The organism is Serratia sp. JSRIV001 (assembly GCF_019968745.1).
GTDB lineage: Bacteria > Pseudomonadota > Gammaproteobacteria > Enterobacterales > Enterobacteriaceae > Chania > Chania fonticola_B.
This window is the reverse complement of sequence record NZ_CP074147.1, coordinates 2,360,915-2,472,944: the sequence shown is the minus strand read 5'-3', so window position 1 is coordinate 2,472,944 and position 112,030 is coordinate 2,360,915. Positions and strand designations below refer to the sequence as shown.

At 53.1% G+C, this 112,030-nt stretch carries 117 protein-coding genes, 2 tRNA genes and 2 pseudogenes (2 of these 121 cut by a window edge); 41 read left to right on the top strand and 80 right to left on the bottom strand.

The window, feature by feature from the left end; genetic code table 11:
* The 10 genes and pseudogenes from KGP17_RS11275 to KGP17_RS11230 form a co-directional block, all read right to left on the bottom strand.
* Window positions 1–387 carry the 5' portion of a DnaT-like ssDNA-binding protein gene (locus KGP17_RS11275; RefSeq protein ID WP_223499340.1) on the bottom strand. The gene continues 96 nt to the left of window position 1, outside the view, so 387 of the gene's 483 nt are visible here — the first part of the coding sequence; the start codon lies at window positions 385–387; its stop codon lies beyond the left edge, outside the window.
* A 37-nt stretch (window positions 388–424) separates the two neighbouring features.
* Window positions 425–1,393: a major capsid protein gene (locus tag KGP17_RS11270; RefSeq protein WP_223499339.1), complete on the bottom strand. Its 969-nt coding sequence runs from the start codon at window positions 1,391–1,393 to the stop codon at window positions 425–427.
* A gap of 12 nt (window positions 1,394–1,405) precedes the next feature.
* Window positions 1,406–2,182, bottom strand: a complete 777-nt coding sequence (locus KGP17_RS11265; protein ID WP_223499338.1) for a hypothetical protein — start codon at window positions 2,180–2,182, stop codon at window positions 1,406–1,408.
* Between the two features lie 79 nt (window positions 2,183–2,261).
* Window positions 2,262–3,374 (bottom strand): hypothetical protein, encoded by a 1,113-nt coding sequence (locus KGP17_RS11260; RefSeq protein ID WP_223499337.1) that lies wholly within the window; start codon window positions 3,372–3,374, stop codon window positions 2,262–2,264.
* A complete protein-coding gene (locus KGP17_RS11255; protein WP_223499336.1) occupies window positions 3,349–4,776 on the bottom strand; it encodes a DUF4055 domain-containing protein in 1,428 nt (475 codons plus the stop codon). The genes KGP17_RS11260 and KGP17_RS11255 overlap by 26 nt, the downstream gene beginning before the upstream one ends.
* A complete protein-coding gene (locus KGP17_RS11250) occupies window positions 4,773–6,098 on the bottom strand; it encodes a terminase large subunit domain-containing protein (protein WP_223499335.1) in 1,326 nt (441 codons plus the stop codon). The genes KGP17_RS11255 and KGP17_RS11250 overlap by 4 nt, the downstream gene beginning before the upstream one ends.
* Window positions 6,067–7,119 (bottom strand): terminase small subunit, encoded by a 1,053-nt coding sequence (locus tag KGP17_RS11245; RefSeq protein ID WP_223499334.1) that lies wholly within the window; start codon window positions 7,117–7,119, stop codon window positions 6,067–6,069. Before KGP17_RS11245 ends, KGP17_RS11250 begins: the two co-directional genes overlap by 32 nt.
* 9 nt (window positions 7,120–7,128) lie before the next feature.
* The gene (locus KGP17_RS11240) at window positions 7,129–7,383 is read right to left on the bottom strand and encodes a hypothetical protein (RefSeq protein WP_179250216.1); all 255 of its coding nucleotides are present in this window, start codon (window positions 7,381–7,383) and stop codon (window positions 7,129–7,131) included.
* Between the two features lie 2 nt (window positions 7,384–7,385).
* The gene (locus KGP17_RS11235; RefSeq protein WP_223499333.1) at window positions 7,386–8,000 is read right to left on the bottom strand and encodes a protein Mom; all 615 of its coding nucleotides are present in this window, start codon (window positions 7,998–8,000) and stop codon (window positions 7,386–7,388) included.
* A gap of 53 nt (window positions 8,001–8,053) precedes the next feature.
* A pseudogene (locus KGP17_RS11230) lies at window positions 8,054–8,506 on the bottom strand (ParB/Srx family N-terminal domain-containing protein); the annotation flags it as partial.
* Window positions 8,507–9,052: 546 nt separating this feature from the next.
* Here KGP17_RS11230 and KGP17_RS27970 point away from each other — a divergent pair.
* Window positions 9,053–9,343 carry a DUF1883 domain-containing protein gene (locus KGP17_RS27970; RefSeq protein WP_223499331.1) on the top strand — a complete coding sequence of 97 codons (291 nt, stop codon included), beginning with the start codon at window positions 9,053–9,055 and terminating at the stop codon, window positions 9,341–9,343.
* Window positions 9,344–9,497: 154 nt separating this feature from the next.
* On the opposite strand, the gene KGP17_RS11220 is transcribed toward KGP17_RS27970, so the two are convergent.
* From KGP17_RS11220 to KGP17_RS11205, 4 genes are all read right to left on the bottom strand, one after another.
* The gene (locus KGP17_RS11220; RefSeq protein ID WP_223499330.1) at window positions 9,498–9,794 is read right to left on the bottom strand and encodes a hypothetical protein; all 297 of its coding nucleotides are present in this window, start codon (window positions 9,792–9,794) and stop codon (window positions 9,498–9,500) included.
* 267 nt (window positions 9,795–10,061) lie between these two features.
* Entirely contained in the window at window positions 10,062–10,412 is a 351-nt protein-coding gene (locus tag KGP17_RS11215; RefSeq protein WP_223499329.1) for a DUF2570 family protein, read from the bottom strand.
* Window positions 10,409–10,774, bottom strand: coding sequence for a D-Ala-D-Ala carboxypeptidase family metallohydrolase (locus KGP17_RS11210; RefSeq protein WP_223499328.1), 366 nt, complete (start codon window positions 10,772–10,774; stop codon window positions 10,409–10,411). The genes KGP17_RS11215 and KGP17_RS11210 overlap by 4 nt, the downstream gene beginning before the upstream one ends.
* Window positions 10,764–11,117 (bottom strand): phage holin family protein, encoded by a 354-nt coding sequence (locus KGP17_RS11205; protein ID WP_223499327.1) that lies wholly within the window; start codon window positions 11,115–11,117, stop codon window positions 10,764–10,766. Before KGP17_RS11205 ends, KGP17_RS11210 begins: the two co-directional genes overlap by 11 nt.
* Window positions 11,118–11,242: 125 nt before the next feature.
* On the opposite strand from KGP17_RS11205, the gene KGP17_RS11200 reads away from it, so the two are divergent.
* A complete protein-coding gene (locus tag KGP17_RS11200) occupies window positions 11,243–11,683 on the top strand; it encodes a hypothetical protein (protein ID WP_223499326.1) in 441 nt (146 codons plus the stop codon).
* 13 nt (window positions 11,684–11,696) lie between these two features.
* On the opposite strand, the gene KGP17_RS11195 is transcribed toward KGP17_RS11200, so the two are convergent.
* From KGP17_RS11195 to KGP17_RS11160, 8 genes are all read right to left on the bottom strand, one after another.
* Window positions 11,697–11,852, bottom strand: a complete 156-nt coding sequence (locus KGP17_RS11195) for a hypothetical protein (RefSeq protein WP_223499325.1) — start codon at window positions 11,850–11,852, stop codon at window positions 11,697–11,699.
* A 716-nt stretch (window positions 11,853–12,568) separates the two neighbouring features.
* Window positions 12,569–12,643, bottom strand: a tRNA-Gly gene (locus KGP17_RS11190).
* A gap of 2 nt (window positions 12,644–12,645) precedes the next feature.
* Window positions 12,646–12,722: transfer RNA gene (locus KGP17_RS11185), tRNA-Ile, on the bottom strand.
* A 55-nt stretch (window positions 12,723–12,777) separates the two neighbouring features.
* Window positions 12,778–12,981 (bottom strand): hypothetical protein, encoded by a 204-nt coding sequence (locus KGP17_RS11180; protein WP_223499324.1) that lies wholly within the window; start codon window positions 12,979–12,981, stop codon window positions 12,778–12,780.
* A 201-nt stretch (window positions 12,982–13,182) separates the two neighbouring features.
* On the bottom strand, window positions 13,183–14,019 hold the full coding sequence (locus tag KGP17_RS11175) for an antitermination protein (RefSeq protein ID WP_223499323.1): 837 nt from the start codon (window positions 14,017–14,019) through the stop codon (window positions 13,183–13,185).
* Window positions 14,016–14,303, bottom strand: coding sequence for a DUF1364 domain-containing protein (locus tag KGP17_RS11170; protein WP_223499322.1), 288 nt, complete (start codon window positions 14,301–14,303; stop codon window positions 14,016–14,018). Before KGP17_RS11170 ends, KGP17_RS11175 begins: the two co-directional genes overlap by 4 nt.
* Window positions 14,303–14,899, bottom strand: a complete 597-nt coding sequence (locus KGP17_RS11165; protein WP_223499321.1) for a DUF1367 family protein — start codon at window positions 14,897–14,899, stop codon at window positions 14,303–14,305. Before KGP17_RS11165 ends, KGP17_RS11170 begins: the two co-directional genes overlap by 1 nt.
* A gap of 60 nt (window positions 14,900–14,959) precedes the next feature.
* The gene (locus KGP17_RS11160) at window positions 14,960–15,142 is read right to left on the bottom strand and encodes a hypothetical protein (RefSeq protein ID WP_223499320.1); all 183 of its coding nucleotides are present in this window, start codon (window positions 15,140–15,142) and stop codon (window positions 14,960–14,962) included.
* 319 nt (window positions 15,143–15,461) lie between these two features.
* Here KGP17_RS11160 and KGP17_RS11155 point away from each other — a divergent pair, with 319 nt between their 5' ends.
* Window positions 15,462–15,719 (top strand): hypothetical protein, encoded by a 258-nt coding sequence (locus KGP17_RS11155; protein WP_074032435.1) that lies wholly within the window; start codon window positions 15,462–15,464, stop codon window positions 15,717–15,719.
* 93 nt (window positions 15,720–15,812) lie between these two features.
* Here KGP17_RS11155 and KGP17_RS11150 read toward each other — a convergent pair.
* The 16 genes and pseudogenes from KGP17_RS11150 to KGP17_RS11075 all read right to left on the bottom strand — a co-directional run.
* Window positions 15,813–16,085, bottom strand: a pseudogene (locus KGP17_RS11150) (dATP/dGTP pyrophosphohydrolase domain-containing protein); the annotation flags it as partial.
* A gap of 224 nt (window positions 16,086–16,309) precedes the next feature.
* Complete coding sequence (locus KGP17_RS11145; RefSeq protein ID WP_223499319.1) at window positions 16,310–16,612, bottom strand: hypothetical protein; 303 nt, start codon at window positions 16,610–16,612, stop codon at window positions 16,310–16,312.
* A complete protein-coding gene (locus KGP17_RS11140) occupies window positions 16,612–17,121 on the bottom strand; it encodes a hypothetical protein (protein WP_223499318.1) in 510 nt (169 codons plus the stop codon). Before KGP17_RS11140 ends, KGP17_RS11145 begins: the two co-directional genes overlap by 1 nt.
* The gene (locus KGP17_RS11135) at window positions 17,118–17,546 is read right to left on the bottom strand and encodes a hypothetical protein (RefSeq protein ID WP_223499317.1); all 429 of its coding nucleotides are present in this window, start codon (window positions 17,544–17,546) and stop codon (window positions 17,118–17,120) included. The genes KGP17_RS11140 and KGP17_RS11135 overlap by 4 nt, the downstream gene beginning before the upstream one ends.
* Window positions 17,543–19,720 (bottom strand): DNA cytosine methyltransferase, encoded by a 2,178-nt coding sequence (locus KGP17_RS11130; protein ID WP_223499316.1) that lies wholly within the window; start codon window positions 19,718–19,720, stop codon window positions 17,543–17,545. Before KGP17_RS11130 ends, KGP17_RS11135 begins: the two co-directional genes overlap by 4 nt.
* Window positions 19,717–20,061, bottom strand: coding sequence for a hypothetical protein (locus tag KGP17_RS11125; protein WP_371822139.1), 345 nt, complete (start codon window positions 20,059–20,061; stop codon window positions 19,717–19,719). The genes KGP17_RS11130 and KGP17_RS11125 overlap by 4 nt, the downstream gene beginning before the upstream one ends.
* A 9-nt stretch (window positions 20,062–20,070) precedes the next feature.
* Entirely contained in the window at window positions 20,071–20,253 is a 183-nt protein-coding gene (locus KGP17_RS11120; protein ID WP_223499315.1) for a hypothetical protein, read from the bottom strand.
* Entirely contained in the window at window positions 20,253–20,666 is a 414-nt protein-coding gene (locus KGP17_RS11115) for a hypothetical protein (RefSeq protein WP_223499314.1), read from the bottom strand. The genes KGP17_RS11120 and KGP17_RS11115 overlap by 1 nt, the downstream gene beginning before the upstream one ends.
* Window positions 20,663–21,352: a hypothetical protein gene (locus tag KGP17_RS11110; protein WP_223499313.1), complete on the bottom strand. Its 690-nt coding sequence runs from the start codon at window positions 21,350–21,352 to the stop codon at window positions 20,663–20,665. Before KGP17_RS11110 ends, KGP17_RS11115 begins: the two co-directional genes overlap by 4 nt.
* A complete protein-coding gene (locus KGP17_RS11105) occupies window positions 21,345–21,488 on the bottom strand; it encodes a hypothetical protein (protein ID WP_223499312.1) in 144 nt (47 codons plus the stop codon). The genes KGP17_RS11110 and KGP17_RS11105 overlap by 8 nt, the downstream gene beginning before the upstream one ends.
* Window positions 21,481–22,152 carry a DUF1627 domain-containing protein gene (locus KGP17_RS11100; RefSeq protein ID WP_223499311.1) on the bottom strand — a complete coding sequence of 224 codons (672 nt, stop codon included), beginning with the start codon at window positions 22,150–22,152 and terminating at the stop codon, window positions 21,481–21,483. The genes KGP17_RS11105 and KGP17_RS11100 overlap by 8 nt, the downstream gene beginning before the upstream one ends.
* On the bottom strand, window positions 22,149–22,535 hold the full coding sequence (locus KGP17_RS11095) for a hypothetical protein (protein WP_223499310.1): 387 nt from the start codon (window positions 22,533–22,535) through the stop codon (window positions 22,149–22,151). The genes KGP17_RS11100 and KGP17_RS11095 overlap by 4 nt, the downstream gene beginning before the upstream one ends.
* Before the next feature lie 16 nt (window positions 22,536–22,551).
* On the bottom strand, window positions 22,552–23,055 hold the full coding sequence (locus KGP17_RS11090) for a replication protein P (RefSeq protein WP_223499309.1): 504 nt from the start codon (window positions 23,053–23,055) through the stop codon (window positions 22,552–22,554).
* On the bottom strand, window positions 23,033–23,932 hold the full coding sequence (locus KGP17_RS11085) for a DnaT-like ssDNA-binding domain-containing protein (protein ID WP_223499308.1): 900 nt from the start codon (window positions 23,930–23,932) through the stop codon (window positions 23,033–23,035). Before KGP17_RS11085 ends, KGP17_RS11090 begins: the two co-directional genes overlap by 23 nt.
* Window positions 23,933–24,233: 301 nt before the next feature.
* On the bottom strand, window positions 24,234–24,797 hold the full coding sequence (locus KGP17_RS11080) for a toxin YdaT family protein (RefSeq protein ID WP_209527538.1): 564 nt from the start codon (window positions 24,795–24,797) through the stop codon (window positions 24,234–24,236).
* 2 nt (window positions 24,798–24,799) lie between these two features.
* Window positions 24,800–25,042 carry a YdaS family helix-turn-helix protein gene (locus tag KGP17_RS11075; RefSeq protein ID WP_074032479.1) on the bottom strand — a complete coding sequence of 81 codons (243 nt, stop codon included), beginning with the start codon at window positions 25,040–25,042 and terminating at the stop codon, window positions 24,800–24,802.
* Window positions 25,043–25,145: 103 nt separating this feature from the next.
* Here KGP17_RS11075 and KGP17_RS11070 point away from each other — a divergent pair, with 103 nt between their 5' ends.
* The 9 genes from KGP17_RS11070 (at window position 25,146) to KGP17_RS11030 (ending at window position 33,196) form a co-directional block, all read left to right on the top strand.
* Window positions 25,146–25,526, top strand: a complete 381-nt coding sequence (locus KGP17_RS11070) for a helix-turn-helix domain-containing protein (protein WP_074032478.1) — start codon at window positions 25,146–25,148, stop codon at window positions 25,524–25,526.
* A gap of 325 nt (window positions 25,527–25,851) precedes the next feature.
* Complete coding sequence (locus KGP17_RS11065; protein ID WP_081375925.1) at window positions 25,852–26,049, top strand: hypothetical protein; 198 nt, start codon at window positions 25,852–25,854, stop codon at window positions 26,047–26,049.
* Window positions 26,050–26,196: 147 nt separating this feature from the next.
* Window positions 26,197–26,490, top strand: a complete 294-nt coding sequence (locus KGP17_RS11060; RefSeq protein WP_209527544.1) for a hypothetical protein — start codon at window positions 26,197–26,199, stop codon at window positions 26,488–26,490.
* Window positions 26,491–26,630: 140 nt separating this feature from the next.
* Window positions 26,631–26,864, top strand: coding sequence for a hypothetical protein (locus tag KGP17_RS11055; protein WP_223499307.1), 234 nt, complete (start codon window positions 26,631–26,633; stop codon window positions 26,862–26,864).
* A gap of 371 nt (window positions 26,865–27,235) precedes the next feature.
* Window positions 27,236–30,463, top strand: coding sequence for a PD-(D/E)XK nuclease-like domain-containing protein (locus KGP17_RS11050; RefSeq protein ID WP_223499306.1), 3,228 nt, complete (start codon window positions 27,236–27,238; stop codon window positions 30,461–30,463).
* An 11-nt stretch (window positions 30,464–30,474) separates the two neighbouring features.
* The gene (locus KGP17_RS11045; protein ID WP_223499305.1) at window positions 30,475–31,593 is read left to right on the top strand and encodes a recombinase RecT; all 1,119 of its coding nucleotides are present in this window, start codon (window positions 30,475–30,477) and stop codon (window positions 31,591–31,593) included.
* Window positions 31,587–31,772 (top strand): hypothetical protein, encoded by a 186-nt coding sequence (locus KGP17_RS11040; protein WP_223499304.1) that lies wholly within the window; start codon window positions 31,587–31,589, stop codon window positions 31,770–31,772. Before KGP17_RS11045 ends, KGP17_RS11040 begins: the two co-directional genes overlap by 7 nt.
* 70 nt (window positions 31,773–31,842) lie before the next feature.
* Complete coding sequence (locus KGP17_RS11035) at window positions 31,843–32,088, top strand: excisionase (protein WP_223499303.1); 246 nt, start codon at window positions 31,843–31,845, stop codon at window positions 32,086–32,088.
* A complete protein-coding gene (locus tag KGP17_RS11030; protein WP_223499636.1) occupies window positions 32,069–33,196 on the top strand; it encodes a phage integrase Arm DNA-binding domain-containing protein in 1,128 nt (375 codons plus the stop codon). Before KGP17_RS11035 ends, KGP17_RS11030 begins: the two co-directional genes overlap by 20 nt.
* Before the next feature lie 15 nt (window positions 33,197–33,211).
* On the opposite strand, the gene KGP17_RS11025 is transcribed toward KGP17_RS11030, so the two are convergent.
* From KGP17_RS11025 to icd, 3 genes are all read right to left on the bottom strand, one after another.
* A complete protein-coding gene (locus tag KGP17_RS11025) occupies window positions 33,212–34,675 on the bottom strand; it encodes a hypothetical protein (protein WP_223499302.1) in 1,464 nt (487 codons plus the stop codon).
* Between the two features lies 1 nt (window position 34,676).
* Complete coding sequence (locus KGP17_RS11020; RefSeq protein WP_223499301.1) at window positions 34,677–35,747, bottom strand: nucleoid-associated protein; 1,071 nt, start codon at window positions 35,745–35,747, stop codon at window positions 34,677–34,679.
* A 223-nt stretch (window positions 35,748–35,970) separates the two neighbouring features.
* Window positions 35,971–37,224 carry an NADP-dependent isocitrate dehydrogenase gene (gene icd / locus KGP17_RS11015; RefSeq protein WP_021804667.1) on the bottom strand — a complete coding sequence of 418 codons (1,254 nt, stop codon included), beginning with the start codon at window positions 37,222–37,224 and terminating at the stop codon, window positions 35,971–35,973.
* A gap of 140 nt (window positions 37,225–37,364) precedes the next feature.
* On the opposite strand from icd, the gene rluE reads away from it, so the two are divergent.
* The 5 genes from rluE (at window position 37,365) to purB (ending at window position 41,668) form a co-directional block, all read left to right on the top strand.
* A complete protein-coding gene (gene rluE / locus KGP17_RS11010) occupies window positions 37,365–37,991 on the top strand; it encodes a 23S rRNA pseudouridine(2457) synthase RluE (protein ID WP_037374930.1) in 627 nt (208 codons plus the stop codon).
* A gap of 9 nt (window positions 37,992–38,000) precedes the next feature.
* Window positions 38,001–38,447: an NUDIX hydrolase gene (locus KGP17_RS11005; RefSeq protein ID WP_115158390.1), complete on the top strand. Its 447-nt coding sequence runs from the start codon at window positions 38,001–38,003 to the stop codon at window positions 38,445–38,447.
* A 96-nt stretch (window positions 38,448–38,543) separates the two neighbouring features.
* The gene (gene mnmA, locus KGP17_RS11000) at window positions 38,544–39,647 is read left to right on the top strand and encodes a tRNA 2-thiouridine(34) synthase MnmA (protein ID WP_021178255.1); all 1,104 of its coding nucleotides are present in this window, start codon (window positions 38,544–38,546) and stop codon (window positions 39,645–39,647) included.
* Window positions 39,648–39,649: 2 nt separating this feature from the next.
* The gene (hflD, locus tag KGP17_RS10995) at window positions 39,650–40,276 is read left to right on the top strand and encodes a high frequency lysogenization protein HflD (protein WP_021804670.1); all 627 of its coding nucleotides are present in this window, start codon (window positions 39,650–39,652) and stop codon (window positions 40,274–40,276) included.
* Between the two features lie 21 nt (window positions 40,277–40,297).
* The gene (gene purB / locus KGP17_RS10990) at window positions 40,298–41,668 is read left to right on the top strand and encodes an adenylosuccinate lyase (RefSeq protein WP_021804671.1); all 1,371 of its coding nucleotides are present in this window, start codon (window positions 40,298–40,300) and stop codon (window positions 41,666–41,668) included.
* Between the two features lie 105 nt (window positions 41,669–41,773).
* Here purB and KGP17_RS10985 read toward each other — a convergent pair whose 3' ends face one another.
* The 4 genes from KGP17_RS10985 to KGP17_RS10970 all read right to left on the bottom strand — a co-directional run bounded on the left by KGP17_RS10985 (window position 41,774) and on the right by KGP17_RS10970 (window position 48,208).
* Complete coding sequence (locus tag KGP17_RS10985) at window positions 41,774–42,382, bottom strand: maltose acetyltransferase domain-containing protein (protein WP_223499635.1); 609 nt, start codon at window positions 42,380–42,382, stop codon at window positions 41,774–41,776.
* A 23-nt stretch (window positions 42,383–42,405) separates the two neighbouring features.
* Window positions 42,406–43,668 (bottom strand): MFS transporter, encoded by a 1,263-nt coding sequence (locus tag KGP17_RS10980; RefSeq protein ID WP_223499300.1) that lies wholly within the window; start codon window positions 43,666–43,668, stop codon window positions 42,406–42,408.
* Window positions 43,669–43,882: 214 nt separating this feature from the next.
* The gene (locus KGP17_RS10975) at window positions 43,883–46,975 is read right to left on the bottom strand and encodes a beta-galactosidase (RefSeq protein ID WP_223499299.1); all 3,093 of its coding nucleotides are present in this window, start codon (window positions 46,973–46,975) and stop codon (window positions 43,883–43,885) included.
* Between the two features lie 141 nt (window positions 46,976–47,116).
* Window positions 47,117–48,208, bottom strand: a complete 1,092-nt coding sequence (locus KGP17_RS10970; protein WP_223499298.1) for a LacI family DNA-binding transcriptional regulator — start codon at window positions 48,206–48,208, stop codon at window positions 47,117–47,119.
* Between the two features lie 254 nt (window positions 48,209–48,462).
* Here KGP17_RS10970 and ebgR point away from each other — a divergent pair, with 254 nt between their 5' ends.
* From ebgR to KGP17_RS10950, 4 genes are all read left to right on the top strand, one after another.
* Window positions 48,463–49,446, top strand: coding sequence for a transcriptional regulator EbgR (gene ebgR, locus KGP17_RS10965; RefSeq protein ID WP_094981836.1), 984 nt, complete (start codon window positions 48,463–48,465; stop codon window positions 49,444–49,446).
* Between the two features lie 345 nt (window positions 49,447–49,791).
* A complete protein-coding gene (gene ebgA / locus KGP17_RS10960; protein ID WP_223499297.1) occupies window positions 49,792–52,863 on the top strand; it encodes a beta-galactosidase subunit alpha in 3,072 nt (1,023 codons plus the stop codon).
* Between the two features lie 3 nt (window positions 52,864–52,866).
* Window positions 52,867–53,319 carry a beta-galactosidase subunit beta gene (locus KGP17_RS10955; RefSeq protein WP_059200577.1) on the top strand — a complete coding sequence of 151 codons (453 nt, stop codon included), beginning with the start codon at window positions 52,867–52,869 and terminating at the stop codon, window positions 53,317–53,319.
* 90 nt (window positions 53,320–53,409) lie between these two features.
* Window positions 53,410–54,825, top strand: a complete 1,416-nt coding sequence (locus KGP17_RS10950) for an amino acid permease (protein ID WP_021804679.1) — start codon at window positions 53,410–53,412, stop codon at window positions 54,823–54,825.
* A 41-nt stretch (window positions 54,826–54,866) separates the two neighbouring features.
* On the opposite strand, the gene KGP17_RS10945 is transcribed toward KGP17_RS10950, so the two are convergent.
* Window positions 54,867–55,568, bottom strand: a complete 702-nt coding sequence (locus KGP17_RS10945) for a GNAT family N-acetyltransferase (RefSeq protein ID WP_223499296.1) — start codon at window positions 55,566–55,568, stop codon at window positions 54,867–54,869.
* 359 nt (window positions 55,569–55,927) lie between these two features.
* Between KGP17_RS10945 and KGP17_RS10940 the strand changes: the two genes are divergently transcribed.
* From KGP17_RS10940 to KGP17_RS10925, 4 genes are all read left to right on the top strand, one after another.
* Window positions 55,928–56,647, top strand: coding sequence for a gluconate 2-dehydrogenase subunit 3 family protein (locus KGP17_RS10940; RefSeq protein WP_223499295.1), 720 nt, complete (start codon window positions 55,928–55,930; stop codon window positions 56,645–56,647).
* Window positions 56,648–58,426, top strand: coding sequence for a GMC family oxidoreductase (locus KGP17_RS10935; RefSeq protein ID WP_223499294.1), 1,779 nt, complete (start codon window positions 56,648–56,650; stop codon window positions 58,424–58,426).
* 17 nt (window positions 58,427–58,443) lie between these two features.
* On the top strand, window positions 58,444–59,712 hold the full coding sequence (locus KGP17_RS10930) for a cytochrome c (protein WP_223499293.1): 1,269 nt from the start codon (window positions 58,444–58,446) through the stop codon (window positions 59,710–59,712).
* Window positions 59,713–59,841: 129 nt separating this feature from the next.
* Window positions 59,842–60,606 (top strand): GntR family transcriptional regulator, encoded by a 765-nt coding sequence (locus tag KGP17_RS10925; RefSeq protein WP_209527567.1) that lies wholly within the window; start codon window positions 59,842–59,844, stop codon window positions 60,604–60,606.
* On the opposite strand, the gene KGP17_RS10920 is transcribed toward KGP17_RS10925, so the two are convergent.
* From KGP17_RS10920 to KGP17_RS10910, 3 genes are read right to left on the bottom strand one after another with little or no spacing between them, the layout of a single operon-like run.
* Complete coding sequence (locus KGP17_RS10920) at window positions 60,593–61,567, bottom strand: PfkB family carbohydrate kinase (RefSeq protein WP_223499292.1); 975 nt, start codon at window positions 61,565–61,567, stop codon at window positions 60,593–60,595. The two genes, KGP17_RS10925 and KGP17_RS10920, sit on opposite strands and share 14 nt — an antisense overlap.
* On the bottom strand, window positions 61,564–62,583 hold the full coding sequence (locus tag KGP17_RS10915; protein ID WP_094981840.1) for an ADP-ribosylglycohydrolase family protein: 1,020 nt from the start codon (window positions 62,581–62,583) through the stop codon (window positions 61,564–61,566). Before KGP17_RS10915 ends, KGP17_RS10920 begins: the two co-directional genes overlap by 4 nt.
* A 51-nt stretch (window positions 62,584–62,634) precedes the next feature.
* Window positions 62,635–63,885 (bottom strand): nucleoside permease, encoded by a 1,251-nt coding sequence (locus KGP17_RS10910; protein WP_059200572.1) that lies wholly within the window; start codon window positions 63,883–63,885, stop codon window positions 62,635–62,637.
* Between the two features lie 352 nt (window positions 63,886–64,237).
* On the opposite strand from KGP17_RS10910, the gene phoP reads away from it, so the two are divergent.
* The 3 genes from phoP (at window position 64,238) to KGP17_RS10895 (ending at window position 67,574) form a co-directional block, all read left to right on the top strand.
* Complete coding sequence (gene phoP, locus KGP17_RS10905; protein ID WP_021804688.1) at window positions 64,238–64,909, top strand: two-component system response regulator PhoP; 672 nt, start codon at window positions 64,238–64,240, stop codon at window positions 64,907–64,909.
* 5 nt (window positions 64,910–64,914) lie between these two features.
* Window positions 64,915–66,372, top strand: a complete 1,458-nt coding sequence (gene phoQ, locus KGP17_RS10900; protein ID WP_223499291.1) for a two-component system sensor histidine kinase PhoQ — start codon at window positions 64,915–64,917, stop codon at window positions 66,370–66,372.
* An 80-nt stretch (window positions 66,373–66,452) separates the two neighbouring features.
* Complete coding sequence (locus tag KGP17_RS10895; RefSeq protein WP_223499290.1) at window positions 66,453–67,574, top strand: cupin domain-containing protein; 1,122 nt, start codon at window positions 66,453–66,455, stop codon at window positions 67,572–67,574.
* Between the two features lie 55 nt (window positions 67,575–67,629).
* Here KGP17_RS10895 and pepT read toward each other — a convergent pair whose 3' ends face one another.
* The gene (gene pepT, locus KGP17_RS10890) at window positions 67,630–68,862 is read right to left on the bottom strand and encodes a peptidase T (RefSeq protein ID WP_223499289.1); all 1,233 of its coding nucleotides are present in this window, start codon (window positions 68,860–68,862) and stop codon (window positions 67,630–67,632) included.
* 333 nt (window positions 68,863–69,195) lie between these two features.
* On the opposite strand from pepT, the gene potA reads away from it, so the two are divergent.
* The 4 genes from potA to potD all read left to right on the top strand — a co-directional run bounded on the left by potA (window position 69,196) and on the right by potD (window position 73,084).
* The gene (gene potA, locus KGP17_RS10885; RefSeq protein WP_059200571.1) at window positions 69,196–70,302 is read left to right on the top strand and encodes a spermidine/putrescine ABC transporter ATP-binding protein PotA; all 1,107 of its coding nucleotides are present in this window, start codon (window positions 69,196–69,198) and stop codon (window positions 70,300–70,302) included.
* Window positions 70,286–71,146: a spermidine/putrescine ABC transporter permease PotB gene (gene potB / locus KGP17_RS10880; RefSeq protein WP_021804692.1), complete on the top strand. Its 861-nt coding sequence runs from the start codon at window positions 70,286–70,288 to the stop codon at window positions 71,144–71,146. The genes potA and potB overlap by 17 nt, the downstream gene beginning before the upstream one ends.
* Window positions 71,143–71,919, top strand: a complete 777-nt coding sequence (potC, locus tag KGP17_RS10875) for a spermidine/putrescine ABC transporter permease PotC (protein ID WP_021804693.1) — start codon at window positions 71,143–71,145, stop codon at window positions 71,917–71,919. Before potB ends, potC begins: the two co-directional genes overlap by 4 nt.
* Before the next feature lie 118 nt (window positions 71,920–72,037).
* On the top strand, window positions 72,038–73,084 hold the full coding sequence (gene potD, locus KGP17_RS10870; protein ID WP_059200569.1) for a spermidine/putrescine ABC transporter substrate-binding protein PotD: 1,047 nt from the start codon (window positions 72,038–72,040) through the stop codon (window positions 73,082–73,084).
* Window positions 73,085–73,144: 60 nt separating this feature from the next.
* Here the strand turns inward: potD and cobB are convergent, their stop codons facing one another.
* Genes cobB through lolC form a run of 5 tightly spaced genes read right to left on the bottom strand, consistent with a single transcriptional unit; the run spans window position 73,145 to window position 78,110 of the window.
* Complete coding sequence (gene cobB, locus KGP17_RS10865; protein WP_021804695.1) at window positions 73,145–73,984, bottom strand: Sir2 family NAD+-dependent deacetylase; 840 nt, start codon at window positions 73,982–73,984, stop codon at window positions 73,145–73,147.
* A 9-nt stretch (window positions 73,985–73,993) separates the two neighbouring features.
* Window positions 73,994–74,911, bottom strand: a complete 918-nt coding sequence (gene nagK / locus KGP17_RS10860) for an N-acetylglucosamine kinase (RefSeq protein WP_223499288.1) — start codon at window positions 74,909–74,911, stop codon at window positions 73,994–73,996.
* A gap of 52 nt (window positions 74,912–74,963) precedes the next feature.
* Window positions 74,964–76,211 carry a lipoprotein-releasing ABC transporter permease subunit LolE gene (lolE, locus tag KGP17_RS10855; protein WP_223499287.1) on the bottom strand — a complete coding sequence of 416 codons (1,248 nt, stop codon included), beginning with the start codon at window positions 76,209–76,211 and terminating at the stop codon, window positions 74,964–74,966.
* Window positions 76,211–76,915, bottom strand: a complete 705-nt coding sequence (gene lolD, locus KGP17_RS10850) for a lipoprotein-releasing ABC transporter ATP-binding protein LolD (protein ID WP_021178283.1) — start codon at window positions 76,913–76,915, stop codon at window positions 76,211–76,213. The genes lolE and lolD overlap by 1 nt, the downstream gene beginning before the upstream one ends.
* The gene (gene lolC, locus KGP17_RS10845) at window positions 76,908–78,110 is read right to left on the bottom strand and encodes a lipoprotein-releasing ABC transporter permease subunit LolC (RefSeq protein ID WP_094981845.1); all 1,203 of its coding nucleotides are present in this window, start codon (window positions 78,108–78,110) and stop codon (window positions 76,908–76,910) included. The genes lolD and lolC overlap by 8 nt, the downstream gene beginning before the upstream one ends.
* Before the next feature lie 244 nt (window positions 78,111–78,354).
* Here lolC and KGP17_RS10840 point away from each other — a divergent pair, with 244 nt between their 5' ends.
* Window positions 78,355–79,335, top strand: coding sequence for a threo-3-hydroxy-L-aspartate ammonia-lyase (locus KGP17_RS10840; protein ID WP_223499286.1), 981 nt, complete (start codon window positions 78,355–78,357; stop codon window positions 79,333–79,335).
* 337 nt (window positions 79,336–79,672) lie between these two features.
* Entirely contained in the window at window positions 79,673–83,149 is a 3,477-nt protein-coding gene (gene mfd / locus KGP17_RS10835; RefSeq protein ID WP_223499285.1) for a transcription-repair coupling factor, read from the top strand.
* 111 nt (window positions 83,150–83,260) lie between these two features.
* Here the strand turns inward: mfd and KGP17_RS10830 are convergent, their stop codons facing one another.
* The 9 genes from KGP17_RS10830 to KGP17_RS10790 all read right to left on the bottom strand — a co-directional run bounded on the left by KGP17_RS10830 (window position 83,261) and on the right by KGP17_RS10790 (window position 90,048).
* Complete coding sequence (locus KGP17_RS10830; protein ID WP_166734786.1) at window positions 83,261–83,797, bottom strand: glycine zipper 2TM domain-containing protein; 537 nt, start codon at window positions 83,795–83,797, stop codon at window positions 83,261–83,263.
* Window positions 83,798–84,092: 295 nt separating this feature from the next.
* Complete coding sequence (locus KGP17_RS10825; protein WP_037374843.1) at window positions 84,093–85,397, bottom strand: NAD(P)/FAD-dependent oxidoreductase; 1,305 nt, start codon at window positions 85,395–85,397, stop codon at window positions 84,093–84,095.
* Between the two features lie 332 nt (window positions 85,398–85,729).
* Window positions 85,730–86,272, bottom strand: a complete 543-nt coding sequence (gene ycfP, locus KGP17_RS10820) for an alpha/beta hydrolase YcfP (protein ID WP_021804703.1) — start codon at window positions 86,270–86,272, stop codon at window positions 85,730–85,732.
* A 76-nt stretch (window positions 86,273–86,348) separates the two neighbouring features.
* Window positions 86,349–87,368 (bottom strand): beta-N-acetylhexosaminidase, encoded by a 1,020-nt coding sequence (gene nagZ / locus KGP17_RS10815; RefSeq protein WP_223499284.1) that lies wholly within the window; start codon window positions 87,366–87,368, stop codon window positions 86,349–86,351.
* Between the two features lie 37 nt (window positions 87,369–87,405).
* Window positions 87,406–88,269 carry a phosphotransferase gene (locus KGP17_RS10810; RefSeq protein ID WP_218519446.1) on the bottom strand — a complete coding sequence of 288 codons (864 nt, stop codon included), beginning with the start codon at window positions 88,267–88,269 and terminating at the stop codon, window positions 87,406–87,408.
* Window positions 88,250–88,831 carry a penicillin-binding protein activator LpoB gene (gene lpoB / locus KGP17_RS10805; protein WP_037374848.1) on the bottom strand — a complete coding sequence of 194 codons (582 nt, stop codon included), beginning with the start codon at window positions 88,829–88,831 and terminating at the stop codon, window positions 88,250–88,252. The genes KGP17_RS10810 and lpoB overlap by 20 nt, the downstream gene beginning before the upstream one ends.
* 25 nt (window positions 88,832–88,856) lie before the next feature.
* Window positions 88,857–89,246: a YcfL family protein gene (locus KGP17_RS10800; protein WP_218519447.1), complete on the bottom strand. Its 390-nt coding sequence runs from the start codon at window positions 89,244–89,246 to the stop codon at window positions 88,857–88,859.
* Window positions 89,247–89,258: 12 nt separating this feature from the next.
* Window positions 89,259–89,609 carry a purine nucleoside phosphoramidase gene (gene hinT, locus KGP17_RS10795; RefSeq protein WP_021178295.1) on the bottom strand — a complete coding sequence of 117 codons (351 nt, stop codon included), beginning with the start codon at window positions 89,607–89,609 and terminating at the stop codon, window positions 89,259–89,261.
* Between the two features lie 130 nt (window positions 89,610–89,739).
* The gene (locus KGP17_RS10790) at window positions 89,740–90,048 is read right to left on the bottom strand and encodes a helix-turn-helix domain-containing protein (RefSeq protein ID WP_223499634.1); all 309 of its coding nucleotides are present in this window, start codon (window positions 90,046–90,048) and stop codon (window positions 89,740–89,742) included.
* Window positions 90,049–90,215: 167 nt separating this feature from the next.
* On the opposite strand from KGP17_RS10790, the gene KGP17_RS10785 reads away from it, so the two are divergent.
* Entirely contained in the window at window positions 90,216–90,971 is a 756-nt protein-coding gene (locus tag KGP17_RS10785; protein ID WP_223499283.1) for an SDR family oxidoreductase, read from the top strand.
* Between the two features lie 64 nt (window positions 90,972–91,035).
* Here the strand turns inward: KGP17_RS10785 and KGP17_RS10780 are convergent, their stop codons facing one another.
* Complete coding sequence (locus KGP17_RS10780) at window positions 91,036–91,632, bottom strand: GNAT family N-acetyltransferase (RefSeq protein ID WP_223499282.1); 597 nt, start codon at window positions 91,630–91,632, stop codon at window positions 91,036–91,038.
* 315 nt (window positions 91,633–91,947) lie between these two features.
* Here KGP17_RS10780 and KGP17_RS10775 point away from each other — a divergent pair, with 315 nt between their 5' ends.
* The 3 genes from KGP17_RS10775 (at window position 91,948) to KGP17_RS10765 (ending at window position 93,291) form a co-directional block, all read left to right on the top strand.
* Window positions 91,948–92,100 carry a type I toxin-antitoxin system Hok family toxin gene (locus KGP17_RS10775; protein ID WP_021178298.1) on the top strand — a complete coding sequence of 51 codons (153 nt, stop codon included), beginning with the start codon at window positions 91,948–91,950 and terminating at the stop codon, window positions 92,098–92,100.
* A 441-nt stretch (window positions 92,101–92,541) separates the two neighbouring features.
* Entirely contained in the window at window positions 92,542–92,694 is a 153-nt protein-coding gene (locus KGP17_RS10770; RefSeq protein WP_021804709.1) for a type I toxin-antitoxin system Hok family toxin, read from the top strand.
* A 444-nt stretch (window positions 92,695–93,138) separates the two neighbouring features.
* Complete coding sequence (locus KGP17_RS10765) at window positions 93,139–93,291, top strand: type I toxin-antitoxin system Hok family toxin (protein WP_059200560.1); 153 nt, start codon at window positions 93,139–93,141, stop codon at window positions 93,289–93,291.
* Window positions 93,292–93,424: 133 nt separating this feature from the next.
* Here the strand turns inward: KGP17_RS10765 and ptsG are convergent, their stop codons facing one another.
* The 14 genes from ptsG to yceD form a co-directional block, all read right to left on the bottom strand.
* Window positions 93,425–94,858, bottom strand: a complete 1,434-nt coding sequence (ptsG, locus tag KGP17_RS10760) for a PTS glucose transporter subunit IIBC (RefSeq protein WP_021804710.1) — start codon at window positions 94,856–94,858, stop codon at window positions 93,425–93,427.
* A gap of 339 nt (window positions 94,859–95,197) precedes the next feature.
* Window positions 95,198–95,974: a metal-dependent hydrolase gene (locus KGP17_RS10755; RefSeq protein WP_094982272.1), complete on the bottom strand. Its 777-nt coding sequence runs from the start codon at window positions 95,972–95,974 to the stop codon at window positions 95,198–95,200.
* Window positions 95,975–95,988: 14 nt separating this feature from the next.
* Window positions 95,989–96,996 carry a DNA polymerase III subunit delta' gene (holB, locus tag KGP17_RS10750; protein ID WP_059200558.1) on the bottom strand — a complete coding sequence of 336 codons (1,008 nt, stop codon included), beginning with the start codon at window positions 96,994–96,996 and terminating at the stop codon, window positions 95,989–95,991.
* Window positions 96,996–97,634 carry a dTMP kinase gene (tmk, locus tag KGP17_RS10745; RefSeq protein WP_021804713.1) on the bottom strand — a complete coding sequence of 213 codons (639 nt, stop codon included), beginning with the start codon at window positions 97,632–97,634 and terminating at the stop codon, window positions 96,996–96,998. Before tmk ends, holB begins: the two co-directional genes overlap by 1 nt.
* Window positions 97,624–98,649: an endolytic transglycosylase MltG gene (gene mltG / locus KGP17_RS10740; protein ID WP_021804714.1), complete on the bottom strand. Its 1,026-nt coding sequence runs from the start codon at window positions 98,647–98,649 to the stop codon at window positions 97,624–97,626. The genes tmk and mltG overlap by 11 nt, the downstream gene beginning before the upstream one ends.
* A 13-nt stretch (window positions 98,650–98,662) precedes the next feature.
* Entirely contained in the window at window positions 98,663–99,460 is a 798-nt protein-coding gene (gene pabC / locus KGP17_RS10735) for an aminodeoxychorismate lyase (protein WP_209527579.1), read from the bottom strand.
* A 121-nt stretch (window positions 99,461–99,581) separates the two neighbouring features.
* Entirely contained in the window at window positions 99,582–100,823 is a 1,242-nt protein-coding gene (gene fabF, locus KGP17_RS10730) for a beta-ketoacyl-ACP synthase II (RefSeq protein ID WP_024485943.1), read from the bottom strand.
* Between the two features lie 81 nt (window positions 100,824–100,904).
* Window positions 100,905–101,141, bottom strand: a complete 237-nt coding sequence (gene acpP, locus KGP17_RS10725; protein ID WP_004719003.1) for an acyl carrier protein — start codon at window positions 101,139–101,141, stop codon at window positions 100,905–100,907.
* A 154-nt stretch (window positions 101,142–101,295) separates the two neighbouring features.
* On the bottom strand, window positions 101,296–102,030 hold the full coding sequence (gene fabG, locus KGP17_RS10720; protein ID WP_021178306.1) for a 3-oxoacyl-ACP reductase FabG: 735 nt from the start codon (window positions 102,028–102,030) through the stop codon (window positions 101,296–101,298).
* 12 nt (window positions 102,031–102,042) lie between these two features.
* Entirely contained in the window at window positions 102,043–102,972 is a 930-nt protein-coding gene (gene fabD / locus KGP17_RS10715) for an ACP S-malonyltransferase (RefSeq protein WP_021804717.1), read from the bottom strand.
* Window positions 102,973–102,990: 18 nt separating this feature from the next.
* Window positions 102,991–103,944, bottom strand: a complete 954-nt coding sequence (locus KGP17_RS10710) for a beta-ketoacyl-ACP synthase III (RefSeq protein WP_039995146.1) — start codon at window positions 103,942–103,944, stop codon at window positions 102,991–102,993.
* A gap of 6 nt (window positions 103,945–103,950) precedes the next feature.
* Entirely contained in the window at window positions 103,951–104,985 is a 1,035-nt protein-coding gene (gene plsX, locus KGP17_RS10705) for a phosphate acyltransferase PlsX (protein WP_071680507.1), read from the bottom strand.
* A gap of 12 nt (window positions 104,986–104,997) precedes the next feature.
* Complete coding sequence (gene rpmF, locus KGP17_RS10700; protein ID WP_004943042.1) at window positions 104,998–105,165, bottom strand: 50S ribosomal protein L32; 168 nt, start codon at window positions 105,163–105,165, stop codon at window positions 104,998–105,000.
* A gap of 16 nt (window positions 105,166–105,181) precedes the next feature.
* Complete coding sequence (gene yceD, locus KGP17_RS10695; RefSeq protein ID WP_024485941.1) at window positions 105,182–105,703, bottom strand: 23S rRNA accumulation protein YceD; 522 nt, start codon at window positions 105,701–105,703, stop codon at window positions 105,182–105,184.
* A gap of 141 nt (window positions 105,704–105,844) precedes the next feature.
* Here yceD and KGP17_RS10690 point away from each other — a divergent pair, with 141 nt between their 5' ends.
* Window positions 105,845–106,426 carry a nucleoside triphosphate pyrophosphatase gene (locus KGP17_RS10690; RefSeq protein WP_021804720.1) on the top strand — a complete coding sequence of 194 codons (582 nt, stop codon included), beginning with the start codon at window positions 105,845–105,847 and terminating at the stop codon, window positions 106,424–106,426.
* 2 nt (window positions 106,427–106,428) lie between these two features.
* Here the strand turns inward: KGP17_RS10690 and rluC are convergent, their stop codons facing one another.
* Window positions 106,429–107,397 (bottom strand): 23S rRNA pseudouridine(955/2504/2580) synthase RluC, encoded by a 969-nt coding sequence (rluC, locus tag KGP17_RS10685; protein ID WP_021178312.1) that lies wholly within the window; start codon window positions 107,395–107,397, stop codon window positions 106,429–106,431.
* Between the two features lie 553 nt (window positions 107,398–107,950).
* On the opposite strand from rluC, the gene rne reads away from it, so the two are divergent.
* Together rne and pyrC are read left to right on the top strand one after the other, a co-directional pair.
* Window positions 107,951–111,256 (top strand): ribonuclease E, encoded by a 3,306-nt coding sequence (rne, locus tag KGP17_RS10680; protein ID WP_223499281.1) that lies wholly within the window; start codon window positions 107,951–107,953, stop codon window positions 111,254–111,256.
* A gap of 250 nt (window positions 111,257–111,506) precedes the next feature.
* Window positions 111,507–112,030, top strand: partial view of a dihydroorotase gene (pyrC, locus tag KGP17_RS10675; RefSeq protein WP_223499280.1) — the start only. 526 nt of this gene lie beyond the right edge of the window; the window shows 524 of its 1,050 coding nt (coding positions 1–524); the start codon lies at window positions 111,507–111,509; its stop codon lies beyond the right edge, outside the window.

Genomic DNA, 112,030 nt, shown 5'->3' with positions numbered 1-112,030 from the left:
TTCACCATCAGCAATAGCAAAAACAGTGGTGATCGCTCCTTCGACACGCTCAGACTTTATTGAAGCCGATCTGCCGGCAGCCAACAGATCCCCCTCTTGAGCCTCAATTGCCAGCATGCATTGCGCTGTAACGACCTGTGGAGGGATCACGTCATTCGGATAACTAAAGCCATCGAATATCACACCAGAACGCGGCCATGCCAACGGCTGAACGGCTTTAGCCCTTCGCCCCTGCCAATTTATGCCACTCAGAAAATCCATTGCCTTGATCAGCAACGGCTCGGGGCTTTCTGGGGGCGTAATGCCCCGACCAACAACAAATGCTTCAAGATCTGCCACCGATGCGTAGCTGTTGAATTCCGGCGCTTTCGGATTGGTAGACAACATAGTGCCTCCAAAAAATTAGGGGCCTAAGCCCCTTGGATTACTTAGCCTTGGCCGCCGGAGCGGAGTCGGTAAGCTTGATCATCACACCGGCCGTTACCTTGTTGCTGGTAGCGTGTTTTTTCCAGTTTGTCGGTGTCCCAATCTTGGTTAGATCCGGATTTGCGCCGCCCTTTGACTCATCCCAGCTATAGCCGAGCATATCAATATTTACCGTACCTTCAGCGCGGTAACCAATTGCAAGGTTTTCTTTATTGTTCACATCGAAAGAACGGAACCCCGGCGCTTGCGATTCAGTGATCGCAATAGCATTTGGCAGAAGCCCCAGAATAACGTCGATTGGCGCTGTATCCGTAACCAGCACAGGCTTACCCAATGTGCCAGGCAATCCGCCATACACCACCACGCCCGCTTCTTCATAAATTTTGTTGGCGATAGCTTCATCGACAATGTCGAAATAGCTGGCAGAGTGCATAACGAACAGGCTGATACGGCCAAACTTATCGCCATATTTGCGCATTCCTTTGGTGAGCGTCTTTTTGCCATCGGTCGCAATATTGGCACTGACAACCATTTCGTCATTGGCACCAATAGCCGCTGTGAGCGCCTTAATTGCATATTTTACAAAACCTTCCAAGGTGGCATCAGCAACATCAATACCCACGATTTCCGAAAACTCAGAAACGTCGCGGCCACGGCGTTTAAATGCTTCCTCAGTGGTTTCGTAAGGGCCATATTTCCATGGTGCCTTAACACCCACGGACTCTCCGGCACCAATTTTTTTGCTATCTACCGGGTCGTTAGAATTCACGTCACGATGTTCGATGCTGCCCGACAGGTTATAAAAAGCACGCTTCTTGAAGTCACCTTCGATCAGCGCGTTATCCAGAACGATCGCCCCATTTGATGAAGCATTGAATACATCCAAATTATCCTGACGGCGCTCCAGGTATGCAGTTTGAGCCAGATCGTTATAAATGATCAGGTCGGTGTTAACAGTTGCTGCCATGTTCGGTGATCCTTATTCTTTTGGAAGTCTTAAAAATGCCTGCTGGCCATGAGCGCGGATGTAATCCGATTTTTGCTTGGAAGACATCTGAGAGCGCTTCAGTGATCCGCCACCAGGCTTATGCCCACCCGCGCCCGAACCTTCGGCTGCTGGCCAAAGATGAGGGGCTGTGTCTTTGAGGGATTCGGCCCACTCGGCAGGTGATAGCGGCGTTTTACCGTCCTTCCCCATAACCGGGTTGCCGTCCTTGTCGATTGCAACGGCCTCGCCGTCTTCGTTAAGTGTGAAAACTCCCTGGGAGCGTAAAATGATGTCGTCCGCCGCAGTGGCCAGAACACCAGTTTTTAATGCCGCCGAACGGATCACATCACCCAGCACTCGCTTAGTGAATTTGTTCGCTAGCGCCTCGGCTTTTTCAGCGCGATCTACGGCAGCTTTGATTTTCTTATCCGAATCACCACGCATTCGTTCGGTACGCTTCTCCAGCACCTCATCAATTTTCCCTGCGGCGATCAGTTCTGCCTCTTCGCCATCGGAAAAACGCTTGAGAATGCCACGCACAGCGTCGGGATCGATGCCATCAAAACGCTTCAAGTTGTCGCCTTGCTCTTTGAGCTTGCCGAGCAACTCGCTGTTTTTGGTTTTCAGGCCCGAAACAGACTCGTTAATGCGGGAATCAATAATGGCTTGGATTTCCGGGGTGATCTCGACCCCAGCACTGCCGCCGCCACCTTCCCCGCCTTCACCTGCTGCCGCATAATATTTACGTGCAATATTTCGGAATAACATGCTTTCCCCTTGGGATTTATTGCCGGGCTTTGCCCAATAAAAAACCCGCGCTATGGCGGGCTCGTTGAAAATCTAATTTTTACATTCCGGCCTGGCTAAATGCCTGCCCGTCAATCTCTCGCAGTTGCGCGAGTGTGAGCCACTCCCCTTTATCGGTGAAGAATTCAGAAGTCTTCATGCCACCATCTCGCATCAGCCGTGCGCGGGCCTCGCCCAATACCTGCACTTGCCGCTGATAGGATTGTCTCTGGAGCCAATCGCGATAATTCGTGTCTGCCGGCACTTGCCCATCCATACTGGCCCGAGTGCCTTCCAGCATGTCATTGGCATCGATCCCTAGGTCTTGCCATGACTTGACCACCAACGTTTCGGTAGAACGGCAGCAAAAATGAATGCGGCCAGGTCCTGCCCCATAAGGCACCTTATGCCCGATAGGTTTGTTTTCCATCGTGTACCGCAGGCGATCACGAATAATGCAGGCAGGCGTGGTTTTGTTGTCCAACGTGCTTAGCCACTGCTTGCAATCAACTATGTCGGCGTTTGCCTGAGCAAATTCAGTGCGGGCTACTGCTGACATGTGATTGACCGCAGTCTTTATGACGCTTGTTGCGTTGGCTCGGCCTGTTTGCAAAACGCCATCCTGATAATTCCGCGCCTTCGTGCCACGTATGCGCCGGTATATCTGGTCTGTCGTTTCTCCCTGCAAATAGCCCTGGCTAACCGCATTGCTGATACGCTGCATACGGTCGCCTTCAAGCTTTCCGGCCCATTCACTCAACAACCGGCCCTGAAATGGCAGTGCGGTAGCTGCTGCATAGGCTTGCTGGGGTGTGATCGTCATGAGTGGCCAGCGCTGCTTAACCGCCCCAGGCAGCAGCGAATCGAATAGGCTCAACTGGTAGCCAACCTCATGCCCTATAAAATCGCTCAACTCGTCACTGAGTGAATGATAGAGCTGCTGATGAGCCTGCTGGTTGATATCGCGCACGCCGCCAAGCAGCGTTTCCAAGCGGCGAACGGTGAAACTGGTAGGATCCAAATCCTCCAGGGCAACAATCAACCGGGCGGATAAGTCAGCGTCAGCCTGGTTTAATACCGTCACCATTCTTTTTGCTGTGCCGGTCGAGTACCGGCTTACAAAAATTGTGTGCGCCACCGCCTCATCACTAAGCCGCTGATTGACCGTCGCCATTGGCTCCACCCACAAAGTTAGGCCCGGAAGTGCTCAGGACATCCAAAATAGTCGCCGGGTCTGCCGCTGGATCGATGATGTCCATTTTTTGCAGTGAGCGGATCATGTCGAGCGTCGGAACAGCTCCGCTTTGCCACGCTGCCACAATGGCATTAAGGACATTGGCGTCTGCCCCTTTCGGCAGGAACTCCTTGGTTACCGCATAACTGATAGCATCAAACTCGTTGATACCCAGATAACGTGCGCACCACATCACCGCCACGGTATATGCCTCGGAAACGTTACTGCAGCAGATGCCCAGAATGGAGGTGCCGGACGCCTGCTCGCCGCTTGCCTGCGTTGCCGTCTTGATTGCACCATTTTGCTCAATAAGCCGAGCGCCGAGTGCAATCATGTAGGCTTTTTTGTCGTCCATCGCCTCTTTGGCAATCATGTTTGGCTGGCCTTGCGCCATCCCCATCGCCCCATCAGCCGGTAACAGCATAGGGTTTCGGGATCCAAACTTAACGCCGTTTTTTTCCAGCCAGTCGCGCCAGTCTTCGGATAAACCACTAATCCACGGCTGGATCTGGCCACAAAAATGCACGCTATCCTCATAGTCTGCACTGTTGCGGTAATGGCCCAGGTTAATGGAGATCAGCGCCTCTAGCGGGGATTTGTCTATATCCGGGTTGTTATCCTGTGCGCCGAGGAAAATGAATGGTATTTCGTCCCAATGATCAGCTCCGAATGGCTTCGGATAATAAGGTTCACCCGCAACATATTTTTGCGACTTACCATCACCCGAAGGCCGCCATACACGCACCATGAACTTGTCCCCCTCCATCGCCAGTTCACGATATTGGATCACATCCTTGAAGCCGTAACCGTCCTCTTCTTCAACGCATTCACGCAATACCACGAGGATTAACTTGTTGCGTCCATTGATACGCTTTGTTCGCCAGTTGATTATATTTTCGGTCAGGTAACGCAAGATAATGGCTTGCTTCCCTTCCTCTGCGTAATCGACATAAAGCCCGTCACGGGCCACCTCAAGGACTGATTCAAGGCTTTGCTGCGACTGCTGGTAAATGCTGGTCCCGGCTCCGTCAGCATTCGTTTTCAGGTATTCCAATTTGTTACTTTCGGGAAGGGAAAGCGTCGGATCCCGGCGAAATGCCATCCCCTGTAATCCCTGCTTAGTATTTGCAGCGATTGCATAGAAAACCGCACGTGCCAGATAGCTGGCGTTGCGCTGCTCATTGGCTTCGGATATATCCAGCGGGTTTAACTTTGGCAGATGCTCATGGCCTGCGGCTTTAACTGCATCCGGGCCGCTACACACGTCCCGGTTTCGCTTCCACGTAGGTAAAGCCTCGTCGTACTCTGGCCGAGTAAACGTTATGTCATTATTTTTACTCATCCTAAAGTGGATCCCATGTTAGTGCTGAATGCTTCTTTAATTTTCAGGGCGAAGAGATAGAAGATCGGATAGCCACCAGCGTCGTTACCGTGGTCAAACCCACCTTTTTTATCTGGTTCACCGCTATCCGCATAAACCTGACGCTCTAGGCACTGAGTAAACTTAGGGCATTTTTTCGTATTCACTTTCATCCGACGATCGCCATATGTGTTGCACAGCATGGCATTCACGGAGTTAACACGATCTTTAACTGCCGGGTTTGAGTCCTTGGCCTTAACCGTGAATCCAGCGTCTTTTAGCAGCGATATATCGGACTCACTGGCATTACTTGAACCACGATTTTTGCCGGAGGCATCTGGATAAATGAGGATTTTGTGGCCGAGAAAATGTTTCGTTATTTCCTCAATCATTGCCCTCGTATCAAATTTATTCATTAACTCATCAACGGCGTGCGGCAAGCCCTCACGCATTACGTAAACCACTGCCGCCATTTTTCCGACGTTGAAGTCCATCCCTATATGCAACTCATCACCAGGCTGGATGGTGTCGTCAGTGTGGTTCTCCTTCCGGTCAAAGCAGTAATAAACAACGCCTTGGTAATTCTCGAACGATGCCAAATACTCTTGGCGAAATGTCCGGGGATCCATCGTGCGTCTAGCTGTCTCGATTTCTTCTGGCGGTACGTTGCCACCGTCAACCGACGTATAAAGCCAACTGCGATGATCCGGCTCTCTACCATCCTGCCCTGCGCAATACGTGTCGTAACAATGGTTAAACCCTTTCGGCGTTCCAATACGCAATGCATGCCCACCCACGTACTCCACACCATCAACCGTGTATTTGCATGTCGAGAGCATCGGGCGAATAACTTCTTCCCACGCTTCATACGGACAGTCGGCCCATTCGTCTATCAGCACGAAAAAAAGGCCGGAACCACGCAGGTCATCGTAATTATTCAATCCCACGCAGCGGATAATGTGACCGCTGTTGAGAGTGATCGATAATTCCGTTTCGTTTGGCTTTGATGCTCGCCAATGCGGCGGTATAGCCTGCTTTAATCTGCGCCAGAAAACGCGCTTGGCTTGCTTTAATGTCGGTGCGCAATACCAGATTTCATCCTCAACGCTGACGTTCCAACGATCGGCCAATCGGGCTGCTCGGCGCATTTCTGCCTTGCCAAGAAAGGTTTTACCAAATCGACGACCACAAACTGCATCACGAAAACGAGCCTTTGGTTGCCAGCCCCAAACATAAATATTTGCCTGCTTTGGCGTTAACTGTACGGGACCGTCAAAGGATTGGATTGTCCGGCGTAGGTTCATCAGGAGTTAATGCCTGTAGTTGATAATCGCCCTCAAGGCCTTCGCGTTTGCCGGCCTGATTCAGTTCCTTACGCAGTTGATCAATCTCCAACTGCCGTCTTTCAATTTCCAGTTGATGAAGTTTCTCTGTGCGTCGGAATGTCAGGAGTTGCAGCAGTTGCGCACGTGCCGCTTTTTTATCTTCTGTAAGGATCTCAATGCCGAATTTGCTTTCCTTTACCCCAGCAAAATACTGAAGCGCATGGCCTTGAAGATCCCGCACATCAGCAAAGAAAGTTTCCCCAACGCCCTCGCCGTTGCAGCGTGGGCAATCAGGGTTAGGATCCGCGTTCTCAACAAACCCCACACCGCCATATTGAGGTTTAGGTTTGTTTTCTGCCGTTGCCTTAGCATCAGCAGTGTCGTACTCATTAATATCGATCCATTGGTAAAAAAAGTTCTCTCCCCAACAGTGACGACAGTTAACTCGGCGGAAATGAGATAGCTCTCTTGGGTCGGCATTGATGATGGAAACCAGTTGATCAACCAGTTCATCGAGATCAGCCTGATACCGTTTCGAAGCTTTTGCCTCAAGGTCGCGAATTGCTTTGGCAACCTTAATATTTCTGTATACCTGCGATGCACCAAAGTAAGCGTTCTTTCCTTCGCATCGATACCCAGCACGTCTGTATGCTTCGACTCTGCTTTTGGTGATAACGAACCAGTGGGCAAACCATGCCTGTTGCAGCGTTATTCCATAATCATCAGGGTCTATCGATAAATCCGTGTCGCTATTTTCTTGATCCGACCTCATCCGCTTTTCCGACCGTGAAGCCTTTGGTTCGACCGTCCGACCATTTTTGTTTTGGTCGGTTTTTTTGGTCGGAGTTTTGGACGGTTTTTTTTTACGTTCCCATCCGTACTTCTTCGCCATGTCGATTAACGTGGTTTTCGCTATACCGTGCTTTTTTGCCACATCTTGAATTGAGAGCAGACCAGCACAATAATCACGTTTCAGTTCGCCCCCATCCAATTTGCTCATGCGGCTTACTCACTTCGGTTTTAAATGCTCCAACAAGAAAATCATGGCTCGCGTGTCGCCTTTCTTGGCCTTGATGTAAAGTGCGTTCGACAAGTCTGCAATCCCCTTGGCCTTCCCCCTGCGTATTGCCTGCCGGTAAGTGGCGATCGCCTTCATGTCTGTCCGCGTCTTTTCAATGTCGATATCCAATGCGTCGGCTATTTGCTGCTCCGACAATCCACGCCCGGCCAATGCCTCGATTTTGTCGAGCGTCGGCTTATCCATAGCTACACCCTCTTGGGATATGGCTTATGGCGAACGATGAGGATTTTTTTCATTTTCTTGTCGAGGGGCATCAGGTATTTGTGTTTCCCTGACGTCTTAAATTCTTGCGCGTTGTGATCCAGGTGCTGACGAACGGCATCAATACTCTGTTTCACGCCCTTTGCCGCCACGCTGCGCGGATGGACTTTTTTACCTTTGACGATGAATGCACCCAGCGTTCCTGCACCGACCAGACCTTCATAAATCCAGTTGGTCGCCTGGTAGATGCCACCGTGGTGATTTTGGTCTTTGTCCGCGTAGGAGACGATCAGCCGCAGGCCCGGACAAACCGCAGCCAGGAATTTAATCGCCTTTGCCAAAATCTGGCTTACTGGCGATTGGTGTTCCCTCAGGGCTACGCGTGTCAATTCGCATACTTGGTCTTGCTTCAGGCTGTAGGGTTGGCCGATGTGATTGTTGGCGCCGCGGCTAAATATCACCACACCAATAAACTGGCCATCTTCCCATGCGCCGACCTTTACCAACTTTCCGACCGGTACAGCTTTTGCGTAATGCCAATTCAGGCAAGCATGTGCAGCTGCTTTGTGGGTTGCCCAATCCACGATGAGAGCAGTCATAAGACACCCCCGCAGTGTGGACACAGCTTTTCTTCCAGTTGGTCGAGCTTTCCTTGGTCGCTTTCATCACCCGGTGAGAAATCGACGTTCAGCATGTTGTCGATCTCTTCTGCGCTGAATCCGGTCAGGGTAAGGTCGAATCCTTCCGTCAGCAGATCACTCAATTCCATAGTCAGCAGGTCGATATCCCAACCGGCATCAAGAGGTAATTTGTTATCCGCCAGGCGGTAAGCTTTTTTCTCTGCATCCGTCAGGCCAAATAGCGTGATCGTGGGTACCTGGTCAAAACCGATTTTTTCCGCAGCCAGTAATCTACCGTGGCCGGCGATCACCTCCCCATACTCATCGATCAAGATCGGATTAGTCCATCCGTACTTTTTAATGCTCCCGATTATTTTTTCTACCTGCTCCGTCGAGTGAGTTCTCGCGTTTCTCGCATAAGCCATCATCGAATTGAGTGATTTATAAACGATTGCAAGTTTTTGCTGATTTTTTACTGTGGTCATTTCAGAGGATCCAATAAGATGACCCTGCTCTCGAGAGCAAGTGGGTCTTGGTTCGTACTCATCATGACGATCTTGTGGGTATGAATGGCCGCCGGTAGCTCTAACTACCGGTGGCCGCCCACCTTCCTTTAGAATTTTCTGCTGACTTCTGGATTACCCACTCGGGAAATCCGCCAACAACCATCTACGAATACAGATCGTTTGTGCTAATTTTCTTTGTGGCCAACGCAAAAATTCAGAACAAAATAAAAACCACCAGCAGATAACGGTCAGGGTGACCAGGCAGGAGCTACCGGAGATTTTTCGTGCCTTAATCAGTGCCCGAGCAGACGCTTTTTAATACAAATAATCAATTTAAATTCACCATTATTGTTCATTTTTACACAAATATTTTTATTTACATGCAAAGCTAAATCCATATACTCAATCCGAGTTATAAGTTTGCGCTGTTTTCCCACTAGTACTTCATATCCCTATGTAACACTTGCCCCTTATCAGGAGGGGCTTTTTTTACTTCCAAAACGTAAAATATCGAGTTAACTTAAGATGCTATTAAATAATTCATCCCGTCATGATCGTTCATACCTTGCAGCGGGTAGTGTTGTAGTCGTACATTGTTCACACCCTTCAATCATTATGTTGATGTCTGATGACCAATATGGAAAATATCTCATGGGCACGGCAGTTTTCTTTTATGGGGGATATTATTCAGAATTTCCAGCTAACATAGCCGTACCGGACTCGTGTTACTGGAATGTCATTATCAAACCCGTACAAAATTGTAATGAGCACATAGAGCACTCTATTTTATTTACAGATCAGAAAAAAACGCCCTAGAATTTATAAGCAAATATATTATTTAAATTAACCGCGATGTTCAGTTGCTGCATAACATGCTCAACCTACAATTAGCTCATTAACAACCTGAAAATAAAAACCCCGGACTATGCCGAGGCTATTGGTTACATGAAAATAGCTAATGGCAACCTTATTAATCCAATTTATTTCTATGATCTTGGCATTTGATACGCAAATAACCATCAAATGTTGGTGGCATATTTACTTTTACAGACCTCATATCCCCAACTCCATACTCATGCATATATGTACTTCTATTTAATTCAAACTCATCGACCTGGATAATAACCTTAGGCTCAGCTATTCCTTTTTGCTGTTCATCAAACACTTTAACTAAGTATGCATCATCATGTTTTTTAATGACATCATAACGAACAAATCGCCCGTCTTTGTGATCTGATATGTAATGACTGTCAAAGTCGTAAATCATGTCGAATGCCTCTCTTTAGTATCGAATTCTTAATCTCCTCCAAATAGAAGAAAGATACAACTCATTTAAAGAGTCATAAAAAACTATCCACTACTGCCTACACTACTCCGGTGCCACTTAATCAATCCCCTAATCCTTGATGAGCACACATCAAGCTGAGTTTGGCTCACTTGCAACGCTATGACAGCATCACCAAACGTCGAGCCGGTGAACGGTGTCTGTTCGCATTGTTGTAATAGCACTTCTGGCGGGTACACGTAGATCAGCTTAGGGGCTGGTGCGGGTGGCATCCTTACCCCGCAAGATGTCGATAACATCATCAGGCAAAGGCTGATTGCCAAAGTCGCTATGTTCCAGAGCCTCGCGTAACGTTCTGTTTTCAGCATCGGCCTTGGCCCTCTTCTGCCGCTCAGTCTTAAGTTGTTCCTCGTTAGCGCGCCGGTCAGCGTCAGCGGCACCTTTTAGCGCCCTGATCGTTTCATCGCGACCTTCCACCATGGCTACCAGCGCTTTGTTGTCCTTTTCAGCTGCTTCCAAATCGTCTGATAACAAGGATGCATACCAGCCCAGACAGATAGCCAACAGCAACACACCTATCGTTCCGAACTTATCCATCATTGCTTCCAACGTGACGGGCTGGTGCGAACGTCAATATGGGTAAACGTGGCATAGCGCCCCACACCGTAGCGGCCCGGATACTTACCTTCAAAATACGCGGCCACTGCGGCTGGCTGAATGCCTTTTACCTGAATGTCGGCGGCGGTACCCAACAGATGCTGGCTGGACTTTGCCCCGCCAACTTTTGCATTATGTGCCGGGCAACGACGACCACTGACGATGGTGATGGGCACAGCAAAGTGTGTGCGGGCGTCTTCCAGAACCTTGATCAGTTCTGCCGATACCTGGTTCGCACCGCAGCCGCAACGGCATGCAAATTCGTTACTGCTGAAATGCTCTGACAATTTAGAGTTACTGGTCATTTTTCCTGTCCTTTTCATCCAGCGGTGTATTGGTCTTCATGCTGGCAAATATGCGGAGGATAGAGATGCATCTCTCTACCCCCATGCCACCAATGACCACACCGACGATCAGTGCGTTATCCTGACTCATACCAAACAGCTCGAGGGAATTGATAACGCCTAGCGTTATTAACAAACAGATAAGGCCAGCATAAAGCGCGTCAAGCCACGATTTACCATCGCGCAGCGTTAATAGCGTCGCCATGCCGAACGCGGCAAAAGAGCCGTATACCGCAGGGGCGTTAAGTTTTATCCACATAAGAAACGCCTCGATAAAGCCCGGCGGCAGGTTGTGATTGTCCATTACCAGTGCTCCGGCGTAAGAAATAAAAAAAGCCCACCTGAGTGAGCCTTGCGAGCCTGGTTATTTTTTATCTCAGGCAGTGGTGGTATCTTGGTAGTGCTTAAATCAACTAAAAGGGAAACTTAATGAGCTCGATTCACAATTTATGGCATGCCATCAAATCAAGGGTTTGTCATAACCATGGCGTTAGCCTTTTAGATTTTAACAATGGTAACCTTGAGGGCAATCGAGCCAGAAACCGAACTGCGCAACTGTTCGTATTAGAGATGATCCTCTACAAACACCGCCTGCAGTACGCAACGATATTTCAACCTCTAGATGGCAAGGATGCTCTACATCACCTTATTCTCACAAAAACAAAATGGAAACTCGCTGATATAAGATCACTTTCCCTTGAAGACTGCTTGTTTGTGATCCAGGATGAGTTGAGGCTCAGTAGAGTGCCAGAAGAAGCAAAGCATTTACTCAATGCAGCTAACCTTCCAGAAGCAGCCTTTATTTTTGAAGAGCTTCCAGAAGAGGATTGGGCTCCCAAGGAAAACTCAACTTTTCTGGCTTCAATGTAGGTGCGTATTGCCCTCAATCGTTGTCCACTTCCGTGAGTCGCTTGATCAAGGCGGCTCTTTCTGAAATCAAACGATTGTAATGGCTCAGGTGCAATTTTTGCTGACCGAGCCAATCTTCAAGCTGTTCCGGCGTCACGCCAAGATTGTAGAAATACGGTTCGTTCTGCATGTGCATTTCCTCAAGCAGTGATCCGGTCAAAGAAAAGGCCACGCATTAGCGCAGCCCTATGTTTTGTTGATTTTTACCTATTTAACCATGCGTAATATATTGCTTTTATTTATGAAATCATTAATTATACTTACCACTGCCATGATGAAACAGATACTCCATCTGACGTGGTGCCGATTCCCTAGTGTTGGTCATATTGACGCCCACCACCCTAGACGGAGGGTGGTGTTTTTTTGCATTCAAATCGGCAGCAGTGTAATTATAGATGCCCATCCTGAAGTTGGTGGCATGCCAACCAACAATAACAACATGCCTTTCTGAACGCCTAGCCCTGAACAACCCTAGTTGCTTAGGGCATTTTTTTATCTTTAACAATGTGATAGATAGCACTAGGAAAAATCATGCGTGAATGGCTCCCATTACTACTTTTAGTTTCCACTCTGGCGATTTTGTCAGCATTTTTGTTTTTCAATATGGTTTGGTTCAATTAGCAAAAAGCCCCAGCGGTTAGGCCAGGGCTTGAATGGGTGCCAGTCTTTCCCGGCTGTCACTTCACATCGAGGGGCACATTCACAAACCCGACAAAGGGATCGACTGTGCGTGTCAAAACATAAATGCGCCCCTCTGTTGCGCCAGAATAAGCGGTTGAGCACTCACCGCTAAGATGACCCGACATCATTCCTTTTACAAGCCAGCAAGTGCTCATTCGATTGTTCTGGAGCGGTCAGCGGGAGTCGAACCCGCGTCATCAGCTTGGAAGGCTGAGGTAATAGCCATTATACGATGACCGCTTTGGTGGCCCTTGCTGGACTTGAACCAGCGACCAATCAGTTATGAGCCGACTGCTCTAACCAACTGAGCTAAAGGGCCGAGGCCAGGATACTAATGCAGTCAGGATAATCACACAAGACCCATCAAAAAATCTTTACAATCTTCGGTGTTTCTCCGCTTCGAATTTCTCGCTCAACACAATGCTGTCTGGTAGTAAGGCCAAGGCGACGTAGAAATCATGCGGGACCATTTCATCCATCATGAAAGTGTAAATACCGACGTGATAAACCTCAGCGTCTTCCTCCCAAGCCCGAATATGCCCCTCATGCCAGCCATCACAGGGGTTGAGAATTAACACGTTCTCCCCGTCAAGGTCCTCGGTTGGTCTTTCGCTGGCGGGTCTAAATGTGAGTTGTTCGATATTGGCTGTCTCCATAAATGCAAAAACCCACACAGGGCGGGTTTCTCAACGTCAGGCAGAAAAAACCCATCGTTAGAGAGAAATTACCACACTTTCGGGAAATGTAAATAGCCCGCAATAAAATCACTCACTATTTTGTCAACCTGTCGTTGCCCTTAACGCCATATTGGCTCTCTCCTCTTCAATATCCAACTGGGTGATCATCTCGTCATAAAATGGCTTCACCGATTTTTTCCATGTATCTAACGAAATACTTTCAGTGATACAAGCGATCGCCCTATAAGCCTGAGTCGAAGGGATTCTTTCATAGCCGCGCCCTGAGCAGCGTTTGCAGGGTTTCTTCACCGGTACGCCTTGGCGCTCTGACTCATCTTTGTCGATGGCTACACCACGACCGCGGCAGTCATTGCAGCCGGATTTTATCACTGTTCTGCCGTTGCATTTTGGGCACACCTTGCGCGTGGTTTCATAGAAAGTATGCTTCACCCGCATTTCCCGACCTTCCAACTGCGTAATCGACGCTGGCAAATCTCCTCGCGCAAAGCTGTCGACAGTGTCGTGGGCCTTCGCCAGCTTGTTCATGACAAATTTCCGCTCTTCGATAAAGCCACTATCACATGCGTCGCATGGTACCTCGCTGGCAGCGCTCCGGGAGAAATCCAAGAATGCGAATGCCGCCAGGGTAAGGATCACTCGGGCTTTGGTTTCGCCCGGGAGTTTGCGAATTGCTGCAACGCTGTCAGAGCGCGCCATACTGTGCTTGGCAAGCAACACTACCGCCTTAACCTTGTCAGCATCACTAATGCCCACCTTACCCAAGAACGCCGACAAGCCCAATTCCGCCTGAGCCTGACACATTCCCAAAGCCCCCATTACGTCACTGATCGTCAAAGAATCCGAAGCCGTCGCAGGAACCGAGTACCCCAGCATTGGAGATTTCGGTGAGAAATATTTTACTACCGACTCGAGATTCATAATTTTCCTTCCTTTCTCAGAATTGCTTGCGTGCGAAATACGCCCTCGGCGTGGTACAGGCGCAGGGTTTCACGGTCATATTCGGTTTTAATGCGGCCATCGATCGCATCGTGACAGTTGCTACAGGCCCAGGCACCCTGCGCATCATCGGGTTTTATGCCGGTGCCGCAGCTTCCGGCCATGCGGTAATGTGCAAGCACGGTGGTGTAAGGATTAAAATTACAGACGCCAGGAATGCGGATCTGGCAGTCACGTCCTTTGGCCTCCTTTTTAAGATTGGCCATTATTCGAACTCCAGCAACTGCAAAGCCACGTTCTCAGCTTCTTGCCTACTGCGGAAACTCCGTGACAGGATGAAATTCCATAGAACGTTGAAAACGGACTTATACAGGCCTTGGAATGTGTCTTCATCCATTTTGGAAAACGAGATCGATTTAGGTACCCGTTGGCGTAGTCCATTGGGCAGGATCACCTCATCGTAATAGCCAGCTTCAACCGTGGCCCATGCTCGGTAGGGCTCAAAGGACTTGATCACCGCAATTTCTTTGGCGCGCAACTTTCCTACATTAAACAGGTAGTCATCAGCAACTGAGCTGATGATTGCTCCATGCTGGCCGGACATATCAATGAGATATTCGACAAACCCATCAATGAGTTGCCGTTCGGGCAGCGTCAATGTGCCGCCGGTTGGTGTCCAGTAATCAAATCCAAACTGCAGGAGTTTGAAAAAACGCTTGTGAAATTGATAGTTACGGACACGACGGAACTCGGCCTGGATCCATTCTCCAAGCTTTACACGTTGCAAAAAATCGCTGGCCTCGATCGTTGCCGGGGTCAGGATAGTTGGTGCGGATTTTACTAACTGTAGTAACTGCGCCATTGGTTGCTCTCCAGTAGCGCAGCAGGTGATCAGCTGTTCAGGCTGATGGGCTATTATACATTACTTTCGTTTGACGATGTAACCAGCCATCCTCAGTATCATTACCATCATATCCATATCAACGACAACCTGATCAGGTTGAAGTGGCATTACTGCCTTTATCTTCCCCTCTTCCGTATAAATAATTGATCGCCCTAAAAATGGTAGCTCAACTGGAAGTTCATATAAAAAATGACCATTCACGGGTTACATCTCCCTAAATTATGGGAGATTAGAAAAAATGCAACTTCCAATTTTTTTAACATACAAATCACCCAGAAATATTAATGGAGTATTGACTGTGCATTCCTATGCGGCGGCAATACATTAAAATCCCTGGTGAAAAAAATTTTAATCTTAACCGCTTTATTTTGTGTGGATATGTTGCGGCTTTAGATTAATTTGCACCAGTCAACTATTATTATCAATACCACTAAAAGTGGTGGGTCATTGAGTGACCCTGCGGGAAAGTAGCCGCAAATAACATGGATAATGCAGACCATTGATAATTAATGGTTATATTATGCAAGAGATTGAGCTGGAACTTAAGAACACCATCAGGAAATTACTTATAAAACAGAAGTATAGTAGAAAATGGTTGGCCGGAGCTACAGGTATAGATTATGAGCGTGTAAAGCGGTTACTCAATGACCGAAGCAATCAGAGGTTATCTGTGGCTGACGCTGATTTAATGCTAACTGCGCTCGGGAGTGACCTGCGCCGGGCACTAATAAGCCCACTATTGAAAAAACTTCGCGCTGAAATTGATGAGTATGAGTAATGAAAAGGGGGTTGCCCCCCTTTTTTTTATCTTGACTTTCGACTGATGCAGTCCTTGAACATTACTTCTCCCATAGCATCACTAACTCTCGATCTTGATATGAAATCGAGGTTCGCAGTCTTTCGGCTCCGGCCACTTCCGTGCTTTAAGGATTGGCAGCTTTCTCTCCATCGCTTCAATCATCTGCTCATCTGTGATACCGGCACGGCGTTGGGCATCCCACAGCAAGAATTGCATATCAGCCCAATCTAAGAGATCGTCAGGCGCAGCAGCTGCTTCGCATGCCTCTTTCGCAAGGTGCTTTAACGGACCGACAGGCCCAACATTCCCGAACGTGGCATTCGACCATTCAGCGTGTTGCTGACGTATGCCTTTCACCCCATCAACACGGGCTTCTATCGCTTTCCAAAGAGGCTCATATTCCGGCCAATCTGACTCAACAACTACGCATTCCAACGGCGCTTTTCCCTTAATTGATCGGCCGCGCTCTATGCTGTCAGCAATCGTATGCAGGAGCTTGTAGTTAAGAGGGCCAAGGATATTTTTTGCGTCAGCCTCTTTAATGACGATATAGCGGTTTTCTCTTTGCATTATTCCCCCTTGACCTTAGCTCCTGGCGATAACTTGCGTACTTTGATTAAGTGCGGATTCTTCATCTTGCAAAGCTGCGTCGTCGCCTCATCTATTGTGCTGAACGTATGAGCATTTTTGATATCTTTCGTCCAGTATTTAGCTTTGTATTCGCCAAGGTCGCACTCAAAATACAGACGTCCAACGCCAACCCATTTCGGTTTTCCGTTCATCATCACGATACCGCGTTCATCATAAAGAATATCATCACCCTCGAACGTCATTAAAACGAATGGGCCATCTGGTTTTATTGCGCTAATCATTACTCCCCCTTATGGTGACAATAATGTGCGCCGTCTGGTCTACTCGTTAAATCAAGCAGCCGATTGCAACGTGGGCATGGGGAACGCACTTCTACCCTTGCATCGACAAGAACCTTGACCACGTCATCAAGTGATAACCACTCCCCGCAGGGGTCACAAACCACGCCGCAATCGACGGAATAACGATCCGGCAACGTGATAGGTTTCTGTTGTCGCTGTTCTGCTGCATCGGCACGTTTGCTTTCAGATTCGGCCAAGCCGTGGAAATCCCACATGTGCCGCTCGTAGTATGCTGATTGCTCTTGCTCCAGCTTTAGCGCTGCCAACAGCTTCTTAATGAGTACCGCCGTTTCAGCGGCCACGTTGGTAATCACATACTCTTCCGTGACCTCCTGGCCGTTTTCGCTATTACTGACAACAGCGAAATAGTCAGAGTCAATATCGTTATCAGCTAGGCTTTCAAGTCGCCCGATTGCCTCTATTGCGCAATCCGTCAATTTATCACTCATGCTTTTTGCTCCCTGGCTAAAGGAACTGCCAGATCGACAGTCCATGAAATGATTGATGCCTCACTGTCTGTTTTGGGCTCACCGAAAACGTAATATTTGCTCCCCGGCCTGCCCATTACAGGATCGAGAAAAACGGGTTTATCCCCTTCAACCAAGATGGCGATAACCTGATGTAAGCCGCCAACAATATTCAGGGATGCGACAGAGAGAAAATAAACGAATCCATTGCGAAGTGTTCCTTGCTTAGGATGCCCGTAAAAATAAGGTATGCCGTAGTGATCCAATGCATCGTCAAGCCAGTCTGTTTTTGCATGGAATTTTTCATGCCAAAGCTCGACAACTTCATCCACCGGCCGTGACGCGACCATTGCAATGCAAGCTGACATGCATGTGTTGAAGGTTGGTTGCTGTTGATGTTCGATCATGCTGCCTGCTCCTCTATGGCAATACACATTTCCGGTAAGTTGGCCCGAACCAGCGCTTCGGCGAAAGGCGGCGGCACCGCGTTGCCGCACCTGGCCACTTGCGCCTCTTTCGAGTATTTTTTCCCACGATAATCGCGTTCGATGATGTACCAGTCAGGGAACCCCTGCGCTCGATACAATTCTCTCGGCGCCAGCATCCGCATGCAGATATCAACGATGATGTAATCGCCGACGCGTATGTAGTTGGGGCGTTCTGCGGGAAATAAGTGGCTTTCGTCTGGCTCGTCGCTGAATTTCTCCAGTAACCGGGCGCACCACCACGCCCCATAACGCTGTTCATCCGTCAGTGGTTCCTGGCCGCAGTGCGCTTCATTGATCGCCATACGGTCTTTTGTGGTGACCGAATGCACTGGTGCCGCAACGTCGACAGCTGTCGCTGTGCCATAGTATTTGGTCAGGAAAGCTTGGACGTGCCCGTTATGCTGGCCACTGGCGGTTATCGTCGGTACCGGATCTGTAATTTGCCTGCCGTCTTTGCACGTGCCGCGCAGGTGTACCAAATGCGATGTACAAAGCCCGTGGTGGTCAACTTGGGTAATCGTATGCAATGGTTCATCCACACCCAGGCCTGCGCCGGTATAGTTGCCGCCGTAGTGCTTCACTATGTTGGTAGCGACTAAAGCATGGTGCCCACCAGTGGTTACTGTACGCAGTGGTTCGTCAGCTTTTCCGCCCGGATGCCCTGTGGTGTTAACCATTAAATGAACAGATGCCAGCGCGGTATGTGCAGTTGCTGGGATGGTGATCGTCGGTACGTCAACAGCTCTCGGTTTGCCCGAGTATTTCGGTCCGCCAGCACCAACGAGAACAGCACTGACCATGTTCATGCGCGAAACTCTGGTGATCGTCTGGTATGGTTTTCTAACTGGCTTAGGCTGCATTTGCCCTTCGTTGCCACCGGTACCGACAAGAACAGCCGCAGCTATTTGGGTTTTCCCGCCACCACCAGGCATGACCGTTCCCACCGGAGTATCAACCGGTTGGCCGGTACTGTTTCCGAACTGGCGTACTACCACCGGGGCGGCAACCCCAAAGCCGTGGGTTTGCGTTATCGTCTGCAGCGGAAGCCTGCCAGATTGCCCCCGGAAGCAATGGTATTTGGTTTTGTTCGATGTGTGATTGCTTTTCACGACATACGGCTCGATCAAAAGGTGTTCTGCTTTGCTTGTGATCGTGGTCAGCGGTTGCCCTGCTGCGTACTGCCGCCCATCACCACCAAAACCGGTTTGCCCAATTTGAACAATGTAGGGATCTGGATTATTTATAACGAACCGTTGCAAGCCTTTAACGATGCGGCGCAGAGTGTTATCTGCCAGATCCTTCTTTCTGCCAAAAATGCTTTTGGTTGGAAGTGACCAATCGATAATTTCGGCAGCCGTACGCCAGGGTTTGAGTTTTCCGCTCTTAACCTCTTTAGATTTCGGATCCCCGTGGGTGGGTTCGGGCCAAACTATTGGATTACCATCACAGCGGGCCATCATGAAAAAGCGCTTACGGATAGTTGGAGCGCCATAGTCACAAGCTCTCAACTCACGGTACTCAACCGCATAGCCCAGTCCAGCTATCAGACGACGGTGATCGTCGCTGCCCTCAGCTATACCCAAAATTTCGCAGCACTCAGCTAACGCAGGGTGTTCTGCATCAATGCCGGTGGTTAGCATTGCTATAAACCCGAGAAAAGTTTCCCCAACACGATCTGGGCATGGGTAGTCATTGCCGTTCTGGTCTGTCACGAGCGGCCCCCACGTTTTAAATTCCTCCACGTTCTCCATTGCGGTAACCCGCGGGCGAACCTTCAAGATCCATCTGATTTTGATCCAGGCCAGCCCCCTGATTTCTTTTTTAACCGGTGCTCCGCCCTTCGCTTTCGAAAAATGCCTGCAGTCGGGGCTAAACCACGCCAAGCACACAGGCTTGCCAGCTGTGGCAACCACCGGATCGATATCGAACACGGATTCACAGTAATGCAACGTGTCCGGATGATTGGTTTCATGCATAGCGATCGCATGCGGGTCGTGATTAATCGCAATATCAACGCTGCGGCCGGTGGCCAACTCGATACCCGTTGACGCACCACCACCACCGGCAAAGTTATCAACAATAATTTCTCTCATTGGTATTGCCCCAAGGTATCGGCCAGCACTTTGGCAACGGAAGTAACAGTGGGCATAGGGATCCCTTCTAACCACATGCGATTGATATGGTGCCGTAGCCGTTTTTGATGGCACTCCGGCAAGTTTTCCGCGCTGTCGATTTGGGTGATCACCATCTCGACCTCTTTAGGCCAAACTGTATTTTCAACCGGGATCAGCAGCATGGTTTCAAGTTCGATGATCCGATTAATGGCGTTTTTCAGAATTATTTCGTCCATAGCACCGCCACCATTGTGATCAGCAATATCCAAAACGTGCCGCTGGCGATGCATATCATTTTCCAGGGATTTCGTAACATCCATTTTTTGATCTCACTCTTCATGATAGGCCTCGCTGAATACCGCGTGCGATGGCGACCAATCGCAATACGTGTCCGTTTCGACGTGGCCGAAAATCGCTTTGCAACGGCGTATGTGCGCACAGTCCCCACAAGTTTTGCCCACAGGAAGCTTCATTTTGTCCGGGTCGGATGGGTCAAAATTGAGTTCGCTCATCACCTGTACTCCCAAGACACGCCAGCTTTTACCAACTGTCGACAATGCCGAATGATGACAGAGCGGGTTATTTCCCCGCCCAGCCGCCACGGTGAGTAGAATGGAGATTCATCAACTTTCTCTCTTTCATCGCCCACCCAACCCGCCGCATCAAGTGCATTCCCCATCCCTGCCCAATCTGTGGTTTGGTCTATCAGTGAACGATGCAGCAAGTAAAACGCATCGTAGCTATCAGCCTCACCCCAATAATCCACGGTGGTCACTGTCCATTCGTCATTGCTATAGCCCCACTCCAATTCGAAAGCGTCAGCGGGGTATTGGCGAGGCATGAGAGCTATCAGCAGACGCATTGCCTCTGTGCTGAATTTCTTTTCAATGCGGGCTTTGCGATTGTCATAACGGCGCTTGCTCATATCCGGCCCTCCCTCAGCTCGACCAGATACCCGCGAACATATTTTGAAAACGCCTCTCTCCGCTCTATTTGGCCGTAGAAGAATGGCCCTTCCATGATTTTTGCTGTTTCGGCGTCCCAGGCATCGGCGAGCTTCTCAACGCCTATAGCCTCGATGCGGGTCAGTGCGGCATAGGTGGCGGGAAAGCTCAATTCCTCAGCACACGGGATTACCTCGCCGTAGATACGTTCCATTGCCTGCTCCCAGCCGTATTGCATGGCATCGTAGCGATCAGTGATACCGCGGTCTTCTAAGCCACACCCCATACTTTCAGGGTGATACTGGGGCTCGTTATCCAAGTTAGTAACGGAGTCGATGATGGCTTTCGTCGCCGCATTCTCTGCAGTTAGTGCCAGGTTATCGTCCATGAGGCTCTTTACCGTCGCCTCTACAGGATCGGTGTAACCTGATAGTGCATCGCTGGCCCATTGCTGCATACGTTCGCCTTCGGTCGCCGGGTCCATTTTTCTGATGCCTGCCAGCGTTTGAACGTGATTTGCGTTTATTGCAACAACAGCATCAAGTTGCCGCTTGAGCTGCTCGTAATCTTCAAACTTTATGTAGCTACCAGCCGTATTTACGTACATTTCTGGCGAGCCAGTAACGAAGCCGACATCAGGTTCAAAACGTGTTGGTGAATTAGTCATGACCTTGATCCTTTGTCTGGATATCGTCGCCTTCAAAGCAATCAAAAATGATGCATAAGACCCATGCGATAACGATGGCTGTGATAGCCCAAATAGCGCCGCCAGGTTCTTTTATCAGTTCCCAAAACTCAGCCATTGGTTACCTCCAACAAACGATGAACCCGGTTCAGGTGTTTGAGTAATTGCTCATCACGCCGTGCACCGGCTTTCTGTTGCTTAATGCGTTCGCGCAGATGGGTGATCGTTGGAATAACCAGCGTCTCGGTATTTGATTCAACTGCTGGCGTTCGGGGTGCAACTGGCGCTGCGCGGAAAACAGCTTTCAGCGTTGGAACATCCACCGTTTTAACCGCGGGCGCCGGTGCTGCAATTTTTTCAGGTTCAGCCCTTGCAGGCGTCACTTCAGCGCCGGGCATCATGTAACGGAATTTACCGCTGGCTGACTTGCGCACAACCTTCCCGCGACTGGTGGCCATTGCCAGGGAAGATGCAACGCGACGTGCCGTAACACCCGCAACGGCAGCGAGCTCCTCGGCCGTCATTGGTCCCTTTTCTGCGATGATATTGATCAGGTCCTCAGCTTTGATGCTTACTGGCTTAGTTTCGGTTTTCCCCACATGTCCTGAGGCATTTCCGGTCACCAGCTCCCAACAATTGCCATCTTTCTTTACCACCTCGGCCTCTTTGAGTTCCCAGAGCTGATCAATAACTTCCTGTCGTTCCATACCCAACCGCGCAGCGATTTCGATGGACGAGGCTTTACCCATCGCTTTCAGTGCATCAATGATCGTTTCCATCATGCGTTACCCCGCACAGCGGCCAGCGCCTGATCGAACATTTTGTGCAAATGGCAGAACCGCAGTTCAACTGGGTTGAAGTGCCAGAGCCTTTTATCACTGGTGGTGTTTTGAGAATTAGAACGATAATTTACCTCCCCTCGCGTAATAAAACTTTCGCTGGCACTGATCAGTGTGTAACGCGCCTTATTCCCCTGGCTTTTGACAACAATTTCAGCGTGGGGAGATCGAACCATATTCCTCAGTCGAGTGAGGATTGACATGCGAGTGAGGTCACCATCGGGATAAGCATGGTGTGCCAGCTCGTATATTTCGCTGGTACTCAGTTCCTTGCCCAAGATCAGATCGACGAATTGCCTAGTTGTAATTCTGGTTTTTTTGGTCATTGGTTTATGCTCCGGCTTATTTCTTGTCTTTGACGCTTGAACGTATCCTGGCCAACATTTCATCCCCGCGCTGACGGTATCGGCCATCGGGATCGGCCTGTTGGGAATAACCTGGGGGCGGTGGCCCTTTTATTTCAGCCCGGCGAACGGGGGGAATTGAATACCCCTGCTCAACTTTCTTGGCCCATTTTTCCAACTGGCGAACAGCCAAGTTTTTCAGCTCGACCTCAGAAAGTTTTCGGCCTACACCCTGGCGACGCATTTCAATGCAAATGTGGTACAACACGTCGCTTTTCCAATTGAAATCCTCGGAACTGTTGTACCGCCAAGCCCCGTTGCGCCATCGCCAGTATTCATCCACAACGTCAGCAGCACTGAAGCCCAAAATGCTTGGCGTTGTCTCACCGACGATTGCCACGAACTCGGCAAGGTCAGGCGGCCAATGGTGACCTGCGTTGCAACGCTCGATACAGCGCGCTGTTGCTGCACTTAGTTGGCTATTCGAGAGCTTTGAAATCATTTGGACCCAGGCCGTCGAGGGTGTGGTGCCGTTCTTCCGGAGCCACCGTTGGGAATAAATCTTCGCCATTGTCTCCCAAAGGCTCCAAGCCACATCTGGCACGTTCGGCATTCCGGGCGGCCCGGACTTGTTGTAATGGGTCGGTGGTTTGTACATTTGCATTTGAACCTCGTGATTGCTTGATGGTGTTTTGCTGCAAGAACTGAGCGAGAGAACGCTCAAATTTTTGCTCCCATTGCGATTGCTGCAGTTCGCTACGTTCGGCTTGCCAGAACACGACAAAGTCAGCCAAAGCAGCGGCGAAAATATCCGGTGGCACTTCCGGCCATTGGGTTATTGCCGGTCGCCAGTTTTGAAACATGGGGAACGGTCGATCATCAGGTAAAATCTCTCCCTCACACGCATGCGCGTTGTGTGGGGTTTTATCTTTTAGATCTTTATCTTTATCTTTATCTTTATCTGGTGTGACATTGCGTGACGCGTTGTGACGGGCTTCTTTCTCCTTGGCTAGTCGCTGCCGTTCACGCTGAGCATTTTTACGTTCTGCGGCAGACTTGGCGCCGGTTTCAGGGTTGCCAGAGTCTTCACGTTTAACCTGCCGTTTCTTCCAACCAGTGAGATCTTTCCCGTCCAAAACTCTGCCTTGCATAGCTTCTAAAATCTGCCCAATGTCACGCTCGGTCACGTCGAGCGCACTTGCTAAATCTTCGTGCGTGACATCTGCGTGACCTCGCGTGACACTCTGTGATGCGCTGACTAACAGGTGCAAATATGTCGCCTGTACTAGTGCCACAGGCTGCCCCGACAATCTGGCTATAGTTCGCCATTTGGGGTCATTCGGCATGTCGTGCCAGAGCCGCAACCATGAATTAGCCATCTGAACTACCTTTGTTTTTGCTGATGCTGCTGCACTGCTTTCACCGACGCCCCATGCGACGCCCTGGTACATGCGGACGGTCTGGCTTGCCCTTCACCCGCTTTAGCGGCTTTGCGTACGTCTTTGCGACCGCAAGGCTGCTAGCGATGGTCGCATTTGGGTATGCCAGGTAATGATTGGCGCCGTGGACTGCGGCAGAACGCGCGACTTCAACAGAAAATCCATTACTTACCAGTTGATCGCGGATCTGCGCTTCAACTTGTTCTCTTGAAAAATTAGCCATTGGTTTATGCTCCGATCGTTAAAAACAGCCGCTGAATACTGCGGCAGCGCTGGCCATAACTGCAGCCCACCGATCCGGCGGTGCCAGCCTTACCAGCGATTCAATGCCCTCGCGGATTTCTTTCTCCAGCTCACGCAACGGTGCGCCGAGTAATGCCGCTTGTTTGGCATCCGCGCATTCTTTGATGGCGTCGGCCACCAGTTCAAGCTTGGTTTTCCCCTGCTTCAATCCGTATTTTCTGGCTATCTCTATCGGCATCACGTCGGCAATTACCGGCGCCAGCTGCAGGACGTAACCGGCGTACTTCTCAGTACGGTGCGGGTTGTCCAACCAGCGGAAAATGTTCTGTCTGTTGTTACGGTCAGAATTCCCCAATTGGAGGCATTTACCGTCACGTCGAAACCATTCATCGGTGATCAACTTTGCGATAGTTTCCTGTGCCCGGCCCGGCAGCGTGCTCTGCCAATCCTCGACGGCCAGCCGCACCGCCTCGGGTTTGACGCTGGCACGGCGGCGCATGGAAGATTGATTTTCTGAACTCAGGCGCTGGCCACTCGCCCTGATAGCATTTGCAAATGACATGGTTAACCCTCAACAATCGGCCAGTCTTCCTGTGGTTGGACAGGTATTCCATCGGTTGGGTTTGGATAAAGATCCGGACGCAACTCATGGGGAGTTACGCCTGTTACTTGGAAAATGGAAAGCACCCTGTCGGAAGGCACACCATTTTTTTTCCACAGGCAAACAGCCATTCGGCTTACGCCTAATGCCTTGCCTAACGTATTTGCGTTTCCGTGTTTGCGGATTGCGTTGTTGATACCAGTCATTACGACCTCCGTATTAGTTACGGTGGAAGTAAAGCATTTATTTACCAAATGATCAAGCAAGTCAATCATTGCAGATGTAAAGCAATGATTTACAATAGAGCCTATGACTACGAACACAGAACAACCTGACCTGATAAGCAGACTCACTGAGATAAACCAAAAAGGCATATCCAAAGCTGATATGGCGCGCATTGCCGGGGTTAGTAAGCAAGCAGTAAGCGGTTGGTTTAGGACAGGTACAATTAGCAAAAAATCTGCTCTTGCTATTGCTGAAGCGGCAGGCGTTTCTGTTGCATGGTTATATGGTGAGAGTGTCGAAAAAAAGAGCGGACTCGGTGCTGATGAGATGGAGTTGCTTAGGCTCTATCGCCAGCTCCCAGAACCTGAACAAAGAAATATGATCGCCGTTTTTGGCGCTCGACTGAAAGAATTGGATGAGTATGTAGAAAAGTACGCTCGCAAAAGGATCAAGGGTGTTGAGTAGTATCGAGGCAGGCAAGAAAAGCCCCACAAATCCCCGATAAAATAATCTGAGACGTACCGAAGGCCAGAGGGCTGACATAAACCCTCTGGCCTTTAACATTTTCGGCCACACTCCAACCGCCCTCCCGAGGCGGTTTTTTTACAACCAAAAAACCTCACATAAAAATTTACTTGATCAAATAGTAAAGATATTGTTTACTTGTTCCATCAGGCAGCCGCTGCGGCGACTGTAGAAGTGAAATCAGCAGCAGGTGAAAACGTTCTGACAGCCAGGAAAGACTGGCGAGCATAAACCAATGTTCAACCAATCAGCAGAGGGGTAGCCAATGATCAGCACTACCGTTCCACACAGTGGTAAAGCAACCAACTACCGCAACAAGCGCACCGGCGCTGCATGGGTGGCACATTACGATATCCATTGCCAAGTGTATCGGTTCGAGCCTACCGGCAACCTTCGGGCGATCAAGTCGCCGTTTGAATCTCGCAGTATTCCGCCATATTTCGAACCGGCTGGCACCCACTGAAAGTGCAACACCAGGGAACGGTCGTATATTCCCGCGCGCAGATGTAGGTAATACGACGCCGGAAACGTAACCGGCAACCTAATTATTTTTAATTCAGCTTATTAATTAAGCCATGGATCCCCATTACCTAAAACCGGAGTATGACCAATGAGCAAGACTGTTATTTTTAAATTAGAGCAGGTCAGCAATAACATCGCCAAAGTAGTTTCAAACAGCGAAACTGCTGGTTACATCGCACTACCTGATAACGAACATCAAAACCAGCAACCTTTCGCCATCACCCACAATGGCAAAGATATTGGCTATGAGCATTGTGAGGTATGTGCGATCGAAGCCGTTATCCGCCGCTTTGAACGCATTCCCCTTTCGGTAGAAATCAACCTCATTACGCCTAAAGAGGTCGCCCGTTCTGTAAGCATCAACGTGGTATCCATTCACTGATTGCTGTGTGTGGTCTTCCCCCGCCGTCGTTGGCGGGGCTTTTTGAAGCTATTGAAATACGTCCTGCGTTTCCTATCTGGGGGCGTAAATTCGCAGGGCGTATTTCAATATCAACCTGATGATCAATGGAGAGTAGATATATGGCTATCGACATTACCATAAAAGTAGAAAGCATTGGCTCAATTGAAAAAACCGGATTTCGCTCAAATTTAGAAGTAGAACTTAACTCCGCTGAATTAACAGAGGCTGTTGATGCGAAAGCCATTGTCGGTGAATACGACAAAGACGAATTGCTTGAAGCAATTGGTGAAGAGTATATCCAGGAATGGTTAGAGGAACAGGGATTCACAGTTACCAATGGTGACCAATTATGATGTTTTCACCATCTGCTGCAATCGATGCACAAAAGAAGTATTGCGCTGAAAATCGCCTACCTTTATTTGCACCTCGTGACGGCATTTGCAATCGCTGCACAAATAATATTTACCGGCAAAAAGTTTCACATGGGTACAAAACGGGCATCTCAGTTGAAGCCGCTGGCACTACGCATGTTCTCGACTGCCCGCATTGCAGCCTCAGTTACTGCAATTAGAAGTAAAAGGCCCGCCAAGGCGGGCCAGTGCCGGTTTAACGTCCCGGCGACGGGTTACCGGGGAACCACCCCCAGCAACCGGAGCATAAACCAATGACCACTATCGCAGTCAATGATCGACTGCATTCTACCTAAATTCAGGAGAACTGCATAATGCAAAATGTTGCCGCCTATCTATACCGGGCAAAACAAAAGTCAGGTAAGCCTCATCTCTATGTTCATTTCGAAGCAAAGTCAGACGACCATGCCGAAACGAAGCGTGATTATCTTTTTATGGAAGCTGGGTATTCCAAAGCCGATTATTTTACCCCACTACGCATTAACTTCCCTGTTGTTGACGGTCTGCCAGTAGATGGCGCATTCAGTGAGTCATTCTGGTTATCTTGGGCACTTGAAGGAGATTCTGGGCGTACTTGTTTTCCGCGCGACAAAGTTGATCCTTCTGTCGCGATCCCTAAGCTTTACCCCTACATGCTCAAGGCCGACACGGATACACCGGCAAAAACACCTGAGCCGCCAGCCAAGGAAGAAACCACATTTTCCGCAATAGACCTCGACAAGCATACTGTGATTGCCGCCGCATGGCTGTTTGGCCGTGACTGCATGAAAATGACAGGGGAGCAGTTGAAAGCAGCAACCAGGCTTATGATGGATGACTCGCAGCGTTACCCGCAAAACGTCATCATGGCCCTCTCCAATCTTAAGGGGTTCGATTACGTTTACCCGGACATGCCGATAGTGGCCATTGCAGCCATAAAGACTATCTGGCCACCATTCGATAAAGCGCCAGAACTGGGTAAACTTAGTCAGTTCGCAACCGAATACCTGAATGCGAAAGTAGATGATCGCCAGTCTGTCATTTCCAAGTGGCAGACGTCGCCCAGCGCCGCAAATAACTCACAAGTAGAATTGCCGCGCACGTCGTCCGGCGCACTGGCCGGCACAGGCAAGAATCCAGTCTACGGCACGCCAATAGCGTCCTTTAGCGAACTTGAAACAGTCACCTACCTTGCGCACTACCCATCCGATTTTGATATCAGCAGGCCGCCAATCGGCATTGTTAATGCAGTAAAAGAGATGAAAACGCGCAAAGAAAAGTCCCCATTAGCATGGTATGGACAGTTGTCCGAAACCCCCGGCATTCTGGACTTTTCCCGTGAGGCCGTTGGTACGCTTATCCGCAATGCGCCGGAAACCCTCCACCTAACACCTGGCCCACTACGCGACTATATCAATGCGAACCTGATCGAGATTGACGCCAAAACAGCGAAGGTAAAAAACCATGCTCAAACCCAATCGCTGCCGCAGGGCGAGGCAGACTCACTGGTTGATGAACAGCTTGCGAATGAAACGCTGGCAGGCGCAGCAACAAGTGCTGGCAGCGCGTCGCTGGCGGGCGAACTGACAGCAAGTAATGCCTCAAATGATGGCGAAAAAGAAGAGGTGGACGCCGCTAAGGATCTTGACCCAACAACTCGCAGCGCGTGGCTGCGGCGTGAAATCATGACAGCCCTTGACGGCAAAACGTCAGTGATGAGCGTGGATGATGTCAAAGAGTTGATGGTAAACGTGGGCGATCTTAACCACGTATACCTTGCCAGGCTGTTAACAAAAGAAATAGAGCCCTGCGATCCTTTCAAGCAGTTGGCCAAGGACGATATTTATCACCTCACCTGCGATGTGCTTGAGGGTTGGGCCGACGATAAAGAAGAACGCTGCCAACTTATCGATGAACGCGTTGAGTTCTGTCTGAAAGAAGCGCGCCAAACGTTGGAACAGGCAGACGTCGCTGGTCAGCATAAAAACGCTGAACTGGCGCGCCATGATGCCTCAAATGGGGGAGAAAAAACGGAAGTCGCCCAGCAGCAGCCTGCTGGCGAATTGCACGCCATGGGCAGCGGCAAGTTTGATGTATCTGAATTGTTCGCGACATCACCACTGGCCAACGTTGATAACGCAGCATCAACCGATTTGCGGGAAAATGAGGATCTGACAACCAAGGATGTTCGGGAATTCCTGGATTCGTCAACCAAACCAGCAGATTTGTCAGGCGAATGCGCGCCAGCCGCACAGGAAGTACCTGTCGCCACGGCACCAGCATATTTCGAACCTGGCCGGTACCACGATATCCCGAACGACGTTTACCACGCTGCTAACGGTATCAGCAGCACTATGCTGAAAGATGCCCGCGTTTCATTGATGTATTTCAACGCTCGTCACGTCGCAAAAACCATCAAGAAAGTGCACTCAAAAGTTCTCGACTTGGGCAACCTGGTGCACACCATGGCGCTGGAGCCTGAAAAGCTGGAACAAGAATTCAGCATCGAACCAATTATCCCCAAAGGTGCGTTTACCACCACCGCATCGATGCGCGAATTTATCGATAAGCACAATGCCAGTCTGCCAAAAATGACAGATTCTGACACGCTGCGCTCGATCATTGATGCACATAACGCCACGCTGCAGACACCTTATGCCTTGGGCGGAAATGCTGACGAAATCGGGCAGTTCTATACCCTGCTACCGGCCGAGTTTCAGCGGATTGGGGAGGATCAAAAGCCAACTGCAACAGCGATGAAAGCTTGCATCAAGGAATACAACGCCACGCTGCGGACTCCACTGAAAACAAGCGGCGGCCGCGAAGCATTGCTTGAACAATTGGCAATCATCGATCCTGAATTCGTAAAACTTGAACTGGCCATTCCTTCCCCGCTAGCGGTCAGCGGCAGCAAAGAGGATATGGCCGCCCGCATTAAGACAATTTTACCGAACGCTGTTTTTGCCGACGAACTAATCGAGCAGTGGCGCAACACTGACGACGATCGCGTACTCGTGACCCAGCAGCAAATGCAGGAGGCCAAGGCCATTCAACACGCCTTATTCAACCATCCATCATCCGGGCCAATGCTGCAACACTCTCAGCGCACCGTTGAAGCCAGCTATTTCGGGTATGACGAGGATACCGGTATGGAGATCCGCGTGCGCCCTGACCTTGAAATTGACCTTGATGGCGTCCGCATTGGGTTTGACCTTAAGACTATCAGCATGTGGAGTGTCAAGCAGGGAGCCGTTAGAGCGAGGCTGCACAGAGAAATCATTGAACGCGACTACCACCTTAGCGCAGCGATGTATTCCGATGTCGCGGCTTTCGATCAGTTCTTTTGGATTTTCGTGAACAAGGACGAGGGCTACAACTGGGTGGCGATCGTTGAAGCATCACCCGACCTGCTAGAACTTGGCCGCCTTGAGTACAAAGAGGTGTTGCGCGACATCAAACAAGCGTACGACACCAACATATGGCCAGCGCCGATCACTGAAGAAATTGTGGACGACCTGAACGATTTTGACCGCCGCCGCCTTGAAGCGCTGCGCGTAGCTTAAGGAGCATGCCAATGACCAACCAACTCGCATTGATTCAGAAAGATTTAGCAGCAGAGCTAGCACCGGCCAAGGAAATTTTGCCGAGCCATGTCAGCTTTGAAAAATTCACCACCGCCGCGGCGGTGGCACTAGCCAACAATAGCGATTTATTGGGTGCCGACCGCCAAAGCGTTATTAATGCCCTTTCATCTTGTGCAAAAGACGGCTTGATCCCTGATAACCGTGAAGCCGCGCTAATCGTGTACAAGACGAAAAACGCTAACGGCCAATGGATACCTAAAGCGCAGTACCTGCCGATGATCGACGGCGTGATGAAACGGGCTCGCCAGTCCGGCGAAGTCTCAGTGATCGCCACACGAGCCTGGTACAAGAACGATCAATTCCGCGTCTGGATGGACGAAAACGGTGAGCACATTTTTTACGAGCCGAACCTACTGGATCGCGGCGAACTTGTCGGCGCGTTCGCCTATGCCAAGATGAAATCCGGCGAGCTGCAATTTGAAGTGATGAATTTGGATGATATTGAAAAGGTCCGCGCAGCCAGCAAAAACAGCGACAAAGGGCCATGGGTCGACTGGTATGAGTCAATGGCGCGAAAATCGGTGATGCACCGCCTCTGCCGCCGCCTGCCGAACAACTCCGAGATGATGGAAATGCTCGAACGCGGGCAAGAAATGGTTTGGCAGAAAGAAAAAGACGTCACTCCGGATACACGCGTAACCGCCGGACAGTTGATTGGGGCGGCAGATAAGGCACCAGAGCCTATTACTGAAAATTCAGCACCTGAAAAGATTGCTAATGACATTCGCGGCAGCATCGACAAGATAACTACCCCGGCACAGGCAACTGACCTTCGCGCATCGGTTGAAGAATTGAAAGCACAGTTGGGGATCACTCTCTACACCGAGCTGAAAAACAAAATCGTGAGGCAGCACCACCGTCTGAACGCGATTGCAGCCCTGGGTGCGTCGATCGATACGGCTGGCAAGAACGGCGGCACAACGAACCAGGAGCGCGCCGAACTGGGAGCACTGTTGCATCGCTCCGAGCGCTTTCTTAGCGCTGATGAGGTTCAGCGCTATCAACAGGCGATCGATGACCTGTCGCCGTCGCAGGAGGCGGCATGCTGACGCTCATTGGCTTTGTCCTGCTGGTCAGCCCATGCGGCCAGGATGCATGCGACGCGCTGCCAGTATCCGAGCGGGTGTACTCGATCAAAGCTGAATGCGAGCAGGTGAAAGAAGCAATCCAGTTTCGTCGGCCACACGCCGTATTGTTTTGCAGCGAAGTATATAGATCTGAAAATTGATTTTTGAAAATCAAAACACAACCCTGACCACGATTAATATCGTGGTCGGTTGTGTGTAGGAGCATAACCAATGGCACGCACTCAAATATTAATGGAGTGGGCAATAGATGAGTTTGGGAAAGAAAATTGCCCTAGTTATTCAACGCTTCTTTTGTATGCAAAAAATAAAATGATATACCCGCCTCCTCAAAAAGCTGGGCGCTATTGGCGCGTAGAGAAAGGGGCAAGATTTACCGGGTTAGTCTGCCAGCCAGAGATAAAAAAAAGCGACGACCCCCGCCTATTGAGGATTTTATCTGATGGCAAGACCACGTAAATACAACGTCGATGTTCCTGGTCTTTCCTGCTATACGGACGCCAGAACAAAAAAAGTGTACTGGCGTTACAAACACCCTATTACTAAAAAATTTCATGGGTTAGGTGATAACGAAGAAGAGGCAGCAGCAATAGCAAAAGACGCCAACACCAGGTTATCCGAGCAGTTGCTGCGTAACACACTCGCCGTTCGTGACAAGTTGAGCCGCGCCGTTGGCGGCAGTATAAGCGTTTCAACGTGGCTCGATCGTTACCTTAAAATCCAAGAAGAGAGGATGCAGGCAAACGAAATCACAAAAAATACCGTTAAGCAGAAGCTTGCCCCAGTCAAAGCAATGCGGGCAGCATTGGCAACAAAACCGATCCGGGAAGTTGATACACGAGATATTGCTGACATTCTGGACGATTACAAAAATCGGGGCCATTCAAGAATGGCTCAGGTAGTACGCACGACACTGATCGATGTATTCAAGGAGGCTCAGCACGCTGGCGAAGTCCCGCCAGGCTACAACCCTGCAGAAGCCACAAAGAACCCATATAACAGGATAGATCGGGAACGGATGATCCTAGAGGAGTTCAACGCAATGCTAGCAGTGATCGCGCCACCATTTGAGTACATGAAAAACGCAATGCTGCTGGCCCTCGTTACTGGGCAGCGTGAGGGTGACATCAGCAAGATGCAGTTTTCCGACATCTGGGATGATCATTTGCACGTTGAGCAGATAAAAACCGGCGCGAAGGTGGCGATCCCGCTATCTCTCCACTGCACCGCCATTGGCATGACGCTGGGGCAGGTGATCGCGCAATGCCGCGATAATATCGTCAGCCCGCATCTGGTTCACTACACACACAATACGGCGATGGCTCGCCGTGGTGGAATGGTCACGGCCAATACAATAAGTAGCAGCTTCAAAAAAATACGGGATCTGTCTGGCTTGGTTTGGGATAAGGGCACCCCACCCAGTTTTCACGAAATCCGCTCGCTTGCGGAACGTCTGTACAGGGAACAAAAAGTGAATACCAAGGATTTGTTGGGGCATAAATCCCAACGTCAAACCGACCGTTACAATGATGATCGAGGGAAGGAATGGAGGGTTGTGAATATTTAAGCTGTAGTCTAAAAATCAAAACAATAAAAATTTTGCCAGGGATGGCAGATTCCAAGTTGCAAAAAACAAAGCTGCATAAACTAATACCATGATACCAAATGAAATATAAAGAGTGGTTTTTCTGGTATTTATAGGTTTGAGAAAGTTAGCGCCATTCTCTTCCCTAGATGTGTAACGCTGAAGAACCTTAAGCCAACGCTCGCTCTCTCTTGAGCTTAAAACAGAATCCCTCCAATGCGCGGATATTTGAAGAACACAAGACAAGAGCAAATATCCCGCTAGAAACTTCACTAGAATGGCGAGTTCATGGCTATCAAGTAACTCCAGTAAATTTTTTTTATCAAACTTACTCAAAAATGAAAAACCAACAAAGGCAAGGATGCCTAGAATATCCCTCGTTATATTAGATATTAAATCTCTAACTTTTGAAGCATACATGTCAGCCTGAGAGCGCATATCTTTTAATAACTCTCTCATTTCTTTATGATATGCATCTTTTCTATCAAGGATTACAAATGCATAGCTATCCTGCGCTTGTTGCAATGCTTCATCAATGTTGACAAAAACCCCTTTAAAGACGGATTGCTCTATCTCAATATTTAATGAAAGCACATCCATAATTAATTGCAAGCGAGTTTCCGCTCGTTCTTTATAAGTCCAAACTACAGTCTTAACAAGTCTCTTTTGAAGCTCAACGCAGTCCACATCAATTAACTTATCTAAAACTTTAGTAACTAATTTTGTACCTTTGAATGAAACAGCATAGTAATCATCAAATTTCTTTAATTCGAATGCCATACATGCAATAAGGTTTCTTACACTCAATGCAATAAAAGCTTTTGCCAACGTGCTTTGTATGTCTCCCCAAGTCATCAGGTAGGTATTTGGTCTTATTTTCAAAAGAACATCAGAAGAAACCTTCACCAATTCAGAAACCTGAGTTGAGTTGGGTAGTGTAGGAGTATCCTCTTGGCCTTCTTCTTTTTTATAGTCTTTAACTGGAATTACACTTATACAATTCCCACCAAAAGGCTGATCAAGCCCAAATACCCAAATAAAAGTTTTTTCGTTGAAACGTGGTTCTAGATCACTAATTGGAGCTGCGAAGGGGTCTATTTCCTTAACCCATTCTAAAGCTCGTTGCTCAGACATAAATAAAATATTCTTTGAATCAAGCTCACCCTCAATTTTCAACTTTTCGGCAAGTAGGTTTTTACTAATCAATATTGACCAAGAACTATCCAATACACCGACGAAATCCAAAACTTCATCTGGATCTACAGATGAACCATTGACCGTCATAGTGGGACAGGACATTCCAAGCTCAGTACTAAGCCGCCCAAGCTCCTCACATAACTGAGCGATTTTGTCTGTAACGCTCTCCCCCTTCAAAGTTAAGCGATAGCTTTCTTCTGTTACAACATTGGAATGTTGAACTAGTTCGTTGATTTGTTTGATCATACCTACAATGCTATTCATGCTATTTCACCTTCGTTTCCACCCTATTAGTTTCAATGGTAATTATTTCCTTCCCATTGTCCAACTTCCGGCGCTGTATGCCGGCAGCTGCCGCATCACCTTCAAATGTAATTATTACACCTTCTGATGTCTCGTAGATTTGTTTTTTCTCTCTTCTACTTATTGACTCAGGTTTTGATGCGAACCGTTGGCCAGCAACGCCCGCGCTAGCCAACTTTTCATACAGCTCATTTGATAGAGTTTCATTAATTTTAGCATCATCATGTCTTACAACAGCAGCGATAAATGCTTCAGTATCAAAATGTTCATGCGCAGTGAAGAAACTAAAGGAGCGGCCAATCATAGTGTTGGCATCTTCACCTTCAGGGAGCAACTCAGCAGGCACTTGCCGAGCCCAAGCCCTAACTGCTCTATGGGCTTCCTTCGTAAGCACTGAAGCTGTTTGCCTCTCAGTAACGCCGAGGAAAGATCTAAAATAATCAGTTAACGTGGGGCTAACCCGATCATAGGCTAGCACATTCCATTTATGGGTACCTGACAGATCAATCAAGGCGCTTTTTTGCACTGACTGCTTACTCTCACTAAGAGCATTGGGAACCTCATTGATCACAGCAATTCTCTTTCCATCCTCCTCAACATACGAGTACGTTAGCGTCGCACTTTTATCGAGTTTAACGAGAAATAGAAGTTTTTTATAATCATTGGGGCTACTGAGATACGACACTACAGATACAACAAAGAGGCCATCTGAAGACGATCCCACATGTAACTTAGCAAAACTACGTGTTATATCACGTGAAATTTCTACAAACTTGGTAGCATCTTTCGTTAAATTATCACATTTGCTTGCCAAGCTATCAACATCATCAACAAATAAAAATTGGCTACCTTTTGCGCACTCTTTAAGTCTGCTTAGAAAAAATTCCTCTTGAGCTTTAGCAAGTTTTACTGAATCCAAAAAAATAGTTTTTTCATCATCTCCATCAGTCTGGATGATATGGAAGATAAAATCGTTAATTTTTAATGACTCAATTTGCGCTTTACTGAGCACTGATTCAATTGCTTTCGCCATCTTTATATTCCCTGTTCTAATGATTCCGTAAAACTATCACACTACTTATGTGTTTAGTATTAATGCAATCACGTTTTTACTAGAAATAATTGATAGCGAAAAGAGCTCACATTTCGTACAGTTTTGCAGAAGAGTTTTGCAGGGGTTTTGCAGAAGAATTTTTGGAGGGGGAAAAACAGACGGGAGCCATAAGCTCCCGTTATCATTTAACGCTAAATCACAATTACATGTGTTTAACGATGGCGTCGCCAAACTCTGAACATTTCAGCAGCTTAGCGCCTTCCATCAGACGTTCGAAATCGTAAGTCACGGTCTTGGCAGCGATAGCGCCTTCCATGCCCTTAACGATCAGGTCAGCAGCTTCGAACCAGCCCATATGACGCAGCATCATCTCAGCGGACAGGATGATGGAACCTGGGTTCACTTTGTCCTGGCCAGCATACTTAGGCGCAGTACCGTGGGTGGCTTCAAACAGCGCACAATCGGAACCGATGTTGGCACCAGGGGCGATACCGATACCACCAACCTGAGCGGCCAGGGCGTCGGAGATGTAGTCACCGTTCAGGTTCATACAGGCGATCACGTCGTATTCTGCCGGGCGCAGCAGGATTTGCTGCAGGAAGGCGTCGGCGATCACGTCTTTAACCACGATCTCTTTACCGGTGTTCGGGTTCTTGATTTTCAGCCATGGGCCGCCGTCGATCAATTCACCACCGAACTCTTCACGTGCCAGTTCGTAGCCCCAATCCTTGAAGGCACCTTCGGTGAACTTCATGATGTTGCCTTTGTGAACCAGCGTCACTGAATCACGATCGTTGGTGATAGCATATTCGATAGCCGCACGAACCAGGCGCTTGGTGCCTTCTTCGGAACAAGGCTTAACGCCAATACCGCACTGCTCTGGGAAACGGATCTTCTTCACGCCCATTTCGTCGCGCAGGAACTTGATCACTTTGTCCGCTTCTGCAGAACCCGCTTTCCATTCAATACCGGCGTAGATGTCTTCGGCGTTTTCACGGAAGATCACCATATCGGTCAGCTCTGGCTGCTTAACCGGGCTTGGTGTGCCCTGATAATAACGCACCGGGCGCAGACACACGTACAGATCGAGCTGCTGGCGTAGTGCCACGTTCAGAGAACGAATACCGCCACCCACTGGCGTAGTCAGTGGGCCTTTGATCGCTACGCGGTAGTCACGAATAAGTTCCAGTGTTTCTTCCGGCAGCCACACGTCTTTCCCGTAAACGTGGGTGGATTTTTCACCGGTATAGATTTCCATCCAGGAGATTTTACGTTCGCCGTGGTAGGCCTTTTTAACCGCTGCATCCACCACGTGGATCATGGCAGGAGTCACGTCAACGCCAATACCGTCACCTTCGATGAACGGGATGATAGGGTTATGCGGAACAACCAGTTTACCCTGGGCATCAACCGTAATCTTTTTACCTTCTGCCGGAACAACTACTTTGCTTTCCATCAACCTCTCCTTTCTGTCTTCAAGCGCAATTTTTGTTAATGCTTTGTAAGATGCGTGTCAATACTACTTGAATATTCAGCTCGCGCCAATCCGAAACGGATTAGGCTATAATGCGCTTATCATTCGAAATCTCAAAGACCATGACTAAATTCTCTGTTAAAAATCACCAAGTTAAACGATTCAGCCGCAGTAAACCCGCAGCACGCCAGAAATCCCAGGCGCCGCGGCGAGTGGTCATCTTCAACAAACCCTTTGATGTGTTACCACAGTTTACCGACGAAGCAGGCCGCGTCACTCTGAAAAAATTCATTCCTTTCAGCGATGTTTATGCCGCAGGAAGGCTCGATCGCGACAGCGAAGGCTTACTGGTGCTGACCAACGACGGCAAGCTACAGGCACAGCTAACCCAGCCCGGCAAACGCACCGGTAAGATTTATTATGTGCAGGTGGAAGGCGAACCCCAGGAGAGCGATCTGGCCGCATTGCGCCTTGGCGTGACGCTGAACGATGGGCCAACCCTGCCCGCCGGAGCGGAACGGGTTGAAGAGCCAGAATGGCTATGGCCGCGCAATCCACCGATCCGCGAACGCAAGACCATCCCCACCAGTTGGCTGAAAATCACGCTCTACGAGGGCCGAAACCGCCAGGTGCGTCGCATGACGGCACATATCGGCTTCCCTACCCTGCGCCTGATTCGTTACAGTATGGGCAATCTTTCTCTGGGGGGCTTGCAACCTGGGGAATGGCAGACCGTCGATTCACTATAAGGAACCGCCATGTTTAAGCCGCACGTCACCGTTGCCTGCGTGGTTCATGCCGCCGGTAAGTTTTTGGTGGTCGAAGAAACCATCAACGGTAAAGCCCTGTGGAATCAACCGGCAGGCCATCTCGAAGCGGATGAAACGCTGGTCCAGGCCGCCGAGCGCGAACTGTGGGAAGAAACCGGCATCCGTGCCAAGCCGCAGTCTTTTCTGCGGATGCATCAGTGGATCGCGCCAGACCGCACGCCGTTTCTGCGCTTCTGCTTTGTGATTGAGCTGGAGCAGCCGCTGCCCACCGAGCCGCAAGACGATGATATAGACTGCTGCCTGTGGCTGACCGCCGAGCAGATCCTGGAGGCTGAAAACCTGCGTTCACCGCTGGTGGCTGAGACGATCCGTTGTTATCAGCAGCCGGAACGCTACCCGTTGTCGCTGGTTGCCAGCTTTAACTGGCCGCTTTAACGGCAAATAAGGGCCGTGCGCGCAGGCGGCCAACGTGGTAAAATCCTGCGCTTGTTTTTTTATCGCACAGTACGTGTTCAAGTTCGTGAGATCCCCATGTCAGACAACAGCCAGAAAAAAGTGATCGTCGGAATGTCCGGCGGCGTCGACTCTTCCGTTACCGCCTATCTGTTACAACAACAGGGCTATCAGGTCGCTGGGTTGTTCATGAAGAACTGGGAAGAAGACGACGACGAGGAATACTGCTCGGCCGCCACCGATTTGGCCGATGCACAAGCCGTCTGCGACAAGCTGGGCATCGAGCTGCATACGGTGAACTTCGCGGCGGAGTACTGGGACAACGTGTTCGAGCTGTTCCTTGAAGAGTACAAGGCGGGCCGTACCCCTAACCCGGATATCCTGTGCAATAAAGAAATCAAATTCAAAGCGTTCCTGGAGTTTGCGGCTGAAGATCTGGGGGCGGATTTTATCGCTACCGGTCACTATGTCCGCCGCCAGGACGTGGACGGCAAAAGCCGCCTGCTGCGCGGCGTCGACGGTAACAAAGACCAGAGCTATTTCCTGTATACACTGAGCCACGAGCAGGTCGCGCAAAGCCTGTTCCCGGTCGGTGAGTTGGAAAAGCCAGAGGTCCGCCGCATTGCGGAGCAACTGGAACTGGTTACCGCCAAGAAAAAAGACTCTACCGGCATCTGCTTTATCGGCGAACGTAAATTCCGCGACTTCCTGGGCCGCTATCTGCCAGCACAGCCAGGCCCGATTGTTAGCGTCGACGGCCAAACCATCGGCGAGCACCAGGGCTTGATGTACCACACCCTCGGCCAACGCAAAGGCTTGGGCATAGGCGGTATGAAAGACAGCAGCGAAGATCCGTGGTACGTAGTAGATAAAGACGTCGCCAACAATATTCTGGTGGTCGCTCAAGGCCACGAACATCCGCGCCTGATGTCTATCGGCCTGATCGCCCAGCAGTTGCATTGGGTCGATCGCCTGCCGTTGACACAACCTCTGCGCTGTACGGTTAAAACCCGTTATCGCCAGCAGGATATTCCCTGCACCGTGACGCCGCTAGACGCCGAGCGCATCGAAGTCCGCTTCGACGAGCCGGTCGCAGCCGTCACCCCAGGCCAGTCCGCCGTGTTCTATCAGGGTGATATCTGCCTGGGCGGCGGCATTATTGAACAGCGTATACAGGAGTAACCGTGGCGAAGAATTATTACGACATCACGCTGGCCATGGCCGGGATTAGCCAAGCGGCCCGTCTGGTACAGCAGTTGGCGCACGAAGGGCAAATGGATGGCGAAGCCTTCCATACCTCACTCAACAGCCTGTTGCAGATGGATCCCCCTTCTACCCTGGCGGTGTTCGGCGGCGAAGAGCGTAACCTGAAGATGGGGCTGGAAACCTTGATTGGCGTACTCAACGCCAATAACAAAGGCCCGGCCGCCGAGCTGACCCGCTACACCATCAGCCTGATGGTGCTGGAGCGCAAGCTGAACGCCAACAAAACGGCGATGAATACGCTCGGCGAGCGGTTGAGCCAGTTGGAGCGTCAGTTGGCGCATTATGAACTGGGTTCAGATACCATCATCAGCGCCCTGGCCGGTATCTATGTCGATGTTGTAGCGCCATTGGGGCCGCGCATCCAGGTAACAGGTTCACCCGCCATCCTGCAAAATCCGCAGGTGCAGGCCAAGGTTCGTGCCACCCTGCTCGCCGGTATCCGTGCCGCCGTGCTGTGGCAGCAGGTTGGCGGTAGCCGCCTGCAGTTAATGTTTTCCCGTAATCGTCTGCTCAAGCAGGCGCAAAATATCGTTGCTCATTGTTAAACTTCCCAGGAGTTGCTACCGATGGAATTATCCTCACTGACCGCCGTTTCCCCCATTGATGGACGCTACGGTGATAAAGTCAGCGCACTGCGCACCATTTTCAGCGAGTATGGCTTGCTGAAATTCCGCGTGCAGGTTGAAGTACGTTGGCTGCAAAAACTGGCCGCTTGCGCAGAGATCAAAGAAGTTCCCGCTTTTGACGCCGACGCAAACGCTTACCTTGATAAGATCGTCGCAGAATTCAGTGAAGAAGACGCCCAGCGCATCAAGACCATCGAGCGCACCACCAACCACGACGTTAAAGCGGTGGAATACTTCCTGAAAGAAAAAGTGGAATCAGTACCTGCTCTGCACGCCGTGTCTGAGTTTATCCACTTCGCCTGTACTTCTGAAGACATCAACAACCTGTCCCATGCGTTGATGCTGCACACTGCGCGTCAGGATGTGGTGTTGCCACACTGGCGCAAAATCATCGAGTCCATCAAAGGGCTGGCGCTGGAATATCGTGATATTCCGCTGCTGTCACGTACCCATGGCCAACCCGCTACCCCGTCTACCGTAGGTAAAGAGTTTGCCAACGTGGCCTACCGGATGGAGCGTCAATATCGCCAGTTAGAGCGCGTTGAGATCCTCGGTAAAATCAACGGCGCAGTAGGTAACTACAATGCCCACATCGTGGCCTATCCAGAAGTGGACTGGCACCGTTTCAGCGAAGAGTTTGTCACCTCGCTGGGAGTGACCTGGAACCCGTACACCACGCAGATCGAGCCGCATGACTATATCGCCGAGCTGTTCGACTGCGTGGCACGTTTCAACACCATCCTGATCGACTTCGATCGTGATATCTGGGGTTACATCGCCCTGAACCACTTCAAGCAAAAAACCATTGCCGGTGAGATCGGTTCTTCCACCATGCCGCACAAGGTTAACCCGATTGACTTCGAGAACTCCGAAGGCAACCTGGGCCTGGCTAACGCGGTACTGGGCCATCTGGCTAGCAAACTGCCGGTTTCCCGCTGGCAGCGTGACCTGACGGACTCCACCGTGCTGCGTAACCTGGGCGTGGGCCTGGGCTATGCGCTGATTGCCTATCAGGCCACCATGAAAGGCATCAGCAAGCTGGAAGTGAACCGCGCACACCTGCTGGACGAGCTGGATCACAACTGGGAAGTGCTGGCCGAGCCGATCCAGACCGTGATGCGCCGCTACGGTATCGAAAAGCCATATGAGAAGCTGAAAGAGCTGACCCGTGGCAAGCGCGTGGATGCAGCCGGTATGCAAACCTTTATCGATAGCCTGGAACTACCGGAAGACGAGAAAACCCGCCTGAAAGCCATGACGCCAGCTAACTACATTGGCCGCGCCACCACCATGGTTGACGAGCTGAAGTAAGCGCCTTCCCTTGCAGCTTTAGAGGCTCTTTAGTTACCCGCCCAAGGGCGGGTTAACTTTAACCGAGCTGAATCTGCCCCCCTATGAAATAACAAGCCCTGCCGTTTATAGTGAGCTATCTGTGAAACGCCGCCCTTTATGGTAGAAAACTCGATCGTGCTCACCGATGGGTCTTAGTACACGGCAGGGAACACCCGCAGCGACCACGTCTGCAGGTACATCCCTGGTCACCACGCTTCCTGCACCAATAACGCTGTTACGACCGATGGTAATACCAGGGTTAATGATGACCCCACTACCAATCCAGACATTATCTTCAATGGTGACGGGTAAAGAAAACTGCTGGCCGGTAATACGCACCGCAGGATCCACCGGGTGCCCCGTGGTAGATATCGTGACATTCGGCGCAATCATCACGTTGTCGCCAATCAGCACCTTACCGTCATCCACCACAACCAGATTAAAGTTGGCGTAAAAGTTATCACCAATAGCGATCTGGCTACCATAAGCAACATGCAGTGGCGGCTCAATCCAAACGTTCTTGCCGACGCTCCCCATCAGTTGACGGATCAGCGCTTCACGTTTTTTTTGCTCTGAAGGCCGTGTATGATTAAAGTCATAAACCAATTCTTTTCCGCGCAGGCGCTCTTCTGCCATACCTTCATCCATATCAGTGTATAAACACCCACTGGCTAACTTTTCCCGTTGCGTCATCATCGTATTATCCTTGTCGTTGACTATGCCATATTCCTTACGGCTTCTGGTTCAGGTTTAAACGCTGACAGCGGCCCACGTCCCGACAAAGTGAAGACTGATATCAGAGTAAACGATAGCGCAATAAGCCCCAGAATAAGGTAGGTTCCGTGGAAGCCGACTTTTTCATACATATTCCCGGCAAAGACCGACATGAACATAATCGCTAATTGTTTAAAGAAACAGAAACAAACCAGATAAATAGTGGCAGAGAAGCGCACCTCAAATACCGAAGTGATATATTTAAAACAGCCAACGATCAGGAACGGAATTTCAAACATATGCAAGGTTTTCAGAATAACCACTTCTACCGGTGTAGACGCAAATGAAGAGCCGATAATACGTATCGACATGATGAGCCCCGCGAGCAACAGCGCATTCTTCCCACCGATGCGGTTAACAATGAGCGGGGCAAAGAACATGATTGACGCATTCAGTAACTCTCCCATGGTGGTGACATAACCAAAAACACGCGTACCTTGTTCGCTTGATGAGAAGAACGAGGTGAAGAAGTTGGCGAATTGCTGATCAAACACATCATAGGTACAGGAAACGCCTACCACATACAGGGCTAAAAACCACAGTTTAGAGTCTTTCAATAATTCGAACGCCAAGCGTAAATTAAACGGCTTACTGTTAGCGCCCAATTTGTCAGCAACCTCGGCGGAACTACCGGCTTCAGGCTTGGCGATAAGTAGCAGGATCGCCAAGATCACGGCACAGCCAGAACCGAGCCAGAATACAAATTCGTTGTTGATGGTGAACATAATGCCGACTACCGAGGCACACAACGCCCAGCCCACACAGCCAAATAAGCGTGCTCGGCCAAATTCAAACGCGCTGCGGCGGCTTACCTTCTCTATATACGCCTCAATGGCTGGTGCACCCCCGTTATAAATAAAACCAAGGTAAATCCCGCCAGCAATGGAACCCAAGACAATATTAGTGCGTAATAGCGGACCGAAAACATAGATAAAGAACGGTGCGAATAATATCAGCATCCCCGTAATTATCCACAGCAAGTGTTTTCTTAACCCCAGTTTATCTGACAGCAGGCCAAATATCGGCTGAAACAGTAATGAGAAGAAGGATATGCTGGCAAATATAATGCCGGTATCGCTTTTACTGACCTGATTGATGTCATGCAACCAGATAGGGAAGAATGGGAAGTAGGCCCCCATGATGAAGAAATAGAAGAAGAAAAACAGCCCAAACATCCAGAAGTTGGTATTTTTTAAATAGTACATGCGAACTCCTTGTGCAAAACCCAAGCGCGTTTGAGTCCATACTCAGGTACGCGATATTATTTATATATTCATCAGGTAGGATGATGGATGTTTTTCTGTATTATAAAAAGTCGGGTTGTAGGGAGGTGCTAAACCCACTACCCCAGTCACATAGATAACCCTGTGACTGGAGTAAACAAGTGCGACCAAGAATCCATCCCATGATAAATAAGTATTATTCACCGTACTGCCAAACCAGCTTATAGTTATAGTGCTCAGCATCCAGGATAAAATCCGGGCTCACACTCGGGCTCCATGAATCATCGCCGCCGATCCCCATGTGGAAACCATCTATATTGACCCAAACCCCCTGCTCCGGGCGCAACAAATGGTTATGCGAGGTATCCGCTAATTGTTGCTGACTATATTGGCTCAGGCCAAAGTGGAAATCCCCCTGCCACCGCCAACGACCAAATTTCAGTTGGCGAGTATTGCAACGCAATCCATTCTCCGTAGGGAAAATGTATGGCGTCTGTAGCTCAGAAAGCGGTAACGTCCACCGCCCAAGCTGAGCGGAAAGCTGGCGGTCAGGGTAGTTTTCGTGTGGGCCTAACCCCAGCCACGTTGCTTGTTCGGCAACCTCCGCCAACTGGCAGCTCAAGCCAATCCGCGCCGGTGCTGGAATTCCGTAGGCTACATCAACATTGACATCAATCTGCAGTTTACCCTGGCAGTCGATCAAATAGGTCTTGCGGCTGATGAACATGATGCTGTTTTGGTAGGCATAAGCATGGGCCGTGCGGATCTGCACGCCTTGTGAAATCGAATCGGCTTCACATTGCAGTAAGCGCGTTTCTAGCGCGTACATACCCGCTCTCTTCCAACGTTCTACCCATGCATTAGGATCGATGTGAGCGGCATCGCTCACACCAATGTCATTATCAAGCGGTGCACGGGTAAAGTTGTCGCGTAACGGCGTCAACAGAGCGGCGTTTTCATCCTGCCACCACTGCTCAAGCAAACCAGTTTGCCTATTGAACTGCCAGCGCTGTGTACCCCACTCAATGCTGAAAGCGTCATTATGCTCGTTTAACCGAGGTGACTGCGCCTGAGCGTCATTGTGATCCATTGGTAAGGTTAATGGTCGAGGTAAACGCCACTGGTCCCAGGCACAACGATGATGCTCTTCAGACCATGCTGTTGCCTTGATTTGGCGAACCTCCACGTTCAACCACAGTTCACCGCTCTCTTTCAGTTCGGGAATATCACCCAATACGATTTTCTGTGTCCCCTGCGCCGCTAATGACAGTTCAGCCTCTCCCTGTGCAATAGCTTTCCCGTCCAAGGCTACATTCCAATAAAGCCGCTCGTTATCGCTGGTACGGAATAAATACTCACTGTTCACTTCAATCGTTAACGGCTGCTGTTCGAGCAGTTGGAACTGGAAAAACTGCTGGGCACGCTGCGCTTCAAACAGTGCCGGGTGCGGGCTGCGATCGGGGAATACCAGCCCGTTCAGACAAAATTGGCGGTCGTTAGGCGTATCACCGAAGTCGCCGCCGTAGGCCCAATGGGTTTGGCCGCTGTCATCTGTGCGATTCAGTGCCTGATCGACCCAGTCCCAAACAAAGCCCCCCTGGAGTCGCGGATGTTTACGAAAAGCCTGCCAGTAGCGATCAAAGCCACCAAAGCTGTTACCCATCGCATGAGCATACTCACACAGGATCAGTGGGCGGTTTTCATCGGGCATACCGATCCACTTCTTGATCGACCATTTGGGTACTGCCGGGAAAGGCTGATCCTGGTCGACACGGGCATACATGGGGCACACAATATCCGTTGCCGCCGAATTGGCACCGCCGCCTTCATACTGCACTGGACGAGTAGGATCCTGGCTTTTCACCCAGCGATAAAGCGCATCATGGTTGCTGCCATGACCGGACTCGTTGCCCAGAGACCAGATGATGATGCAGGCATGGTTGCGATCGCGTTGTACCATGCGCGTAACACGCTCGCTCATGGCAGGCAGCCAGAGCGGATCGTTCGACAGCCGGTTCATCGGCTGCATGCCATGCGTTTCAATGTTCGCCTCATCCACGACGTACAGGCCGTAGCGATCGCACAGCTTGTACCACAGCGGGTGGTTCGGATAATGGGAACAGCGCACGGCATTAAAATTATGCTGCTTCATCAGCAGGATATCCTGACGCATAGTGGCTTCATCCATGACCTGACCCTGCTCAGGATGGTGCTCATGGCGGTTGGTGCCACGTATCAATAGCGGCTGTCCGTTAAGCTTCAGTAAGCCGTTGCTGATTTCAACCTGGCGGAAACCCACGTCATAGGCTTCAGCCTCCACCAGTTCACCCGTTGGGGAGAGCAACTTGACCACGGCACGATACAGTGCCGGGTTCTCCGCACTCCACAAGGCGGGTTGATCCACCGGCAGGCGCAGGGTCGTACGCTCATCATAAGCGCCGCGCTCATCGATGATCTCGCTGCCAAAGGCCTGCGTTTGTTCGCCGATCAGGGCATCTTCACGCCACAGTTGCACCTGCACCCGGTGTTGTTGTGGCTGATGAGCTCGCACCTCTACCACCAGTTCCCCTCGGCGGAAACTGTCGCTTAATGGCGTGGTAATAGAGATATCGCTCAGATGAGTGGCGGGTTTATGCAACAGGCTGACATCGCGGAAAATCCCGCTCATGCGCCACATATCCTGGTCTTCCAGATAACTGCCGTCGCACCAGCGTAATACCATCACCGCCAGCCGGTTTTCCCCTGCAACCAAAATGTCGCTGAGATCGAATTCGGCAGGTAAACGGCTGTCTTGTGAATAGCCAACCCAGTGACCATTGCACCACAGATAAAACGCAGAATTGACACCGTCGAAAATAATTCGGGTTTGTCCCTGTGCTAACCACCCCTCATCGACATTGAATGTGAGCGAATAACATCCTGTGGGGTTTTCTGCCGGGACGAAAGGCGGATTAACCGGGATCGGATAGGTAACGTTGGTGTAAATCGGTGCATCGTAGCCAGCCAATTGCCAGTTTGACGGCACCTGTATTTCATCAGCGTTGTCCAGGTCGCTCTGTAGCCAGGTCTCCGGCACCCTTTCTGGCTGACTAAAATAGCTAAACTTCCAGGTGCCATTTAACGAAGCAGACTGAGCTGAAGCCCTATCTTCTCTTGCATCTTGCTCATTGCGCCAACTTTGAAATGGCGGATGCGCGGGTAGGCGACGGTATTGCGTACAGGCAGGATTTTCCCAGTCTCGACGAGATAAAACAGCGCTGAGTGATTTCCCTGTTTGAGATGAGTTCATGCTTCCCCCCTAAATGTTATACGCTCACAATTAACAATAAAATGAACAATGCGCGTAGGGGTGTAAAGCAAATATACTTGGGAAAGCGAGGTCGGTCACAAATTAAGCTCAGGGATCGCAACCGATCCCTGACGTTAGCGGCTATTTGCCCTCAAGCGCGGAGATTTGACGTGCGATACGCAGCAACTCCTGAGACAACGATTGCAGCGATACCTTATCCTGATTTATAGCCGCCGTTGTATGCCTTTGCACCAGACTAGTCGTCAGACGCAAAGAACCGGCATGAGGCACATGTCGATCTTCCAGACACTGAACCAGGCGTTTAACGCTTTCCTGCCCTAACATCCGAAAGTCCTGCTTAATGGTGGTCAGCGGTGGGTAATAATAAGCACTGTCTTCAGTATCATCGTACCCCACTACCGACATTTGCACCGGAATGTGCAACCCATATTCCTGCAGCGCACGCAGCACCCCTAACGCCATTTGATCGTTAGCAACCAATATCGCCGTAGGGTGTTTTGGCAAGCTCAGGATCTGCCCGGCAAGCTGATAACCGGAAGCCGCACTCCAATCGCCATGGAGCACCGAACAAGGCTTCAGCTGATGCTCTGCTAAGGTCGTCAGCCACCCCTGATAGCGCAAACGCGCCGAAATCGAGACCAGCGGCCCGGTAATCAGTGCTATATCACGATGCCCAAGAGCAACGACATGTTCTACCCCTTGACGAGCCCCCTCATAGGGATCAAACAGAATGCTGGAGACATCAGAATCAGGGTCGACGTCCAAAAACAGCGCAGGCACCTCGCTACAAACTTGTTCAATTGCGTGAGCATCTTCAGCGCAGAGCGAAACATTAATCAGCAATCCATCTACCCTTTGCGACAACAGCTCATTTATCGCAGTGCGACAGGCATGAACGCTAAGATCTTCCACCATGGAAATCACCACGTTAAATCCCATCTGGTTTGCCTGCGTTTTAATTGCCGACGCGATTTGAGAAGGTGCGTGCAGAGCTAGTTCTGTAGTCGCCAGCCCCAGCGTAAAACTCTGTTTGCCTGCAAGTTGCTGCGCGACACGGTTTGGTACGTAATTCAGCGCAGCCATGGCCTGCTCAACCTTCGCGCGGGTTTTATCCGAAACGTGTTCAGCACGATTTAATACCCGCGACACGGTTTGGTACGACACTCCAGAATACTCGGCGACGTCATTCAGCGTGACAGATTTAGGCTTCATACGGTTTCTCGCGTCGATTAATGCAAAGAAATCAAGCTAATGAGTATCAATCATAGCAGTTTAAAAAGCTATCCAACCAGGTATTATTGACAGTACGGCCTGAAGGTATTGATTTCAGGCCTTCGGCCCTTAAAGACTGAACCCGTAAATCACACAACCCTTATTTTTTACTAAAAACTGATGAAAGTTCGCCGACATCACTTACAATGCCAGATAACGAAGTTTGCCGTTCAGGCTGTGAGATAAGGATAGATATGGCAACGCTGAAAGATATCGCGGCCGAAGCAGGAGTTTCATTAGCGACGGTCTCCCGGGTTTTGAATGACGATCCCACGCTCAACGTCAAAGAAGAGACCAAGCATCGCATTCTGGAAATTGCCGAAAAGCTCGAATACAAGACCAGCAGTGCCAAAAAGCATCTGACTAACGCGGTGGTACAGCACCACGTGCTGGCGCTATACAGCTATAAGCAAGAGATGGAAATCAACGATCCTTATTACCTTTCCATCCGTCACGGCATCGAAACCCAGTGCGAGAGGTTGGGGATTGAACTCACCAACTGCTATAAAAATAACCAGCTACCGGACCTGAAGAAGATCACCGGCGTACTGATCGTCAGCAAACCCACGCCTGAGACCCTGCGTAAGGCAGCGGCGTTAACCGACAACATCTGCTTTATTGATTTTAACGAGCCCGGTTCCGAATACGACTCGGTGGATATCGATCTGGCAAGGATCAGCAAAGAGATTATCGACTTCTTTATTGAGCACGGGGCCAAACGCATCGGTTTTATCGGCGGAGCCGATGAGCCGAATAAAGCGGATATCCGCGAAGCGGCCTTTGTAGAATATGGGCGGCTGAAAGGCGTGGTCCGTGAGCAAGATATCTATCGTGGTGACTTCTCTAGCGCCTCTGGTTATGAGTTGGCGAAAAAAATGCTGGCTACCGCGGATTATCCTACCGCGCTGTTTGTCGCCTCAGACTCCATTGCCATTGGGGTGCTGCGCAGCATTCATGAGTTGGGATTGAAAATCCCACAGGACATCGCCCTGATCAGCGTGAACGATATCCCGACCGCGCGTTTTACCTTCCCACCTCTTTCTACCGTGCGTATCCACTCGGAAATGATGGGGATCCAAGGGGTCAACCTGCTGCTGGAGAAGTTCCGTGATGGCCGCGCCCTGCCGCTGCAGGTCTACGTGCCAAGCAAGTTAAAGCTGCGTGAAACCACCAAGTAACTGACCGCTCAAGTCTCGCCATGTTGGGGCGCCGCATGCTGCGCCCGTTAAAGCACCAATCCCGCATCCAAACGCCCTGTTATTAGTAAAAAACACTAATAATTACGGGCTTTTTTACCTCAAAACCCACCAATTTATGCCACTTCTCTCCGCCTACCACACCAATCAGCCATTTCTTTAACCCGATCACAGATCCACCAGCGCCATGAACATAAAGCGTGATCGAGTTAAAGCAAAACAAATTATCGGCTATATTTTAGTAAATGTTTTACTAAAATCATTCCAAGCATTGACGCATTCCATGCCAAGACTGCGGCCTACAGCATTCAGACCAGGAGAGATGACGTGAATAATTGGGAAAACTTTCAACACCTGCATGAGAACCGAATGGCACCCCGCGCCTACTTCTTCTCATATGACTCACTCAAGCGTGCCCAAACCTTTCAGCGCGCCCTCAGCAGCCACTTTATAGCGCTCAGCGGCCAATGGAGCTTTAACTACTTCACCAACCCGCTGCGGGTGCCCGAAGAGTTTTATTCACAAAGGATGACTGACTGGGGCCAGATCACGGTGCCCAGCATGTGGCAAATGGAAGGCCATGGCATTCTGCAATATACCGACGAAGGCTTCCCCTTCCCGATCGATGTGCCTTTCGTCCCCACAGACAACCCAACCGGTGCTTACCAACGTAGTTTTACGCTGAGCGAACAGTGGAACGGAAAGCAGACCATCATCAAATTTGACGGTGTTGAGACCTATTTTGAAGTGTACGTCAACGGCCAGTATGTGGGCTTCAGCAAGGGCAGCCGCCTGACCGCCGAATTTGATATCTCCGGTTACGTGCACTCAGGGGAAAACCTGCTGGCCGTGCGCGTCATGCAGTGGGCGGACTCGACCTACATTGAAGATCAGGATATGTGGTGGACAGCTGGCATCTTCCGCGATGTCTATCTGGTGGGGAAAGAGCCGGTTCACGTGCAGGATCTGACCGTTCGCACCGATTTTGCCGCCGACTACCAAAGCGCGACCCTGTCTTGCGAACTGGAGATCGAAAACCTATCGGGGACACCGCTAGCGGACTACGTGATTGAATATGCCCTGTTTGATAACGATAACCTGCTGGTACAGCAGAGTCTCGGCGCGCAAACCCAGACCCATTTTGCTATCAATCTGGCAAATCCAATCCAGTGGTCAGCGGAAAACCCTTATCTCTATCAGCTGTTTATCACGCTTAAAGACCAAAGCGGCACCGTGCTGGAGGTGATACCTCAACGCGTCGGGTTCCGCGATATCAAGGTGCGTGATGGACTGTTCTACATCAACAACCAGTATGTGATGCTGCACGGCGTCAACCGCCATGATAACGACCATCTGAAAGGCCGTGCGGTAGGCATGGATCGCGTCGAAAAAGATCTGATCCTGATGAAACAGCACAATATCAACTCGGTACGTACCGCCCATTACCCTAACGACCCGCGCTTTTATGAACTGTGCGACATTTACGGGCTGTTCGTCATGGCCGAAACCGACGTCGAAACCCACGGCTTTGCCAACGTGGGCGACCTGAGCCGCATCACCAACGATCCGGCCTGGGAAACGGTGTTCGTGGATCGCATTGTGCGTCACGTTCACGCGCAAAAGAACCATCCGTCGATCGTGATGTGGTCGTTGGGCAATGAGTCCGGCTACGGTTGCAACATCCACGCGATGTACCACGCCACCAAGGCCATCGATGATACCCGCCTGGTACATTATGAAGAAGACCGCGACGCCGAGGTGGTGGATATCATCTCCACCATGTATACCCGCGCGCCATTGATGAACGAGTTTGGTGAACACCCGCACGCCAAACCACGCATCATCTGTGAATACGCGCACGCCATGGGCAATGGCCCCGGCGGCCTGACGGAATATCAGAACGTGTTTTACCAGCACGATCATATTCAGGGCCACTACGTTTGGGAATGGTGCGATCACGGCATTCTGGCGCACGATGAGCAAGGCCAGGCGTTTTACAAATACGGTGGCGACTTCGGCGACTATCCGAACAACTACAACTTCTGCATGGACGGGTTGATCTTCCCGGATCAAAGGCCTGGGCCGGGCCTGAGGGAGTACAAGCAGGTTATTGCGCCAGTGAAGATCCGCGCGCTTGAGGCTCGCCTTGGCACCTTCCTGGTTGAAAACAAGCTGTGGTTTACCAATCTGGATGACTACACCCTCACCGCCGAGATCCGCGCAGAAGGGGAAACGCTGGCAACGCGGTCTCTGCGGCTGAAAGATCTGGCGGCCAACTCTTCACGGGAGATCCGCCTTGAGCTGCCTGCACTGGATGAGCGCGAAGCCTTTGTGAACTTCACCGTGCGCAAGAACTCCAGCACTCTATACAGCCCGGCCAATCACGAAATCGCGGTGTACCAGTTCCAGCTCAAAGAGAATACTGCGCAGGCAGAAGCCTATACCAACCTCAATGCCCTGCCACTACGGGTAGCAGAAAGCCGCCTGGCGTACAGCATCAGCGGCCAGGACTTTACGCTGACCTTCTCCAAGGTGAACGGCAAGCTGACCTCCTGGATGAGCAACGGGGAAGAAATCATCGCCTCTGCTCCGACGTTAAGCTTCTTCAAACCGATGATCGATAACCATAAACAGGAGTATCAGGGCCTGTGGGAACCCGCTCATCTGCAAATCATGCAAGAGCACTTCCGTACATTGGACGTCGTTCAGGCCGATAGCCGCGTTGAAATCACCGTCACCAGCATCATCGCCCCGCCGGTCTTCGACTTCGGCATGCGCTGTTGCTACCGCTACCAGATCAATGCCGAAGGCCAGCTCAACGTGGAACTCAGCGGCGAGCGTTATGGCGATTACCCGTACGTGATCCCGGCCATCGGGCTGGATGTCGGCATTAACGGCGGCTTTGAACGGGTGAACTACTATGGTCGCGGCCCGGAAGAAAACTATCAGGACAGCCAGCAGGCCAACCTGATCGATATCTACCAGACTACGGTGGCCGAGATGTTTGAACACTATCCGTTCCCACAAAACAACGGTAACCGCCAGCATGTGCGCTGGGCCGCGCTCACCAATCGCCACGGTACCGGCCTGCTGGTCAAACCGCAGCAACCGATCAACTTCAGCGCCTGGCAGTACACCAGCCAGAACCTGCATCAGTCGCAGCACACCAATGAGCTGCAACCGAGCGGTTATATCACCCTCAACCTTGACCACCAGGTGATGGGCCTGGGTTCCAACTCCTGGGGCAGCGAAGTCCTCGACTCCTACCGAGTTTACATGGCGCCCTTCCGCTATGGCCTGACCCTGATGCCACTGCAAGCCGGTGACGTCAGCGCCCAGGCGCTGGCCAACCATGACTTTGCCAACGACTTCTTCACTCCAACCACCAACGAGGCCTGATCCATGCACGTATTAGACAACCTGGAGCAATTCAAAGTGGTTTACCGTGACGGCCGTAAATGGAACCGTTGTGTGGAAGCCATTGACAACATTGCCAATATCAAAGACGGCGTGATGCACTCCATCGGCGATACGCTGGTTTATATGATTGAAGACGGCGTCACCCGCAATCGCTCGACCTTTGAAGGCAATCGTCGTTATTTCACCATCCATTACTACCTCGAGGGCGGCGAAACGGTAGAGTTCGCGAAAAAATCCACCCTTTCCCCCGTTGAGGCCTACCGCGATGAAACCGACCGCGAATATCTGCAAGGCACCGGGCAAACCTGTGAATTACGTGCCGGGCAACTGGCGATTTTTGACAACCAGGAAGCCTACCGCTTCCACGGCGATAACCGGGTAAGAAAAGTGGTGCTGCGGGTCACCATTGAGGATGGCTACATGTTGAACAAGTGATCCTGCTGGCTATGAAACGAAGCGGGCGGGAAATCACTCCCGCTCAATCCAGATTGAGTTCATCATTGATGTCGTTCATCGGAGGACGCTATGTCCGATTCTTTACGTGGCACGATTGGCAAGTTTGCCCTGTTGTCGATGACCTTTGCGGCGGTGTTCAACGTACGCAATATCGTCAACAACAACATTGAACTGGGCTTGAGTTCAGCCCCGGTATTTTTGTTTGCAACCCTGGTCTACTTCATTCCCTTTGTGTTTATTATCGCGGAGTTTGTTTCCGCCAATAAGAACTCAGAGTCGGGAATGTACGATTGGCTAAAACAGCCTCTGGGCACCCGAGCAGCCTATATGGGGTCGTTCCTGTATTGGTTCGTCAACCTGTTCTGGTTTGTATCATTGCTGCCTAACGTGATTGCCTATGCGTCGTACGCCATTATGGGCCGCGAATACGCCTTTTCCCCGGTGATGGTTTCGATTATCTCGATCGTCCTGTTTGCCGCCACCACCCATATTTCCACCAAGGGGGCCAGTTGGCTGGGCAAGATTGCCGAAGTCGTCGCCTATGGGGTGTTTGCCCTGTTTGCGATTTACGTGCTGGGCGCGCTGATGGCGCTGAGCGGCGATCACGTCCCGGCGCAACCGATCACGCTGGAGGCGATGACGCCGACGGTGAACTGGGCAACGTTGGGTATCATGTGCTGGATCTTCCAGGCGGCTGGCGGTGCGGAAACGGCAGCGGCCTACCTCAATGACGTCAAAGGGGGCCAAAAGTCGTTTATCAAGGTGATTATCATTGCCGGTGCGGTTATCGGCGGGATGTATGCCGTCGGTTCCCTGCTGGTTAACGTGTTTGTCGCGCGTGAAAACCTGACCTACGCGGGCGGCATGGTGGAAATATTCACCGGGATGGCCAAGTACTTCGGCATTTCAGAAACGCTGGTAGGCCGCCTGGTGGGTATCGTGCTGTTCATCGCCATTTTTGGTTCGATGATGATGTGGACCTCTGCGCCAGTGAAGATCCACTTCTCTGAGATCCCGAAAGGCGTTTACGGCCAGAAAACCACCGAGCTGAACAAGCATGGCGTTCCGGTACGTGCTGCATGGTGGCAATTTGCCTTCGTGTTCGTGATGTTGGTGGTTAACGGTTTTGGTTCCGAATCGGTGCAGCAGATGATGAACACCGCGATCAACCTGACGGCGGGTACGGCGATGCTGCCGCCGATCTTTATCATGGTGGCCTACTTCGTGTTCCGCTGGAAGCATGACGATACGCCGCGCGAGTTCCGCATGGGATCGCGCAAGTTTGGCATGAGCGTGGTTTCGGTGCTGATCACCATCTTTGTGGTCAGCATGACGGCGTCGGCATTCCCGCCGGGGGTCGATCTGATGAAAGCCTTCTTTATCAACGTCTGTATGACCGCGGTATTCTCGGCACTGGCCTGGTGGTGGATTTCACGCTTCGAGGCTAAACAGGTAAGAAATAAAGCGGCGCTGAGCGAACAGTAAGCTACATAGGGGCGAACATGCACATGTTCGCCCCCTACATATCAAGGCATAAACGCCTGCAAACGCTGTATCTGCTGGCCATCGGAGCCAAAATTTTCGTCAGCCAGCCAACCTTCGAACGCACTACGCATCTGCGGCCAGTTTTGGTCGATCATGGCGAACCAGTCGGTATCCCGGTTGCGGCCCTTGATGACCAATGCCTGCATAAAACGCCCTTCGTAGTGGAAACCAAAGCGAAGTGCCGCCTGCCTAGAAGGCGCATTCAGGCTATCGCATTTCCATTCACAACGGCGATAGCCCAACTCGTCAAAGGTGTGGCGCAACATCAGGTAAATCGCCTCGGTGGCGCAGGAGCGCTGCTTCATCAGCGGTGACCAACAGACGTGGCCAATTTCCAACACGCCGCTAGCCTCTTCAATCCGCATAAAGGCCACCGTGCCGACGGGCAGATCGGTGGCTAAATCGAACACCACCAGATTCACCAATGCCGGGTTGGCCTGCAGGTTTTCCAGATGCGCACGCAGTTCCTGCGGGCTTTCAGGCCGCTCCCTCATCAGGTAAGTCCAGTCACGTCCATCTGGCGCAAGCTGGTAAGCCGCAAATAGCGCGGCAAAGTCCCGCTCGGCGTCCAACATCGCGAGGCGGCAAAATTTGCCCGTCAGCGTCACCTCCTGCGGCCGTGGCAAGGCATGCCATTGCGCCAAGGGTTCGCCCACCGGCTGACCATATTGATTTATCGCCATAAAAGTATTCCGTCTGGTTGCTGCAAAAGTAGGTTCTCCGCAACAGCATATACCGATGCCAGATCGCAGCATACAGACCAATTAACCCCAGCGACTAGACCAATCACCAATCGCCTGTTAAGGGCATAAGTCAAGGTAAATTGTTAATGAAATGATCTAAATCAAAAACAATGTGAAGAAAATGTTTTGAAACAGATGCTTTATTGTTTGTTTTAGCTGCCAAGACTTAAACTTGAATCACCATACCAGTAGCTTGCTAATCATTATTGGTCATGGAATAGCAACTCCCTCTGCCCGTTTTTACGGCCCAAGACTGCGGCCACGCGGGCATTTCTGTGAAACATATTCAAGGTGGAATTATGTCTCGACAGCACTCTCCAGAACCGCCTCGGCGGAACTTTCTAAAGAAAACGCTAGCACTAATACCGCTGGCAGCCGCTGGAGGTACCGGCGTTCTGACGATGACGCCCATGCCAGCCTCGGCGGCGGGTGTCTCCTCTCACTATGTTCCCGCTTATTTCAATAACGAGGAATGGCGCTTCCTGCTGGCGGCTTGTGATCGACTGATCCCCAGCGATAGCAATGGCCCCGGTGCCGTCGAAGAAGGCGTGCCGATTTTTATCGATAAGCAGATGGAAACGCCTTATGGCCACGGTGGCCTGTGGTATATGCACCCGCCGTTTGTCCCTTCGGCCCCCGAACTGGGTTATCAGTCCAAACTGACGCCGCGTGATACCTACCGTATTGGCATTCGAGGCCTCAATGCGCACTGCCAGCAGCAGTACCAGAAAGCCTTTGCAGACTTGGAACATTGCCAGCAAGAACAAATCCTGACGGCGCTGGAGAAAGGTGAGCTGGATTCCGAAGCCCTGCCCGGTCAAGCCTTTTTCAGCCAACTGCTGCAAAACACCAAAGAGGGTTATCTGGCCGATCCGCAGCACGGCGGTAACCAGTCGATGGCCTCATGGAAACTGATCGGTTTCCCTGGTGCGCGGGCGGATTACACCGACTGGGTCGATCATCCTAATCAGGCCTATCCCCTTGGCCCGGTAAGTATCTCCAGCAAAAGGAATGCATAAATGAGCACGATAAAAAAGCCACCGGTAGACGTGGTGATTGTCGGATTTGGCTGGACCGGTGCCATTATGGGCATGGAACTGACCGAAACCGGCCTGAGCGTATTGGCACTGGAGCGCGGTGAGCAGCGCGATACTTACCCTGATTTTGCCTATCCACGGATTGCCGACGAATTGACCTATGGCATCCGTCTGAAACTGGAGCAGGAGATGGCGCACGAGACCGTCACCGTGCGCCACACGCCAGCGGATTTCGCCGTGCCTTATCGTCAGCTTGGATCCTTTTTGCCCGGCAACGGCGTTGGCGGTGCAGGCGTCCACTGGAACGGCATGCACTGGCGCGCCCTGCCCGCCGATCTGAAAATGCGTACGACGGTGACAGAAAAGTATGGCGACAAATGGGTGCCCGAAGGCATGTTGTTGCAGGATTACCCTCTCAGTTACACCGAGCTGGAGCCTTACTTCGATAAGTTCGAGAAGGTCTGTGGCACCGCAGGCAAGGCCGGTAACCTGCAAGGCAACATCATCAAAGGCGGCAACCCGTTCGAAGGGCCACGCACCAGCGAATATCCCACTGCACCCCTCAAGCAGCTCTATTCCGGTTCGCTGTTTGGCAAGGCGGCCGAGTCGCTCGGCTATCACCCGTTCAGCATTCCAGCAGCCAACTGCTCGGAGCCTTATACCAATCCCTACGGCGTGCAACTCGGCCCCTGTAACTACTGCGGTTACTGTGAGCGCTTCGGCTGCTTTATGTATTCCAAGGCCTCACCACAGACCACCATTCTGCCGGTGCTGATGAAGCGGAAAAACTTTGAATTGCGCACTCAGTCGCAGGTCATCAAGGTCAATTTGGACAGCAGTGGCAAAAAGGCCACCGGCGTCACCTATGTCGATGCCCAGGGCCAACAGATTGAACAACCGGCGGATCTGGTGATCCTCAGCGCCTTCCAACTGCACAACGTGCGTCTGTTGTTGCTCTCCGGCATCGGTAAACCTTATGACCCCGTCACCGGCGAAGGAGTTGTCGGCAAGAACTACGCCTATCAGATGAACAGCGGCATTTCGCTGTTTTACGATAAGGACACCCACTTCAACCCGTTTATCGGAGCCGGAGCCGCGGGCACGGTGATCGACGATCTCAACTCGGAAAACTTCGATCACGGCGCGCTGGGCTTTATCGGCGGCGCCTATATTTCCGCCACCCGCACCGGTGGCCGCCCGATCCAACAGATGTCGTTACCGTCGGGGACCCCCACCTGGGGCAGTGGCTGGAAACAAGGTATCAAAGATAATTATCAGCACTCGATGAGCATTGGCTCTGAAGGCTCAGTGATGCCCTATCGCGACTGCTATCTCGATCTCGATCCCACCTATCGGGATGCCTATGGGCTACCGCTGCTGCGCATGACCTTCGACTGGAAGGCTAACGAGATCAAGATGACCCAGCACATTACCAGCAAGATGGCGAACATCGCCAAAGCCATGGAGCCGAAGCAGATGGCGATTTCGGTGATGGGCAGCGGTTCGCACTATGACGTGCGCCCGTATCAATCCACCCACACTACCGGCGGGGCAATCACCGGCGACAACCCAAAAACCAGCGTGGTGAACAAGTATCTGCAATGCTGGGACGTGCCCAACGTGTTTGTCACCGGCGCCTGCGCCTTCCCGCAGAACCTGGCTTATAACCCCACCGGGATCGTCGGTGCGCTGGCCTATTATTCAGCAGAAGCGATCCGTAATCAGTATCTGAACAACCCCGGCCCGTTGGTTCAGGCCTGATACGCAAGGAGAAGACGATGAAAGGATTACCCCCCTCGCTGCTGGCCTTGCTGGTATTAAGCGCCAGCGCTCTGGCCGCCGAGGATACCCACCAGGTCGGGCAAATCGCTCATGGCGAATATCTGGCCCGCGCCGGTGACTGTGCCGCCTGCCATACCGCGCCAGGTGGCATGGCGTTCGCCGGTGGGCTGAAGATGACCACCCCGGTTGGTGCGATCTATTCCACCAATATCACCCCAGACAAAACCACCGGGATCGGTGCCTACGATCTACAGGAGTTTGCCGACGCCCTGCGTAAAGGCATTAGGCGCGATGGCACTCGGCTCTACCCGGCCATGCCCTATCCCTCTTTCGCCAAAATCAATGATGAGGATATACGCGATCTGTATCTCTACTTCACCCGACGGGTAACGCCGGTGGTGCAGCAGAACAAGGCTAGCGATATCCCATGGCCGCTGAATATGCGCTGGCCGTTGGCGATGTGGGACGGCATATTCCGCGAGGATGGCGCCTATCAGCCAGACGCTAACCAAAGCGCACAATGGAACCGTGGGGCCTATCTGGTACAAGGATTGGGCCACTGCGGCAGTTGCCATACGCCACGCGGCACTGGCTTCCAGGAGAAGGCGCTGAACCAGACGGATGACGACTATCTGAGCGGCGGGACGCTGGAGGGTTGGCACGCCGCCAGCCTGCGTGGCGATGCAATCAGCGGGTTGGGTAGTTGGAACGCGGCAGATCTGACTCGTTTCCTGAAAACCGGCCACAGCGACAGATTTGCCGCCTTTGGCTCCATGGTAGACGTGGTACAAGACAGCACTCAGCACCTGAGCGACGAGGATTTGCAGGCGATCGCCGCCTATCTGAAATCGCTACCTGCGGGGGATGAGCAGAAAACGCCAACGGCCAACCAGCCGCTGGCACTCTACAGCACCGACCAAGGCAACCCAGGCGGGCAGGCTTATCTGGACAACTGCGCCGCCTGCCACCGCAGCGATGGCCAGGGCTATCGCAATACCTTCCCACAGTTGGCCCATAATCCGGCGTTGCTGGCGGAAGACCCTGCTTCGGTGATCAGCATCATTCTGCATGGTTCACGTACGCCGATGACTTTAGACGCCCCTACCGGGCTAACCATGCCGGACTTTGGCTGGCGTCTGAGCGACCAGCAGGTGGCCCAGATAGCCACTTTTGTACGCACAAGTTGGGGGAATAACGCCGCTCCAGTCACCGCCGATCAGGTCAAAGAAATACGGGAGAGCAGCGCCACCAAACCTTCTCAGTAGTAAATACCACAACGGGCCTGGTCTGCCAGGCCCAACCATTTCCACCGATCTCACCGTGCACGGTTGCACCGCCCGGCGAAATCACCTTAAATAAGCTATCGCATTGAGGCTACAGGATTTCGGTCGACTATGAGCACGGATCCCAACCAGCGCCTGCTGGACAAACTGCAACAAGATCTGACCAGCGCTGGCGCTATGCCGCTCTACCTGCGCTTTAACGAATCGGTACGGCAGGCCATTGAGCTTGGCGTATTGAGCCAGGGGGATTTTCTGCCCAGTGAGCGCCATTTCACCGAACGGCTGGGGATCTCGCGCATTACGGTACGCAAAGCCCTTGCCTGCCTGGAGCAGGACGGCATTATCGGCCGCTCGCGGGGCTATGGCACCTTCATTCAAAATACCGTGGCTCAACCTAAACTGGCCTATTCGTTGGCGGATGTGAAAGGCTTTTCACGCGAAGTGATGCTGCAAGGCCGTAAACCGGACACCATGTGGATCAGCCGTGAGCAAATCCCGGCGGATAGCACACTGGCCGAGAAGTTGTCGCTGGCCGAGCATACGCCAGTGTACAAACTCAAACGTATTCACTTTATCGATCAGCGCCCCATGTCGGTGGCGGTGTCTTATGTGGTGGCGGAGGCGATAGCCAACGTTGATGATATTGGCGTTTCTCTGTATGACTACTTCCGTTTGAACAACGTGGAGTTGGGATCGCTGCGTAGCCAGGTCAGCGCCGCCATGAGCGACGGTGAAACCCTGCAAGCGCTGCAGTTAAAAGAACCTATGCCGCTGCTGATCATCAAGCAAACGCTGTTCGACAACCGGAAAAAACCGATCGAATACAGCGAAAGCTTCTGCCGCAGCGACATGTACGAGTTTATCAGCGAGGATTGAGTTCCTCGCTGGCCAGGAGCTGGGCCAGGGTTGGCGCACAATCCCCACCGGCCTGCGATACCACGTAACCGGCGATGCTATTGGCTAGCGTCATGCTTTGGCGGGCGGTCAGGCCCAGTGCCAGCCCGGCTAGCAAACCGGCGCTGTGGCTATCGCCAGCACCAATGCTGTCTACCACTTTGACCTGACGAGCGGCGATCCAGCCTTGATCGTCCGGCCCGGCAAAGTAATATCCGCCTTCCCCGCCGCAGCGCACAACCACCAGTTGCCCGGTGGTTGACCATAACCGCTGGCAAAAACCGGCAATATCTTCCTGCATGCCAAGGTGCTGAGCTTCACGCTGGTTTAGCGTCAGGATCACCCCAGGGCGGATCAGGCGTTGCAACAGGCTCTGCGCCATCACGTCAATGCGCGGGCCAATATCCAGCACCACCCGCACCTGTTCGGGCAGGCGTAACAGCCAATCCACCAGCACGTGGCCCTGCCGGGCACCCAGTTGATAACCGGAAAGGTAAACCAGCCCGCTTTGTGGCGTCGCGTCTGCCAACCACTCAGGCTGCCACTGGTTCTCAATGCCATCGATAGAGATAAAGGTACGCTCTCCGTCCGGCTCGACCAGCGCCAAACACCAGCCGTTATCCTCACCACCCACTTGCAGATCGGAACTCACGCCGCGCTGCACCATCTCGTTACGCAAACGCTCTGCCCACACGCCTTCTCCCACCGGCAGCAGATTGCGGCTGGTAATGCCCAACTGGCGCAGAGCCACGGCGATATTCAGCGCGCAGCCCCCTAAATGCAGCCCCTGCATCTGGGCCGACACGTCGCCACCGCGCACTGGCAAGGCATCGGCGCTCACCACCATATCCATCACCGCTGCGCCAAGCACCGTCACCGGGCACTGCTGATGCCAGCCGCCTTGGGTCAGCGTCTGCAATAACTCGCGTCTTTCGTTACTCATGAGCCCTCCTGCCAGCGCTGGCGGAAACGGAGAAAGGCCTGCGCGTAGTGGTTGATATCCAGCGGATTCACCCGCTTTAATTCTGCCAACATAGCCATGTCAAACGCGTCGATACCGTTCAGGGCACCGCAGATCGCCGTTGCCATCGCGCCAATGGTGTCGGTATCACCGCCCAGGTTGGCGCACAGGATCGCACAGCGGGTAGGGTCGGTTTGCGCCAGTTCGACCATCGCCAACGCGGCCGGCACGGATTCTATGGTACTGACCCCTGCGCCAACCAGCTGGTAGACCCGTTCTGAGGCCTGCTCGGTACCGCCAGCCTGTTCGACTACCTGGAAGGCCAGTTCGATACGCGCCGCTAAAGAAGCGCTGAAGGTGGTGCTCTGGCGGCGCTGAGCGTAATCTGCCACTCCCGGCAATGCCAGACGGATCTCTGCCCAACTGGCCCCTTCGACCGCCTTGGCAACTGCCCAGGCAATCACCACCGCACCGGCAACCGCGATATCGGATTTATGCGTCGGGCTGGAGGCCAGCCAAACCTGCTGGCAAAACTGCTCCAACGGCGCAGAAGGCAGCACACAACCCAACGGGGAAACCCGCATCGCCGCGCCGTTGGTCACACCGTTGTTTTCCAAATCGCTAATCGGCGTGCCCTTCTTCTGCTCCCCCAGTGCCAGTTTGGAACTCGGACCAAGGATGTTTTTGTTGAAGGCGTCAAAACTATCGACCCAGCGGATCACGTTGCGGGCAATCAACTCCGGAACCACTTCACCATCGGCCTCGATCAACGCGTCGGCAAGCGCCAGAGCCATCGAGGTATCATCGGTATACTGCGCTGCCGTGAAATAGCAGGCGGCGCTGTTCTCTGCCGGGCCGTCGAGGAAGCGGTCGATCCAGCCAAAGTGGCGCTTAACCCGCTCACGCGGCCACAGCTCGGAAGGCATGCCGAGCGCGTCGCCCAGCATTTGGCCATAAAGTGCGCCCACCACGCGTTGTTCCTGGGTTAACTGCTTCATCTTTTTCTCCTGAATTTTTACCTTGCCGGGCAACACGCCCGGCGCAACGAATTAAGACCGTGCTACGTCAATCGGGGTGATGTTGTCGCTGCGTTCACGGAAGAACAGCAGGAACAGCAGCATGACGCCCACCACCATCACCGCACCAACGCCCCACACGGCGAACCAGTCAAACGTCATACCGTCTCGCGGCTGTTCGAGGGCGAAAGTGGTCATTGCACGGCCCCCGAGCCAGTTACCGATAAAGCTGCCCAACCCTTGGCAAATCAGGGTGATCAGGCCTTGAGCGGCGGTACGCATATGCGGCGGCGCTTTTTTGTCGACGTAGATATAGCCGGTCACGAAATAGAAATCGTAGCTGACGCCGTGCAGCAAAATGCCCAGGAACAGCATGCTGTAGGCCCAGACGTCGGCGGTGCCGCCGTAGATAAAGAATACATAGCGGATTGCTGCGGTCACAAATCCCAGCAGCAGCACCTTTTTGATGCCGTAACGCTTGAGCAGCAACGGTAGCGCCAGCATGGCGAAGATTTCCGAAACCTGCCCCAGCGTCATCCAGCCGGTGGCATTTGGCAGCCCAACCTGCGTCAGATAGCCATTGGCAAACTGGTAGTAAAACGCCAACGGCATACAGAACAGAAACGAGCACAGGGCGAAGGTAGCAAATGATCGGTCCTTCAGCAGGCCAAGCGCATTCAGGCCCAGCAACGCCTTGATATCCACCGGGCCAGAGCCTTTGGCTGGCGTATTGGGCAGCACAAAGCTGTACAAACCGAGCGCGATCGAGGCCACACCGGTAATGATTAACGGCAGGTTGCTATCGGAAATATTGCCTAACCCCAGCAGCGGCGGCAGCATAAAGCCCACCACCAGACCGGAGGCAATCCAACCCAAGGTGCCCAGTACTCGGATGCGCGGGAACTCTTTTTCGGTATCGGTAATGTTGGCAAAGGCGATGCTGTTGGTCAGCGCCACGGTCGGCATATAGGTGATGGCATAAATCACCAGCAGCGGGAAGAAGGTGGCAAAGGTGGTTTGCCAGGCGATGATAAACATCAGCACCCCGCCAGCCAGATGCAACCAACCCAAGACTTTTTGCGCGGCGAAGTAGCGATCGGCAATAACACCAACCAGCACCGGCGAGAGGATTGCCGCAATCGCCGTACTGCTGTACGACCAGGCAATTTCACCCGGCGTAAAACCCAGCTTGTTGAGGTATTGCCATAGGGGAACAAACCACGCTCCCCAGATAAACCACTCGATAAACATCATGACAGACAGCTTCAGATGAGGACGTTTCATTATTATGTATCCTTGCTGGCTACCTTCCCGGCATCGGCTCGGGAAAGCGGTGTAGGGTTCCTGGTATTAGTATCATCACGATACCTATATAATACCTTAATGATACCTTTAATCCTTTGCAGCGATCCTGCTCACACTTCAGGCAGTCAGCTTTGTTTAAGTTTTGTTTACCTTTGGCACTGCGCTGTTTATCCTGCGTTTATCAGCCATTGCCGATAATCAATGGATGACAGAATTAAACGATCAGGGAATGGTCAGCTAATGCGCGTTACCACAACGTGGCCAACAGCGTGTAACCTTTTCAGTGTGGGTGCCTGGAGTTGCACCCGCCTAAACAACAGGAGTCTGTACCATGCGAGTACTGGTTGTTGAAGACAATGGCCTATTGCGCCACCATCTTAGTGTGCAAATGCGTGAAATGGGGCATCAGGTTGATGCCGCAGAAGATGCCAAAGAAGCTGACTATTTTCTGCAGGAACATGCGCCTGATATCGCCATTGTCGATCTCGGGTTGCCGGGTGAAGATGGCCTGAGCCTGATCCGCCGTTGGCGTGCCAACCAGATGAAGTTGCCGATCCTGGTACTGACCGCCCGTGAAAGCTGGCAGGATAAGGTGGCGGTGCTGGAAGCCGGTGCCGATGATTACGTCACCAAGCCCTTCCACCTGGAAGAAGTGATTGCCCGCATGCAGGCCTTGATGCGCCGCAATAGCGGCCTGGCTTCACAGGTGATCGTACTGCCACCGTTCCAGATCGACCTCTCACGCCGTGAGCTGAGCGTCAACGAACAGCAAATCAAACTGACGGCCTTTGAGTACACCATTATCGAAACGTTGATCCGTAACGCGGGTAAAGTGGTCAGTAAAGATTCATTGATGTTGCAACTCTACCCGGATGCCGAACTGCGCGAAAGCCACACCATCGACGTATTAATGGGCCGCCTGCGTAAAAAACTACAGGCCGAATACCCACAGGAAGTGATCACCACCGTACGTGGTCAGGGCTACCGTTTCGATGCCAAGTGAGCATAATGTTCAACAGAGATAAAAAGCCTTTCTCACTGCGCGCCCGCTTTCTGATGGCCACCGCCGGGGTGATCCTGGCGCTGTCGCTGTCCTACGGGCTGGTTGCGGTCGTCGGCTATATCGTCAGCTTTGATAAAACCGCCTTCCGCCTGCTGCGCGGTGAGAGCAACCTGTTCTTCAGCCTGGCGCAGTGGAAAGACCAGAAGTTGACCATTGCCATCCCGCCCGATCTCGATCTCAACTCCCCAACGCTGGTGTTTATCTACGACGAAAAAGGCAACCTGTTGTGGAGCCAGCGCTCGGTGCCGGAGCTGGAAAAACGGATCCAGAAAGAGTGGCTGGAAGAGTCCGGTTTCTATGAGATAGACACCGATACCCGCATCAGTAGCGAAGTGCTGGGCGACAATCCCAAAGCCCAGGATCAGCTGAAAGACTATGACGATACCGACCATGAGGCGTTAACCCACTCGGTGGCCGTCAATACCTATGCCGCCACCCCACGCCTGCCCGCCTTGAGCATCGTGGTGGTCGACAGCATTCCGCAGGAGCTGCAACGCTCGGACGTGGTGTGGGAATGGTTCAGCTACGTTCTGCTGGCCAATCTGCTACTGGTCGTACCTCTGCTCTGGCTAGCTGCGTATTGGAGTTTGCGGCCGATCAAGGCGCTGATAACCCAGGTGGGTGAATTGGAAAACGGCGAGCGCGAGCAACTGGATGAAAATCCCCCCAGTGAACTACGTGGCTTGGTACGGAACCTGAATATCCTGGTGCGCAACGAGCGCCAGCGCTACACAAAATACCGTACAACGCTGTCCGATCTCACCCACAGCCTGAAAACCCCGCTGGCGGTATTGCAGACCACCCTGCGCTCGCTGCGTTCCAGCAAGCAGACCACCATCGAAGAGGTCGAGCCGATCATGCTCGAGCAGATTAGCCGTATCTCGCAACAGATTGGTTATTACCTGCATCGGGCCAGCATCAACTCTGGTCAAACCGTGCTGACCCGCGAGATCCATTCGGTTTCTGCCCTGCTCGACAGCCTGAGCGTGGCACTGAACAAGGTCTATCAGCGTAAAGGGGTAGTCATCACTCTCGATATCTCACCAGAAGTCACCTTTGTGGGCGAGAAAAACGACTTTATGGAGGTGATGGGCAACGTGCTGGAGAACGCCTGTAAATATTGCCTTGAGTTTGTGGAGATCACCTCGCTGCACTCGGACAAATACCTGACGATCGTCATTGATGACGACGGCCCCGGCATCCCCGAAAGCAAGCGTGAGCTGATCTTCCAACGCGGCCAACGCGTCGATACTCTGCGCCCCGGCCAGGGGATTGGCCTGTCGGTCGCCGCCGAGATCATCGAGCAATATGACGGCCAAATTACCATCAGCGACAGCCCGCTGGGTGGAGCACGGATGGAGGTCACCTTCTCCCGCCAGCACGACTCCCACCATCACGATTAAATTCTCTCGCTCAGGCCCCGATCCACGGGGCCTAACTTCCGTTATAATCCCTGCAGGCTCACTCTATCCTGGAATAGAACATGGATTACCAATTAGATCTCGACTGGAACGACTTTTTGCAACGCTATTGGCAAAAGCGTCCGGTAATTATCAAGCGTGGTTTTAACAACTTTATCGATCCGATTTCCCCGGATGAGCTGGCCGGGTTGGCTATGGAAAACGAGGTGGACAGCCGCCTGGTGAGCCATCAGGAAGGTCGCTGGCAGGTTGGCCACGGCCCGTTTGAAAGTTTCGACCATCTGGGCGAGAACAACTGGTCATTGCTGGTGCAGGCCGTAGATCACTGGCATCAGCCTTCCAGTGCGCTGATGCAACCGTTCCGTAAGCTGCCAGACTGGCGCATGGACGATCTGATGATTTCGTTCTCGGTGCCGGGCGGCGGCGTTGGCCCGCATCTCGATCAATACGACGTGTTCATCATCCAGGGTACTGGCCGCCGCCGTTGGCGCGTGGGCGAAAAAGTGCCGATGAAGCAGCACTGCCCGCACCCTGACCTGTTACAGGTTGAGCCGTTCGACGCCATCATTGACGAAGAGATGGAGCCTGGCGATATTCTGTATATCCCACCGGGATTACCGCACGAAGGCTACTCGCTGGAAAATTCGCTCAACTATTCCGTCGGCTTCCGCGCACCGAATGGCCGCGAGATGGTGAGTGGCTATGCCGACTATGTGCTCGCGCGCGAGTTAGGCAGCAAACGTTACTCCGATCCGGATATCGCGCTGCGCGATCATCCGGCGATGGTTCTCCCCCATGAGGTCGATGCGCTGCGTGGGATGATCCTGGAGCTGGTGCAGCAACCGGAGCACTTCCAGAACTGGTTTGGCGAGTTTATTTCTCAGTCGCGTCACGAGCTGGACATCGCGCCGCCAGAGCCGCCTTATCAGGCCGGTGAAATCTATGAGCTGCTGCAACAGGGTGAGCCATTACAACGTTTGGGTGGGTTGCGCGTGCTGCGCGTTGGCGACCAATGCTTTGTCAACGGTGAGCTAATCGACACCGAACATCTGCAAGCCGCCGATGCCCTGTGCCAGCACGCCAGCGTTGATGCCGCCTTGCTGGGCGACGCGGTGGACGACCCATCGTTCCTGGCCCTGCTGACGGCGTTGATTAACAGCGGTTACTGGTATTTTAACGACTAATCATAATGAGTGGGGGGCAAACTGGCCCCCTCACTCAATCTATTAACGCAAAAAACTACCGTTTAGCGCGCTCGGCACTCAGAGTGGCAATGCGCATGATCACCGCAACCGCCTGCTCCATCCCTTCCAGCGTAATAAACTCATGTTTGCCATGGAAGTTATAGCCACCGGTAAACAGGTTTGGACAAGGCAGCCCCTTGAAGGATAGCTGCGCGCCATCGGTACCACCGCGGATCGGCTTCATCACCGGCTCAATATCGCAGTCCCGCATCGCCTGCTGTGCCAGCTCGATCACATGAGGATGCTCGGCCACCTGCTCACGCATGTTGTAGTAATTATCTTCGATCGCCACCTCAATGTAGCAATCCCGTGGTAACCCACGGCCAACCTTTTGCGCAACTGCAATCATCTTGCGCTTGCGAGCCTCAAAGCCTTCACGCTCAAAATCCCGCAAGATGTAGTGCATCTCGGCACGTTCAACGTTTCCCTTGATGCTGTTGAGATGGTAAAAACCCTGATACCCCTCGGTATGCTCCGGTGTTTCCTCGGCCGGTAGCTCCTGTTGGAAACGGGTTGCCAACGACAGCGCGTTCACCATCACCCCTTTGGCACTGCCTGGATGGACGTTATTGCCGACGATTTTGACCGTCACCGCTGCTGCATTGAAGTTTTCAAACTCCAGTTCGCCCACCCCACCACCATCGACGGTGTAGGCCCACTCGGCATCGAACGCAGCAACATCAAAGAAATGCGCCCCTTTGCCCACCTCTTCATCCGGCGTGAACGCCACGCGGATATCGCCGTGAGGAATTTTTTGCTGCTTTAGCCGCGCCATCGCGGTCAAGATCTCGGCAATACCGGCTTTATCGTCGGCCCCCAACAGCGTTTTGCCGTCGGTGGTGATCAGCGTTTGCCCCAGCATCTGATGCAAGATCGGGAACATCACCGGCGATAACACTTCATCACCGATGCCCAAGGCAATGTCACCGCCGCGATAGTTTTCCACTATCTGCGGTGTCACATGCTTACCCGAAAAATCGGGTGAGGTATCAAGGTGAGAAATAAAGCCAATGGCCGGCACTGGCCAGCTCACATTGCCAGGCAGCGTGCCCATCACGCAGCCATGTTCGCTTAGCGATACCCGTTCAAACCCCAGCCCAATCATTTCCTGTTGCAACGCACGCGCCAGCTTCAGTTGCCCTTCGGTACTAGGCACATGTTTGACGTTCGCTTTAGCCTGTGTGTCAAATGAGACGTAGTTAAAAAAGCGATCTAGTAGTTTATCCATGGTTCCGCCCTCAGAATTTCGCGTTTCATTATGCGGAACCGATCCGGATCAAATATTGAGACAGGTCATTAATAATCAGATTTAACACAAATCATTAAAGCAAGTGATGGTTTAATAGGGTAACTACCGACGCAAAAATCGGCCAACGGGCATGACTTATAGGCGGTTTGGCTTTCAATTACCGGATTCAGCGTCTATCATGCGCCCTCTTAAATTTTTGATCGGCGCCGCTGGCTTTGAGCTTCAGTACCTGACGGGTCACTCCCGTAAGCTCGCGCAGTCTTTTCCAGCGGCGGTTCTATCTGCACCACCGTACGGGATAGAGACACTAAAATGACTGAACAATCCTCTTTGGTTACACTGAACGCCCTGAGTAAAAGCTTTGACGGCAAAGAGATCATCCGCGATCTCAACCTAAAGATTAACGATGGTGAATTCCTGACCCTGCTTGGCCCTTCCGGCTGCGGGAAAACTACCGTGCTGCGGTTGATTGCCGGGTTGGAAAATGCCGACCACGGGCAGATCGTGCTCGACGGGCAAGATATCACCGCTATTCCGGCCGAGCATCGGCACGTTAACACCGTGTTTCAAAGCTATGCCCTGTTCCCCCATATGACCGTGTTTGAAAATGTCGCCTTTGGCCTGCGCATGCAGAAAACCCCAGAGGCGGAGCTAACGCCGCGCGTGGAGGAAGCCCTGCGCATGGTGCAATTGGACGAGTTCGCTCAGCGCCGCCCGCATCAGCTGTCTGGTGGGCAACAGCAACGGGTCGCGATTGCCCGGGCCGTGGTGAATAAACCTAAACTGTTACTGCTCGACGAGTCGCTTTCGGCACTGGACTACAAGCTGCGCAAGCAGATGCAGAACGAGTTGAAGGCGCTACAGCGCCAATTGGGCATCACCTTTGTGTTCGTCACGCACGATCAGGAAGAGGCGCTGACCATGTCCGATCGGATTGTGGTGATGCGCGACGGGCGAATAGAACAGGACGGCACTCCACGGGAAATCTACGAGGAACCCAAGAACCTGTTTGTCGCCAGCTTTATCGGTGAGATCAATATCTTTGACGCGGTAGTGCTACATCGTATCGATCCGCAGCGGGTGCGCGCTCGTGTGGAAGGCCGCGAATGTGATATCTACGCCGATCTCCCGGTCGAGCCAGGGCAATCCCTGAAGGTTCTGCTGCGCCCGGAAGATCTGCGCGTCGAAGAGGTGAACGACAGCGAGCAGATAGATGGCCTGATCGGCTACGTGCGCGAACGCAACTATAAAGGCATGACGCTGGAGTCGGTGGTTGAACTGGAAAACGGTAAGATGGTGATGGTCAGCGAGTTCTTCAATGAAGACGATCCTGACTTTGACCACTCGTTAAACCAGAAGATGGCGATAACCTGGGTTGCAAGCTGGGAGGTAGTGCTGGCCGATGAAGAAATCGCGTAATTTGCTGCAAAACCTGGTGATCATCGGCACCGTCGGCTGGCTGGTGCTGTTTGTTTTTCTACCGAACCTGATGATCATCGGTACCAGTTTCCTCACCCGTGACGATGCCAATCTGGTGCAGATGGTGTTCACTCTGGATAATTATACCCGGCTGTTTGATCCCCTATACGGCCAGGTGATGCTGCACTCGCTGAACATGGCGGCGATCGCCACCTTGTGTTGCCTGCTGCTGGGTTATCCTTTTGCCTTTATTCTGGCTCGCCTGCCGCAAAGGCTGCGTCCGCTGCTGCTGTTCCTGCTGATTGTGCCCTTCTGGACCAACTCGCTGATCCGTATCTATGGCCTGAAGCTGTTTCTCAGCACTCGCGGCTATCTGAACGAGTTCCTGATGTGGGCCGGGATCATCGATACCCCGTTACGCATCATGTATACCTCTGGCGCCGTGGTGCTGGGGCTGGTCTACATCTTGCTGCCGTTTATGGTGATGCCGCTCTACTCCAGCCTGGAAAAGCTGGATAAATCCTGTCTGGAGGCAGCCCGCGATCTCGGGGCCAGCAAGCTGCAAACCTTTATCCGCATCATTATTCCGCTGACCATGCCAGGCATTATCGCCGGTTGCCTGTTGGTGCTGCTGCCCGCTATGGGGCTGTTCTACGTGGCCGACCTGATGGGCGGAGCCAAAAACCTGCTGATCGGTAACGTCATCAAAAGCCAGTTCCTGAATATCCGTGACTGGCCGTTTGGGGCCGCCACCAGCATTTGCCTGACGCTGGTGATGGGGCTGATGCTGTGGATCTATTACCGGGCCGCCAAGCTGCTGAACAAAAAGGGGGAGCTGGAATGATCGGACGCCTGTTGCGCGGTGGCTTTATGAGCCTGATTTACGCCTATCTCTATATTCCCATCGTGATCCTGATCGTTAACTCGTTTAACACCTCGCGCTTTGGCATCAACTGGCGGGGTTTTACCACCCACTGGTACAGCATGTTGATGAACAACGACAGCCTGTTGCAGGCCGCTGGGCATTCACTGACCATGGCGGTGCTGTCCGCCAGCTTTGCTACCATGATCGGCTCTTTGGCGGCGGTGGCATTGTATCGCTATCGTTTTCGTGGGAAACCCTTCGTCGGTGGCATGCTGTTTGTGGTGATGATGTCGCCGGATATCGTCATGGCCATCTCGCTGCTGGTGCTGTTTATGCTGCTAGGCGTCTCGTTGGGCTTCTGGTCGCTGTTATTTTCGCATATCACCTTCTGCCTGCCCTTTGTGGTGGTCACCGTCTATGCGCGTCTGAAGGGCTTTGACGTCAAGATGCTGGAAGCCGCACGCGATCTGGGTGCCAGCGAAATGGTGATCCTGCGCAAAATCATCCTGCCGTTGGCGATGCCCGCTGTCGCCGCCAGTTGGTTGCTAAGCTTCACGCTGTCGATGGATGATGTCGTGGTCTCTTCGTTCGTGACCGGGCCGAGCTACGAGATTTTGCCCTTGAAGATCTATTCGATGGTCAAGGTCGGCGTATCTCCTGAAGTGAACGCCCTGGCGACCATTCTGCTGGTGTTATCGCTAGCGCTGGTGCTCACCAGCCAACTGCTGCTGCGCGATCGGCAAAAACACTGATTTGCCAATGGGATGAGCGTCTTTACCCCGTTGGGTACGCCACTTATAATGGCCGCTCTCTGGGGTATGGCGCATCACGCTATACTGTAAAAACATGCACTGCTAAAGGATCCGCACCATGAAAAAGTGGTCACATCTGCTCGCAGCCGGGATGATGGCACTGAGCCTTGGCTCAGCAAACGCCGCGGACGACGGCAAAACGCTCTATTTCTACAACTGGACCGAGTATGTCCCGCCGGGTCTGCTGGAACAGTTCACCAAAGAAACCGGTATCAAGGTGATTTACTCCACCTATGAATCGAACGAAAGCATGTATGCCAAGCTGAAAACCTACCAGGATGGCGCGTACGATCTGGTGGTGCCCTCCACCTATTTCATCGCCAAGATGAGCAAGGAAGGGATGCTGCAAAAGATCGACAAAAGCAAACTCAGCCACTTTAACGATCTCGACCCCAACCTGTTGCACAAGCCGTTCGATCCCAACAACGATTACTCCATTCCCTATATCTGGGGCGCCACCGCCATTGGCGTCAATACGGATGCCATTGATGCCAACACCGTAACCGCCTGGGCCGATCTGTGGAAACCGGAATACAAAGGCCGCGTGCTGCTCACCGATGATGCACGTGAAGTATTCCAGGTCGCGCTACGCAAACTGGGATATTCAGGCAATACCACCGATCCTAAACAAATCGAGGCTGCCTATAACGAGCTCAAGAAGCTGATGCCAAACGTGCTGGCGTTTAACTCCGATAACCCGGGTAATCCGTATATGGAAGGCGAAGTCGATCTGGGCATGGTATGGAACGGTTCGGCCTATGTCGCGCGCCAGGCCGGTACTCCATTGGAGATCGTCTGGCCGAAAGAAGGCGGCATTTTCTGGATGGATAGCCTGGCCATTCCGGCTAACGCCAAGAACGTCGAGGGTGCATTGAAGCTGATCGACTTCCTGCTGCGCCCAGAGATCGCGGTGCAGGTGGCGGAAACCATCGGTTACCCTACCCCCAATCTGGCCGCGAGAAAGCTGTTGCCGAAGGAGATCGCCAACGACAAGTCGCTGTATCCGGATGATGCGGTGATTGAGAACGGTGAGTGGCAAAACGATGTGGGCGATACCAGTACGCTGTATGAGACCTACTTCCAGCAGCTAAAAGCTGGACGCTGACCTAGATTAAGGTGTGGAGAACATATTGAATTTCCCCACACCTTTTAACCCGACGCTCGATTAAGGCTTATCCGCCCGCTCGACCTTGCCCATCAGGAACTTGTGCACAAAGCGTGGCACCACCTCGCTGGCCGGGCCGTAATGCTTCTCTTCGAACTGGCTTTCCACCAAGCTCGGCTCCAGATTCAGCTCCATGGTATAAGCCCCGCCCAACCGTGCCTCGTGAACAAAGCCTGCCGCAGGATAAACATTGCCAGAGGTGCCAATCGCGATAAAGAAATCGGCCTTGGCCAACGCGGCGTAAATCTCATCCATCCCCAACGGCATTTCACCAAACCACACCACGTGAGGCCGCAGAGGCGCAGGGAACTGGCAGCAGTGGCAGCGTTCATCCACGCTCAGGTCTCCCAACCACTCCACCACCTGCCCAGAACTGGTGCAGCGCACTTTCAGCAGCTCGCCATGCATATGCAGCACCTGCTTGCTACCGGCCCGCTCGTGCAGGTTGTCGATATTCTGCGTAACCAGCAGGAAGTTCTCCTCCCCCAGCCACTCTTCCAAATCGGCCAGCGCACGATGAGCCGCATTAGGGCCGATATCCGACTGCTGCAGCTGCCGGCGGCGCGCATTATAAAACTCCTGCACCAAGGCCGGATCGCGCTGATAACCGTCCAGAGTGGCGACATCTTCTACCTTGTGCTCTTCCCACAGCCCATCGGCAGCGCGGAAAGTACGGATGCCGGACTCGGCAGAGATCCCTGCTCCCGTCAGCACCACGACAAACGGCTTTTTCAGCTCTGCCGCCGCCATGGTATCGCGTTGGAATATCCGCGAGCGAAAACGCTGATGCCGTACATGCTTACTCTTGCGAAACTGACACAACCGATGGCGAGTGTGCATGAACTCTCCTTATTTATGACTTTCCACCAAATTGAGGAACGCTGCCCCACGAACACCGCCAGCATCGCCATAGCGTGCCTTCTCGATGCGTGGCAGTTTGGCTACCCGTAACAAATGGGCGGGCAAACGCTGGGGCAACGCCTGATAAATTGCGGCAAAATTCGATAAGCCGCCGCCAATCACCACCAGGTGGGGGTCGATGATGGTCAGCAGGTTGCCCAGGCAAATGGCCAGGACATCCAGAAATCGTTCTACGTGCGCCACGGCCTGTGGCTCACCGGCCTGATAATGCGCAATGATTTGCTGCGCTGGCAACCGTTGTTGATAAAAATGCGCATACATCCACTCAAATCCGCGGCCCGAGATGTAATTCTCGATGCAACCGTCATGGCCGCAGCCACAGGGAACGCGAGGAATATCACGCCCGAGCACCTCCAGCGCATCCACCGGCAAACGGAAGTGGCCAAACTCTCCGGTGATAAAGTTACGCCCAGAGACCACTTTACCATTAACGATCAAACCACCGCCAACACCGGTACCCAAGATAATGCCTAGCACCGTCGGGTAATGGCGGAACTCTTCGTCCCAGGCTTCCGAGAGCGTGAAGCAGTTTGCGTCGTTATCGACCTTGACCTCGCGGCCAATCAGCTTGCTCAGATCGCGCGGCAGCGGCTGCCCCATCGCGGCCGGGACGTTGGCGGTAAACAAGGTGCCATCTTCATTTGGCAACCCGGGAATACCTATACCCACCTGCCCCTGCGTACCACAAACGGCATCGGCCTCATGGGTGAGATCGCGTAATACCGCCAGCAGTTGCCGGTAGTCGTCACACGGCGTCGGCACCCGCTTTTGCCAGATACGCTGCAGGTTGGCGTCGAACACCCCAAGTTCAATCTTGGTGCCGCCCATGTCGAAACCGTAGTACATAACTCGCCCTCAGGGTAAAAAAATGGGGCCCGCTACCGGCCCCAGGTTTTTATTACTGCCCGCTCAATACGCGGGCCGGATCGATGCGGCTGGCACGTCTGGCCGGATACCAACTGGCCAGCAGGCTAAGCACGATTGCCGTACCCAGTACGATAGCGACATCCAGCCAGTGCAGCTCGGACGGCAGGAAATCGATAAAGTAGATGTCGCCAGACAGGAAAGAGTGGCCCATCAGCTTTTCGATGCCTTTCATGATATTGGTCAACTGTAGCGAGGCAATCACGCCAACCACTACCCCGCTAAGGCTACCTACCAGCCCGGCCAACAAGCCATACCAGACAAAGATGGCGCGGATAAAGCCGTCTTTGGCCCCGAGTGTACGCAGCACGGCAATGTCGCCACTCTTGTCCTTCACCGCCATCACCAGGGTGGAAACAATGTTGAAACAGGCCACGCCGATCACCAGCACCATCGCCAAATACATGATGGCGCGGATCATCTGAATGTCGCGATACATAAATCCGTAGGTGCCAATCCAGCTCTTGATATAGACGGTGGCATCGGCGACTTCCCCGGCGTCACGCACCAGCTTGTTAGCGGCGAACACGTCGTTGACCTTGATGGCAATCCCGGTGACACTGTCACCCATATCCAGATAGTGCTGGGCATCCGCCAACGGCACCATGGCCAAGCTGTGATCGAGCTGACCGCTAAGTTGCAGAATACCGGTGACATGCAGGCGAATACGCTTCGGCTGCAACAGTTTCATCTCAGGATCGCTATTGGGGATCATCACCGTGACGTAAGAGCCCTGCTTCACGCCCAGAGCGTCGGCGACCCCTTTGCCCAGGATCACCTGCTGCTCACCGCTTTTGAAATTGGCCCAGGCATCGCCCTGCACATAACTTGGCAGCGCGCTAAGCTGTTTTTCCTGCGCAGGATCGACCCCTTTCACCTGCACGGCGCGTAGCTGAGCACCATTCTCCATCAGCCCGGTAAAGTTGATATAGGGTGCCGCAGCCAAAATGCCCGCTACCTTTTCGACCCGTTGCAGGATCTCCGGCCAGCCGGTGAACGGTTGCTTGACCGGTTCGATCTCTCCGTGCGGCACCACCGCCAGAATACGGTTCTGCAGTTCACGTTCGAAGCCGTTCATCGCGCTTAGCCCGACGATCAGCACCGCCACGCCCAGCGCGATGCCGATGGTGGAGATCACCGAGATCAACGAAACCATGCCGCCGCGCCGCCGGCCACGGCTGAAGCGCAGCGCCATCAGCAATGAAAGTGGCGAAGCGCTCATTACTCGGCCCCCATCAGGGTCAGTTGCGCCTGTAGATGGCCGTCTGCCATTTCCAACTGGCGGCTCAGGCGTTTAGCGAGTTGCAGATCGTGGGTGACCACCAAAAATGCGGTGCCCTGGCGTACGTTCAATTCACCCAGCAAATCGAAGATGCTGTCTGCGGTGCGCTTATCCAGGTTGCCGGTCGGCTCATCTGCCAACACCAGTGAAGGATTATTCACCAACGCACGGGCAATCGCCACGCGCTGACGTTCACCGCCGGAAAGCTCGGACGGGCGATGTTTGCTACGTTTTTCCAGGCCCACGGCCGCCAGCATCTCCAGCGCCTTTTCCTTCGCCAGCGCCGGTTTCGTGCCACCGATCAGCAGCGGCATCGCGGCGTTTTCCAGCGCGGTGAAATCTGGCAGCAGATGATGGAACTGATAGATAAAGCCGAGCTGGCGGTTGCGCAGTTCGGCTTTGGCAGTGGAAGAAAGCTTGTTCAACGACTGCCCTTTGTAAATCACCTCACCCGAAGTGGGCGAATCCAGCCCCCCCAGCAGATGCAGCAAAGTACTTTTACCGGAACCCGAGCTACCGACGATCGCCATCATCTCGCCCGGTTGCATGGCAAAACTGACATTGCGCAGCACGTCGGTATGCAGGTTGCCTTCCTGATAGGTTTTACACAGGCGCTCACACTGCAATAAAGGATGGTTACTCATAACGTAAAGCCTCAGCGGGTTGTACGGCGGCAGCGCGCCATGAAGGGTAAAGCGTGGATAACAGTGAGACCGCCATCGCCACCACGGCAATGATCGTCACCTGGAGAGGGTCAACCGCCACCGGCAGAGAAGCCCCGTCGATCAACGCGCCAAGGATCGGCATCAGGTTGTTCAGATTGGTGGCAAGCAGCACGCCTAACAGCGTGCCCAGCAACGAACCGATAATCCCGGCGCTGGCCCCCTGCACCATAAAGACCGACATGATCTGCCGCCGCGTCAGGCCCAGGGTTTGCAGAATGGCCACTTCGCCCTGCTTCTCCATCACCAACAGGCCCAGCGAGGTAATGATATTGAATGCCGCCACCGCCACGATCAGGCTAAGCAGCAGCCCCATCATGTTTTTCTCCATGCGCACCGCCTGGAACAGCTCGCCCTTGCGTTCGCGCCAGTCTTTCCACTGGGTGCCTTCCGGCAGCGTTTGCTGGCTAAGGGTGTCCACCGTCAACGGCTGTTGCAGGAACAGACGCCAGCCGGTGATATTGCCCGCCGGGTAGCGCATCAGACGTGAAGCATCTTGCTGGTTCGCCAGCAGCTGATAGCCGTCCACTTCACTATTGGCATGGAAAGTGCCAATCACGGTGAACAGACGTTGGCTTGGGATGCGGCCCATCGGGGTAAACTGGCTCGCGCTCGGTACCATCAGACGCAGCTGATCGCCACGCTTGACGCCCAACTGCCCGGCAAGCTGTTCACCGATAATCAGGTTGTACTCGCCCGGCTGCAGCTGTTGCTGTTTAACGTTGACCAGATAAGGCGTCAGCGGATCGGGCTGCTGCGGGTCAACCCCCAACATGACGCCAACGGCCACGCTGCGAGCGCTTTGCAGCACCACATCGCCGGTAGTCAACGGGGTGACTCGGGTGACACCATGCAGGTTTTGCACGGCAGAGGCTGGCAGCTGTTCAGGGTTGATTGAACCCTGCTTGCTGGTGATCAGCGCCTGCGGCATGAGCCCCAGGATGTTGTTTTCGAGATCTTTCTCGAAGCCATTCATCACTGAAAGCACCGTCACCAGCGCCATCACCCCCAGCGTAATGCCAATGGTGGATAGCCAGGAAACAAACCGCCCAAAGCGGTCTGAGGCTCGCCCACGCATATAACGCAGGCCAATAAATAACGCGACAGGTTGATACATGAAATCCGTTTTGTTGCCGTAGCTTAAGCAAAGTGATCAAGGATAATAAAGGCTCTACCGGTTTTATGGAACCACCCGGCCGGTTTTATTCATCATGTTTGCACGGGTTTACAGAAAATGCCGGATTTTGACCTTCCTGATGGCACGGTTGTTTCGACTGACAGCCGCTTAACCGTTTGACAATCCGTTTACAACGGGCAAATTAATAGGCTGAACGAATCAATGCCAACCACATGAGGTAGCCATGACCGTTACGTCCCACTGCATCACCGCCGCCGATATTGCCAAAGCGGCCGAAATCCTGCAAAACCACGCGATCCGCACACCAGTAATGACTTCCCGCCAGGCGGATGAGATCGCCGGTGCCCAACTCTTTTTCAAGTGCGAGAATTTCCAGCGCATTGGGGCCTTTAAATTCCGTGGTGCCTTTAACGCCATCAGCCAATTGACTCCGGCTCAGCGCCAGGCCGGAGTGATCGCCTTCTCATCCGGTAACCATGCGCAGGCCATGGCGCTGGCGGCCCGTGAGCTTGGAGTGAACGTCACTATCGTGATGCCGCATGACGCCCCCGCCGCCAAGCTGGCGGCAACCCGCGGCTATGGAGCTAACGTGGTGATCTATCAGCGGCAAACCGAAGACCGGGAAGCCATCACCCAACGGTTAGCGGCGGAAAAGGGCTTAACGGTGATCCCACCTTACGATTATCCGCAGGTAATGGCTGGCCAAGGCACCGCAGCAAAAGAGTTGATCGAAGAAGTTGGCCCGTTGGATATTCTGCTGGTTTGTACCGGTGGCGGCGGGCTGCTCTCTGGATGCGCCATTGCGGCACATCACTGGTCGCCAGGTTGCCGGGTATTTGGCGTTGAACCCGAGGCGGGTAACGATGTGCAACAGGCATTCCGCAGCGGTGAAAAAGTGTGGATCCCGGTACCAAAAACCATTGCCGACGGCGCGCAGACTCAGCAGGTAGGCAATCTCACCTTCCCGATCATTCAACACTATGTGGAAGATATTCTGACGGTGACCGACCAACAGCTGTGCCAGCAAATGCGTTTCTTTATGGAGCGGATGAAGATGGTGGTCGAACCGACCGGCTGCCTTGCTGCCGCAGCGGCGATGAATCAGGTCATCGATCTGCGGGGCAAAAAAGTCGGGGTGATCGTCAGCGGTGGCAACGTGGACGTCGATAAAATCGGCCAGTACCTCGCCATGGCGCAGAATTGATTAAATTACCGCCAACAGGAAGCTTGCTCGCGCTTTTACCGGTGTCAGTTTATACGCCGCTGGGCTAGTATAACCAAGGTAAAAGGTGATGGGCTTGAACCACTTTATAGCCCCCTCTCCCAAAGGGAGAGGGAACCGAATGTGCCTTAGCCATACTCCGTTACCTAACCGCAACACCGTTCCAGCTCCCTCTCCTTGGGGAGAGGGTTGGGGTGAGGGAGAACGAGTCAGCTTTAGCCAAACGCCAGGTAAACAGGATTTTGTGGTATTCACGCGTCGAGCGCCACGGTGAACACCACAAAAACTGTTATTCAATTCATTGATTAAAGATAACTGAATGAGCATTTCTGATAAAAGCCGCAGCTCCGCATCCTCCTACCGTTACTCTCTTCCTGACCGCGCGGGCGATTTACGCCAGCTAGGGCAGCTCACCGGTTCTGCCTGTGCCGTTGAATGCGCCGAAATCGCCGAACGCCATCCCGGCCCGGTGATGCTCATCGCCCCGGATATGCAGAATGCATTGCGGTTGCGTGACGAAATCCAGCAGTTTACCGATCAGATGGTGACCACCCTTTCCGACTGGGAAACGCTGCCATATGACAGCTTCTCGCCCCATCAGGAAATCATCTCGGCGCGGCTTTCCAGCCTGTATCATCTGCCGACCATGGCACGCGGCATCATCATTCTGCCGGTGAATACGCTGATGCAACGCGTCTGCCCGCATGAGTTCCTGCATGGCCATGCGTTGGTGATGAAAAAGGGCCAACGACTTTCGCGGGATCTGCTGCGGGCACAGTTGGAACAGGCCGGTTATCGCAGCGTCGACCAAGTGATGGAGCATGGCGAATTTGCTACGCGCGGAGCGCTGCTTGACCTGTATCCCATGGGCAGCGAAGAACCTTATCGCATCGACTTTTTCGACGACGAGATCGACAGCCTGCGCACCTTTGATGTGGATAACCAGCGTACGTTGAGCGAAGTGGACGCCATCAACCTGCTGCCAGCGCACGAGTTCCCGACCGATAAGGCCGCCATTGAGCTGTTCCGTAGCCAGTGGCGTGAACAGTTTGAAGTGCGTCGCGACGCCGAACATATTTATCAGCAAGTGAGTAAAGGCACCTGGCCTGCCGGTATCGAATACTGGCAACCGCTGTTCTTCAGCCAGCCTCTGCCCTCACTGTTCAGCTATCTGCCAGCCAATACGCTGCTCGTCAACACCGGCAACCTGGAGGGAGCAGCCGAGCGTTTCTGGCTCGATGTCAATCAACGCTATGAGAACCGGCGGATCGATCCGATGCGGCCGCTGCTGGCCCCGGATACCCTATGGCTGCGGGTCGATGCGCTATTTGCCGAGCTGAAAGCCTGGCCGCGAATGGCGTTGAAAACCGAGGAGCTGCCTGCCAAAGCCGGTTGCACCAACCTGGGCTATCAAACCCTGCCGGATCTCGCCGTCCAGGCCCAGCAGAAGGCCCCACTGGATAATCTGCGACGCTTTATTGAAAGCTTCACCGGTGGCGTGGTCTTCTCGGTAGAGAGTGAAGGCCGCCGTGAAACCCTGCAAGATCTGCTTGGTCGCATCAAGCTGAGTACCAGTCTGATCCATCATCTGGATGAGGTCGAAGCATCGGGCCGTTACATGATGGTCGGAGCCTCCGAGCGTGGCTTCCTGGATACGCTGCGTGATCGGGCGTTGATCTGTGAAAGCGATCTGCTCGGTGAGCGCGTCAGCCGTCGTCGGCAGGATAATCGCCGCACCATCAATACCGATACCCTGATCCGCAACCTGGCAGAGCTGCACCCAGGGCAGCCAGTGGTGCATCTGGAACACGGCGTTGGCCGCTACGTTGGCCTGACCACGCTGGAAGCTGGGGGCATCAAGGCGGAATATCTGATCCTCTCCTACGCCGGTGAAGACAAGCTGTACGTGCCGGTCTCTTCCCTGCACCTGATCAGCCGCTATGCCGGAGGAGCCGACGAGAACGCCCCGCTGCACCGGCTTGGCGGGGATGTCTGGTCGCGAGCCAGGCAGAAAGCCGCCGAACGCGTGCGTGACGTGGCCGCCGAGCTGTTGGACATCTATGCCCAACGTGCCGCCAAGAGCGGTTTTGCGTTCAAACATAATCGTGAGCAGTATCAACTGTTCTGCCAGACCTTCCCGTTTGAGACCACGCCAGATCAGGAACAGGCCATCAACGCGGTGCTGAGCGATATGTGCCAGCCACTGGCGATGGATCGTCTGGTCTGCGGCGACGTTGGCTTTGGTAAAACCGAAGTCGCGATGCGTGCCGCCTTCCTGGCCGTCGAAAACGGTAAGCAGGTCGCGGTACTGGTGCCGACAACCCTGCTGGCGCAGCAGCACTTCGACAACTTCCGCGATCGCTTTGCCACCTGGCCCATCCGCATCGAAATGATGTCGCGTTTTCGCAGCGCCAAAGAGCAGCAGCAGATCCTGGAAGAGGCGGCCGAGGGCAAGGTCGATATCCTCATTGGCACCCATAAGCTGTTGCAGAGCGATCTGCGCTGGAAAGATCTGGGGCTGTTGGTGGTTGATGAAGAACACCGCTTTGGCGTACGTCACAAAGAGCGTATCAAGGCAATGCGTGCAGACGTAGATATTCTGACGTTAACCGCCACGCCAATCCCACGCACCCTGAATATGGCCATGAGCGGCATGCGCGATTTGTCGATCATTGCTACCCCACCGGCCCGCCGTCTGGCAGTGAAAACCTTTGTCCGTGAGTACGACAGCCTGGTGGTGCGCGAGGCCATCCTGCGTGAGGTACTGCGCGGCGGCCAGGTGTATTACCTGTATAACGACGTCGAGAATATCGATAAGGCCGCCGAACGCCTGGCGGAGCTGGTGCCAGAAGCACGGATTGCCATTGGCCACGGCCAGATGCGGGAACGCGATCTGGAACGGGTGATGAACGATTTCCACCACCAGCGCTTCAACGTGCTGGTTTGTACCACCATTATTGAAACCGGCATCGACATCCCCAGCGCCAATACCATCATTATCGAACGGGCAGACCGCTTTGGCCTGGCACAATTGCATCAGCTACGTGGCCGTGTCGGGCGTTCGCACCATCAGGCCTATGCTTATCTGTTAACCCCGAACCCGAAGGTCATGAGCACCGACGCACACAAGCGGTTGGAAGCGATTGCCTCGCTGGAAGATTTAGGGGCCGGGTTCGCGCTCGCCACCCACGATTTGGAAATCCGTGGTGCTGGGGAGCTGCTGGGGGAAGACCAAAGCGGCCAGATGACCACCGTGGGCTTCTCGCTGTATATGGAGCTGTTGGAAAGCGCCGTCGACGCCCTGAAGAACGGGCGTGAGCCTTCACTGGAAGATCTCACCAGCAATCAGACGGAAGTGGAACTGCGCATGCCAGCGCTGCTGCCCGATGACTTTATCCCCGACGTGAATACCCGTTTGTCCTTCTATAAACGCATTGCCAGCGCTAAAAATGAGGGTGAACTGGAAGAACTGAAGGTTGAGCTGATCGATCGCTTTGGCCTGCTGCCGGATGCAGCGCGTAACCTGCTGCAAAGCGCGGCGATGCGTCAACAGGCGCAGATACTGGGGATCAAGCGTATCGAAGGCAACGAGCGCGGGGGCTTTATCGAGTTTGGCGAGAAGAACCGGGTCGATCCGGGTTATCTGATTGGCTTGCTGCAAAGCAAACCGCAGGTTTACCGCCTGGATGGGCCAACCAAGCTGAAGTTTATGCTGGATCTCACTGACCGGTCCGAACGACTGAAGTTTATCGGCGAGCTGCTGGCGGCGTTCAGAGAGCATACTTTGGCAGCTTGATTACTGCACCGTTCTAGCGCCCTTTTAAGGGGAAAGCCGTTCCCTGATAAGGACGCCAGAACGGCTCCCTCTCCCTGTGGAGAGGGTTGGGCCGAGGGTAAACTCCGAAGATCAGACCTTGGTCAGCACCAACTGGCCACTTCTATCCAGCGGGATCTGGGTGCCTGGATCGTGATCCATGCGGATTTTGCCCTGCTGGTCGCCAATCTTGTAAGTCACGTCATAGCCCAGCGTTTTCTGCGATTTGTCATACACCGTTTTGCAGCGCTGCTGCGTGCTGGTGGTAGTGTCGTTGTCTTGCAAGGCCCCCTGCACCTGGTGACCGGCATAGCCCCCCCCCAACGCACCTACTACGGTCGCAACATCACGGCCACGGCCACCGCCAAACTGGTGACCAATCACCCCCCCAGCAACCGCGCCCAGCACGGAGCCAGCGATGCGGTTTTCATCCTGGACCGGCGCACGATGGGTCACCGTGACGTTCCGGCACTCCTGCCGAGGGGTTTTGATGGTTTCTTTGATCGGTGTTGCGGCGAGAACCTGCGCATATTGTGGGCCGGGAGTGAATACGTCCAGACCAGCTACGGCAGCAATTCCCAGAGCGGCTGCAATACCAATCCCAACACCGGCTAACATTGATTTGTTCACAGGAAATCCTCCTGAATGTGTTACCACGCATTATGCACCGGGCAAACTCGCATTGCTCACAGGCGATTTCCCCGGTTTACGGCGTGCGTGACGCGCCGTCTGTAAACGCCCTAAAGTCTGCACAAGGAAGTTCACCCTCGCAATAAGACTCAATGAGCAAAACACCCTGAAAACGGGCCAAAACCAATGAATTGAGAAGAATCCTATCCCTGCCGGTCCCCTCTCTCACGGCAAGAAAAAACCCACGCGGCAAGCCTACGTGGGTTTTCATCAACCGAACTAGTGGGTTAAAACATTAGTGCATCTTCAAGCGCGGACGGATCACGCGGTTGATACCACCCACCAGCATCATCAGGCCGGTTTTGGTATAGCCGTGCAGCGCTACCTGGTGCATACGGTACAGCGAAATATACACCACGCGGGCGATACGTCCTTCGACCATCATCGAACCACGCATCAGGTTGCCCATCAGGCTACCTACGGTGCTGAAGCGGGAAAGCGAGACCAGTGAACCATGATCCTTATAAACGTAAGGCTTCATCGGCTGATCGTGCATCATCGCCAGGATATTGCTATAGCAACGTGATGCCATCTGGTGGGCAGACTGTGCCCGTGGTGGCACAAAACCGCCGCCTTCACGTGGACAGGACGCGCAGTCACCAATAGCAAAGATGTTGGCATCGCGGGTAGTTTGCAGCGTTGGCTCAACCACCAGTTGATTGATGCGGTTGGTTTCCAGCCCGGCAATCTCTTTCATAAAGTCCGGTGCCTTGATGCCCGCTGCCCACACCATCAGATCGGCATTGATAAATTCGCCGCCTTTGGTGTTCAAGCCATGCTCATCGGCGCTGGTCACCATAGTATTGGTTAATACCCGTACGCCAAGCTTGTTCAGTTCCTGGTGCGCCGCTGCGGAAATACGCGGCGGCAGCGCTGGCAGAATACGCTCACCGGCTTCAACCAGGGTAACCTTCAAGGCGCTGTTATCCAGCCCTTCAAAGCCGTAGCTGTGCAGCTGTTTGACCGCGTTATGCAGTTCTGCCGACAGCTCAACGCCGGTAGCCCCACCGCCCACGATGGCGATATTCACGCTCTCCTTCTCTTCTGGATTGGCAGAGAACTTGAGGAACAGGTTCAACATCTCGTTATGGAAACGGTGCGCCTGATTCGGGTTATCCAGGAAGATGCAGTTATCTCTTACCCCTGGGGTGCCAAAGTCGTTCGAGGTGCTGCCGAGCGCCATCACCAGGATGTCGTAGCTCAACTCGCGGGCGGGAACCAGCTGGCAACCCTGCTCATCGCAGATCTGCGTCAACTGCAACGTTTTATTTTCACGGTCAATGTTGACCAGTGAACCCAGTTGGAAGTTGAAGAAGTGGTTACGCGCATGCGCCAGGTAGTTCAACGCATCCACACCGTCATCCAGAGAGCCGGTAGCCACTTCATGCAGCAACGGCTTCCACAGATGGCTGTGGTTGCGATCCACTAGCGTGATCTCCGCTTTATGCTTACGACCCAGTTTATGGCCCAGGCTGGTTGCCAGCTCCAGACCACCGGCACCACCGCCGACAATAACGATTTTCTTCTTTGGCGTTGTCAAAATGACCCCCTGAATGTGAACCAATTGTTGCCTAAGGGTAAATAAATAATATCCTTAGAATACATAGGGTTCGCTTAAGTTAAACCTGCAATCTGGGGCCAGAATAACACGAGAGGTTATTTGGTCATACCAAAATTGATGTACGTCAAAGTTTTTTGGTTAAAGGCTGGACGAAGGGCTTTTTTGAGGATTGTGATTCAAATAGTTAGCGTGAGATCACAGTTTTGCACTTTGCTACCCACCGGCGAAAACGGGCTCGATAAAAACAAAAAAGCCGCAATTGCCGCCCTTAGGGAGCAGCAGCTACGGCTTGGTCATGCGTTATAAAACTGTTACGCCAGCGTCTTGAATGCCTTGATGCGCTGAAGGTGTGGCGAGATGTTTTTAAACTTGTGACTCTGCTGTTCATCCCAGACGATTTCATAATACTTGTGCAGCAACTCGGCACTACGCTGGCTGTCCAACACTTCGTCCTGACGAGAAAGCACCACCAGGCAGCGATCACGGTTCTTCTCACGGAAATCATCCACGCATTTTGTGGCGATATCGCGATACTCTTCCGGCCGGTCGATCTTGCCGTGCATATGTTCTTCCGGATACAGGTTCGGGTTGAAGATCACCTGACGGATACCGCACAAGAAACCGATACGTTCGGCCCAAAAGCCCCCAAGACCCACGCCGCAGATCAGAGGATGGACATCCCCTTCCTGCTGAACCGCCTTGTCCACCTCTTTCAATAAATGCTGCATATCATGGCGCGGATGCAAAGTGCTGTAGCTGATAAAGCGCACGTCCGGATCGATGAACTGTAACTGCATAATCTTTTCATGATTGCCGGGACTGGTGGAATCGAAGCCATGCAAATAGATAATCATGTGGTTCCTCGCAACAAGCTGGGGGCCGCTGGCAGCCCCCATTATTAACGCCGCCTTCATGCGGCGCCCTGGCCGTTCACCCCGCTGAGCGTTGCTTATGCTCTTCCCAGCGTTCATGCAATTGACTCAGCGCATGATGCGCTTTTTGCCAACGGTCGGAATCGCGCAGTTCCTGACGGGTGAACTGACCGCGATGATATAACCGCTGCAATTTCTCTACTTTGACCGGGGACAGGTTATCTAACACGCTGACCGCCCCTGCCCGATTATTACAAACCAGGATCATATCGCAACCGGCATCCAGCGCCGCCTGGCCACGCTCGGCATAGCTGCCCATGATCGCCGCCCCTTCCATCGACAGATCGTCAGAGAAGATCACGCCCTCAAAGCCTAGCTCCTGACGCAAGATTTGCTGCAGCCAGTAAGGCGAGCCGCTGGCCGGGCGCGGGTCTGCTTCAGTATAGATAACATGGGCTGGCATGATGGCATCCAGCAATCCGCGTTGGATCAGATCGCGGAAAATAGTCATATCATGTTCGCGGATTTGGGCTAATGGCCGCGGATCGCGCGGAGTTTCTTTATGCGAGTCCGCCGTGACTGCGCCATGCCCTGGGAAATGCTTGCCGGTGGTTTTCATCCCGGCGCTGTGCATCCCCTGGATAAAGCGTTCGGCCATCACTAACGCCTGCTGCGGATCGCTATGGAAAGAACGTTCGCCAATTGCCGCACTGGCGTGGCCGATGTCCAATACCGGGGCAAAGCTGATATCGATATCCTGGGCAATCATTTCCGAGGCCACCAGCCAGCCAGCTTCCTGAGCCAGACGCCCGCCTTCCTGAGCATCGTTGAGCGCCGCAAAGGACTGCGCCGCCGGCAAGCGGGTAAAACCTTCGCGAAAGCGCTGCACACGCCCGCCTTCCTGATCAACCGCCACCACCAGTCGCGAATGCGAGGCCGCGCGGATCTGGCGAACCAGCTCACGCAGCTGCTGCGGATCGGCAAAGTTGCGGGTAAACAGGATCAGGCCCCCTACCAGCGGGTGTTTTAAAATCTCGCGTTCTTCTGCGTCCAGCTCATAGCCGACGACATCTAGCATTACTGGGCCCACGGCCACCTCACATCAGTATTCATGATTAGTTTGACGATGATAAACAAAAACGCCGGTATAACGCTGCGCCCCAACGCAAAAATTCCGCATCCCGACACTGCTGCCAGCGCACTTCACACCACATCAGTATCAGATAATCCACCCACGGCAACCAACGCTGGACCTGTGAGGCCAACTGCGGCAAATCGGCATAGCCGTGGGGTTGATATTGCTCCAAAAAGCGTTGTTGCACAGCCGGGGAAAATTGATTGAAGCGAAACATCGCCGCCAGCTCCAGGCCGATATCGCCATCGGCGGCATACTCCCAGTCGATCAGCCTGAGCTGCCCGGTCTGTCGCAGCAGATTGCCGGCATGAATATCCATGTGCAGCGTTGCCAACTGCAACGGGCGCGGCATGGTGCCGTTGATGAAATAGCGCTGCCAACGCAGCCAACCAGGAGTGATCCGCCGGCGATCAATTTGCTGCCAATAGCGGGTAAATTGCTGTTGCAGATCCAGCCGGTAACCACTCAACCCTCGGTTATGCAGCCGAGCGGTCAGCGCTGCCAACTCCCCGTTGGCCAGCATGGAAGCAAACGCCGTTTCGTCAACGCTCTCACCGGCAAGCCATTCGACGATCAACCACTCAGGGCTCTGTAACCACACCTTTGGACCTATGCCCAATCCAGCGCGCTTCAGCACTTGCCCCTCACGCCGACGGTTAACGCCGAGCATGCGTTTTTCCGGCGTCTGCGGACGGGCCAGCAGTTGCACATCGCCACTGTCGATCCGCCAGCTCTCGCCGCTCAACCCTTGTACCAGGCTAAAATGACAACCGGCGGTATTTACCGCCGGCAGTCTGTTACTCAAGAGTCGCCGCAGCTGGGATTCAGTATTTGACGTCGCCATTGCCTGACCAGACGATCTCACCGGTTTGCACCAGCATCAGCTGCATTTCCATCGACGGTGACTTCACATCGCCACTGACGGCGCTATACAACACGTATTGCGCGTTGACGATGCGTGCCAAGCCAATCGCCTTGCTGCGCGACCCGAGGCTATCTTCCGCCGACAGGCCCAGCGTCTGTTTGGCGCTCGCCAACTGCGCTTCCGGCACGACGGCAAAGGTCTTGTTGGATGCCAAAGCCTGGTGCAGCGCCGAGGTAGCGTTGCCGATGCTCAATGAGCCATTGGTATTGTTTTTCACGCTGTCCAACAGCAATACGCTGCCAGGCGTGACGCCATCGGCCTTCAGCATCTGATTGACCAACGGCTGCACGCTGCCCAGCCAGTCAAGCTGCTGGATCTTCGGCGGCTGTGGCACCGGCTCGGTGGTTGGTGGCAACGGTTCAGGCTGAGGCTCTGGTTGCGGCTGTGGCTCTACCGTCACCGGTGCCGTAGGCTCTGGCGGGCGTGATGGACAACCGGTTAACACCAACGCGGCCAGCGCCACCCATAGGAACTTTTTCATTACCTTCTCCAACGTAACCCAAAACTTATAAGTATAAATACAGACGTACACGCTTGGCATCAAGGTTGCCATTCAACGAATAAATCTCGGCGTCTGAATTGGCAGCGACGGTGACCGTGCGCGGCTGTTCAAAAGGCAGGATGTCCAGCCCCTGTTTGTCATACCAGTAGAAACGATAGTGGAGGGTCACCGGCGTCGTCTGGGTGTTGCTGAGCACCGAACTGGCCCGCAGACGGCCAGACGCGTCGGCAATAGACGGGTTATCCGCCAGAATACCTGCCGTCAGTACCGGTGAATCCATCACCACCGTTTGCCGTTCATTGACCGAGATGCCCTTCGGGCTGCTACAGCCCATCAGTATCGCGGCGGGGAGCACCAGCGCCATCAAGTAACGCGTCGTGTTAATATAGCGCATGGTCTTCCTCGGTTAACGTGACAACAACGGGCCCAGAGCGCGCCCACCCACTAAATGCATATGAATATGATAGACCTCCTGCCCGCCGTGACGATTGCAATTGATGAGCAAGCGGTAACCGTCTTCGGCAATCCCTTCCTGCTCGGCAATTTTGGCCGCCACGGTGATCATACGGCCTAATGCGGCCTCGTGTTCCACGGTCACATCGTTCACCGTTGGAATGAGCACGTTCGGCACGATCAGGATATGGGTCGGTGCCTGTGGGGAAATATCACGAAATGCGGTAACCAGTTCGTCCTGGTAGACCACATCGGCAGGGATTTCACGGCGAATAATTTTACTGAAAATCGTTTCTTCGGCCATCTGGAACTCCTTGTTCAGCGAAAATATTGGTTTACGCAGTATCGTGACAAATTCTACTGCTATCAACCCGATTGCGCACTTTCCGTATCGAATGATGGAGAATCACTCAACCTTACTAGTTTACCGGCGGTTATTGGCTACCGATCAACTGAGGCGCATGGTCACGCATCCAAGCAGCCAACGAGTCTAACGTGGGGCGCAACGTTTTACCCAGCGGCGTTATCTGGTACTCCACCCGTGGTGGCACCTCTGGAAACACCTGGCGAGTGACAAGACGGCATTGTTCAAACTGGCGGAGCTGACGCGTCAGCTCTTTTTGCGCAATTGGCGCCACCGCGCGCTGTAATTCGCTAAAGCGTATCGGGCCGTCGATCACCATCAGGCGATACAGGATTGGGATGGCCCATTTGCCCGAAACCAAATTGACGAAGCTCACCATCGGGCACGGCTCCCCCGCAGGCGGTAACGCATAATTTTTTTCAACCTGCCCTTTCACTGTTGACGCCATTGCATCCCACCTTGTCCTTTAGTATCCAAATGGTACCTACTATGCAAAAGGTACTGACAGACCAATAATGGCGTAACTGACCAACGAGAGGAAGGGTTATGTCACGATTAGCAGGTAAATACGCGTTGATTACCGGGGGAACCAGCGGCATCGGGCTGGAGACGGCCCGGCAGTTTATTGCCGAAGGAGCGACCGTGGCAATCACCGGGCGCAGCGCAAGCGGGTTAACAGCGGCTGGCGAAATGCTAGGGGATGTCGTGCTGTTGCACAATGACGCCGGGGATATCGGCCAACAGCCGATTTTGGCCGCGCAGTTGGCTAAAAGCTGGCCCCGGTTGGATATCTTGTATATCAACGCCGGTGATGTCACCCACCTGCCGTTGCAGGAATGGGATGAGCAGCGTTATGACCAACTGATGAACACCAATCTCAAAGGCCCACTGTTTTTGATCCAGGCTCTGTTGCCGTTGTTGGGCAACCCTGCCTCGGTGATCCTGTGTGGTTCCGTCAGCGCGCATATTGGCCTGGCGCAAAGCTGCGTCTATGCCGCCAGTAAAGCCGGGATTTTGTCTTTGGCGCGTTCACTTTCAGCCGAGTTGCATCCGCGCGGAATTCGCGTCAACGGCCTCAGCCCTGGCCCAACGGCAACTCCGGCACTGGGCAAGCTGGGTTTACCGGCACAGGCTGAACAGGCGTTGCGCGAAGAGATCCACGCGCTGGTGCCGATTGGCCGCATGGGGACCACGCTGGAATTGGCCAAAGCCGCCGTATTCCTCGCGTCTGACGAATCCAGCTACATGGTGGGCAGTGAACTGCTGATCGACGGTGGCGTGGGGAATTTAGCGCGGAGTTGAAAGGCTGTTGTAGGGGCGCTGCATCTGCGCCCAATGAGATCATGCCACTGTTTGTTCCACACGTTTAGCGCTTCAGCAAAACGTCTAACCTGGCTTTCACCCCACACCATTCATCATCGATGATGCTGAACCTGACCGAGTTACGTTTGCGCCCGTCGGGCATGATGCGCTCATGGCGTACAATCCCCTCCTGCTTGGCACCAATGCGCAGAATTGCCGCGCGTGACCTGTCGTTCAGTTCGTCGGTGGTGAACTGCACCCGTACCGCCTGTAAAACCTCAAAGGCATAGTTGAGCAGCAGGTATTTCGCTTCGGTATTCACGCCGGTGCGCTGCACCGATTGGCTCAGCCAGGTGTGGCCGATTTCCATTTTGCGATTACCCCGGTCGATTTTCCAGAAACGGGTGCTGCCGATAATGCATCCGCTATCCCGCTGAACAATGACAAACGGCAGCATGGAACCAGCATCACGGCCCGCCACGGCAGTGGCGATATAACTGTCGATCGTACTGGCACTGGGCACTGCGGTCACCTTCAGGTTCCACAGTTCGCCATCAGCAGCGGCGCTCAGCATTGCCTCACGGTGCTCTGGCTGCAAGGGTCGTAGTTCGATTTGATTGCCGATCAACGTTGATGGTTTGAGCACGGATGGGTTGGGCATTTTTCCCTCTCTTGCAGCATCGATGGACAGCCATCAGCATCGCAATAAACAGGGAAAAAAACCAACAAATTAAGCAGGGTGTACACTGAGCCCGTTCAGCTTACTTGTTCTATGTACCAAAGCGCTGATTTATTACCCGGCGGGATTAGGGGTAAAATTCGCGTGGGTGCTCTGGATCTTTTTGTCCTGAGCATGAGCAAGGGATAGAAAGAGAAAAGCCCCGAATCGATGTAAATCAACCCGAGGCCACTCTTATGCTCCAACAACATAAAGGTAGCCTCTTACCCACCGAAAGGCAAGGACAAGGAGGCTATCATGCCGCAAAAATTAGTAGTAATGGCCCTGGTTATTCTCTGTATCACCGTACTGGTGTTTACCTGGATGACCAGGAAAAGACTCTGTGAGATCCGCATTCGTAGCGGAGAAACGGAGGTTGCGGCCATGATGGCTTACGAATCCGCAAGGTAAGGCAACCCAACGGCGGGGCTTGCCCCGCCTGTTGGTTGTTTGAGCTGAGATCCATGAGCACCCCTCCCTATCTTGTTAAGCCATCCCACACAAAAGAGCCCGCAGCCGCCATAGCATAGGTAAGAAAAACAGGTGCAAAAACCAATGAGTTATATAGAAATTCGTCACCGCAAGAAACGGGTAAAAAACCAATAAATAACAAGGATGAGCACAGAGCCGGTTCAGCTTACTTGTTCTATGTAACAAAGCGCTGATTTATTACCCGGCGGGATTAGGGGTAAAATTCGCGCGGGTGCTCTGGATCTTTTTGTCCTGAGCATGAGCAAGGGATAGAAAGAGAAAAGCCCCGAATCGATGTAAATCAACCCGAGGCCACTCTTATGCATGAACACCATAAAGGTAGCCTCTTACCCGCCGAAAGGCAAGGACAAGGAGGCTATCATGCCGCAAAAATTAGTAGTAATGACCCTGGTTATTCTCTGTATCACCGTACTGGTGTTTACCTGGATGACCAGGAAAAGACTCTGTGAAATCCGCATTCGTAGCGGAGAAACGGAGGTTGCGGCCATGATGGCTTACGAATCCGCAAGGTAAGGCAACCCAACGGCGGGGCTTGCCCCGCCTGTTGGTTGTTTGAGCTGAGATCCATGAGCGCCCCTCCCTATCTTGTTAAGCCATCCCACACAAAAGAGCCCGCAGCCGCCATAGCATAGGTAAGAAAAACAGATGCAAAAAAAACCAATGAGTTATATAGAAATTCGTCACCGCAAGAAACGGACAAAAAACCAATAAATAACAAGGATGAGCACAGAGCCGGTTCAGCTTACTTGTTCTATGTAACAAAGCGCTGATTTATTACCCGGCGGGATTAGGGGTAAAATTCGCGTGGGTGCTCTGGATCTTTTTGTCCTGAGCATGAGCAAGGGATAGAAAGAGAAAAGCCCCGAATCGATATAAATCAACCCGAGGCCACTCTTATGCCCAAACACCATAAAGGTAGCCTCATACCCACCGAAAGGCAAGGACAAGGAGGCTATCATGCCGCAAAAATTAGTAGTAATGTCCCTGGTTATTCTCTGTATCACCGTACTGGTGTTTACCTGGATGACCAGGAAAAGACTCTGTGAGATCCGCATTCGTAGCGGAGAAACGGAGGTTGCGGCCATGATGGCTTACGAATCCGCAAGGTAAGGCAACCCAACGGCGGGGCTTGCCCCGCCTGTTGGTTGTTTGAGCTGAGATCCATGAGCGCCCCTCCCCATGTTGTTAATCAACCCATAAAAAAAGGGAGGCCTAAGCCTCCCCATTAACTCCCCTACCTGAATCAGTTGTTACGGATGTATTCATCCATATCGGTTTTCAGGTTGTCGGATTTGGTACCAAAGATCGCCTGAACGCCTGAGCCAGCCACAACTACACCGGCAGCACCCAGTTTCTTCAGACCAGCCTGGTCGACCTTGGATACGTCGGCCACGCTAACGCGCAGACGGGTAATACAGGCATCCAGGTTGGTGATGTTTTCTTTACCGCCGAATGCCTGAACCAGCGCAGCAGACATTTCAGAACCGCCCTGAGCCACCTGCTCGGAAGCATTGTCTTCACGGCCAGGGGTTTTCAGATCCAGTTTGGCAATCAGCACGCGGAAGATGGTGTAGTACACCAGACCGTAGATGACACCAACGATTGGGAACAGCCAGATTTTGCTGCTGTTGCCGCTCAGTACGATGAAGTCAATCAGGCCGTGTGAGAAGCTGGTACCGTCACGCATACCCAACAGAATACAGATTGGGAACGCCAGACCGGCCAGGATCGCATGGATTACGTACAGGATCGGCGCAACGAACATGAAGGAGAACTCGATCGGCTCGGTAATACCGGTCAGGAACGAGGTCAGCGCAGCGGAGATCATGATACCGCCGACTTTGGCACGGTTTTCCGGCTTGGCTGAGTGCCAGATGGCAATCGCGGCAGCAGGCAGACCATACATTTTGAACAGGAAGCCACCAGACAGCATACCCGCAGTTGGGTCACCCGCCATGTAACGTGGAATGTCGCCGTGGAACACTTGACCGGCCGCATTGGTATATTCACCAATCTGCATTTGGAACGGAACGTTCCAGATGTGGTGCAGGCCAAACGGTACCAGCGCACGCTCAACAAAACCGTAGATACCGAATGCCACCACAGGGTTCTGATAAGCCGCCCATTCGGAGAAGGTCTGAATAGCCGTACCGATTGGTGGCCAGATGAAGGAGAGGATCACACCCAGAATGATAGCGGCCAGACCAGAGATGATCGGCACAAAACGCTTACCGGCAAAGAAGCCCAGGTATTCTGGCAACTGAATGCGGAAGAAGCGGTTAAACATGTAGGCAGCAATGGCACCGGAGATAATCCCCCCGAGCACACCGGTATCCGCCAGGTGTTTGGCCGCAATCTCTTCGGCTGGCAAATGCAGCACCAGCGGCGCAACCACGGCCATGGTTTTCACCATGATGCCGTAAGCCACTACCGCGGCCAATGCAGAAACGCCGTCGTTGTTTGTGAAGCCCAGGGCAACACCGATAGCGAAGATCAACGGCATATTGGCGAATACGGAACCGCCGGCTTCCGCCATCACGTGAGAGACTACCAGCGGTAGCCAGCTAAAGTTGGCGGAACCCACGCCCAGCAGGATACCTGCGATAGGCAATACGGAAACCGGCAGCATCAGCGATTTACCTACTTTTTGCAGGTTGGCAAATGCGTTCTTGAACATAGTTGAGTGTGCTCCTGAGTAATAGTGCTTTGCTACTTCTCGCGAATTTTCGCGTTGCAGAGGGGGGAGAGAAAACCCCTGCATTTTCAGGGTGTCTGAGCACCCCTTTAATTTTTACGCAGAGTAAAATAAATACCCTGAACAATGTTTGATGGCAGTCACGTTTCGATGAATCTGACCGGCCATTTTTCAAAAATCGTCTACTTTTTGTGAAGAAAGATGAAAATTTGCCCGACCGTTCCCCTGAAACGGGTGGGAACATTACCCGTTTCGAGGATTAATTACGAGCTTAAAAAGAATTAGATTATCGCCAGCGGTTTGCTAAGCCTAGACGAAGGTTCAGAGTTCAATGTGAAACAAACGTGAAAAGTTGGTGGTGGTCGCTTGCGCCAGGTTTTCTAGACTGACGCCCTTCAATACGGCCAGGTATTCTGCGACGTCACGCACATAGGCGGGTTGGTTTTCTTTGCCGCGATGAGGCACCGGCGCCAGGTATGGCGAGTCGGTTTCCACCAGCATACGATCTAATGGCACATAGCGGGCCACCTCGCGCAGCGGCTCGGCGTTACGGAAAGTGACAATGCCGGAAAACGAGATATAGAAGCCCAGATCGAGCAAGGCTTTCGCCGTTGGCAAATCTTCGGTGAAGCAATGCAGCACGCCGCCGCAATCCTGTGCGTTCTCTTCACGCAGAATGGCCAAGGTATCGTCACGCGCGTCACGCGTATGCACAATCACCGGCTTGTTGAGATCCCGGCCAATACGAATATGTTGGCGGAACGACTCTTGCTGTAACGGGATATTGTCTTGCTGATAGAAGTAATCCAGCCCGGTTTCCCCCAGGGCAACCACCTGCTCTGCCGCAGCCAGACTGCGCAGTTCGGCATAATCGTAGCCCCCCTCCAGATTCAACGGATGAACGCCGCAGGAGAAGGCGACATCGTTACGTTGACCGATCAGTTGGGTCATCGCCTGGTAACCCGGCAGCGTGGTGGCAACCGCCAGTACAAAGCCCACATCCTGCGCTTTGGCTTTGACCAGAGCATCGTCCACGCTGTGGTGCAAGGTGGCGAAGTCCAGGCTGTCGAGGTGGCAGTGAGAATCTACTAATAACATGATAATTAACTCTTTTACAACGAATGAGGGGGTGAGTAGCCGGTAGCGCCGAGCATCTGCTCCCAACCGAGTAACTGTTCTGTCAGCAACAGCTCGCGATTAACGCCGACCACGCTGAGTAACTGATGGCGGCAGTTAAGCCACTGCTGCATGATTTGCTGGAGCGAAACGCTGCTCAAACGGCTGGCCAATTGCTGGACCAGTGGCAATTGATCCTGGTTCAGAGCATAGCTCGCGGCACCCTGCTGGTATTTCATCGCGTCCATCAGCAACGCGCATAGCCAGTGTAGCCGGTCCGCCACGTCGTCATGGTTCAGTGCCGGCAACAGGGCCAACATATCGCACTGCGGCAGAGCGGTGTTCAAGGCGTTGCACAGTGCGGCCCGCTGTTGCCAGCGATTCGGTTGCAGCAACTGTTCGGCAGCAAGGGGAGCACCGTCATGCAAGCGTAATGCGGTCAGGCGATCGACCGAATTGCCCGCGCCCTGGCGGTTAAGCCATTGCAGACTCAGCTGTTCATCCGGGCTGGCCAGATGCCAGTAGAAACAGCGGCTACGCAGTGTCGCCAGCAGGCGTGAGGGCTCACGGCAACCTAGCAGGAAGTAGGTATTGGCCGGAGGTTCTTCCAGGGTTTTCAGCAAGGCGTTGGCGGCGGCCTCGGTCAACAGTTCTGCCTGCGATAGCCACACCACCTTGGCTCCCCCCTGCTGGGCATGGGAATAGAGGACCTCAATCACCTGGCGGATAGGTTCGATACCCAAGCTACTCTTGCCCTTTTCCGGGGCCAATACGTGGTAGTCCGGGTGGTTGCCTGCCAGCATCAACCGGCAGCTGTGACACTCACCGCAGCTCTTTTCACCATTGCGCTTTTGGCAGATCAGCCAACGGCTAAGGGCATAGAGTAGCTCAGCATCGCCGTTGCCCACCGCCGCATGCAGCAGTAATGCGTGATGGCCACGCCCAGCCGCATACTGCCCCACCAAATGACGATAGGGAGCGTTAAGCCACGGGTACCAGTTCATTACGCCCCTTCCTGCTGTTGCAGCCACTGTACAACCACCTGGCGAATATCGGCGGTGACCTGTTCCAGCGTTTGTGCCGCATCTATGGTAACGATGCTCGCATCCTGCGCCGCCAGTTCAAGATAGCGCGCGCGGGTACGTTCAAAGAACGGCAGCGCTTCTTGCTCAATACGGTCTAACTCTCCGCGCGCACGCGCCCTTTGCAGGCCTACCGACGGAGGCAAGTCGAGATAAAGGGTCAGGTCGGGGCGGAAGTCACCCAATACCGTATCACGCAGCGAACTCATCAAGTGTGGATCGATTCCCCGGCCCCCGCCCTGATAGGCTTGCGCGGAAAGGTCGTGACGATCGCCCACTACCCAGGCTCCCCGCGCCAACGCCGGTTGGATAACGGTTTCCACCAGTTGCACCCGCGCGGCATATATCATCAGCAGTTCCGCCTTGATGGTCGGCAAATCGCCGTCTGCGCCGCATTTAAACAGCTCGCGCAGCTTCTCCGCCAGTGGCGTACCACCCGGTTCACGGGTAAATACAATGTCATTAATACCCTGCTCGTTAAGCACGTTGACCACGGTATTGCGCGCGGTGGTTTTACCCGCACCTTCCAAGCCTTCAATCACTACAAAGTTACTTTTCATTCTTTTCCTTTTGTACCTGCCGATAGACACGCACCGCAGCATTATGGCTTGCCAGGTTGGTGGTGAACGTATGGCCACCCTTGCCGTCGGCAACAAAGTACAAATAATCGGTTTTAGCCGGATTGGCAGCGGCTTCCAGTGAAGCACGGCTCGGCATGGCGATCGGCGTTGGCGGCAGGCCACTGATCACATAGGTGTTATAGGGCGTTGCCGTCTCCAGATCCTTACGGGTGATGTTCCCGGTGTAACTGTCGCCCATGCCGTAGATCACCGTAGGATCGGTTTGCAAACGCATGCCCAAACGCAGGCGATTGATAAACACCGAAGCGACCTTGGTGCGTTCCTCCGCTACAGCCGTCTCCTTCTCAACGATCGAAGCCATCGTCAGCAACTCTTCCGGCGTTTTGTATGGCAAGCTGGTGTCTCGCGCATGCCAAACGTCCTGCAATGCCTTGTACATCCGCAGCTGCGAGCGCTTTAACAATGCCTGATCGGTGGTTCCCGCCGTATAGAGATAGGTATCTGGATACAAACGGCCTTCCAGCACGCCACCTTCCGGCAGCCCCAGTGCCTTGGCGATTTCCGCCTCGCTTTTACCTGCCAGGGTATGTTTGACGTATTTGGACTCTTGCAGCACCTGCAGCCAATCTTTCAGACGCAACCCCTCGATAAAGCGCGCGCTGAACTGGGCTTCTTTGCCGCTCGCCAACAGTTTCAGCATCTGGCGCACCGTCATCCCCGGGGTTAAACGGTAGGTACCCGCCTTGAATTCGGCCAGTTCCGGCTCCAGGCGCAGTAACCACGGGAACCAACGGCCATTGTGGATCAGCTTGTCGCGTACCAGCAGCCCTTCCAGCGCAACACGGCCAGTGCCTGCGGGCAGTTTGAAGTAGGTTTCCTGCCCAATCGCCAGCGGAGTCTCGGCAAAGCGTTCAATCCGCTGATGCCCCCAATACAGCGAAGCCAACGCCAGGAGCAGCAGCAGTACAACAATCTTGAGCTTTTTTCTCTTCATCGATCAGCCATCATTAACAGTGTGGTCGCAAAAAATCATACAGTTGGCGCGAAGGGTAGCGCCATGATTGTGCCCTATTCACCGGCAGCAACGGCATCAGCGCGTTGCATATCAGCACTTCCTCCGCATCGGCCAGCGTCTCCAGCGGTTCACTGACGTAATGCAGTAGATACTCGCTGCCCGCCAGAAGTTCAATCACGCGGCGGCGCATCACACCGGCGACACCGGCCTGATCCAGATTTGGCGTAAAGACGCTTTTTCCTTTACGCCAGAACAAATTAGCCGCACAGCATTCCACCAGCATACCCGCAGTGTCAAGCACCAGCGCCTCATCGGCATCGGCCTGGTCAAGATGTGCGCGGATCAACACCTGCTCCAGGCGGTTAAGGTGTTTCAGGCCAGCCAGCAATGGATTACGCCCTAGCGCTACCGGGCTGAGCGTCAGGCTGATCCCTTCCTCACGCCATGACAGGTAATGAGCGGGATAGGTGCTGCGTGAAACGATCCGTGTAGGAGCAGCGCAGCCGCGCGGGCTGTAACCTCGTCCGCCGCTGCCTCTGGTCAGTATCGCTTTGACCACGCCAAGGGACAGAGAGCCTGCCGCATGGCGCATCTCAAGTTCCAATGCCGCCCAGTCCACTGCAGGCAGCAGCAACTTCTGTGCCGCCTGCTGCATGCGCTCAAGATGCCAAGGGAAAAGATCGATGTTGCCATCCACTACTCTGGCGGTGGTAAAGCAGCCGTCGCCAAACTGCAAACCGCGATCGCTGGCTGCCAGGGCGTCATGTTGTTGTCCATTGATCCAGTACATGCGTTTCCTCACTGTGTTATCACTACAGCATAACAGGCGCATACTACGATAAACGGCCTGGAGCCATAAAAAAAGCCCGGTCAAAATGCACCGGGCCTTTATCAACTTAAGTTGGCAATAATTATACGCGACGGAAAATCAGCGAACCATTAGTGCCACCGAAGCCGAAGGAGTTACACAGCGTGAACTCCATATCTTTGGTCTGGCGCGCTTCGTGTGGTACGAAATCCAGATCGCAACCCTCATCCGGATTATCCAGATTGATGGTAGGTGGAACCGCCTGATCGCGCAGAGCCAATACGGTAAAGATCGACTCAATCGCCCCAGCGGCACCCAGCAGGTGGCCGGTCATCGATTTGGTGGAGCTGACCATCACCCGGTTGGCATCGCTGCCAAATACGGATTTCACCGCTTGGGTTTCTGCCTTATCACCGGCCGGCGTGGAGGTACCGTGCGCGTTGATATAGCCAATCTGTGACGTTGTCACACCTGCATCACGCAGTGCGTTTTCCATCGCCAAGGCGGCACCAGCACCGTTTTCCGGTGGTGATGTCATGTGGTAGGCATCGCTGCTCATACCAAACCCGACAATTTCGGCGTAAATTTTCGCACCGCGTTGTTTTGCGTGTTCGTACTCTTCTAGCACCATCATCCCCGCACCATCGCCCAGGACAAAACCATCACGGTCTTTATCCCAGGGGCGGCTTGCGGCCTGTGGGTTGTCATTGCGGGTTGAGAGCGCACGAGCCGCCCCAAAGCCGCCGACACCCAGAGGGGTACTGGCTTTTTCTGCGCCACCGGCCAGCATCACATCGGCATCATTGTAAGCAATGATACGTGCGGCATGGCCAATGTTATGGACACCTGAGGTACAGGCAGTAGCGATGGAAATACTTGGGCCACGCATGCCGTACATAATGGTCAGGTGACCGGCAATCATGTTCACAATGGTCGAGGGCACAAAAAACGGACTGATTTTCCGTGGGCCACCGTTAACCAGTGAGCTATGGTTCTCTTCAATCAACCCCAGGCCGCCGATACCAGAGCCGATAGCGGCACCAATACGATTGGCGTTCGCCTCGTTGATATCCAGCCCCGCATCCTGCATGGCTTGCATGCCGGCGACGATGCCGTATTGAATGAAGGCATCCATCTTGCGCGCATCTTTGCGCGAGATGAAATCTTCACAGTTAAAATTCTTTACCAAGCCAGCAAAGCGCGTTGCATAGGCAGTAGTATCGAAATGGTCGATCAGGCTGATGCCACTCTGACCGGCAAGAAGAGCATTCCATGTGGACTCTACAGTATTGCCGACAGGAGACAACATGCCCAGTCCGGTCACAACTACTCGACGCTTAGACACGTTTGTCCTCCAAGGAGGGAAAATATGACGCTAGGGATAGAAAAAACTTAGGCGGTCGAGTGACCGCCTAGATATGTTCGCTTACTGCTGGCTAGCGTTGATGAAATCAATAGCTGCTTGCACAGTAGTGATTTTCTCAGCTTCTTCGTCTGGAATTTCGGTGTCGAATTCTTCTTCCAGAGCCATTACCAGCTCAACGGTGTCAAGAGAATCAGCGCCCAGGTCTTCAACGAAAGAAGCGTTGTTCAATACTTCTTCCTGCTTAACACCCAGTTGCTCAACAATGATTTTCTTAACGCGTTCTTCGATAGTGCTCATACTCTTAAATTTCCTATCAAAACTCGCTTTCGCGATGGTTTTCGTAGTGTATAAAATGTTGAAAAAGATGCAACTAAATCCCGGCTGGTCAAACCACGATTTTACGCTATTTTGCGGTTTTTACCTCAAATAACGCAAATAGTTTTCGCATTTTTTAAATCATATACATGCCGCCATTGACATGTAACGTTTCACCGGTGATGTAGCTGGCCTCGTCAGAGGCTAAAAATGCAACAGCGCTGGCGATTTCTTTAGCTTCCCCAAGCCGGCTAGCCGGAACCTGAGTCAAAATGCCTGCGCGTTGATCTTCTGTCAACGCCCGTGTCATGTCCGTCTCAATAAAGCCAGGAGCCACGACGTTGACCGTAATGCCACGTGAAGCGATCTCACGTGCCAAAGACTTACTAAAACCAATCAGACCGGCTTTAGCCGCCGCGTAGTTAGCCTGCCCTGCATTCCCCATGGTGCCAACAACGGAACCGATAGAGATGATACGGCCAAACCGCTTTTTCATCATAGCTCGCATTACCGCTTTTGACAGACGGAATACGGAAGTCAGATTGGTGTCCAGGATATCCTGCCACTCCTCATCCTTCATTCGCATCAGCAGGTTATCACGCGTAATCCCGGCATTATTCACTAAAATGTCGATTTCGCCAAATTCTGCACGAATCGAGGTCAAAACGTTGTCGATAGATTGAGCATCAACCACGTTCAGCATATAGCCTTTGCCGTTCTCACCCAGATAGCTGCTGATGGCTTCAGCACCGCTCTCGCTGGTAGCGGTGCCGATAACCTTGGCGCCACGTGCAACAAACAACTCTGCAATAGCCCGGCCAATACCGCGGCTTGCGCCGGTGACCAGGACAATTTTCCCTTCGAAGCTCATGGTTATCCTCTTTTACTGTTCCAACGCCGCAGACAGGCTGGCAGTATCGTTAACCGCTGCCGCCGTCAAAGTGTCGACAATGCGTTTGGTCAGGCCGGTCAGCACTTTGCCTGGGCCCACTTCCAGCAGCAGAGTCACACCCTCTGCCGCCATAAATTCTACGCTTTCCGTCCAGCGCACCGGGCTGTACAGTTGGCGAACCAACGCACTGCGGATAGCTTCTGGCGCGGTTTCTGCGCGTACATCAACGTTATTGACTACCGGGACTAACGGCGCGTTGAAGGTGATGTCTTGCAACGCTACAGCCAGCTTATCGGCAGCCGGTTTCATCAGTGCGCAGTGCGAAGGCACGCTCACCGGCAACGGCAGTGCACGTTTGGCACCGGCCGCCTTGCAAGCTGCGCCTGCACGCTCAACCGCTTCTTTGTTGCCCGCGATAACGACCTGCCCCGGAGAGTTGAAGTTCACCGGTGAAACTACCTGGCCTTGAGCAGACTCCTCACAGGCTTTGGCAATCGAGGCATTATCCAGACCGATGATGGCGTACATGGCACCGGTACCTTCTGGTACCGCTTCCTGCATCAGCTTGCCGCGCAACTCGACCAAACGGATAGCCGCAGCAAAATCCAGCACACCGGCACACACCAGCGCCGAGTATTCACCCAGGCTGTGGCCGGCCATCATCACAGGCATGTTACCGCCCTGCTGCTGCCAGACACGGAAGATGGCAACGGAGGCCGCCAACAACGCTGGCTGTGTCTGCCAGGTTTTATTCAGCTCTTCTGCCGGGCCAGTCTGCACCAACTGCCACAGATCGTAACCCAAAGCCGCTGAAGCGTCGCTAAAAGTTTGTTCCACAATGGGAAACTGTGCGGCCAAATCGGCCAACATGCCAACGGTTTGTGAACCCTGGCCTGGAAAAACAAAAGCAGTTTGCGTCATTTTTTTATTCCTGTTGAATCAAAAACGAACCAGCGCCGAGCCCCAGGTAAAGCCACCGCCGAATGCTTCCAGCAACACCAACTGACCACGCTGGATGCGCCCGTCGCGTACGGCTTCGTCGAGCGCCGCAGGTACCGAGGCGGCAGAAGTGTTTCCGTGACGATCGAGCGTCACTACCACTTTCTCCATCCCCATACCCAGTTTTTTTGCCGTTGCGCTGATGATGCGCAGGTTGGCCTGATGCGGAACCAGCCAATCCAGTTCACTGCGGTCAAGATCGTTAGCCTTCAGCGTTTCATCAACGATATGTGCCAGTTCGGTGACTGCCACTTTAAACACTTCATTACCCGCCATGGTGACGTAAGCAGGATGATCCGGGTTCTGACGATCTTTATTCGGCAGAGCCAGCAGATTGCCATAGCGACCATCGGCATGCAGATGGGTAGAGATAATGCCCTGGTCCTCAGAAGCCCCCAGCACTACCGCGCCAGCACCGTCGCCAAACAGGATGATCGTGCCGCGATCTTCAGGATCGAGCGTGCGCGACAGCACATCTGAGCCGATCACCAGCGCATGTTTTACCGCGCCGTTCTTGACGTACTGATCGGCCACGCTCAAGGCGTAGGTAAAGCCAGCACAGGCCGCCGCGATGTCAAACGCCGCGCAGTCCTGAATACCCAGCATCTGCTGCACCTGGCAGGCAGAACTTGGGAACGCATGGCTTGAAGTGGTGGTCGCCACCACGATCAGGCCGATATCTTCTTTAGCCACACCCGCCATTTCCAGCGCGTGAGACGCGGCGTGGAAGCTCATGGTTGCCACGGTTTCATCCGGGGCAGCGATACGACGTTCACGAATACCGGTGCGAGTCACGATCCACTCGTCAGACGTATCCACCATTTTTTCTAAGTCAGCGTTGGTGCGCACTTGTGCGGGTAAGTAACTCCCCGTACCGAGAATCTTTGTATACATGAACGATCAGTCACTCTTGGGTAATACAGCTTCAAGGCGCGCAGCAATCCTGTCCGGAACTTGCCGCTGCACCGCCTGTACAGCCTGTTCGATTGCCACCGCAAACGCGTTTTGGTTTGCAGCGCCGTGGCTCTTGATCACGGTTCCCCGCAATCCTAACAGACATGCACCATTATACTGGTCGGGGTTCAGATGACCAAAACGCCTTGCCACCCTTTTTTGTAACCAACGACCCAACAATTTTAACCACCACGCCTGTTTTCCCCCATCGGAGGATGACTTGAGTAGCGACAAGAACAGTCTTATCACACCTTCCATGGTTTTCAGAGTGACGTTGCCGACAAAGCCGTCGCAGACCATCACATCGGTTTTACCGGTGAGCAGGTCGTTGCCTTCCAGATAACCAATATAGTTGATTGCCTGCGTTTTTTTAAGTACGGCGGAGGCTTCGCGGATATTATCCAGTCCTTTGGTTTCTTCTTCGCCGATATTGAGCAGTGCCACACGTGGCTGCGCGATACCCAATACCTCTTCCGCCATCACTGCTCCCATGACCGCGAACTGCACCAGCATCGTGCTGTCGCATTCTACGTTGGCCCCCAGATCCAGCACCACGGTTTTACCACGCTGTTGGTTAGGTATCACGGTCATCAACGCCGGGCGTTCAATGCCGTCCAACGGTTTGATCAGCAGCTTGGCCAGCCCCATCAACGCCCCGGTATTCCCTGCACTGACACAAGCCTGCGCCTCACCGCTTTTAATCAACTCCAGCGCAATGCGCATAGAGGTACCTCGGCTGGCCCGGATCGCTTGTGAAGGCTTCGCGTCACCGGCAATAACCGATTCGGCAGGTACGACTTGCAAGCGTTCCAGGACAGACGGATCGGCTTTGGCAAGTAACGGGGAGATGACGTCGGGATCGCCGACTAACAGGAGATGAAGCTGTAAATTAGAGGCCAGTGCCTGCAATGAAGCAGGCACTGTGACGCAGGGACCGAAATCCCCGCCCATTGCATCTAACGCCAGGGTTAGACGAGTCAAAGTATCGCTGACTTAGCCGATAACCTTGCGACCGCGGTAGAAACCGTCGGCAGTGATGTGGTGACGACGATGAGTTTCACCGGAAGTCGCATCTACAGACAAGGTGGTGGTGGTCAGGGCATCGTGTGAACGACGCATGCCACGTTTGGAACGGGTTGGTTTATTTTGTTGTACGGCCATGGACCTTACTCCTCGATTACTTACGCTTTAAACTGGCTAATACGGCAAATGGATTTGGTTTCTCCGCCTCAGGAGGCAGTTTGCCAAACACCATGTCCGCTTCGGACACTTCACAGTGTTCAGATTCATGTACCGGAACGACAGGCAGTGAAAGAATAATTTCATCTTCAATCATTGCCAACAGATCGACTTCGCCAAACTCGTCAACTTCGATCGGTTCGTACGCTTCCGGTAATGCCTCAGCCTGCTCATCATTGACGACCGGGCTAAAACAATATGTTGTGTGGACCTGATGCGCAAACGGGACACCACAGCGTTGGCACATCAGCGTTACCGCGACGTCCGCATGCCCTGTTATCACCGCGAGGCGCTGGTTATCAATATCAAACGACAACTGCACTTCGACATCGCTGTCCACACTGACCACGGAGTCGGCAACACGTGTAACCAGCTCAGGCGCATAGGAACCAACATAGTCCAGGCGTTTCTGAGCGGTACGTACCGCATCAATGGTCAAGGGTAATTTTACCTTTTGCATAGGGCGCGCATATTAACTTTGTAACGTCATAGAGTCAAAGAAAAAGGCCCTAAAACGGCACCTTTCACCAATATTCGCTTCCAGAGCGGCCGACAGTTTAAGATGAGCGACATATTTACGCTATGGTTTGTGGAAAAAATTATGCAAAGACTCTTACTCGCCTCAACGTCAGTCTACCGCCAGCAACTGTTGGAGAAGCTGCACCTGCCCTTTATTTGTGCGGCACCGCAAACCGATGAAACACCGCTGCCCGGTGAAAGTGCCGAGGCTTTAGTGCTGCGCCTGGCGGCGGCCAAGGCTCAGGCGCTGGCTATGGCCTACCCTGATTATCTGATTATCGGTTCCGATCAGGTCTGCGTGATCGCCGGAGAAATCACCGGTAAGCCCCATAGCGAAGAGAACGCCCGCCAGCAGCTACGTAAGGCCAGCGGCCAGCAGGTGACCTTCTATACCGGTTTGGCGCTCTATAATAGCCGTAGCCAACGCCTACAGGTGATGTGTGAACCTTTCCACGTTCATTTCCGTGCCTTGAGCGAAGTGGAAATCGAAACCTATGTGCGCCTGGAACAGCCGCTCAACTGCGCAGGCAGCTTCAAGAGTGAAGGTTTGGGGATTGCGCTGTTTGATAAGTTGGAGGGCCGCGACCCGAATGCGTTGATTGGCCTGCCGCTGATCGCATTGTTGGAAATGTTGCGGGCTGAAGGGGTCAACCCGCTGGTATAAACTTATTTTTTGGCTGCGGCGGTCCGTTGGCGCAATACCTGCAGGCAATGACGCAGCTCGTCATCCATCGGCGCTTCGATGCGCATCGTTTCGCCGGTGGCAGGATGTTCAAAGCGCAGCGCTGCCGCATGCAGGAACAGGCGTTTCAGGCCGGTGCCCGCCAATTGGCGATCGAACTCCCGGTCACCATAACGGTCATCAAAGGCGATCGGATGCCCAGCATGCAAGGTATGCACACGAATCTGGTGGGTACGCCCGGTGATCGGGCTGGCCTTCACCAGCGTGGCATGTTCAAAGCGCTCTTCGATCTTGAAGCGGGTCTCCGAAGGTTTGCCTTCGCTGTTGACGCGGACAATGCGCTCCCCGCTCTGCAAAATATTCTTCAGCAACGGTGCCTGCACCGCTTTGCAGTGCGACTGCCACTCGCCGCGCACCAACGCCAGATAATCCTTCTGCATCCCCTTGAGGCGCAACTGCTCGTGCAGCGAACGCAGCGCCGAACGCTTCTTGGCCACCATCAACACGCCGGAGGTGTCGCGATCCAGACGGTGCACCAGCTCCAGAAAACGTGCTTCCGGACGTAATGCCCGCAATCCTTCGATCACGCCAAAACTCAGGCCACTGCCGCCATGCACCGCCGTTCCCGAAGGTTTGTTGAGTAGCAACAGGTGATCGTCCTCATAAAGGATGCAATCCGCCAGGGCAGCAACTTTATCCAGCTTGGCAGAAACCGGCGCATCTTCACGCTCGGCGACCCGAACCGGAGGAATGCGCACCACGTCGCCCGCCGCCAGTTTATATTCAGCCTTGATGCGGCCTTTATTGACCCGCACCTCGCCTTTGCGCACGATGCGATAAATCATGCTCTTCGGCACGCCTTTCAGGCGGGCAAGCAAAAAATTGTCGATTCTCTGACCGGCTTCATCGTCAGAAATCGTCACTAATTGTACTGCGGGAATGTTCGTTTTCATGGGGCGGGATTCTAAATAGAGCGCGTCAATAGCGCCACCTCTTTTTATGTGCTTAACTGTCTCTCAGACTGTGAAAGAAACGCCAGCGAACAATAAGGCAGCAAGCCAGGTTGATCGTTTGCGGTTTCCGCCACAGTTAGCGCAAAGTCACCTTGCTATAAAGGTACTTGCAATGGAATAATGCTGTGACTTTCCGTGCCGATCCCCTTGAAACGAGGAGAATTGCGGAATTATACAGTTTGTCTGGTTGCACAAAAACGCAGCAATGGCGTAAGACGTAATGTGAAATCAAACAATTAGCGGGCTGCGGGTTGCAGCTTGGCCGGCAAATGGAATCAGATCTGTCAACATACATCAGAGGCTATTCCCTGAGTCAAAAGCGCTGTGTTTCACAAAGAAATACAGGCTTACCGAGATAATGCGCCCCTATGCAGGCGACAACCGTGAGGTTGACGGCTTTGCGAGAAGACACGGGGTTTTCGGTTTTAACCTGGCCATGAGGTTATTTTGCCCGCAGCTTTGTCGATAATGTAAAAAAAACGAGTAAGTTAAGATGAAAAGAATGTTGATTAACGCAACTCAGCAGGAAGAGTTGCGTGTTGCCCTTGTAGATGGACAGCGGCTGTACGATCTGGATATTGAAAGCCCTGGCCATGAGCAGAAAAAAGCGAATATTTACAAAGGCAAAATCACTCGAATTGAACCTAGTCTCGAGGCCGCGTTCGTTGATTACGGCGCTGAACGACATGGTTTCCTTCCGCTAAAAGAAATCGCTCGCGAATACTTCCCAAGCAATTACTCTTCCCATGGTCGCCCAAACATCAAAGATGTGCTGCGTGAAGGCCAGGAAGTCATCGTTCAGGTTGATAAAGAAGAACGGGGTAATAAAGGCGCTGCCTTGACCACCTTCATCAGCCTGGCCGGTAGCTATCTGGTTCTGATGCCGAACAATCCGCGTGCCGGTGGTATTTCCCGCCGCATCGAAGGTGACGACCGTACCGAACTGAAAGAAGCGCTCTCCTCGCTGCAATTGCCAGACGGCATGGGTCTGATTGTCCGCACCGCTGGCGTTGGCAAATCTGCCGACGCTCTGCAATGGGACCTGTCATTCCGCCTCAAGCACTGGGAAGCGATTAAAAAAGCCGCCGAAGGCCGCCCTGCTCCGTTCCTGATCCACCAGGAAAGCAACGTTATCGTGCGAGCATTCCGCGATTACCTGCGTCCGGACATCGGCGAAATCCTGATCGACAACCCGAAGGTACTCGATCTGGCCAAAGAGCACATCGCTGCCCTGGGCCGCCCGGACTTCAGCAGCAAGATTAAATTGTACAGTGGCGAAATCCCGCTGTTCAGCCATTACCAAATCGAATCACAGATCGAGTCCGCGTTCCAACGTGAAGTGCGTCTACCTTCCGGTGGTTCCATCGTGATCGACACCACCGAAGCCTTGACAGCTATCGATATCAACTCCGCGCGTGCAACCCGCGGTGGCGACATCGAAGAGACCGCATTCAATACCAACCTGGAAGCCGCAGATGAAATTGCTCGCCAATTGCGCCTGCGCGACCTGGGTGGCCTGATCGTTATCGACTTTATCGATATGACCCCGGTTCGTCACCAGCGTGAAGTGGAAAACCGTCTGCGCGATGCCGTCCGCCAGGATCGTGCCCGCATTCAGATTGGCCGTATCTCTCGCTTCGGCCTGCTGGAAATGTCCCGTCAGCGCCTCAGCCCGTCACTGGGTGAGTCCAGCCACCACGTGTGCCCGCGCTGTACCGGTACCGGCACCATCCGTGATAACGAATCGCTGGCGCTGTCTATTCTGCGCCTGATCGAAGAAGAAGCGCTGAAAGAGAACACCAAAGAAGTTCACGCCATCGTACCGGTTCAGGTTGCTTCCTACCTGCTGAACGAAAAACGTGATTCTGTCAGCGCGATCGAGAAGCGCCAGGGTGGCGTGAAAGCGGTCATCGTGCCAAACGATCAGATGCAGACTCCGCATTACTCCGTGCTGCGCGTACGCAAGGGTGAAGAAACACCAACCCTGAGCTACCTGCTGCCGAAGCTGCATGAAGAAGAAATGGCCCAGCCGCAGGATGATGCGCCAGTCGAGCGCAAACGCGAGCAACCGGCTCTGGCTTCCTTCTCTCTGTCACAGGATGCTCCTCCGCAGGAAGAAGAGCCTGTGGTTAGCAAGCCTGCCGTTGCCGCCAAACCGGCAGTTGCATCAGCCCCTGCTGCTGAAGCCAAACCTGGCCTGTTGAGCCGTCTGTTTGGTGGCTTGAAGTCACTGTTCGCCGGTGAAGAAACGCCAGTGGTTGAAGCTAAGCCGGTTGTAGCTGAGAAAACAGAAGACAGCGACAACCGCCGTCAGGATCGTCGTGGCCAACGCCGCCAGGGTTCTGGCCGTAAAGGTGAACGTGGCGAGCGTAAAGAACGTGGCGAAGGGCGTGACAACCGTGAACGTGGTGATCGTGAGCCACGCGAAAATCGCGAGCCGCGTGAACCACGTGAAAACCGTGACGACCAGCGCCGCAACAACCGCCGTAACGCACAGCAACAAACCGCACCAGCGGCTGCCAATACCGAAGTGCAGACTGAAGAAGCAGCCAAGGTACAGCGCGAAGATCAGCAACAGCGCCGGGAACAGCGTGCCGAGCGTCAACGCCGTCGTCAGGAAGAAAAGCGCCAGGCTCCGCAAGACGTCAAAGTGCCAGAAACTGCGGAAGTCGTTGTTGCCAGCCATAGCAATGACGAAGATGAAGACCGTCATCAGCAGCCAACGCAGCGTCGTCAACGCCGTCCACTCACGCAGAAAGTTCGCGTCCTGTCGGCGGAAGAAGAACTGCATCGCGCCGCTGAAGAGCTGTTAGCGCCTAAAGCGCCAGTTGCCAAGGTAGAAGAAAGCCAGGCTCCGGTAGTGGCTGAGAACGTTAAACTGTTGCCACAGACCATTGCGGCCCAGTCTGAAGATGACGCGCAAGCTGATAACCGTGGAAACGGTGAAAACGGCATGCCACGTCGTTCTCGTCGTTCTCCACGCCATCTGCGCGTCAGTGGTCAGCGCCGTCGTCGCTATCGTGACGAGCGTTATCCGAACCAGTCGCCAATGCCGTTGGCCGGGGCGTTTGCCTCACCAGAGATGGCTTCAGGCAAGGTTTGGGTCAGCTATCCTGTGGCACAAGCCGCCGTCTACGTTGAACACGAAGAAGCTCAAGCGCCAGTGGCGGTAGAAACCGTAGCCGTTGCTGCTGCACCGGTGGCTGTTGAAGCCGCTCCTGTTCAGCCTGTAGTCAACGAAGCGCCAAGCGTAGTTGAAACCGCTCCGGCAGTAGCTGAATCGGTAGCAGCACCGGTAGTTGAAGCCCCGGTTGAAACCGTAGCCGACGTTGTCGTCGCTGCCGAGCCAGCCGCTGTTGTGGTAGATGAAACCGTTGTCAGTGAAACAACTGAGGATGAGACGGTTGCAGATGCCACGGTACAAGCTGAACCCGTTATCGCTGAGCCCGCAGTGCAAGAGCCTGTAGTTGAAGAAACTGTAGTGGAAGCCGTTGTGGCCGCCCCTGCAGAGGCTACTGTAACCGCAGAGCCGGAAGTCGTGTCAGCACAGCCAGAGGCTGCTCCAGCTCCAGTGCAAGAGGCCCCAGTGGTTGCACAACCACAACCGGCACTCTACAAGCATATCGCTACCGCCCCGATGACCAAAGCGCCTGCGCCGGATTATCAGCCGGAAGCCGCGAAGACCAGCGAGTGGCAGCGTCCTTCCTTCAACTTTGATGGAAAAGGCTCTGCTGGCGGCCATGCAGCGGCGAATCAGGCCGCTGCTCCAGCGACCAAACCGCAGCCGGTTAACGACTAAGTTAATCCCTGCCATAAAAAACCCGCCTAGATGGCGGGTTTTTTCTTACTACTGAACACTCATGCCCTTCTTTTCAGTTTGTTAACGCCCAATGCCCAAGTTGCTCTGTTCGCCTAAGCCAACTGATTTCAACTTGTCATTAACTAACAGATGCATCCAAACCGTTTTCCGCTTATCCTTTCACCCCGGCGTGAATAACCCCCGTTTATTCGCTTTTATTAAGATTTTTTGACCGCCGGAGCTCTGCACCATGACCGCACAACCCCAAGCCCTGAAAATCCGCCGCCCTGACGACTGGCATATCCATTTGCGTGACGACGACATGCTGAAAACGGTTCTGCCCTATACCAGTCAGGTGTTTGGCCGGGCGATTGTGATGCCGAACCTGGCCCCACCGATCACCACCGTTGCCGCGGCACGTAGCTATCGTGAACGTATTCTGGCTGCGCTCCCCGCAGAACATAACTTCACGCCGTTGATGACCTGCTACTTGACGGATTCCCTCGCTGCGACGGAGCTGGTCAACGGGTTTGAGCAAGGGGTGTTCACCGCTGCCAAGCTCTATCCAGCCAATGCCACCACCAATTCCAGCCACGGCGTGAGCAATGTGACCGGGATTTATCCCCTGCTTGAGCAGATGCAGAAGATCGGTATGCCGCTGCTGATCCATGGTGAAGTCACCGATGCCAGCGTGGATATCTTCGATCGCGAGGCTCGCTTTATCGACCAGGTAATGGAGCCCGTGCGCCGCCAGTTCCCGGAATTAAAAATCGT

What these genes read in the sequence shown, in the direction of transcription:
- acpP (WP_004719003.1), bottom strand. Translation starts at nt 101,141, where the DNA reads ATGAGCACTATCGAAGAACGCGTTAAGAAAATCATTGTTGAGCAACTG.
- lolC (WP_094981845.1), bottom strand. Translation starts at nt 78,110, where the DNA reads ATGTATCAACCTGTCGCGTTATTTATTGGCCTGCGTTATATGCGTGGG.
- KGP17_RS10930 (WP_223499293.1), top strand. Translation starts at nt 58,444, where the DNA reads ATGAAAGGATTACCCCCCTCGCTGCTGGCCTTGCTGGTATTAAGCGCC.
- rluE (WP_037374930.1), top strand. Translation starts at nt 37,365, where the DNA reads ATGACTAAATTCTCTGTTAAAAATCACCAAGTTAAACGATTCAGCCGC.
- KGP17_RS11195 (WP_223499325.1), bottom strand. Translation starts at nt 11,852, where the DNA reads ATGCAGAACGAACCGTATTTCTACAATCTTGGCGTGACGCCGGAACAG.
- nagK (WP_223499288.1), bottom strand. Translation starts at nt 74,911, where the DNA reads ATGTACTACGGTTTCGACATGGGCGGCACCAAGATTGAACTTGGGGTG.
- ebgR (WP_094981836.1), top strand. Translation starts at nt 48,463, where the DNA reads ATGGCAACGCTGAAAGATATCGCGGCCGAAGCAGGAGTTTCATTAGCG.
- phoP (WP_021804688.1), top strand. Translation starts at nt 64,238, where the DNA reads ATGCGAGTACTGGTTGTTGAAGACAATGGCCTATTGCGCCACCATCTT.
- icd (WP_021804667.1), bottom strand. Translation starts at nt 37,224, where the DNA reads ATGGAAAGCAAAGTAGTTGTTCCGGCAGAAGGTAAAAAGATTACGGTT.
- KGP17_RS11200 (WP_223499326.1), top strand. Translation starts at nt 11,243, where the DNA reads ATGAGCTCGATTCACAATTTATGGCATGCCATCAAATCAAGGGTTTGT.
- KGP17_RS10985 (WP_223499635.1), bottom strand. Translation starts at nt 42,382, where the DNA reads ATGACGCAACGGGAAAAGTTAGCCAGTGGGTGTTTATACACTGATATG.
- KGP17_RS11080 (WP_209527538.1), bottom strand. Translation starts at nt 24,797, where the DNA reads ATGTCATTTGCAAATGCTATCAGGGCGAGTGGCCAGCGCCTGAGTTCA.
- potC (WP_021804693.1), top strand. Translation starts at nt 71,143, where the DNA reads ATGATCGGACGCCTGTTGCGCGGTGGCTTTATGAGCCTGATTTACGCC.
- KGP17_RS11130 (WP_223499316.1), bottom strand. Translation starts at nt 19,720, where the DNA reads ATGAGAGAAATTATTGTTGATAACTTTGCCGGTGGTGGTGGTGCGTCA.
- KGP17_RS11025 (WP_223499302.1), bottom strand. Translation starts at nt 34,675, where the DNA reads ATGAATAGCATTGTAGGTATGATCAAACAAATCAACGAACTAGTTCAA.
- KGP17_RS10840 (WP_223499286.1), top strand. Translation starts at nt 78,355, where the DNA reads ATGACCGTTACGTCCCACTGCATCACCGCCGCCGATATTGCCAAAGCG.
- fabG (WP_021178306.1), bottom strand. Translation starts at nt 102,030, where the DNA reads ATGAGCTTCGAAGGGAAAATTGTCCTGGTCACCGGCGCAAGCCGCGGT.
- KGP17_RS10925 (WP_209527567.1), top strand. Translation starts at nt 59,842, where the DNA reads ATGAGCACGGATCCCAACCAGCGCCTGCTGGACAAACTGCAACAAGAT.
- KGP17_RS11255 (WP_223499336.1), bottom strand. Translation starts at nt 4,776, where the DNA reads ATGAGTAAAAATAATGACATAACGTTTACTCGGCCAGAGTACGACGAG.
- mnmA (WP_021178255.1), top strand. Translation starts at nt 38,544, where the DNA reads ATGTCAGACAACAGCCAGAAAAAAGTGATCGTCGGAATGTCCGGCGGC.
- rpmF (WP_004943042.1), bottom strand. Translation starts at nt 105,165, where the DNA reads ATGGCCGTACAACAAAATAAACCAACCCGTTCCAAACGTGGCATGCGT.
- KGP17_RS11085 (WP_223499308.1), bottom strand. Translation starts at nt 23,932, where the DNA reads ATGGCTAATTCATGGTTGCGGCTCTGGCACGACATGCCGAATGACCCC.
- KGP17_RS10780 (WP_223499282.1), bottom strand. Translation starts at nt 91,632, where the DNA reads ATGCCCAACCCATCCGTGCTCAAACCATCAACGTTGATCGGCAATCAA.
- phoQ (WP_223499291.1), top strand. Translation starts at nt 64,915, where the DNA reads ATGTTCAACAGAGATAAAAAGCCTTTCTCACTGCGCGCCCGCTTTCTG.
- yceD (WP_024485941.1), bottom strand. Translation starts at nt 105,703, where the DNA reads ATGCAAAAGGTAAAATTACCCTTGACCATTGATGCGGTACGTACCGCT.
- KGP17_RS11035 (WP_223499303.1), top strand. Translation starts at nt 31,843, where the DNA reads ATGGCACGCACTCAAATATTAATGGAGTGGGCAATAGATGAGTTTGGG.
- mltG (WP_021804714.1), bottom strand. Translation starts at nt 98,649, where the DNA reads ATGAAGAGAAAAAAGCTCAAGATTGTTGTACTGCTGCTGCTCCTGGCG.
- KGP17_RS11125 (WP_371822139.1), bottom strand. Translation starts at nt 20,061, where the DNA reads ATGGATGTTACGAAATCCCTGGAAAATGATATGCATCGCCAGCGGCAC.
- KGP17_RS10935 (WP_223499294.1), top strand. Translation starts at nt 56,648, where the DNA reads ATGAGCACGATAAAAAAGCCACCGGTAGACGTGGTGATTGTCGGATTT.
- KGP17_RS11165 (WP_223499321.1), bottom strand. Translation starts at nt 14,899, where the DNA reads ATGGCGCAGTTACTACAGTTAGTAAAATCCGCACCAACTATCCTGACC.
- rluC (WP_021178312.1), bottom strand. Translation starts at nt 107,397, where the DNA reads ATGAAAACGAACATTCCCGCAGTACAATTAGTGACGATTTCTGACGAT.
- KGP17_RS11060 (WP_209527544.1), top strand. Translation starts at nt 26,197, where the DNA reads ATGAGCAAGACTGTTATTTTTAAATTAGAGCAGGTCAGCAATAACATC.
- KGP17_RS11210 (WP_223499328.1), bottom strand. Translation starts at nt 10,774, where the DNA reads ATGACCAGTAACTCTAAATTGTCAGAGCATTTCAGCAGTAACGAATTT.
- KGP17_RS11175 (WP_223499323.1), bottom strand. Translation starts at nt 14,019, where the DNA reads ATGAATCTCGAGTCGGTAGTAAAATATTTCTCACCGAAATCTCCAATG.
- KGP17_RS10910 (WP_059200572.1), bottom strand. Translation starts at nt 63,885, where the DNA reads ATGAAACGTCCTCATCTGAAGCTGTCTGTCATGATGTTTATCGAGTGG.
- KGP17_RS11105 (WP_223499312.1), bottom strand. Translation starts at nt 21,488, where the DNA reads ATGGCTGAGTTTTGGGAACTGATAAAAGAACCTGGCGGCGCTATTTGG.
- KGP17_RS10770 (WP_021804709.1), top strand. Translation starts at nt 92,542, where the DNA reads ATGCCGCAAAAATTAGTAGTAATGACCCTGGTTATTCTCTGTATCACC.
- tmk (WP_021804713.1), bottom strand. Translation starts at nt 97,634, where the DNA reads ATGAAAAGTAACTTTGTAGTGATTGAAGGCTTGGAAGGTGCGGGTAAA.
- KGP17_RS11020 (WP_223499301.1), bottom strand. Translation starts at nt 35,747, where the DNA reads ATGGCGAAAGCAATTGAATCAGTGCTCAGTAAAGCGCAAATTGAGTCA.
- lpoB (WP_037374848.1), bottom strand. Translation starts at nt 88,831, where the DNA reads ATGAAAAAGTTCCTATGGGTGGCGCTGGCCGCGTTGGTGTTAACCGGT.
- KGP17_RS10810 (WP_218519446.1), bottom strand. Translation starts at nt 88,269, where the DNA reads ATGGCGACGTCAAATACTGAATCCCAGCTGCGGCGACTCTTGAGTAAC.
- rne (WP_223499281.1), top strand. Translation starts at nt 107,951, where the DNA reads ATGAAAAGAATGTTGATTAACGCAACTCAGCAGGAAGAGTTGCGTGTT.
- KGP17_RS10945 (WP_223499296.1), bottom strand. Translation starts at nt 55,568, where the DNA reads ATGGCGATAAATCAATATGGTCAGCCGGTGGGCGAACCCTTGGCGCAA.
- KGP17_RS11270 (WP_223499339.1), bottom strand. Translation starts at nt 1,393, where the DNA reads ATGGCAGCAACTGTTAACACCGACCTGATCATTTATAACGATCTGGCT.
- fabD (WP_021804717.1), bottom strand. Translation starts at nt 102,972, where the DNA reads ATGACGCAAACTGCTTTTGTTTTTCCAGGCCAGGGTTCACAAACCGTT.
- lolE (WP_223499287.1), bottom strand. Translation starts at nt 76,211, where the DNA reads ATGAGCGCTTCGCCACTTTCATTGCTGATGGCGCTGCGCTTCAGCCGT.
- KGP17_RS10710 (WP_039995146.1), bottom strand. Translation starts at nt 103,944, where the DNA reads ATGTATACAAAGATTCTCGGTACGGGGAGTTACTTACCCGCACAAGTG.
- ptsG (WP_021804710.1), bottom strand. Translation starts at nt 94,858, where the DNA reads ATGTTCAAGAACGCATTTGCCAACCTGCAAAAAGTAGGTAAATCGCTG.
- KGP17_RS11075 (WP_074032479.1), bottom strand. Translation starts at nt 25,042, where the DNA reads ATGACTGGTATCAACAACGCAATCCGCAAACACGGAAACGCAAATACG.
- KGP17_RS11140 (WP_223499318.1), bottom strand. Translation starts at nt 17,121, where the DNA reads ATGAGTGATAAATTGACGGATTGCGCAATAGAGGCAATCGGGCGACTT.
- KGP17_RS11065 (WP_081375925.1), top strand. Translation starts at nt 25,852, where the DNA reads ATGATCAGCACTACCGTTCCACACAGTGGTAAAGCAACCAACTACCGC.
- KGP17_RS11215 (WP_223499329.1), bottom strand. Translation starts at nt 10,412, where the DNA reads ATGATGGATAAGTTCGGAACGATAGGTGTGTTGCTGTTGGCTATCTGT.
- potD (WP_059200569.1), top strand. Translation starts at nt 72,038, where the DNA reads ATGAAAAAGTGGTCACATCTGCTCGCAGCCGGGATGATGGCACTGAGC.
- KGP17_RS11240 (WP_179250216.1), bottom strand. Translation starts at nt 7,383, where the DNA reads ATGGATAAGCCGACGCTCGACAAAATCGAGGCATTGGCCGGGCGTGGA.
- KGP17_RS11205 (WP_223499327.1), bottom strand. Translation starts at nt 11,117, where the DNA reads ATGGACAATCACAACCTGCCGCCGGGCTTTATCGAGGCGTTTCTTATG.
- KGP17_RS11045 (WP_223499305.1), top strand. Translation starts at nt 30,475, where the DNA reads ATGACCAACCAACTCGCATTGATTCAGAAAGATTTAGCAGCAGAGCTA.
- KGP17_RS10895 (WP_223499290.1), top strand. Translation starts at nt 66,453, where the DNA reads ATGGATTACCAATTAGATCTCGACTGGAACGACTTTTTGCAACGCTAT.
- KGP17_RS10775 (WP_021178298.1), top strand. Translation starts at nt 91,948, where the DNA reads ATGCCGCAAAAATTAGTAGTAATGGCCCTGGTTATTCTCTGTATCACC.
- KGP17_RS10800 (WP_218519447.1), bottom strand. Translation starts at nt 89,246, where the DNA reads ATGCGCTATATTAACACGACGCGTTACTTGATGGCGCTGGTGCTCCCC.
- KGP17_RS11120 (WP_223499315.1), bottom strand. Translation starts at nt 20,253, where the DNA reads ATGAGCGAACTCAATTTTGACCCATCCGACCCGGACAAAATGAAGCTT.
- lolD (WP_021178283.1), bottom strand. Translation starts at nt 76,915, where the DNA reads ATGAGTAACCATCCTTTATTGCAGTGTGAGCGCCTGTGTAAAACCTAT.
- KGP17_RS11220 (WP_223499330.1), bottom strand. Translation starts at nt 9,794, where the DNA reads ATGATTTACGACTTTGACAGTCATTACATATCAGATCACAAAGACGGG.
- KGP17_RS11145 (WP_223499319.1), bottom strand. Translation starts at nt 16,612, where the DNA reads ATGATTAGCGCAATAAAACCAGATGGCCCATTCGTTTTAATGACGTTC.
- KGP17_RS11135 (WP_223499317.1), bottom strand. Translation starts at nt 17,546, where the DNA reads ATGATCGAACATCAACAGCAACCAACCTTCAACACATGCATGTCAGCT.
- KGP17_RS11170 (WP_223499322.1), bottom strand. Translation starts at nt 14,303, where the DNA reads ATGGCCAATCTTAAAAAGGAGGCCAAAGGACGTGACTGCCAGATCCGC.
- KGP17_RS11115 (WP_223499314.1), bottom strand. Translation starts at nt 20,666, where the DNA reads ATGAGCAAGCGCCGTTATGACAATCGCAAAGCCCGCATTGAAAAGAAA.
- KGP17_RS27970 (WP_223499331.1), top strand. Translation starts at nt 9,053, where the DNA reads ATGCTATTAAATAATTCATCCCGTCATGATCGTTCATACCTTGCAGCG.
- KGP17_RS11100 (WP_223499311.1), bottom strand. Translation starts at nt 22,152, where the DNA reads ATGATGGAAACGATCATTGATGCACTGAAAGCGATGGGTAAAGCCTCG.
- KGP17_RS11250 (WP_223499335.1), bottom strand. Translation starts at nt 6,098, where the DNA reads ATGAACCTACGCCGGACAATCCAATCCTTTGACGGTCCCGTACAGTTA.
- KGP17_RS11235 (WP_223499333.1), bottom strand. Translation starts at nt 8,000, where the DNA reads ATGACTGCTCTCATCGTGGATTGGGCAACCCACAAAGCAGCTGCACAT.
- KGP17_RS11050 (WP_223499306.1), top strand. Translation starts at nt 27,236, where the DNA reads ATGCAAAATGTTGCCGCCTATCTATACCGGGCAAAACAAAAGTCAGGT.
- purB (WP_021804671.1), top strand. Translation starts at nt 40,298, where the DNA reads ATGGAATTATCCTCACTGACCGCCGTTTCCCCCATTGATGGACGCTAC.
- KGP17_RS10690 (WP_021804720.1), top strand. Translation starts at nt 105,845, where the DNA reads ATGCAAAGACTCTTACTCGCCTCAACGTCAGTCTACCGCCAGCAACTG.
- nagZ (WP_223499284.1), bottom strand. Translation starts at nt 87,368, where the DNA reads ATGCTAGATGTCGTCGGCTATGAGCTGGACGCAGAAGAACGCGAGATT.
- KGP17_RS11095 (WP_223499310.1), bottom strand. Translation starts at nt 22,535, where the DNA reads ATGACCAAAAAAACCAGAATTACAACTAGGCAATTCGTCGATCTGATC.
- holB (WP_059200558.1), bottom strand. Translation starts at nt 96,996, where the DNA reads ATGAACTGGTACCCGTGGCTTAACGCTCCCTATCGTCATTTGGTGGGG.
- KGP17_RS10940 (WP_223499295.1), top strand. Translation starts at nt 55,928, where the DNA reads ATGTCTCGACAGCACTCTCCAGAACCGCCTCGGCGGAACTTTCTAAAG.
- KGP17_RS11245 (WP_223499334.1), bottom strand. Translation starts at nt 7,119, where the DNA reads ATGAGCAAATTGGATGGGGGCGAACTGAAACGTGATTATTGTGCTGGT.
- KGP17_RS10920 (WP_223499292.1), bottom strand. Translation starts at nt 61,567, where the DNA reads ATGAGTAACGAAAGACGCGAGTTATTGCAGACGCTGACCCAAGGCGGC.
- KGP17_RS10790 (WP_223499634.1), bottom strand. Translation starts at nt 90,048, where the DNA reads ATGGTGAGCTTCGTCAATTTGGTTTCGGGCAAATGGGCCATCCCAATC.
- KGP17_RS11110 (WP_223499313.1), bottom strand. Translation starts at nt 21,352, where the DNA reads ATGACTAATTCACCAACACGTTTTGAACCTGATGTCGGCTTCGTTACT.
- mfd (WP_223499285.1), top strand. Translation starts at nt 79,673, where the DNA reads ATGAGCATTTCTGATAAAAGCCGCAGCTCCGCATCCTCCTACCGTTAC.
- pabC (WP_209527579.1), bottom strand. Translation starts at nt 99,460, where the DNA reads ATGTACTGGATCAATGGACAACAACATGACGCCCTGGCAGCCAGCGAT.
- ycfP (WP_021804703.1), bottom strand. Translation starts at nt 86,272, where the DNA reads ATGATTATCTATTTGCATGGCTTCGATTCCACCAGTCCCGGCAATCAT.
- KGP17_RS10765 (WP_059200560.1), top strand. Translation starts at nt 93,139, where the DNA reads ATGCCGCAAAAATTAGTAGTAATGTCCCTGGTTATTCTCTGTATCACC.
- potA (WP_059200571.1), top strand. Translation starts at nt 69,196, where the DNA reads ATGACTGAACAATCCTCTTTGGTTACACTGAACGCCCTGAGTAAAAGC.
- cobB (WP_021804695.1), bottom strand. Translation starts at nt 73,984, where the DNA reads ATGCACACTCGCCATCGGTTGTGTCAGTTTCGCAAGAGTAAGCATGTA.
- KGP17_RS11005 (WP_115158390.1), top strand. Translation starts at nt 38,001, where the DNA reads ATGTTTAAGCCGCACGTCACCGTTGCCTGCGTGGTTCATGCCGCCGGT.
- KGP17_RS11155 (WP_074032435.1), top strand. Translation starts at nt 15,462, where the DNA reads ATGCAAGAGATTGAGCTGGAACTTAAGAACACCATCAGGAAATTACTT.
- KGP17_RS11090 (WP_223499309.1), bottom strand. Translation starts at nt 23,055, where the DNA reads ATGATTTCAAAGCTCTCGAATAGCCAACTAAGTGCAGCAACAGCGCGC.
- KGP17_RS10785 (WP_223499283.1), top strand. Translation starts at nt 90,216, where the DNA reads ATGTCACGATTAGCAGGTAAATACGCGTTGATTACCGGGGGAACCAGC.
- KGP17_RS11055 (WP_223499307.1), top strand. Translation starts at nt 26,631, where the DNA reads ATGGCTATCGACATTACCATAAAAGTAGAAAGCATTGGCTCAATTGAA.
- KGP17_RS10975 (WP_223499299.1), bottom strand. Translation starts at nt 46,975, where the DNA reads ATGAACTCATCTCAAACAGGGAAATCACTCAGCGCTGTTTTATCTCGT.
- KGP17_RS10950 (WP_021804679.1), top strand. Translation starts at nt 53,410, where the DNA reads ATGTCCGATTCTTTACGTGGCACGATTGGCAAGTTTGCCCTGTTGTCG.
- KGP17_RS11040 (WP_223499304.1), top strand. Translation starts at nt 31,587, where the DNA reads ATGCTGACGCTCATTGGCTTTGTCCTGCTGGTCAGCCCATGCGGCCAG.
- KGP17_RS11260 (WP_223499337.1), bottom strand. Translation starts at nt 3,374, where the DNA reads ATGGCGACGGTCAATCAGCGGCTTAGTGATGAGGCGGTGGCGCACACA.
- KGP17_RS10970 (WP_223499298.1), bottom strand. Translation starts at nt 48,208, where the DNA reads ATGAAGCCTAAATCTGTCACGCTGAATGACGTCGCCGAGTATTCTGGA.
- KGP17_RS10980 (WP_223499300.1), bottom strand. Translation starts at nt 43,668, where the DNA reads ATGTACTATTTAAAAAATACCAACTTCTGGATGTTTGGGCTGTTTTTC.
- pepT (WP_223499289.1), bottom strand. Translation starts at nt 68,862, where the DNA reads ATGGATAAACTACTAGATCGCTTTTTTAACTACGTCTCATTTGACACA.
- hinT (WP_021178295.1), bottom strand. Translation starts at nt 89,609, where the DNA reads ATGGCCGAAGAAACGATTTTCAGTAAAATTATTCGCCGTGAAATCCCT.
- KGP17_RS11265 (WP_223499338.1), bottom strand. Translation starts at nt 2,182, where the DNA reads ATGTTATTCCGAAATATTGCACGTAAATATTATGCGGCAGCAGGTGAA.
- KGP17_RS11070 (WP_074032478.1), top strand. Translation starts at nt 25,146, where the DNA reads ATGACTACGAACACAGAACAACCTGACCTGATAAGCAGACTCACTGAG.
- KGP17_RS10915 (WP_094981840.1), bottom strand. Translation starts at nt 62,583, where the DNA reads ATGAAGCAGTTAACCCAGGAACAACGCGTGGTGGGCGCACTTTATGGC.
- KGP17_RS10755 (WP_094982272.1), bottom strand. Translation starts at nt 95,974, where the DNA reads ATGTTATTAGTAGATTCTCACTGCCACCTCGACAGCCTGGACTTCGCC.
- KGP17_RS10955 (WP_059200577.1), top strand. Translation starts at nt 52,867, where the DNA reads ATGCACGTATTAGACAACCTGGAGCAATTCAAAGTGGTTTACCGTGAC.
- potB (WP_021804692.1), top strand. Translation starts at nt 70,286, where the DNA reads ATGAAGAAATCGCGTAATTTGCTGCAAAACCTGGTGATCATCGGCACC.